Source organism: Streptomyces sp. NPDC047085 (genome assembly GCF_040643735.1).
GTDB lineage: Bacteria > Actinomycetota > Actinomycetes > Streptomycetales > Streptomycetaceae > Streptomyces.
The window spans coordinates 1-112,128 of sequence record NZ_JBEYUW010000012.1 but is presented as its reverse complement, the minus strand read 5'-3'; the positions used below and the strand labels follow the sequence as shown (position 1 = coordinate 112,128).

At 71.7% G+C, this 112,128-nt stretch carries 108 protein-coding genes, 3 pseudogenes and 1 riboswitch (1 of these 112 only partly in view); of the genes and pseudogenes, 54 read left to right on the top strand and 57 right to left on the bottom strand.

Annotated features, from left to right (window positions below; genetic code table 11):
- The 4 genes from ABZ865_RS32555 to ABZ865_RS32540 form a co-directional block, all read right to left on the bottom strand.
- A protein-coding gene (locus ABZ865_RS32555; RefSeq protein ID WP_361238832.1) for a pyridine nucleotide-disulfide oxidoreductase crosses the window boundary here: on the bottom strand, nt 1-1,271 show its 5' portion. 217 nt of this gene lie to the left of the window's left edge; the window shows 1,271 of its 1,488 coding nt (coding positions 1-1,271); its start codon is at nt 1,269-1,271; its stop codon lies off the left edge, out of view.
- Nucleotides 1,272-1,286: 15 nt separating this feature from the next.
- Nucleotides 1,287-2,468, bottom strand: a complete 1,182-nt coding sequence (locus ABZ865_RS32550; protein WP_361238382.1) for an MAB_1171c family putative transporter — start codon at nt 2,466-2,468, stop codon at nt 1,287-1,289.
- 100 nt (nt 2,469-2,568) lie between these two features.
- Nucleotides 2,569-3,753 (bottom strand): MAB_1171c family putative transporter, encoded by a 1,185-nt coding sequence (locus tag ABZ865_RS32545; RefSeq protein WP_361238379.1) that lies wholly within the window; start codon nt 3,751-3,753, stop codon nt 2,569-2,571.
- Nucleotides 3,750-4,301 (bottom strand): toxin, encoded by a 552-nt coding sequence (locus ABZ865_RS32540; protein ID WP_361238376.1) that lies wholly within the window; start codon nt 4,299-4,301, stop codon nt 3,750-3,752. Before ABZ865_RS32540 ends, ABZ865_RS32545 begins: the two co-directional genes overlap by 4 nt.
- 535 nt (nt 4,302-4,836) lie before the next feature.
- Here ABZ865_RS32540 and ABZ865_RS32535 point away from each other — a divergent pair.
- Both ABZ865_RS32535 and ABZ865_RS32530 read left to right on the top strand, forming a co-directional pair.
- Nucleotides 4,837-5,310 carry a carboxymuconolactone decarboxylase family protein gene (locus ABZ865_RS32535; RefSeq protein WP_361238373.1) on the top strand — a complete coding sequence of 158 codons (474 nt, stop codon included), beginning with the start codon at nt 4,837-4,839 and terminating at the stop codon, nt 5,308-5,310.
- Nucleotides 5,311-5,531: 221 nt separating this feature from the next.
- Nucleotides 5,532-6,455: an RNA polymerase sigma-70 factor gene (locus tag ABZ865_RS32530; protein WP_361238370.1), complete on the top strand. Its 924-nt coding sequence runs from the start codon at nt 5,532-5,534 to the stop codon at nt 6,453-6,455.
- Between the two features lie 48 nt (nt 6,456-6,503).
- Here the strand turns inward: ABZ865_RS32530 and ABZ865_RS32525 are convergent, their stop codons facing one another.
- The 5 genes from ABZ865_RS32525 to ABZ865_RS32505 all read right to left on the bottom strand — a co-directional run bounded on the left by ABZ865_RS32525 (nt 6,504) and on the right by ABZ865_RS32505 (nt 9,669).
- Nucleotides 6,504-6,770 (bottom strand): hypothetical protein, encoded by a 267-nt coding sequence (locus tag ABZ865_RS32525; protein WP_361238367.1) that lies wholly within the window; start codon nt 6,768-6,770, stop codon nt 6,504-6,506.
- 99 nt (nt 6,771-6,869) lie between these two features.
- Nucleotides 6,870-7,217, bottom strand: a complete 348-nt coding sequence (locus ABZ865_RS32520) for a DUF202 domain-containing protein (RefSeq protein WP_361238364.1) — start codon at nt 7,215-7,217, stop codon at nt 6,870-6,872.
- A gap of 217 nt (nt 7,218-7,434) precedes the next feature.
- Nucleotides 7,435-8,637, bottom strand: a complete 1,203-nt coding sequence (locus ABZ865_RS32515; RefSeq protein WP_361238830.1) for a glycosyltransferase — start codon at nt 8,635-8,637, stop codon at nt 7,435-7,437.
- Nucleotides 8,638-8,835: 198 nt separating this feature from the next.
- Entirely contained in the window at nt 8,836-9,276 is a 441-nt protein-coding gene (locus ABZ865_RS32510; protein ID WP_361238361.1) for a GNAT family N-acetyltransferase, read from the bottom strand.
- Between the two features lie 102 nt (nt 9,277-9,378).
- Nucleotides 9,379-9,669 carry a hypothetical protein gene (locus ABZ865_RS32505; protein ID WP_361238358.1) on the bottom strand — a complete coding sequence of 97 codons (291 nt, stop codon included), beginning with the start codon at nt 9,667-9,669 and terminating at the stop codon, nt 9,379-9,381.
- A 230-nt stretch (nt 9,670-9,899) separates the two neighbouring features.
- On the opposite strand from ABZ865_RS32505, the gene ABZ865_RS32500 reads away from it, so the two are divergent.
- The gene (locus tag ABZ865_RS32500) at nt 9,900-11,069 is read left to right on the top strand and encodes an aromatic acid exporter family protein (protein ID WP_361238356.1); all 1,170 of its coding nucleotides are present in this window, start codon (nt 9,900-9,902) and stop codon (nt 11,067-11,069) included.
- Between the two features lie 18 nt (nt 11,070-11,087).
- On the opposite strand, the gene ABZ865_RS32495 is transcribed toward ABZ865_RS32500, so the two are convergent.
- From ABZ865_RS32495 to ABZ865_RS32480, 4 genes are all read right to left on the bottom strand, one after another.
- Nucleotides 11,088-11,981, bottom strand: a complete 894-nt coding sequence (locus ABZ865_RS32495; protein ID WP_361238353.1) for a universal stress protein — start codon at nt 11,979-11,981, stop codon at nt 11,088-11,090.
- Between the two features lie 162 nt (nt 11,982-12,143).
- Entirely contained in the window at nt 12,144-13,520 is a 1,377-nt protein-coding gene (locus ABZ865_RS32490; protein ID WP_361238350.1) for a nicotinate phosphoribosyltransferase, read from the bottom strand.
- Nucleotides 13,521-13,588: 68 nt separating this feature from the next.
- Nucleotides 13,589-14,245: a CBS domain-containing protein gene (locus tag ABZ865_RS32485; RefSeq protein ID WP_361238347.1), complete on the bottom strand. Its 657-nt coding sequence runs from the start codon at nt 14,243-14,245 to the stop codon at nt 13,589-13,591.
- Between the two features lie 247 nt (nt 14,246-14,492).
- Nucleotides 14,493-15,143, bottom strand: coding sequence for a CBS domain-containing protein (locus tag ABZ865_RS32480; protein WP_361238344.1), 651 nt, complete (start codon nt 15,141-15,143; stop codon nt 14,493-14,495).
- A 376-nt stretch (nt 15,144-15,519) separates the two neighbouring features.
- Here ABZ865_RS32480 and ABZ865_RS32475 point away from each other — a divergent pair, with 376 nt between their 5' ends.
- On the top strand, nt 15,520-16,017 hold the full coding sequence (locus ABZ865_RS32475; protein ID WP_361238340.1) for a CBS domain-containing protein: 498 nt from the start codon (nt 15,520-15,522) through the stop codon (nt 16,015-16,017).
- A 96-nt stretch (nt 16,018-16,113) separates the two neighbouring features.
- Here ABZ865_RS32475 and ABZ865_RS32470 read toward each other — a convergent pair whose 3' ends face one another.
- Together ABZ865_RS32470 and ABZ865_RS32465 are read right to left on the bottom strand one after the other, a co-directional pair.
- Nucleotides 16,114-17,199, bottom strand: a complete 1,086-nt coding sequence (locus ABZ865_RS32470; RefSeq protein ID WP_361238337.1) for a hypothetical protein — start codon at nt 17,197-17,199, stop codon at nt 16,114-16,116.
- 349 nt (nt 17,200-17,548) lie between these two features.
- Nucleotides 17,549-17,854: a hypothetical protein gene (locus ABZ865_RS32465; protein WP_361238335.1), complete on the bottom strand. Its 306-nt coding sequence runs from the start codon at nt 17,852-17,854 to the stop codon at nt 17,549-17,551.
- Between the two features lie 160 nt (nt 17,855-18,014).
- Between ABZ865_RS32465 and ABZ865_RS32460 the strand changes: the two genes are divergently transcribed.
- Nucleotides 18,015-22,391, top strand: a complete 4,377-nt coding sequence (locus tag ABZ865_RS32460; RefSeq protein WP_361238332.1) for a cation-transporting P-type ATPase — start codon at nt 18,015-18,017, stop codon at nt 22,389-22,391.
- Between the two features lie 96 nt (nt 22,392-22,487).
- Here ABZ865_RS32460 and ABZ865_RS32455 read toward each other — a convergent pair whose 3' ends face one another.
- The 3 genes and pseudogenes from ABZ865_RS32455 to ABZ865_RS32445 form a co-directional block, all read right to left on the bottom strand.
- Nucleotides 22,488-22,940, bottom strand: a complete 453-nt coding sequence (locus ABZ865_RS32455) for a YbhB/YbcL family Raf kinase inhibitor-like protein (RefSeq protein WP_361238827.1) — start codon at nt 22,938-22,940, stop codon at nt 22,488-22,490.
- 162 nt (nt 22,941-23,102) lie between these two features.
- Nucleotides 23,103-23,465, bottom strand: a pseudogene (locus tag ABZ865_RS32450) (DUF2267 domain-containing protein); the annotation flags it as partial.
- Nucleotides 23,466-23,613: 148 nt separating this feature from the next.
- A complete protein-coding gene (locus ABZ865_RS32445) occupies nt 23,614-24,927 on the bottom strand; it encodes an NAD(P)/FAD-dependent oxidoreductase (protein ID WP_361238329.1) in 1,314 nt (437 codons plus the stop codon).
- 136 nt (nt 24,928-25,063) lie between these two features.
- Between ABZ865_RS32445 and ABZ865_RS32440 the strand changes: the two genes are divergently transcribed.
- The gene (locus ABZ865_RS32440) at nt 25,064-27,100 is read left to right on the top strand and encodes an aconitate hydratase (protein WP_361238326.1); all 2,037 of its coding nucleotides are present in this window, start codon (nt 25,064-25,066) and stop codon (nt 27,098-27,100) included.
- A 20-nt stretch (nt 27,101-27,120) separates the two neighbouring features.
- Here ABZ865_RS32440 and ABZ865_RS32435 read toward each other — a convergent pair whose 3' ends face one another.
- Both ABZ865_RS32435 and ABZ865_RS32430 read right to left on the bottom strand, forming a co-directional pair.
- Entirely contained in the window at nt 27,121-28,566 is a 1,446-nt protein-coding gene (locus tag ABZ865_RS32435) for an ATP-binding SpoIIE family protein phosphatase (protein ID WP_361238323.1), read from the bottom strand.
- 179 nt (nt 28,567-28,745) lie between these two features.
- Nucleotides 28,746-29,555: a VOC family protein gene (locus tag ABZ865_RS32430; protein WP_361238320.1), complete on the bottom strand. Its 810-nt coding sequence runs from the start codon at nt 29,553-29,555 to the stop codon at nt 28,746-28,748.
- A 215-nt stretch (nt 29,556-29,770) separates the two neighbouring features.
- Between ABZ865_RS32430 and ABZ865_RS32425 the strand changes: the two genes are divergently transcribed.
- The gene (locus ABZ865_RS32425; RefSeq protein ID WP_361238317.1) at nt 29,771-29,938 is read left to right on the top strand and encodes a hypothetical protein; all 168 of its coding nucleotides are present in this window, start codon (nt 29,771-29,773) and stop codon (nt 29,936-29,938) included.
- 35 nt (nt 29,939-29,973) lie between these two features.
- On the opposite strand, the gene ABZ865_RS32420 is transcribed toward ABZ865_RS32425, so the two are convergent.
- The 3 genes from ABZ865_RS32420 to ABZ865_RS32410 form a co-directional block, all read right to left on the bottom strand.
- Nucleotides 29,974-31,305 carry an erythromycin esterase family protein gene (locus tag ABZ865_RS32420; RefSeq protein ID WP_361238314.1) on the bottom strand — a complete coding sequence of 444 codons (1,332 nt, stop codon included), beginning with the start codon at nt 31,303-31,305 and terminating at the stop codon, nt 29,974-29,976.
- 72 nt (nt 31,306-31,377) lie between these two features.
- Nucleotides 31,378-31,914 (bottom strand): MBL fold metallo-hydrolase, encoded by a 537-nt coding sequence (locus tag ABZ865_RS32415; RefSeq protein ID WP_361238311.1) that lies wholly within the window; start codon nt 31,912-31,914, stop codon nt 31,378-31,380.
- A 99-nt stretch (nt 31,915-32,013) separates the two neighbouring features.
- The gene (locus tag ABZ865_RS32410) at nt 32,014-33,705 is read right to left on the bottom strand and encodes an acetolactate synthase large subunit (protein ID WP_361238308.1); all 1,692 of its coding nucleotides are present in this window, start codon (nt 33,703-33,705) and stop codon (nt 32,014-32,016) included.
- 201 nt (nt 33,706-33,906) lie between these two features.
- Here ABZ865_RS32410 and ABZ865_RS32405 point away from each other — a divergent pair, with 201 nt between their 5' ends.
- The 3 genes from ABZ865_RS32405 to ABZ865_RS32395 all read left to right on the top strand — a co-directional run bounded on the left by ABZ865_RS32405 (nt 33,907) and on the right by ABZ865_RS32395 (nt 36,453).
- Entirely contained in the window at nt 33,907-34,644 is a 738-nt protein-coding gene (locus tag ABZ865_RS32405) for a flavodoxin family protein (protein ID WP_361238305.1), read from the top strand.
- Nucleotides 34,645-34,818: 174 nt separating this feature from the next.
- On the top strand, nt 34,819-35,259 hold the full coding sequence (locus tag ABZ865_RS32400) for a pyridoxamine 5'-phosphate oxidase family protein (RefSeq protein ID WP_361238302.1): 441 nt from the start codon (nt 34,819-34,821) through the stop codon (nt 35,257-35,259).
- Between the two features lie 510 nt (nt 35,260-35,769).
- Entirely contained in the window at nt 35,770-36,453 is a 684-nt protein-coding gene (locus tag ABZ865_RS32395) for a response regulator transcription factor (RefSeq protein ID WP_361238299.1), read from the top strand.
- A gap of 89 nt (nt 36,454-36,542) precedes the next feature.
- Here ABZ865_RS32395 and ABZ865_RS32390 read toward each other — a convergent pair whose 3' ends face one another.
- Complete coding sequence (locus ABZ865_RS32390) at nt 36,543-36,998, bottom strand: cyclic nucleotide-binding domain-containing protein (RefSeq protein WP_361238296.1); 456 nt, start codon at nt 36,996-36,998, stop codon at nt 36,543-36,545.
- Nucleotides 36,999-37,271: 273 nt separating this feature from the next.
- Here ABZ865_RS32390 and ABZ865_RS32385 point away from each other — a divergent pair.
- Nucleotides 37,272-38,211, top strand: a pseudogene (locus ABZ865_RS32385) (universal stress protein).
- A 37-nt stretch (nt 38,212-38,248) separates the two neighbouring features.
- The gene (locus ABZ865_RS32380; RefSeq protein WP_361238294.1) at nt 38,249-39,145 is read left to right on the top strand and encodes a universal stress protein; all 897 of its coding nucleotides are present in this window, start codon (nt 38,249-38,251) and stop codon (nt 39,143-39,145) included.
- 81 nt (nt 39,146-39,226) lie between these two features.
- On the opposite strand, the gene ppk2 is transcribed toward ABZ865_RS32380, so the two are convergent.
- Entirely contained in the window at nt 39,227-40,030 is an 804-nt protein-coding gene (ppk2, locus tag ABZ865_RS32375; protein WP_361238291.1) for a polyphosphate kinase 2, read from the bottom strand.
- Nucleotides 40,031-40,357: 327 nt separating this feature from the next.
- Between ppk2 and ctaD the strand changes: the two genes are divergently transcribed.
- The 4 genes from ctaD (at nt 40,358) to ABZ865_RS32355 (ending at nt 44,803) form a co-directional block, all read left to right on the top strand.
- Nucleotides 40,358-42,067, top strand: a complete 1,710-nt coding sequence (gene ctaD, locus ABZ865_RS32370) for a cytochrome c oxidase subunit I (RefSeq protein WP_361238288.1) — start codon at nt 40,358-40,360, stop codon at nt 42,065-42,067.
- 3 nt (nt 42,068-42,070) lie between these two features.
- Entirely contained in the window at nt 42,071-42,526 is a 456-nt protein-coding gene (locus ABZ865_RS32365) for a hypothetical protein (RefSeq protein WP_361238285.1), read from the top strand.
- A 110-nt stretch (nt 42,527-42,636) separates the two neighbouring features.
- Entirely contained in the window at nt 42,637-43,842 is a 1,206-nt protein-coding gene (locus tag ABZ865_RS32360) for a globin domain-containing protein (RefSeq protein WP_361238282.1), read from the top strand.
- Between the two features lie 133 nt (nt 43,843-43,975).
- Complete coding sequence (locus ABZ865_RS32355) at nt 43,976-44,803, top strand: MerR family transcriptional regulator (RefSeq protein WP_361238279.1); 828 nt, start codon at nt 43,976-43,978, stop codon at nt 44,801-44,803.
- Between the two features lie 364 nt (nt 44,804-45,167).
- Here the strand turns inward: ABZ865_RS32355 and ABZ865_RS32350 are convergent, their stop codons facing one another.
- The 3 genes from ABZ865_RS32350 to ABZ865_RS32340 all read right to left on the bottom strand — a co-directional run bounded on the left by ABZ865_RS32350 (nt 45,168) and on the right by ABZ865_RS32340 (nt 49,023).
- Nucleotides 45,168-45,590: a pyridoxamine 5'-phosphate oxidase family protein gene (locus tag ABZ865_RS32350; protein WP_361238276.1), complete on the bottom strand. Its 423-nt coding sequence runs from the start codon at nt 45,588-45,590 to the stop codon at nt 45,168-45,170.
- Nucleotides 45,591-45,937: 347 nt separating this feature from the next.
- Nucleotides 45,938-47,632, bottom strand: coding sequence for a GAF domain-containing protein (locus ABZ865_RS32345; RefSeq protein WP_361238273.1), 1,695 nt, complete (start codon nt 47,630-47,632; stop codon nt 45,938-45,940).
- A 119-nt stretch (nt 47,633-47,751) separates the two neighbouring features.
- Nucleotides 47,752-49,023, bottom strand: coding sequence for a GAF domain-containing SpoIIE family protein phosphatase (locus ABZ865_RS32340; protein ID WP_361238824.1), 1,272 nt, complete (start codon nt 49,021-49,023; stop codon nt 47,752-47,754).
- A 392-nt stretch (nt 49,024-49,415) separates the two neighbouring features.
- Between ABZ865_RS32340 and ABZ865_RS32335 the strand changes: the two genes are divergently transcribed.
- Entirely contained in the window at nt 49,416-49,706 is a 291-nt protein-coding gene (locus ABZ865_RS32335; RefSeq protein WP_361238270.1) for an SHOCT domain-containing protein, read from the top strand.
- A 75-nt stretch (nt 49,707-49,781) separates the two neighbouring features.
- On the top strand, nt 49,782-50,702 hold the full coding sequence (locus ABZ865_RS32330) for a pyridoxamine 5'-phosphate oxidase family protein (RefSeq protein WP_361238267.1): 921 nt from the start codon (nt 49,782-49,784) through the stop codon (nt 50,700-50,702).
- A gap of 14 nt (nt 50,703-50,716) precedes the next feature.
- Here the strand turns inward: ABZ865_RS32330 and ABZ865_RS32325 are convergent, their stop codons facing one another.
- Nucleotides 50,717-51,373, bottom strand: a complete 657-nt coding sequence (locus tag ABZ865_RS32325) for a maleylpyruvate isomerase N-terminal domain-containing protein (protein WP_361238264.1) — start codon at nt 51,371-51,373, stop codon at nt 50,717-50,719.
- A gap of 129 nt (nt 51,374-51,502) precedes the next feature.
- Entirely contained in the window at nt 51,503-52,180 is a 678-nt protein-coding gene (locus ABZ865_RS32320) for a DUF4232 domain-containing protein (protein WP_361238261.1), read from the bottom strand.
- Nucleotides 52,181-52,548: 368 nt separating this feature from the next.
- On the opposite strand from ABZ865_RS32320, the gene ABZ865_RS32315 reads away from it, so the two are divergent.
- Nucleotides 52,549-54,048 carry a long-chain fatty acid--CoA ligase gene (locus ABZ865_RS32315; protein ID WP_361238258.1) on the top strand — a complete coding sequence of 500 codons (1,500 nt, stop codon included), beginning with the start codon at nt 52,549-52,551 and terminating at the stop codon, nt 54,046-54,048.
- A 9-nt stretch (nt 54,049-54,057) separates the two neighbouring features.
- Here ABZ865_RS32315 and ABZ865_RS32310 read toward each other — a convergent pair whose 3' ends face one another.
- The 4 genes from ABZ865_RS32310 to ABZ865_RS32295 all read right to left on the bottom strand — a co-directional run bounded on the left by ABZ865_RS32310 (nt 54,058) and on the right by ABZ865_RS32295 (nt 58,260).
- Complete coding sequence (locus ABZ865_RS32310; protein ID WP_361238255.1) at nt 54,058-54,837, bottom strand: crotonase/enoyl-CoA hydratase family protein; 780 nt, start codon at nt 54,835-54,837, stop codon at nt 54,058-54,060.
- A gap of 17 nt (nt 54,838-54,854) precedes the next feature.
- A complete protein-coding gene (locus ABZ865_RS32305; RefSeq protein WP_361238252.1) occupies nt 54,855-56,072 on the bottom strand; it encodes a CoA transferase in 1,218 nt (405 codons plus the stop codon).
- Between the two features lie 10 nt (nt 56,073-56,082).
- Nucleotides 56,083-57,360 (bottom strand): acyl-CoA dehydrogenase family protein, encoded by a 1,278-nt coding sequence (locus ABZ865_RS32300; protein WP_361238249.1) that lies wholly within the window; start codon nt 57,358-57,360, stop codon nt 56,083-56,085.
- Nucleotides 57,361-57,612: 252 nt separating this feature from the next.
- Nucleotides 57,613-58,260, bottom strand: coding sequence for a TetR/AcrR family transcriptional regulator (locus ABZ865_RS32295; protein ID WP_361238246.1), 648 nt, complete (start codon nt 58,258-58,260; stop codon nt 57,613-57,615).
- 150 nt (nt 58,261-58,410) lie between these two features.
- Here ABZ865_RS32295 and ABZ865_RS32290 point away from each other — a divergent pair, with 150 nt between their 5' ends.
- The 7 genes from ABZ865_RS32290 (at nt 58,411) to ABZ865_RS32260 (ending at nt 63,258) form a co-directional block, all read left to right on the top strand.
- Nucleotides 58,411-59,025: a methyltransferase domain-containing protein gene (locus ABZ865_RS32290; protein WP_361238243.1), complete on the top strand. Its 615-nt coding sequence runs from the start codon at nt 58,411-58,413 to the stop codon at nt 59,023-59,025.
- Nucleotides 59,026-59,216: 191 nt separating this feature from the next.
- A complete protein-coding gene (locus ABZ865_RS32285; protein WP_361238240.1) occupies nt 59,217-59,810 on the top strand; it encodes a molybdopterin-dependent oxidoreductase in 594 nt (197 codons plus the stop codon).
- Between the two features lie 22 nt (nt 59,811-59,832).
- Entirely contained in the window at nt 59,833-60,537 is a 705-nt protein-coding gene (locus ABZ865_RS32280) for an FAD-binding oxidoreductase (protein ID WP_361238237.1), read from the top strand.
- Between the two features lie 10 nt (nt 60,538-60,547).
- On the top strand, nt 60,548-60,838 hold the full coding sequence (locus tag ABZ865_RS32275) for a DUF6510 family protein (protein WP_361238235.1): 291 nt from the start codon (nt 60,548-60,550) through the stop codon (nt 60,836-60,838).
- Between the two features lie 116 nt (nt 60,839-60,954).
- Nucleotides 60,955-61,629, top strand: a complete 675-nt coding sequence (locus ABZ865_RS32270) for a hypothetical protein (RefSeq protein ID WP_361238232.1) — start codon at nt 60,955-60,957, stop codon at nt 61,627-61,629.
- 489 nt (nt 61,630-62,118) lie between these two features.
- On the top strand, nt 62,119-62,868 hold the full coding sequence (locus ABZ865_RS32265; RefSeq protein ID WP_361238229.1) for an NAD(P)H-binding protein: 750 nt from the start codon (nt 62,119-62,121) through the stop codon (nt 62,866-62,868).
- Nucleotides 62,869-62,961: 93 nt separating this feature from the next.
- Entirely contained in the window at nt 62,962-63,258 is a 297-nt protein-coding gene (locus ABZ865_RS32260; RefSeq protein ID WP_361238226.1) for a cupin domain-containing protein, read from the top strand.
- 63 nt (nt 63,259-63,321) lie between these two features.
- Here ABZ865_RS32260 and ABZ865_RS32255 read toward each other — a convergent pair whose 3' ends face one another.
- Complete coding sequence (locus ABZ865_RS32255) at nt 63,322-63,852, bottom strand: hypothetical protein (RefSeq protein WP_361238223.1); 531 nt, start codon at nt 63,850-63,852, stop codon at nt 63,322-63,324.
- A gap of 29 nt (nt 63,853-63,881) precedes the next feature.
- Nucleotides 63,882-64,070, top strand: a riboswitch (cobalamin riboswitch).
- Between the two features lie 26 nt (nt 64,071-64,096).
- Between ABZ865_RS32255 and ABZ865_RS32250 the strand changes: the two genes are divergently transcribed.
- Both ABZ865_RS32250 and ABZ865_RS32245 read left to right on the top strand, forming a co-directional pair.
- Nucleotides 64,097-65,206 carry a HoxN/HupN/NixA family nickel/cobalt transporter gene (locus ABZ865_RS32250; RefSeq protein WP_361238220.1) on the top strand — a complete coding sequence of 370 codons (1,110 nt, stop codon included), beginning with the start codon at nt 64,097-64,099 and terminating at the stop codon, nt 65,204-65,206.
- A 207-nt stretch (nt 65,207-65,413) separates the two neighbouring features.
- The gene (locus tag ABZ865_RS32245) at nt 65,414-65,632 is read left to right on the top strand and encodes a hypothetical protein (protein WP_361238218.1); all 219 of its coding nucleotides are present in this window, start codon (nt 65,414-65,416) and stop codon (nt 65,630-65,632) included.
- Between the two features lie 248 nt (nt 65,633-65,880).
- On the opposite strand, the gene ABZ865_RS32240 is transcribed toward ABZ865_RS32245, so the two are convergent.
- The 7 genes from ABZ865_RS32240 to ABZ865_RS32210 form a co-directional block, all read right to left on the bottom strand.
- Nucleotides 65,881-66,408: a copper chaperone PCu(A)C gene (locus ABZ865_RS32240; RefSeq protein WP_361238216.1), complete on the bottom strand. Its 528-nt coding sequence runs from the start codon at nt 66,406-66,408 to the stop codon at nt 65,881-65,883.
- A complete protein-coding gene (locus ABZ865_RS32235) occupies nt 66,405-68,663 on the bottom strand; it encodes a heavy metal translocating P-type ATPase (protein WP_361238212.1) in 2,259 nt (752 codons plus the stop codon). Before ABZ865_RS32235 ends, ABZ865_RS32240 begins: the two co-directional genes overlap by 4 nt.
- Nucleotides 68,660-68,914 carry a hypothetical protein gene (locus tag ABZ865_RS32230; RefSeq protein WP_361238821.1) on the bottom strand — a complete coding sequence of 85 codons (255 nt, stop codon included), beginning with the start codon at nt 68,912-68,914 and terminating at the stop codon, nt 68,660-68,662. Before ABZ865_RS32230 ends, ABZ865_RS32235 begins: the two co-directional genes overlap by 4 nt.
- Nucleotides 68,915-69,117: 203 nt before the next feature.
- Nucleotides 69,118-69,864, bottom strand: a complete 747-nt coding sequence (locus ABZ865_RS32225) for a YcnI family protein (RefSeq protein ID WP_361238211.1) — start codon at nt 69,862-69,864, stop codon at nt 69,118-69,120.
- Nucleotides 69,865-69,903: 39 nt separating this feature from the next.
- The gene (locus ABZ865_RS32220) at nt 69,904-70,488 is read right to left on the bottom strand and encodes a hypothetical protein (RefSeq protein ID WP_361238208.1); all 585 of its coding nucleotides are present in this window, start codon (nt 70,486-70,488) and stop codon (nt 69,904-69,906) included.
- 109 nt (nt 70,489-70,597) lie between these two features.
- Nucleotides 70,598-71,215: a sigma-70 family RNA polymerase sigma factor gene (locus ABZ865_RS32215; RefSeq protein ID WP_361238205.1), complete on the bottom strand. Its 618-nt coding sequence runs from the start codon at nt 71,213-71,215 to the stop codon at nt 70,598-70,600.
- Between the two features lie 192 nt (nt 71,216-71,407).
- Nucleotides 71,408-72,145, bottom strand: a complete 738-nt coding sequence (locus tag ABZ865_RS32210; protein ID WP_361238203.1) for a hypothetical protein — start codon at nt 72,143-72,145, stop codon at nt 71,408-71,410.
- 266 nt (nt 72,146-72,411) lie between these two features.
- Between ABZ865_RS32210 and ABZ865_RS32205 the strand changes: the two genes are divergently transcribed.
- Both ABZ865_RS32205 and ABZ865_RS32200 read left to right on the top strand, forming a co-directional pair.
- Nucleotides 72,412-73,554 carry an MFS transporter gene (locus ABZ865_RS32205; protein ID WP_361238200.1) on the top strand — a complete coding sequence of 381 codons (1,143 nt, stop codon included), beginning with the start codon at nt 72,412-72,414 and terminating at the stop codon, nt 73,552-73,554.
- 113 nt (nt 73,555-73,667) lie between these two features.
- A complete protein-coding gene (locus tag ABZ865_RS32200; RefSeq protein WP_361238197.1) occupies nt 73,668-74,564 on the top strand; it encodes a sugar ABC transporter permease in 897 nt (298 codons plus the stop codon).
- On the opposite strand, the gene ABZ865_RS32195 is transcribed toward ABZ865_RS32200, so the two are convergent.
- On the bottom strand, nt 74,561-75,733 hold the full coding sequence (locus tag ABZ865_RS32195; RefSeq protein WP_361238818.1) for an acyl-CoA dehydrogenase family protein: 1,173 nt from the start codon (nt 75,731-75,733) through the stop codon (nt 74,561-74,563). The two genes, ABZ865_RS32200 and ABZ865_RS32195, sit on opposite strands and share 4 nt — an antisense overlap.
- Before the next feature lie 125 nt (nt 75,734-75,858).
- On the opposite strand from ABZ865_RS32195, the gene ABZ865_RS32190 reads away from it, so the two are divergent.
- Both ABZ865_RS32190 and ABZ865_RS32185 read left to right on the top strand, forming a co-directional pair.
- The gene (locus ABZ865_RS32190; protein ID WP_361238194.1) at nt 75,859-77,601 is read left to right on the top strand and encodes a CoA transferase; all 1,743 of its coding nucleotides are present in this window, start codon (nt 75,859-75,861) and stop codon (nt 77,599-77,601) included.
- A complete protein-coding gene (locus ABZ865_RS32185; protein ID WP_361238191.1) occupies nt 77,598-79,262 on the top strand; it encodes a class I adenylate-forming enzyme family protein in 1,665 nt (554 codons plus the stop codon). The genes ABZ865_RS32190 and ABZ865_RS32185 overlap by 4 nt, the downstream gene beginning before the upstream one ends.
- Nucleotides 79,263-79,324: 62 nt before the next feature.
- On the opposite strand, the gene ABZ865_RS32180 is transcribed toward ABZ865_RS32185, so the two are convergent.
- The 4 genes from ABZ865_RS32180 to ABZ865_RS32165 form a co-directional block, all read right to left on the bottom strand.
- Nucleotides 79,325-80,149, bottom strand: a complete 825-nt coding sequence (locus tag ABZ865_RS32180) for a zinc ABC transporter substrate-binding protein (protein ID WP_361238188.1) — start codon at nt 80,147-80,149, stop codon at nt 79,325-79,327.
- Complete coding sequence (locus tag ABZ865_RS32175; RefSeq protein WP_361238186.1) at nt 80,098-80,976, bottom strand: metal ABC transporter permease; 879 nt, start codon at nt 80,974-80,976, stop codon at nt 80,098-80,100. The genes ABZ865_RS32180 and ABZ865_RS32175 overlap by 52 nt, the downstream gene beginning before the upstream one ends.
- Nucleotides 80,973-81,608: an ABC transporter ATP-binding protein gene (locus tag ABZ865_RS32170; protein ID WP_361238183.1), complete on the bottom strand. Its 636-nt coding sequence runs from the start codon at nt 81,606-81,608 to the stop codon at nt 80,973-80,975. Before ABZ865_RS32170 ends, ABZ865_RS32175 begins: the two co-directional genes overlap by 4 nt.
- A gap of 442 nt (nt 81,609-82,050) precedes the next feature.
- Entirely contained in the window at nt 82,051-83,238 is a 1,188-nt protein-coding gene (locus ABZ865_RS32165) for a permease (RefSeq protein ID WP_361238180.1), read from the bottom strand.
- Nucleotides 83,239-83,435: 197 nt separating this feature from the next.
- Between ABZ865_RS32165 and ABZ865_RS32160 the strand changes: the two genes are divergently transcribed.
- Together ABZ865_RS32160 and ABZ865_RS32155 are read left to right on the top strand one after the other, a co-directional pair.
- A complete protein-coding gene (locus ABZ865_RS32160) occupies nt 83,436-83,738 on the top strand; it encodes a heavy-metal-associated domain-containing protein (protein ID WP_361238177.1) in 303 nt (100 codons plus the stop codon).
- A gap of 173 nt (nt 83,739-83,911) precedes the next feature.
- Nucleotides 83,912-85,144 carry an FAD-dependent oxidoreductase gene (locus ABZ865_RS32155; RefSeq protein WP_361238174.1) on the top strand — a complete coding sequence of 411 codons (1,233 nt, stop codon included), beginning with the start codon at nt 83,912-83,914 and terminating at the stop codon, nt 85,142-85,144.
- Nucleotides 85,145-85,243: 99 nt separating this feature from the next.
- Here the strand turns inward: ABZ865_RS32155 and ABZ865_RS32150 are convergent, their stop codons facing one another.
- Entirely contained in the window at nt 85,244-85,831 is a 588-nt protein-coding gene (locus ABZ865_RS32150) for an XRE family transcriptional regulator (protein WP_361238171.1), read from the bottom strand.
- 146 nt (nt 85,832-85,977) lie between these two features.
- Here ABZ865_RS32150 and ABZ865_RS32145 point away from each other — a divergent pair, with 146 nt between their 5' ends.
- From ABZ865_RS32145 to ABZ865_RS32130, 4 genes are all read left to right on the top strand, one after another.
- On the top strand, nt 85,978-86,814 hold the full coding sequence (locus ABZ865_RS32145) for an EamA family transporter (RefSeq protein ID WP_361238168.1): 837 nt from the start codon (nt 85,978-85,980) through the stop codon (nt 86,812-86,814).
- A gap of 78 nt (nt 86,815-86,892) precedes the next feature.
- Nucleotides 86,893-87,540: an FMN-binding negative transcriptional regulator gene (locus ABZ865_RS32140; protein WP_361238165.1), complete on the top strand. Its 648-nt coding sequence runs from the start codon at nt 86,893-86,895 to the stop codon at nt 87,538-87,540.
- A gap of 64 nt (nt 87,541-87,604) precedes the next feature.
- Complete coding sequence (locus tag ABZ865_RS32135; RefSeq protein WP_361238163.1) at nt 87,605-88,312, top strand: phenylalanine--tRNA ligase beta subunit-related protein; 708 nt, start codon at nt 87,605-87,607, stop codon at nt 88,310-88,312.
- An 80-nt stretch (nt 88,313-88,392) separates the two neighbouring features.
- Nucleotides 88,393-88,926, top strand: coding sequence for a GNAT family N-acetyltransferase (locus ABZ865_RS32130; RefSeq protein ID WP_361238160.1), 534 nt, complete (start codon nt 88,393-88,395; stop codon nt 88,924-88,926).
- On the opposite strand, the gene ABZ865_RS32125 is transcribed toward ABZ865_RS32130, so the two are convergent.
- Entirely contained in the window at nt 88,916-89,494 is a 579-nt protein-coding gene (locus ABZ865_RS32125; RefSeq protein ID WP_361238815.1) for a phosphatase PAP2 family protein, read from the bottom strand. The genes ABZ865_RS32130 and ABZ865_RS32125 overlap by 11 nt on opposite strands.
- A gap of 46 nt (nt 89,495-89,540) precedes the next feature.
- Nucleotides 89,541-90,884, bottom strand: coding sequence for a diacylglycerol kinase family protein (locus ABZ865_RS32120; RefSeq protein ID WP_361238157.1), 1,344 nt, complete (start codon nt 90,882-90,884; stop codon nt 89,541-89,543).
- Between the two features lie 311 nt (nt 90,885-91,195).
- On the opposite strand from ABZ865_RS32120, the gene ABZ865_RS32115 reads away from it, so the two are divergent.
- Together ABZ865_RS32115 and ABZ865_RS32110 are read left to right on the top strand one after the other, a co-directional pair.
- Nucleotides 91,196-91,429, top strand: coding sequence for a hypothetical protein (locus tag ABZ865_RS32115; protein WP_361238155.1), 234 nt, complete (start codon nt 91,196-91,198; stop codon nt 91,427-91,429).
- An 85-nt stretch (nt 91,430-91,514) separates the two neighbouring features.
- The gene (locus ABZ865_RS32110) at nt 91,515-92,036 is read left to right on the top strand and encodes a hypothetical protein (protein WP_361238152.1); all 522 of its coding nucleotides are present in this window, start codon (nt 91,515-91,517) and stop codon (nt 92,034-92,036) included.
- Between the two features lie 6 nt (nt 92,037-92,042).
- Here ABZ865_RS32110 and ABZ865_RS32105 read toward each other — a convergent pair whose 3' ends face one another.
- Nucleotides 92,043-92,648, bottom strand: a complete 606-nt coding sequence (locus ABZ865_RS32105; protein WP_361238149.1) for a rhodanese-like domain-containing protein — start codon at nt 92,646-92,648, stop codon at nt 92,043-92,045.
- Between the two features lie 80 nt (nt 92,649-92,728).
- On the opposite strand from ABZ865_RS32105, the gene ABZ865_RS32100 reads away from it, so the two are divergent.
- Entirely contained in the window at nt 92,729-93,016 is a 288-nt protein-coding gene (locus ABZ865_RS32100) for a metal-sensitive transcriptional regulator (protein WP_100831257.1), read from the top strand.
- 33 nt (nt 93,017-93,049) lie between these two features.
- Here the strand turns inward: ABZ865_RS32100 and ABZ865_RS32095 are convergent, their stop codons facing one another.
- The 4 genes from ABZ865_RS32095 to ABZ865_RS32080 all read right to left on the bottom strand — a co-directional run bounded on the left by ABZ865_RS32095 (nt 93,050) and on the right by ABZ865_RS32080 (nt 97,194).
- A complete protein-coding gene (locus tag ABZ865_RS32095) occupies nt 93,050-93,796 on the bottom strand; it encodes a sulfite exporter TauE/SafE family protein (protein WP_361238145.1) in 747 nt (248 codons plus the stop codon).
- Entirely contained in the window at nt 93,793-94,200 is a 408-nt protein-coding gene (locus ABZ865_RS32090; RefSeq protein ID WP_361238142.1) for a rhodanese-like domain-containing protein, read from the bottom strand. Before ABZ865_RS32090 ends, ABZ865_RS32095 begins: the two co-directional genes overlap by 4 nt.
- A gap of 82 nt (nt 94,201-94,282) precedes the next feature.
- On the bottom strand, nt 94,283-95,665 hold the full coding sequence (locus ABZ865_RS32085) for an MBL fold metallo-hydrolase (protein ID WP_361238139.1): 1,383 nt from the start codon (nt 95,663-95,665) through the stop codon (nt 94,283-94,285).
- A 119-nt stretch (nt 95,666-95,784) separates the two neighbouring features.
- Nucleotides 95,785-97,194: a PLP-dependent aminotransferase family protein gene (locus ABZ865_RS32080; RefSeq protein WP_361238136.1), complete on the bottom strand. Its 1,410-nt coding sequence runs from the start codon at nt 97,192-97,194 to the stop codon at nt 95,785-95,787.
- 47 nt (nt 97,195-97,241) lie between these two features.
- Between ABZ865_RS32080 and ABZ865_RS32075 the strand changes: the two genes are divergently transcribed.
- The gene (locus ABZ865_RS32075) at nt 97,242-98,441 is read left to right on the top strand and encodes an MFS transporter (RefSeq protein ID WP_361238133.1); all 1,200 of its coding nucleotides are present in this window, start codon (nt 97,242-97,244) and stop codon (nt 98,439-98,441) included.
- Between the two features lie 327 nt (nt 98,442-98,768).
- Here ABZ865_RS32075 and ABZ865_RS32070 read toward each other — a convergent pair whose 3' ends face one another.
- The gene (locus tag ABZ865_RS32070; RefSeq protein ID WP_361238130.1) at nt 98,769-99,269 is read right to left on the bottom strand and encodes a MarR family transcriptional regulator; all 501 of its coding nucleotides are present in this window, start codon (nt 99,267-99,269) and stop codon (nt 98,769-98,771) included.
- Between the two features lie 103 nt (nt 99,270-99,372).
- Between ABZ865_RS32070 and ABZ865_RS32065 the strand changes: the two genes are divergently transcribed.
- On the top strand, nt 99,373-99,843 hold the full coding sequence (locus ABZ865_RS32065) for an SgcJ/EcaC family oxidoreductase (protein WP_361238127.1): 471 nt from the start codon (nt 99,373-99,375) through the stop codon (nt 99,841-99,843).
- A gap of 79 nt (nt 99,844-99,922) precedes the next feature.
- Nucleotides 99,923-101,281, top strand: coding sequence for a lanthionine synthetase LanC family protein (locus ABZ865_RS32060; RefSeq protein ID WP_361238124.1), 1,359 nt, complete (start codon nt 99,923-99,925; stop codon nt 101,279-101,281).
- 2 nt (nt 101,282-101,283) lie between these two features.
- Here ABZ865_RS32060 and ABZ865_RS32055 read toward each other — a convergent pair whose 3' ends face one another.
- Complete coding sequence (locus ABZ865_RS32055; RefSeq protein WP_361238121.1) at nt 101,284-102,417, bottom strand: SMI1/KNR4 family protein; 1,134 nt, start codon at nt 102,415-102,417, stop codon at nt 101,284-101,286.
- 271 nt (nt 102,418-102,688) lie between these two features.
- Here ABZ865_RS32055 and ABZ865_RS32050 point away from each other — a divergent pair, with 271 nt between their 5' ends.
- From ABZ865_RS32050 to ABZ865_RS32005, 10 genes and pseudogenes are all read left to right on the top strand, one after another.
- Complete coding sequence (locus ABZ865_RS32050; protein ID WP_361238118.1) at nt 102,689-103,060, top strand: hypothetical protein; 372 nt, start codon at nt 102,689-102,691, stop codon at nt 103,058-103,060.
- Nucleotides 103,061-103,112: 52 nt separating this feature from the next.
- Nucleotides 103,113-104,225 carry an ABC transporter substrate-binding protein gene (locus tag ABZ865_RS32045; protein ID WP_361238116.1) on the top strand — a complete coding sequence of 371 codons (1,113 nt, stop codon included), beginning with the start codon at nt 103,113-103,115 and terminating at the stop codon, nt 104,223-104,225.
- Between the two features lie 126 nt (nt 104,226-104,351).
- Nucleotides 104,352-105,133 (top strand): annotated as a pseudogene (locus tag ABZ865_RS32040) (DUF899 family protein).
- A 199-nt stretch (nt 105,134-105,332) separates the two neighbouring features.
- Nucleotides 105,333-106,235, top strand: a complete 903-nt coding sequence (locus ABZ865_RS32035) for a LysR family transcriptional regulator (protein ID WP_361238812.1) — start codon at nt 105,333-105,335, stop codon at nt 106,233-106,235.
- Nucleotides 106,236-106,414: 179 nt separating this feature from the next.
- Nucleotides 106,415-107,221: a crotonase/enoyl-CoA hydratase family protein gene (locus tag ABZ865_RS32030; RefSeq protein ID WP_361238113.1), complete on the top strand. Its 807-nt coding sequence runs from the start codon at nt 106,415-106,417 to the stop codon at nt 107,219-107,221.
- A 1-nt stretch (nt 107,222) separates the two neighbouring features.
- A complete protein-coding gene (locus ABZ865_RS32025; RefSeq protein ID WP_361238110.1) occupies nt 107,223-107,969 on the top strand; it encodes an acetoacetate decarboxylase in 747 nt (248 codons plus the stop codon).
- A complete protein-coding gene (locus ABZ865_RS32020; protein WP_361238107.1) occupies nt 107,966-108,916 on the top strand; it encodes a 3-hydroxyacyl-CoA dehydrogenase NAD-binding domain-containing protein in 951 nt (316 codons plus the stop codon). Before ABZ865_RS32025 ends, ABZ865_RS32020 begins: the two co-directional genes overlap by 4 nt.
- 1 nt (nt 108,917) lies before the next feature.
- Nucleotides 108,918-110,129 carry an acyl-CoA dehydrogenase family protein gene (locus ABZ865_RS32015; RefSeq protein WP_361238104.1) on the top strand — a complete coding sequence of 404 codons (1,212 nt, stop codon included), beginning with the start codon at nt 108,918-108,920 and terminating at the stop codon, nt 110,127-110,129.
- Between the two features lie 5 nt (nt 110,130-110,134).
- On the top strand, nt 110,135-111,388 hold the full coding sequence (locus ABZ865_RS32010; RefSeq protein WP_361238101.1) for a CoA transferase: 1,254 nt from the start codon (nt 110,135-110,137) through the stop codon (nt 111,386-111,388).
- A gap of 168 nt (nt 111,389-111,556) precedes the next feature.
- Entirely contained in the window at nt 111,557-111,994 is a 438-nt protein-coding gene (locus tag ABZ865_RS32005) for a hypothetical protein (RefSeq protein WP_361238098.1), read from the top strand.
- The last annotated feature ends 134 nt before the right edge of the window (nt 111,995-112,128 follow it).

Here is a 112,128-nt window from a genome sequence, read left to right as displayed (position 1 = left end):
GTGGCGGCCCGGGTCAGCCGCTGCGAGTACCCCCCGGCGAGCCGGTCCGCGAGGGTCGGCGTACCGCCGTCCACGCCGGGGTACAGGACGTCGGTGCTCACCGCCAGGGTCCACGCCGCCTCGACCGACTGGGACGCCGCGCGCTGGACCCGGCGGGCCAGACCCGGTGCGGTGACGTCGGCCGAGCGGAGGACCTCCCTCAGTTTCAGGGCACTGAGCGCGGCGACCGCCATGCCCTGGCCGTACAGCGGGTTGAAGGTGGCGGCCGAGTCACCCAGCGCGACGAAGCGTTCGGGCCAGAGTCGGGTCTTCTCCAGGTACCGCCGCGCGTTGCTCGTGCTGTGGCTGGTGAAGACCTGGGTGAGCGGCTCGGCACCCGCGATGAGGCGGCCCACCAGTGGATCCGGCAGGTCGAGGGCGTACTTGAGGAACGCCTCGGGGTCCTTCGGAGGCTCGCCGCCACGGGAACCGCCGAGACTGACCATCCATTGGTCGTTCTCGATCGGGACGATCATTCCGCTGCGGCCGGGGCGGCCGGTGTAGGGGTTGGGCTGGATGAGGGTCAGGGGCCAGTCCTGGGCGCCCGGGGGAGTGCGGTAGACGCGGGTGGCGTTGACGAGTCCGGAGTCGATGTTCTTTTCCCGGATGTCCCGGATGCCGAGGGCGTGCAGCCACGACACGACACGGGTTCCCCGGCCGGTGGCGTCGACGACGAAGTCGGCGTCCAGTTCGCCCTCACGACCGTCCGGGGACAGGCGCATACCGTGCCGAGCCAGGAAGGCGGGGGCGAACGCGCCGCCCGACCCCGTCGCGAGCCGCACCCCGCTCACACCTCGCGCGCTGCCCAACAGCCCCACGGCCTGGGCCCGGTGCACTTCGACCGTGGTGTCGCGCAGCACCGCGGTGCGGACGGCCCAGTCCAGCAGCGCGCGGCTGCACGTGATCACGAAGTGGTCGTTGCGGCGCCACCGCCGGAGCCAGCCCGCCGGCGTCAGCGCCACCATCCCGGAACTGAGCGAGACCTCCCGGGCCCCGGCCGCCAGCAGATGCTCGCGCATGTCCACCGCCGGGACCAGACGCTCCATCGCCTCCAGCCCGCCCGGCATCAGAAGGTGAGCATGCCGTCCCTGGGGCACGCCCTTGCGGTGCTCCGGCCCGGCGGGCAGCTCGTCCCGGTCCACCACGATCACGTGGTCGACGGCCGGCGCCAGCGCCGCCGCCGCGAGCATGCCGGCGATCCCCGCGCCGAGGACGACAGCTCTACGCGACATCATGCTCCTCGTGTTTCAGCCATGGGAGGCCCTCACCGTACCTTCACGAGTTGCTCCGGCGCCGGGTGACCTCCCCAACACCTTTGAAAGCCGGACCAGTTCACCGGTGTCGGAGAACGCGGAGGTCGGCAGGCGGGAGGCGTCGACCGGCTCCGTGACAGCACGGTCCTCCGCCTGAGGGGTCTGCCGCGCGGCATCGACCACCATGGCGGCCACGGCGACGAGGTGCGCCTCGTCGGGGGCGCAGCCCTGCCGCTTGGCCTGCTCGTAGGCCCGCTCACGGACCTGACCGTCGTAACGGGACTGCAGGGCGAGCAGGGCGTCGAGGATGCGCACCTCACGGTAGTAGAGGCGGCCCCTGGGCAGTTGCCAGCGCGGAGGTGAGGGCTTGGGAGCCGTGGGCACGCCGCGCAGCACGGTCCACAGGGGAGCCAGCGCCCGGTAGTCCCAGAAACTGCGCCACTGGGCGAGCGCGGCGGGAAGGAGCCGCGGCAGGACGAATCCCGTGCTGAACACCAGAGCGCCGAGCGAAACCGCCGGCGGAGCGACAGCCGTGGAGAGCACGTCCAGGTCGTGCCCGGTCCACCGGGCTGCCACGGCCGTCATCTTGGTGACCTCGAAGCCGGCGATGTCCAGCACCAGCCCCGCGATGATCAGCCGCAGACCCGCACGGAGGATCCCCGTCACCTCGCGCGACCACCGCACGCAGACGGTGCACATGACGAGCGTGCACACGGCGTGCCCGACGAGGTAGAGCACGATCATCTCGCGCATGTAGGGGGTGTTCGCGTAGTACGTGTCCAGGTCGGTCAGCCGCTCCACGGGCGCGTCCGCCAGCGCGAAGAAGGTGATGATGCCGGCGATCAGCAGGGTGTAGGCGATGCCGATCGAGCAGACCCAGCGCCTGATCCGGTCGGCCGGTCCACCGCGCCAGTTGATCAGCAGGATCAGCAGGGAGGCGCTGAACGCCGAGATGACGCTGTACGTCATCGGGGCACCGAAGTTGGGCACGCCCGTCAGCTCGTTGACCGCGGCCAGCGTGACGGGCGCCGAGCAGATGAAGCACACCCCACCGAGGATGATCGCGGCGCACGTGGACGCGTTCAGCGGATCGCCGAGGGCTCTGCGCGGCTTGCGCAGGACGAGCAGAGCCGCCACGCCGAGGAAGCACGCGGCCGAGTAGACGACCAGGCTCATGGGCTGAGAACTCCGTTCAGTGCCCGGTGGGTCGGGGATACGGGGCCCGGTCGGGTCGGGGACACGGGCAGTCGTGCGGGGACGCGACGCGGGCACGGGTTCATACCGACCTCGATCCTGCCGTGACGGCGCCGTCCTCCAGGGGCAGTGCCGCGCTGCCGTCGCGGCGGGCCAGCTCGTCGGCGATGCGCAGGAGCGCCGGCACCTCGGGGCGGGCCGGCGACGAGCGCGTCTCGTCGACGGACGAGGGCATCGCCCTCCCCTCCCGCGCCGCGCGCGTCGCCGCGGTGATGGCCGTGGCCCACGCGGCGGCCTCCGCCTCGGCGAGGTCGTCCGAGAGGCGGAGACGATCGGCGTACGTGCGCTGGAACAGGGCGGAGTCGACGTACCGATCGAGGTAGTGCAGGCCGTTGTAGATGCTGTTCTGCCGCCAGGCCAGCCACACGGCGGGGGAGGGCCGCGAGGGCCGGGGGATCCGCAGGTGCTCGCGCTTGAGGAGCCCTTCCAGCGCCTGCTCCAAGGGGCGCAGGCGCATGTACTCGCGCCAGAGCCGCGCATGGTGCGTCAGATGATGGCCGACCAGCGGGACCAGGATGCCCACGACGGTCAGCGCCGCGCCCAGACCGGCGCACGCGGGCGCGATGGTGGTGCCCAGGACGGACCAGTCCCGGCCGCACCATCGGGCGATCACGGCCACGATCTTCGACACGCCGTACCCCGCGGTGACGAGGGTCCCGAGCCCCATCGTCAGCAGCCCGGCACGCAGGGGTCCGTGCACGCGCCGCGCCCAGCCGAGCGACCGCGAGGCACTCACGGTCACGGCCGTCAGATGCGCCACGAGGTACAGGACGATCATCTCGGCGATGAACGGGGTGGTCGCGTAGTAGGTGTCGAAGTCGGTCCTGCGCTCCTCCGATGCGTCGCCCAGGGCGTACGTGACCGCTATGCCGGCGAGGACGGCCGCGTACACGAGCACCCAGCGCCGGGCGGTGCGGGCGGTCGTCGGGCCGCCGCGCCAGTGCACGATCAAGATCACGTGCGCGGCGCTGTAGGCGGTGATCGTGGCGTACGTGAGAGGTGCGGCCAGGTTGGGCACACCGCTGACCTGATTGATGAAGCCGACGGTGGGGGCCGCGCCCAACAGGAAGCACAACGAGGCGAAGGCCAGCACGCTGCTGATCGAGAGCAGAAACGGATCACGGCGATTTCGGGCGACGTCCGGTGCCTTGGCCAGCAGCCCGAGCCACAGAATCCCGCAGCTGATGTAGTTGATCAACCCGCTCATCGGCCCGTCCCCCGGTAGTTGAGCGCGGCACCGATACGGCTCGCGAGGTCGTCGCCAACGGAGTTCTGGGCGGCGTAGACCGAGTCCGGGGACGCCTTCAGCCACGGCCTGAGCTTGTCGCCGATCAGCATTCCGAACAGGTCGGCCCGCTGCTCGGCGACTTCGTGAAAGCGGGTGCGAGCCGCGGTCGCCTGCGCGCTCTCGTCGGCGGGCGCCGGAAGCAGCCCACCCGTGTGTCCGCCGGGCGGCATGGGGTCGTCGTCGGCCATGTGCCACAACTCATGGCCCAGGATGACCAGTTTCATCCAGGGCGGGGCATCGGCCTCGATGATGATGTCGTCGCGCGTGCCGCGGTCGATCCACAGGCCGGTCGTCGTGGTGTGCGGCGCGGGGAAGTTGGCCATGTGGACGACGATGGGGCGCCCGCGCCATCGGGTGGCGGACTCGACCAGGGCATCGAGAAGTACGTCCGGATCAGCGGGGATCGGAACGGTGATGGGGTCGATGAGCGCCTTGGCGAGCCGCTTCATCTTCCTGGTCGTACGCACGCTCTCCCCATGGGTTGCTGGCATCGGAAAGGTCCGCGGCCGAAGCGGTGGTGCTCGGCGTAATCAAGGGATCAACCGTGTTGGCAATATGCCAAGTTCAACGGCTCCACAGCTACACCCTTTCACTTCTCGTGACAGTCGGAGGAAGGGAGAAAAGGGATGTAGCGCGAGAAAGGGTCTGCGTGAGCGCAGTGGAATGGCTGAAAATGTCATCCGGTATGCCGGAATTCGCCTCAGCTGATGCGTGTGTGACTTCACGTCCGATTCTCACCCGGGTCGGCTTGATACCGATATCAGGGTGACGGGAACGCCTCTTCGGGGGCCGCGGCGGTCGCCGAACGCGGTGCCGGTGCGGCCGGAAGCGTGAGCGGCGAGCGGAACTCCCGGCCACTTCGGGGGTGCGGAGCCGGTCATGTGCCGAGGGCGGCCGCCTGGGCGACGGGAGAGACGCAGGTCACATCCGTCCGTGTCACAGGGGAGAGGGCGACCCCGTCTCAGGGGTGTAGCCACTGACGACCCCGGAGGAGCACGCACCATGAACGCGCGACTGGACTACTTCGCCAACCCGACCATGGCCAAGGGCCTCAAGCACTTCATGTCGGTGGGCAAGGAGCTCAAGAACTCGCCCCTTCCGGCCGCGACCCAGGAGCTGGTGGCGCTGCGCGTGAGCCAGATCAACGGCTGCGCCGCCTGCATCGACATGCACACCAAGGAGGCCGCCGCTGCCGGCGAGACACCGGTACGGCTGAACCTGGTCGCGGCGTGGCGCGAGGCCACGGTCTTCACCGACGCCGAGCGTGCCGCGCTGGAACTGGCGGAGGAGGGGACCCGGGTCGCCGACGCGGCCGGCGGGGTCGACGACGAGGTGTGGGCGCGCGCCGCCAAGCACTACGACGAGGACCAGCTCGCCGCGCTGGTGGTCCTGGTCTCCTTCATGAACACGGTGAACCGGCTGAACGTCATCACCCAGCAGCCGGCGGGCACGTACGAGGTCGGCCAGTTCCACTGAACCCGTCCGCACGGGCCCGGGGCTCGGGGCTCGGGCTGCGGGGGCGGGGCCGCCGGCTCCGGGCTCTGGGCACCGGACTCGGACTCCAGGCTCCGGGCACTCCGGGCCCCGGGCCCGTGGGCTTTACCTTGGCCTGCCCGGCGGTCTGGATGATCATCACAAGGCGCCCTGCGCCGGCGAGTACGCCGGGCGGAAGGGCTTCAAGGGGGAGGGGAACCGGCGTGAGCAAGGTCGAGGAGTTCGAGGAGCTGCGCCCGCTGCTGTTCTCGATCGCCTACCGGATCCTGGGCAGCGTGGGTGAGGCTGAGGACGCGGTACAGGAGACGTGGCTGCGTTTTGACGGCTCGTCGACCCGGCCCACGTCGACCAAGGCTTTCCTGTCGGCCACGGTGACCCGGATCTCCATCGATGTGCTGCGCCTGGCGCGGGTGCGACGCGAGGAGTACGTGGGCCCGTGGTTCCCCGAGCCGCTGCTCAATGACCCCTATGAGGACCCGGCCCGGTCGGTGGAACTGGCCGACTCCGTGTCGATGGCGGCGCTCCTGCTGCTGGAGCGGCTCAGCCCCCTGGAGCGGGCGGTCTTCGTGCTGCGGGAGGTGTTCGCCTTCGGGTTCGACGAGATCGCCGCGGCGGTGGGGCGATCGGAGGCCGCGTGCCGGCAGTTGGTGGTCCGCGCGCGGCGCCACATGGCGGCCGGGCGGCCACGGTTCGATGCCGACCGGGAGCAGCGGCAGAAGCTGGCGACACGGTTCCTCGACGCCCTGAAGGACGGCGATGTGGGCGGGCTGCGGGAACTGCTGGCCGCCGATGTACAACTGGTCGGGGACGGTGGCGGCAAGGCCCCTCAGCTGGCCAGGGCCGTCATGGGCGCGGAGAACGTGGCCCGGATGCTGGGCGCGGTCTTCCCCTGGCTGATCCGGATCGACGTGTCGATCGAGCCGCACGAGGTCAACGGCCAGCCCGGTGCGATCTTCCGCGACCGGGACGGCAAGGTGCTGCACACCCTGGTGCTCGATGTGCTCGACGACCAGATCCAGACCATCCGCGCCGTGATCAACCCCGACAAGCTCGGCCACCTCGGGCCCGTCGCCGACGCCTGGGCCCTCGACCGCGAGGTGAAGCAGGCCCGTCGGCAGTCGAATTGAGCACGGCAGCGTCCTCTCACCCTCCGTCCGCCGGCCCGCTCCTGGGCCTCACAGATGCTGGTACGGCGCTCCCCGAGCACAGCCCGGAGGTGTGTTGTTGCCGCTCACGTCGAAGTCCGCGCAAGTGAGGAACAGGTAGTTGAACTTGCCGAGCAGGAAGGCCAGGACGCCGACGACGACGGTGACGCCCCCCGCTCCCAGCCGCTGGACGAGCGGGAGTTCCGCATAGTCGGGGAGCAGGATCTTCGACAGCAGCCACGCCCGCATCGGAGCGCCCACCACGGTCCGGGGCCACGCCGTGCCCTTGGAGAACACCTCCCCCGAAATCCCCGTCACCCGTCGCTGACGGGGAGAACCGCCCGCTCCCGGAGCGCGCGCCGAGCCATCCGCGTGCGGCGGACAGCGCCGGGAGCGTCAGAGCAGGACCAGGACCGCGATCATGGCCAGGCCGGTGACGACGGTGGCCGCCGTGACCGCGCGCGACTGCGCCGGGGCGAACACCCCGGAGTTCAGTTGCCGGCCGACGGACCGGTAGCGCGTGGTGCCGTAGACGCTGACCAGCAGGCCGCTGACGAGGAGGATCGCGCCCGAGGCCACGGCGTGCGCACCCCGGTGCGGCGCGAACTTCGCGATGGCCACACCCAGGCCCGCCACGGCGATGCCGGTGCGCAGCCACGCCAGGTACGTCCGCTCATTGGCGAGGTGGTCCCGGGCACGGCTGCCGGTGTTCGGTGTGGCCTCCCGTGGAATCTCCGGGTCCATTCAGCCTCCCGTCACCGCCTCCACCTGTCCGTCGATCACCCCCAGCCTGCCGGGCCCAGGCCCCGCGGGCGCGTTCTGCCGCCCGCACGGGTGAAGAGGAACGTCCTCCGGATGGCAGTCGCTAACCCAGGTTGATCTGGGTGTACTCGTCGGTTCGCCGATGGCCGGCGCACTGCTCACCTGGCCGGCGCGAAGAGCAAGTGGGAGCGCACCAGCCTCAGTCGGCCATGTCGAGCAGCAGCCGCGCGGCCGTGGCTGCCCCGTCGGTGCGGATGTCGCCGGCCACGGCGGCGGCACGGGCGCGGGTCTCGGGGGCCAGGGCCTGCTCGAGCGCGGCGGACAGGGAGCCGACGGTCGGGGTCGGGCCGTCGTGCGCCACTCCGATGCCGAGGCCGGCCACCCGGCCGGCCCAGTACGGCTGGTCCGTCCCCTGGGGGACGACGACCTGGGGTGCGCCGGACCGGGCGGCCGTCGTCGTGGTGCCCTGGCCTCCGTGGTGCACGACGGCGGCCATCCGGCCGAAGAGTGCCTGGTGGTTGACCTCCCCCACGACGAAGCAGTCGTCCCGGTCGTCGATCCGCGCCAGGTCCGCCCAGCCACGGGCCACGACCACGCGGCGGCCGTGCGCGCGGACGGCCTCGACGGCCACCTCCGCGATGTCCGTCGCCCTGTGCATGGGCATGCTGCCGAAGCCCACGTACACCGGTGGTTCGCCGGCGTCGAGGAACGCCGCCAACCCGGCCGGGAGCGGGCGTTCGTCCGGCAGGATCCATGAGCCGGTCTGGACGATGTCGAGGTCCGGCATGCCCTGCCACGGGTCCAGGACCGGGTCCGTCGCCAGCCAGGGCCGGCTGCCGACGACGTAGTCGCGGACGTCCTTCACCGGCGGCAGACCGATCGCCGCCCGGTTCGTGTTGAGCGCCTCCCCGAACAGCACGTTGTTGCTCTCGGCGTCGAAGTCCCACAGAGCCCGGTTGTCGGTCACCTCGGGCGGGAACGGCCGCCCCGGGTACGCCAGCGGCGCACGGTGCGGCGACGGCAGGGTGAGCTGCTGGAAGGTCACGGACACGGAGCGGATGCCCAGCTTCTCGGCCACCGACAGCGCGCCGGCCGCGGTCGGCGTCATGCCGGTCGCCACCAGCACATCGCATCCCTCGGCCGCCGCGGGCATCACCTCGAACTGGCCGGCGATCAACTGGGCCGCGCGCTCGGGCAGGGACGACGGCGGCGGCGCGGCCACCGTCAGCGCGCGCGCCGACGGGCCGACCGGGACCATCGGGACTCCGGCATGGTCCAGCCGCTGCGCGAAGTCCTCGTCCGGCGGCGCGCACACCCGCACCTCGGCGCCGAGTTCCCGCAACCGCACCGCGAGCGCCACGAGCGGTTCGACGTCCCCGCGCGACCCATAGGTCGACAGCATCACACGCACTTCGTGAATCTCCAATTTCCTTGGATCCAGCCCGGATTCGGGCCTCGGCCGGAGATTCTGCGGCACCACGGGGGCCTTGCCGCAAGCCCCCCGGTGCGCTATAGGTTGACAGTGGAAAGGAGTGGGGTGACCTCCTTTCGAAGCGGTGACAGGAAGTTCGAAAGGAAACTCACCGTAGGAAACTCACCGTCAGGCCGGTTTGCGCACCATGAACACGTCCACCGGGTCCTCGGAGTCGACGGTGAATCCGTGCCGCTCGTACAGACGTCTGGCCGGACTGCCCTGAAGTACGTTCAAGCGGACGGGAACACCAGCGTGGTCGCACCGCTCCAGCAGCCCGCGCAGTATGTCCGAACCGACGCCGCGCCCTTGGAGATGCGGAGCAAGGTAGAAGTGCTCCAGCCATCGGGCATCCCTGGTCGGCCGCAGCGCCACGCAGCCGGCGAACGCGCCGCCCACCTCGATCACCCATGTGTGCGCCGGGTCGAACGCGTCACGAAGTCGCTGCCGCACCCGCTGCGCGTCGTAGCGCCCGAGCCGCTCCAGATCCGCCCGAAGCACCACTGAACGCAACTCGGCGACGCTCTCGACGTCGGACATCGACGCCGGTCGAATCTCCCAGTCCACCATGATCGCCACGCTACCGTGCAGGGCGAAGCCGAGCGCTTCCGTCGAGCGGAGTGCGACAACTCCGGCTTCCGGCGCGGGAAGTGATGTGTTCGGCCTGCTCCGTCAGTTGCTGTGCCGGGCGCGGCTGGTGTCGTGGGACGGCGCGAACAGGGTCAGCTGGTCGGAGATCCAGGGGGTGACCATCGCCAGCTGGCCCGCGATCCACGCGTCGGGGTGGTGGGCGGGCCGGGCGGCGGGGGCCATGGCCTTTTCGGTCACGGCGGCATGGGCGGGGGTGCGCGTGTCGAGGTGGTCGGTGGCCGCGAGGGCGGAGCCCCCGGTGGCCAGGAGAGCGGCCCCCGCGAGGGCGGCGGAGACACCTGCGGTCGCGATGCGGCGTGCGATCTTGGTCATGATCTTGCCTTCCTGAAGCAGCCGTCGTTGTAGGGCGGCGAGCTATGGACCTGCCGTGGGTGACGGCTACGGGAAGGCTATGCACACGGCAAGTGGTTGAACAATGAACTACTTGCGTGAGACGCGTCACCGAGAGGCGGGGTCCGCGTCGAGACCCATCGGTCGTGATGGACCTCACGAGGCCGACGGCGGCAAAAGGTGACATCCTCGACATCGTGCAACATTCAACTATGTCGTCGAGGCCGGTCCCCGCGCGGGTGTCCCGGCTGGCCGAACGCCTCCAGCGGCGACTCTCCACCCGGCGACAGGGCCACGCGGTGCACGCGGTCAAGACGCTGATCGCGGCCCTGCTGGCGTGGGGAGCCGCGGAGCCGTGGGCCGCGACGGGGCGTCCCTTCCTGGCGGTCGCCACGGCTCTGCTCATGGTCAACGCCTCCACGGTGCACCAGTCCGTGACGAGGGCGGTGCACAGTGTGGCGGCACGGGGCGCGGGCCTGCTGCTCGCGCTCGGGACCACCCGGCTGCTGGGGCCGACCGCGGGCGCCGCGGCGGTCATCGCCCTGCTGGCGGTGCCGGCGGGCCCCCGCCGAGGCACGGACGACCGGCTGCAGATCGCCTCGACAGCGGTCATCGCGCTCGCCGCCACGGCGACCGATCCCCTGGGCGGTCTCGTGGACCCCACCCTGCAGACCCTCACCGGAGCGGTCGTGGGAATCGCCGTGAACGCGCTGCTCCTGCCCCCGCTGCATCTCGACGCCTCCGACTCCGCCGTACGCGACCTCGCCCAGGCCATGGGATCACTGCTGCGCGACATGGGCGCCGGCCTGGAGAGCCGGCAGCTCACCTCCAGGGCTCACGGCTGGCTGCACCGCGCACGCGGCCTGGACAAGCGCCTCGCCCGGGCGGAGGAGCAGGTGCGGCAGGCCGACGAGAGCCTGCACTGGAACACCCGCTGCGCCGCCCAGGCCCGGCGCAGGGACGTGCCCGCCGGCGAGGAGTTCCGGGCCTTGCGCGGGGTGGCTCTCCAGGTGCGCGGCATCGCACGGACCCTCGCCGACAACGCCCACGACCGCCACGGCGATCACCGCTTGGGCCACCAGTTCCTCGACCGCTACGCCGAGACTCTGCGGTTGGCGGGTGCGGCCGTCGAGGGCTTCGTCCGGCCGTCCGGCCCGGCCGCCGCACCCGACGCGACGCCCCGGGAACGGCTACGGCTCGCGATCGACGGGGCACTGGACTGGCACGACACCATGACCACCCTGATCGGCCGGGGCACCCTCACCAAGCCCGGCGCCTGGCACGTCTATGGCTCTCTCATGACCGACGTGGAAAGACTCCTGGCGGACCTGGACTACGCGGACGTGCGCGCGAAGAGCCTTGCACGACGGGGCGTTCAGTGATGTTCAGCGACACGAGGATCAGGTCCGCCTCGGAACGGCGATCACGGGGCAGTGGGCGTAGCGCAGCACGCCCTGGCTCACCGAGCCCAGCAGCATGCCCGTGAAGCCGCCGTGTCCCCGGGTGCCCACCACCAGGCCCAGCGCCCGGGCCGAGGCTTCGGTGAGTGCCTGCACCGGGTGCCCGACGACCAGTTCGAGCCGCAGGTTCACCTCGGGGTAGCGGTCCTGGCGGCCCGCCACGGTCTCGGAGAGCACTCGGTGGCACTCCTGCTGTGCCGCGGAATCGTCGAAGATCCTCAGTGGCCCGGGCTGCCAGACGTACAGCGCCCGCAGCTCGGCCCCGCGCAGGGTGGCCTCCTCGAACGCCACGTCGACGGCCGCGGCGGAGTGCTCGCTGCCGTCGACGCCGACGACGTAGAACCCGGGTCCGGACGCGGGTTCCTGGGCCACGTGCTCCGCCTCCGGAACGACGACCACCGGGCAGTGCGCATGGGCCATGAGGGACAGGGCGACCGAAGCGGAACCGAACACCTCGTGGGCCCGGCTCGTGTCCCGCTGCGCACCCAGTACGACGCACGTGGCGCTATGGCTCTCCTCGCCCAGCACCCACACGGGGTCGCCCTCGGCGAGTACGGCGTCCACCTCGACCTCGGGATGCCTGGCCGTCACGAAGTCCACGGCCTCCGCGACCACCTGCTTGCCGCCGCGGTGCAGCTCCGTGTTCCACTCCGCCCAGGACGGCGGAACCTTCAGGTCCCGATCGCCTCTGGTCGGCACGCCCTCGGCGCGGACCGGACGCAGCGGTACCCCTCGGCGGGCCGCCGCGTCGGCCGCCCAGGCCAGCGCCGTCCGCCCGGCGGGGTCGGTCTCCACACCGACCACGATCGGCCGGCGGTCACTCGGTGCGGACATGATCGCCTCCAGCCTTCGGCCTCCGGCCGGCGGGCGCCGACGGCACGCCGGCCGCCGCCTCCACCGGTTCCGGTACGCGCACCAGTGCCGGACGTCGGCGTCCGGCCCGGGGAAGTACAGGGTGACTCGTCCGCCGTCCCGGCGCATGTCGTGGCGGGCCCTTCACGGTGGGCCCGCCGACGGCGCCGAGGAGGGGGAGGTGGCGAGCTGGTCCGGGCGGAAGCGTGCCTCGATGGCCGCGCGTACCGTGGCGGTCAGGTCCTCAAGCGCCCGGGACCGGACGGGCCGGACCGGTTCGGGGTCCTCGATCCGAAGCGCCGGGCCGGGCAGGGCGGCGATGTCCTCGCGGAACCGTTCGCGCGCGTCCTGCCAGCTGTCCGGCGGCCCCGTCCGGCGGCCGCCGCGCATCACCGTGCGCAGCAGAGGCCGTGACCCGGCCGACGGTTCCTCCCGCCGCAGGGCGATGACGTCGGGGTGCCCGGCGCGGCGGAAGACCTGTTTGCGGCCCGGGGCGGTGACCTTCGCCGAGGACAGCTTCATCACCGGGCGGCCGTCGTACTCGACGAGCTTGTACGCCACGTCCAGGTACGGGGCGTCCGCGGCCACGCCCACCCGCGTCCCCACGGCGTACACGTCGATCGGGGCACCCGCGCCCACCAGCCGGGCGACGCCGTACTCGTCGAGTCCGCCGCTGGCGACGATGTCCACGTCGGTCAGCCCCGCGGCATCCAGGATGGCGCGGGCCCGGCGCGAGAGCGCGTCGAGGTCGCCGCTGTCCAGCCGGACCGCGCAGCCGGGACCGAGCCCCAGGTCGCTCAGCACCCGCGCCGCGATCCGCGTCCCCTCCTCGGTGTCGTAGGTGTCGACGAGGAAGGTGACCGGGCCGGGGTGACTGCGCGCGAACGCCCGGAACGCCTCTTCCTCGCAGGGGAACGCCTCGATGTACGAATGCGCCATGGTGCCCGAGGCAGGGACGCCCAGGGCGGTGGCGGCGGCGACATCGCTGGTACCGGCGAAGCCCACCATGGCGCCCAGCCGGGCGGCCTGGTGGCCGGCCCACGGACCGTGGGTGCGGCGCAGCGAGAAGTCCACCACGGAGCGCCCGGCCGCGGCCAGGACGCAGCGGGCCGCCTTGGACGCCACCACCGTCTGGTGACAGACCTGGTTCAGCAGGTACGTCTCGACCAGCTGGGCCTGCGGCATCGGCGCGGTCACCTCAAGCAGCGGCTCACCGGCGAACACCAGATGGCCCTCCGGGACGGCGCGCACCTCGCCCTCGAAGGCGAGATCGAGGAGTGGTTCGAGGTCCCGGACCGGGCGGTGCAGGGCGTCCGCGAACTCCTCGACGTCCTCCCGCTCGATGCGGTACCCGGCCAGGAAGTCCAGGGCGGGTTCCAGACCCGCGGCGACCAGGAAGCCCCGGCCGGGCGGGAGGTCGCGGACGAAGAGGCTGAAGGTGGCCGGGGCCCACATGTCCTCCCGGAGGTAGGACAGCGCCATGGTCACTTCGTAGAGGTCGGTGGTGGTGACGTCGGACATGATGATCGCCGCCGAGCGTGGTCGTCCCTGGCGAGATCCGTTACGTGATCCGTTGCGAGACCGGTCGCCTACCGCACGGCCGCGCCCCGGGTGAGGTCGAACTCCACGTCCACCACTCCCTCGACGGCCCGCACCAGACGCGCGGCCACGGGGACCAGAGCGGTGTCGCGGACCCTGCCTGTCAGTGTGGCGACTCCGTCGTGCACGTCCACATGGATGGCCGAGGACGGCAGCGGGAAGACGTAGGACACGACTTCGCGCCGGATCTCCTCGGCGATCTCCTCGTCGTCGCGCAGGAAGACCTTGAGCAGGTCGGCGCGGCTGATGATGCCCTCCAGCAGACCGGTGTCGTCGACCACGGGCAGCCGCTTGACCTTCTCGCGGGCCATGATCCGCGCGGCCTCGGCCAGCGTGGCGTTCGCCCGGACGGTGATCGCGGGCTCGGTCATCAGGTCTCCCGCGGTGACCGCACCGGCCTTCGCCAGCTCGGCGGGCTCGCGCCGCTGTGCGTAGCCCGCTTCGGGGCTGTCCCGCAGTTCCTCCGTGGGCAGCAGGTCGGCTTCCGAGACCACGCCGACCACGCGCCCTTCGCCTTCGAGCACGGGGAGGGCGCTGACCCGCCAGTCCTGCATCATCCCCACGATCTCCTTGAACGAGGCCCGTCGGCCGATGGCGGCGACCGTGTGGGTCATGACATCGCTGACGATGTGCGGGGTGCCGTACATGCTGACCCCCTAAGGTCCACGGCAGACGGTCCTGCCGCTTCCAGCCTGGGCCGGTCCGGGAGGCCGGGCAAGGGGACCCTCGGCCCCGGTGGAGCGAGTGGAGTGAGATGCGGGCGGAGCGACACCGCGGGGGACCGGTGCCGCTCCTGTGTCCACTGTCCCTCATGACCCGCTCCCGCTCCAGGGCCGATCGGGCCAATGGAGAGGGCCCCTTCGGCCTACGCGGCATGCCTGGGGTGGGTTTGGGCTATTCGTCGGCCGCGGTGAGTCGGCAGTCCACCCCCACCACGCCTTCGACGGCTCGTACGAGGCGGACGGCGAGAGGGATCCGGGCGGCGTCCGGCACTCGTCCGGTCAGCGTGACGACGCCCTCGCTCACCACGATGTGCACGGGCTCGACCGGGACGGGGAAGAGCAGGTCCACCACGTCGCGCCGGATCTCGTCGGCGAGGTCGTTGTCGGGGCGCAGGAACACCTTCAGCAGATCCCCGCGGCTGACGACGCCTTCGAGCAGACCCTCGGCGTTCACCACGGGCAGCCGCTTGACGTGCCGCAGGGCCATGATGCGGGCCGCCTCGGCGAGCGTGGCGTCGGCGTGGACGGTGACGGCAGGAGTGCTCATCAGTTCCTCCGCGGTCACCGCGCCGGCCTTGGCCAGGTCGGATAGCCGGTGCCGCTGGGTGAACCGGTCCGGATCGCTGTCCCGGAACTCCTCCTTGGGCAACAGGTCCGCCTCGGACACCACGCCGATCACCCGGCCGTCGCCCTCCAGCACGGGCAGGGCGCTGACCTGCCACTGATCCATGCGTTCGACGATGTCCTTGAACAGGGCCTCGCGGCCGACCGCGACGACGGCATGCGTCATCACGTCGCTCACTCGGTGCAGGCTGCCGTGCATGCTGACCTCCTCGCAGGGCCGGGTGGTCACGTCAGTGCCGGTGCTGGAAAGGCACTGGGACGACGAGAGCGTCCGGCATCGGATCGCCGCTGCTCACGGAGCCACTGACCCGGCCGCGGCACGGCAGGACGGGAAGGGCCATCCACTTCTCGCGGATCCGGATTGCGCGGTGCGCGGCTGCCGGCCGCTTCCCCGCGTCTCGTACGGGTCCTTCCCGCCACTACCAGCACACCACAGGAACCACCGGTCCACCAGGGCCCTCCGGCCTCGATCGTCTTGCGGAACGCCTCGCCCGAGGTGAGATGGACGTGGAGGAGTACCACCGCCCGCCCGGCCGTCCTCGGCCGGCGCCGGCGCTGATCGGGAGGAGGCAGCCGTGGACGAGAGGCTTTCCGTGGGCGACATGATGAACGGGGCGCCGTACTCGGTCGGCGAGGACGAGACGCCGCTGATGGCCTGGGAGGTGGCCGAGCGGTCCGGGCAGCGTCATGTGCCGGTGGTCCGCCGGGACGGCCGCTGCGCCGGTGTGCTGGACCGCGCGGAGCTCGCCGTCGTCTGCGCGGACCCCGCGGTGACACTGTCCGGCCGGAGGGTGCGCGACCTCGTGTGCGGGCGCCGCACGGTCACGGTCCATCCCGAGGAATCGGCGGTCCGCGCCGCGGCGGTGATGGCGGAGGGAAACGTGGACGCGCTGCCGGTCACCGACCCGCGCGGACGACTGACCGGGCTGCTCACGGCGCAGGACTACGTGGCCGCCGCCGCCGGCCTGCACCGGCCCAGCGCATCGGCGCGGGAGGCGCCGCATGTACGGGCCACGCTGCCCGGACTGCCACCTCGCCGGAGGGAGCGGGAGATCGGCATTCCCATTCCGTAGCCTGCCGTAGGCGACGCATTCCAAGTCGGCCCGATCGTCGGTGACTTGGGCGAGGGCCGACGGACCTGCCGGCTGTGGTCGCGCGCGCGGTGCCGGTCAGGCGTAGCGGAGCAGTGCGCCCACGCCCTCGTGCAGCCGCACCTGCTGCTCGGGAACCAGGACGAGTTCGGCCCGGGTGCCGACCAGGGCGCGCGTGAGCACCGCGTCGGCGCGTTCCTCGCGGACGTCCTGGACGCCGTAGGAGCGCAGTTCCTGTTCGGTGAGGGCGAGTTGGCTGGGTTCCGGGCCGGCCCACAGGCGCAGCGGCGACTCCGGGGGGCTGTTGAGGAAGAGGGCTTTGACCTGTCCGCGTTGCAGGGCCGAAACGGCTGCGGCAAGGCCCTCGGTGGACGCTCCGTCGCGTGCGCGCTGGGCGAGGAAGGCCGCCAGCAGGGACCGGTCGTGCTCGGCCATGCGTCCGCTGAAGAGGCTGTCGAGCCGGTGCTCCAGCAGTGCCCGGCCCGGCCGGGACTCGCCCGCGCCCTCGACGGTGACGACCCGTCCGCGCAGGGGGTTGGGCAGCCGGCGCACGAGAATGCCGCGGGCCCACACGTCTCCCGCGACGACCACCGCCTCGGCGGCGACGCGCCGCGCGTGGCCCTCCAGATCCCGGCCGATGACCTCGGCGGCGTTCAGCCAGTCGGCCACCGGGATCTCTTCGTCGAGCCGGTGTCCCGGCGTGACCTTGGTCAGGGGCCACACCCCGATCTCGGCCTCGATCCGCACGGTGCCCGGGGCGTCCGTGGAGTGCCGGCCGCTGTAGTGGACGTACGCGGCCAGGTACGGGATCTCGGGGCAGTGCTGGACGATCAGCGGCAGGGTGTGCGGCAGGGTGCCGAAGTGCGCGGTGTCCCGTGCGGGCGGGTCGGGCAGCTCGTCCAGCAGGGCGAGCCGGCCGTGCGCGGTGAACACCGCCTGCCCGTGGGAACCGGGGACGTCGGTGTCGCTGCCCACGGCGTTCGCCGCGGCGGTGAGGGAGTCCTGGTCGGCTCCCGCGGACGTCAGGGCGTCCCGCAGGTGCCGCCAGCGCAGTTCTATGGCGGCGTCGGGATCCTCGACGACCCTGTCGCGGGAGGTGTCCAGATAGACCGAGGCGAAGGGTCCTGGCTGCTTGTACAGGGGTTCGAGAAAGGACAGTCTCATGCCGCTCCCGCCATCACCGTTTGTTCACCTGGGCGCCATCGGAAGTACGTCTGAAAAGCACCTATGGCGCTGGAAAAGGCTTCATTGTCTGTTTTCAGACACCCGTAGTGAGTACAGAAAGTCGGACAACATGGTCGAGATACTGGCAGCCGTGGCAACGAAGATCGCCGTCGCGGTCGTCGAGGCGCTCGTTCTGCGCCTCGTGTGGCAGCTGTGGACCACATACGCACGATCTCTGCGTACGGCCTTCGTCACCGCCGCCGCGTGACACCACGGCGCCCGGCAGCGCTCACGCCGCCGCGCGCCGGCCTTCCCCGCGCCTGGACCACTGTGTCCCGGCACCTGAGGTCTACGTCTCCTTCTTCTCCTTCCGTGCGCTGCGTACCAGCCAGGTGGCTCCGCCGACGGCCAGGGCCACCGGCCATTCCAGTGCCCCTGCCACGGCCAGTGCTCCGAGGCCTCCGTAGAACACGAGATCCTTGGCGGCCGGCGTACCGGGCAGTCGTGCCGTCGCCGCCCGGGCCGTGCTCGCCATCTCCTCCCTGGTGAGGTACGGAATCGGCACCGGAGGATGCAGCGTGCGCATGTGCAGGTGCAGCCCCTGGCCGTTGCCCGCATGGATTTCCTGGTGCGTGCTCTCCGCTGTCTTGGACATCCCCTCCTCCTTCCGTCGGAGTCGGTGTGGTGTGCCTCTTCAATTCTCGCGCGCCTCCGGCGGCATGCGCGCATGGAAAGCGGTGCCATGGGAACGCGGGATGGCGGCCGCCCCGCGCGCGCGGAGCGGATGCCGGACCGTGGGGAGCTGGTGATGCGCTGTGGCACTGCCGGGACACGGACTGCTGCGGGCCGCGGTGTCCCGTGCGGCCGACGTGCTGCGGGACGAGTCCCGGGCACGCGTCCGGTTCTTCGGGCGGCGCGCGCACGTCGCCGTACGGGGACTGCGCCCCGGTGACCTGCCGGAGTCCGCGGCCAGGAAGCTGGCCGAGGACGTCGAGCGGCGCCTCGCCGCCCTGCCCTCGGTGGACTGGGCGGTGGTGAACACCGTGCTCGGTCACGCCGTCGTCGGCGCCGCGGACGCGTTCGAGGCCGACACGATCGCGGACGCCCTGATCGAGGCGGTCGAGGACGTCGAGGAGGCCCACGGCGTCGCGCATCCGCTGCCCGAGCATCCCGTGTCGGGCGGTACGACCCGCCGGTCCGCCTCGGCCGTGACCTTGCACCTGGCGGCCGCGCCCGTGGCGGCGCTGGCCGGACTGACGCGCCACACGCCCATCCCCTCGGGCATCGCGGCGCTCGCCCCGCTCGTCGACGCCCACCCCCGGCTGCGGCGTCGCGTCGAGCAGGCGGTCGGCGCCGACAACGCCGGAATGCTGCTGGCCTCGCTCACCGCGCTGGGCCAGGCGGGCTCCGGCGGTCTCGCCGGGGTATTCGTGGACACCCTGCGGCACACCCTGCGCGCGATGGAGGCCGACGCGGAGGCCGCAGCCTGGACCGCGGCCGAGCCCCGCCTCGCGGGCAGCGCCACGGCAGGCGCCCATCGCACGGCACCCGAACCGTCCCCCCGCGAGACGCCCCTGAAGCCGGGGCCCATCGAGCGCTACGCCGACCGGGCGCTCGCCGTGGCGGCGGCGTCGTTCGCCGGATCGCTGCTGGTCACCAGGCGGCCCGGCCGGGCCCTCGGGGCCGCGCTGGCGGCGATCCCGAAGGCGGCGCCCCTCGCACGCGAGGGCTTCGCCTGCGTTCTCGGCCGGGGGCTGGCCCGCCGGGGCGTCGTCGTCGCCGACCCCGGTGCGCTGCGGAGGCTGGACCGGATCGGCACCCTGCTGCTGGACACGGACGTCCTGGCCACCGGAGGCCATCGGCCGGCCGATCTGGTCGCGCTCGACGAGGACGCGCCCGCCGGGGAATTCGCCGCGACGACCCACCGCCTCTTCGATGGCTCCGCCCCGGAACGCGTGCAGCGGGACGGGGAGTGGGTGCTGGGGCCGGTCGAGCGTCTGACGCTGCGGGGACGCACCGGCAAGCGGGCCCGGGAGCGGTTGCGGGGGGAGGGCGAGGGGCTCGTGCTCGGCCTCGCGCACGGAGAGCGCCTGCTCGCCGTGATCTCCGTGCTCCCCGAGATGCACGATGCCGCGAGCGCCTTCGTCCCCGCCGCCCACGCCGCCGGGCTCAAGGTCGTGGCCGCGGGTGCGCACGCCACCGACGCCTCCGTGCGGGAGGCCGACGCCGTCACCGAGGGAGGCGACCGGCTGGTCGACTCCGTACGGGACCTGCAGCGCGACGGCGACGGCGTGTTGCTGCTCTCCCACGACCGGAGCGCGCTCCTGGCCGCCGACGTCGGCGTGGGCCTCGCCGACCCGGGGGGAACATCCCCCTGGGGCGCGGATCTCTACCTCGACGGCGATCCCGCGGCGGCCCTGCTCATCGTCGACGCCTGCCGCACCGCCAGGGAGACCTCGCGCCGGGGCGTACGGCTCGCCCAGGCCGCGGCCGCGGTCGGCGCGACGGCGGTGCTGGCGGCACGGGCGCGGCGCCCGGCCGCCCGGGGCGTGACGGCGTTCAACGCGGCGGCGGCGCTGGGCACCGCGGTCGGTGTCTGGGCGGCACTACGGCTGCTGCGGCACCCCTCGCCGCTGCCCACGGCACGCCACCCGTGGCACGCCATGGATCCGGACACCGTGCTCGCCAGGGCCGGGGGCCGCGAGGACGGCCTCACCGCCGAGGAGGCGCGGGCCCGGGCCACGGCCACCGGCGAACCGGCACCGGGGACCTCCCTCGGCCGGGCCTACCTGTCCGAGATGGCGAACCCGCTGACCCCCGTCCTCGGCGCGGGTGCGGCGATGTCGGCGTCGGTGGGCGCCGTCCTCGACGCCGTCGTCATCGTGGCGGTCACCGCCCTGTCCGGGTTCTTCGGCGGCTTCCAGCGGTACCGGACCGACCGCGCCGTCGCCCGGCTGCGGCGGGAGTCGGCCGTGATGGCCAACGTGCTGCGGGACGGGGAGGAGACCGTCGCCCCCGCCGGGGAACTGGCCGTGGGCGACGTGGTGAACCTGAACCCGGGAGACGTGGTGCCGGCCGACGGACGCCTGCTGGACGCCCACCACCTGGAGGTCGACGAATCCGCGCTGACCGGCGAGTCGCTGCCGGTGGCCAAGAGCGTGGCACCCGTCCTCGCCTCGGACCTCGGGGACCGCACCTCCATGGTCTACGAGGGCACCACCGTGGCCGCCGGACGCGGGCGCGCGGTCGTCGTCGCGACCGGCACGGCCACCGAGGCGGGCCGGGCCGCGGCGGGCGGCCGGGGCGCGGCGCCCGCGGCCGGGGTCGAACGCCGACTGGCCCGCATCACCCGCACCACGCTGCCGGTGGCCCTCGGTTCGGCCGCCGCGGTGGTGGCGGCGGGCATGCTGCGCGGGCGCCCCGCCCGGGACACGGTCGGCGCGGGAGTCGGGCTGGCCGTGGCCAGCGTGCCCGAAGGACTCCCGTTCCTGGTCTCCGCCGCCCAACTCGCCTCCGCCAGACGGCTTTCCGCCCGCGGAGCCCTGCTCAGACACCCCCGTACGATCGAGGCGGCCGGCCGTGCCGACGTCCTGTGCTTCGACAAGACCGGAACCCTCACCCAGGGGCGGATCTCCCTCGTCGCCGTCGCCGCCGACGGACGCAGCCAGCCCCTCGAACGGCTCGACGACGACCAGCGCACCGTCCTCGCCGCGGCGCTGCGGGCGACCCCACGCCCGCACAACGGCGGGGAACTGGAACACGCCACCGACGGCGCGGTCACCGAGGGCGCCGAGGAGGCGCGCGTCAGCCGGACCACGGCCGCGTCGGGCTGGCGGCGCAGCTCCAGCCTGCCGTTCGAGCCCAGCCGTGGCTTCCACGCGACGCGGGGCCGCTGCGGCCGGCAGCGGATCCTGTCCGTGAAGGGGGCGCCGGAGGAGGTCGTGACGCGCTGCGCCACCCGCGACGGCCGACGCCTGGACGGCAAGGGCAGGAAGGACATCCTCGCGGCGGGCGAGAAGCTGGCCGCCAAGGGCCACCGGATCCTCGCGGTGGCCGAACTGCGGGACGCGCCCGGCGGCACGCTCACCGACGAGACCGTGGACGGCCTCGACTTCCTCGGCTTCCTCGCGTTCGCCGACCGGGTGCGCGGCACCGCCCGCGACGCGGTGCGCCGGCTCGCGGACGCCGGGGTCCAGATCGTCATGATCACCGGGGACCACCCGGGCACCGCCGAGTCGATGGCCCGCGAACTGGGCGTCCTGAACGGCAGGCGGGTGGTGACGGGTGCCGAACTCGACGACCTGGACGACCGCGCCCTCGACCGGCTGCTGCCCGACGTCGGAGTCGTGGCCCGCGGCACCCCCGTGCACAAGGTCCGTGTGGTGCAGGCGTTCCAGCGCCTCGGGCGTACGGTCGCGATGACCGGGGACGGCGCCAACGACGCGCCCGCCATCCGGCTCGCCGACATCGGGATCGCGTTCGGTGAGCGGGCCACTCCCGCCGCGCGTGCGGCGGCCGACCTCGTCGTCACCGACGACCGGCTGGAGACCGTGCTCGCCGCGCTCGTGGAGGGCCGCGCGATGTGGGCCTCCGTACGGCAGGCCCTGGCGATCCTGGTCGGCGGCAATCTCGGCGAGATCGCCTTCACCCTCCTCGGCGCGGCCGCCACCGGGACCTCACCCCTGACGGCCCGTCAACTCCTGCTGGTCAACCTCTTCACGGACCTCGCCCCGGCCATGGCCGTCGCCCTGCGGCCCCCGCAGCCGGAGGCCGCCGAGCGGATGCTCCGCGAGGGCCCTGAAGTCTCCCTCGGCACGGCTCTGACCGAGGAGATGGTGTGCCGTGCGGTGGCCACCGCCCTGGGAGCCACGGCCGGTTGGCTCGCCGCGCGGTTCACCGGCCGCGCCACCCGCGCCCGCACCGTCGCCCTGGTCGCGCTCGTCGGCGCGCAGCTCGGCCAGACCCTCCTGGTCGGGGGCCGCAGCAGGGCGATCGCCGTCTCCTCGCTCGGCTCCCTGGCCGCACTGGCGGCCGTCGTCCAGACCCCGGTCCTGAGCCAGTTCTTCGGCTGCACACCCCTCGGCCCGATCGCGTGGGGCATCGCCCTGTCCGCGGCGGCCGGGGCAACGGTGATCTCGCCGTTCCTCCCCCCGCTGATCACCCGCGCCCGCGCATATGTCCGGCACGCCTGACCGGGGCCACGGGTGCGATGGCCGCCGGTCTGGGACGTGGCGCACCGGTGCGGCCGGCCACGAGGCCGGCCGCACCGCCCCACACAGCGGTTCGTGTCAGTGCTGGTACAGGCCCACCAGCGTGCTGTCGGCCAGTTCCCGCCTCTCCACGGCTTCGAGGACCTGATCGGTACTGGGGCGGTCGGGCAGGACACACGGCTGCCCGAGGGCGTACAGGTGAAAGACGTAGCGGTGCGGCTCGTCCCCGGGCGGTGGGGCCGGCCCGTCCCAGCCGCGCCGGCCGAAACCGTTGACGAGTTCAGTGCCGCCCGGCGGGGTGTGGCCCGCCTCGACGCCCTTGCTGTGCGGGTCGATGCCGACCACCGCCCAGTGGACGAAGCTGCCCGAGGGCGCGTCGGGGTCCTCGCACAGCAGCACCAGTTCCGTCGCCTCGTCCGGCACGCCGGACCAGGCCAGCGGCGGTGAGACGTTGCCGGCGTCCTCGGTGTACCGGGGCGGCACGCGGTGGTGGTCCTCGAAGGCGGGGCTTTCCAGGGTGAATGCGGTCATGGGGGACTCCTCCGTCGGGTGCGTCGGGTGCGTCGGGTGCCTCTGGTGCATCTCGTGCGTCGGCTGGTGGCGGCCGGCAGGCCCGTGCCGGTGGTCGGCGAGCCGGCGTGGCGTCGCGCCGCCGCCGCTGCTGCCGGCGAAGAGGCTGGTGGCCAGGTCGGCGTCCAGGGATTCACGGATCTTCTCGGTCACGCCGCCCTGTACGGCCAGTGCGACGACCTCCATCACCGCGCGAGCGTGGTGGACCGCCTTGGGGAAGTTCTTCCCCTCCCGCTGGGCGACGTGCTCGAAGAACTCGTGTCCGCTCATGTGCGTACCGGTCGCGGGAACGTCCGGCGCTCTCTCGATGCGCCGGAGGTGTTCCCCGATCTCGTGCGGCAGTTGGGCGGCGAGCTTCTCCGCCAGTGCGGCGGGGATGCGTTCGGCGAGCGTTTCCAGCGTCGCGCGGGTCGCCCGTTCCGCGGCGCCACGGCTGTCCAGCCGCGCCCGCGACTGCACGTGGCCGATGAATTCCTCGTGGCGCATGTCCCTTACCTCCCGCGGGGCCGGCAGGGGCTTCCTCCCCCTGCGCGTCACTCATCGGGTAGCCAGGTCCGGTCCCGCCAATCGCCGCGACGAGCAGAAGCGGGAGCCATGGCCCGGCGCGCGCTCCGGAAGCGGGCGGCTCTCCCCCTCAGCGACGGGTGACGGGGATTTCGGGGGAGGTGTTCTCCAAGGGCACGGCGTGACCCCGGACCAGGCCCAGTTGGACGGCCTGGCGGGGCAGCAGTACATCGAGCAGCCAGTCGGTGGCCACGCGGGCGCGATTGCCGGGCAGGGAGAGCAGGTGGTAGCCGCGTGTGGCGAGCATGGCGAGCGGGCCGGACAGCGGCAGCCCGAACGGGTCGGCGGCCGCCTGGGTGCCGCCGAGGTCCACGGCGAAGCCCCGGTCCCGGTAGCGGTACGGGTGGCGGTGGCCGTGCCCGCAGGAGGCGGCCACGTTGTCCGCCGCGGTCCTGCCCTGCCGGACGGCCTGCTGCGCCGTCATCGCGGTGAGCCTGCCCGGGCGGGCCGGATCGGGGACGGCGGCCGCGTCTCCGCAGGCGAACACCTCGGGATGCCCGGGCACGCCCAGGTACGCGTCGACCCGCAGTCGTCCCTGCTCGGTCGGCAGGCCGAGGTCGGTGACCAGCGGATCCGGGCGGACCCCGACACACCACACCAGGGTGCGGGTGGGGACGCATTCGCCGTCGGTCAGCACCACGCCGTCGCGCGTGGCCTCCCGTACCGAGGTGCTCAGGCGTACTTCCACGCCGCGCCGCCGCAGGACGCGGGCGGCGGTACGGGAGAGACGTACGTCGAGTTCGGGCAGGACCCGCTCGGCGACGTCGAGGAGGAGCCAGCGCGGGGGGCGGTCGCTGTGTGCCTGAGGGTGCCGGTGGCTGAGATCGCCGGTGTACAGCGCGCCGTGGGCGGCGACCTCGGTACCGGTGTAGCCCGCGCCGACCACGACGAAGGTCCGGCGCGCGGTGCGTTCCTCAGGGTCGTCGGCGATGTCGGCGAGGTCGAGCTGCCGGGTGATGTGGTCGCGCAGGTAGAGGGCCTCGGGCAGGCCGCGGAAGCCGTGGGCGTGCTCGGTGACCCCCGGGATGGGCAGCAGTTTGTTGACGCTGCCGACGGCGACGACGAGCCGGTCGTATCCGGCCTCCCGGTGGTTGTCCTCGGCGTCGGTCCAGCCGATCCGCCGGCCCGCGAGATCGACGGTGTCGGCCTGGCCGAGCAGCAGCCGGACCTCGGGCAGGGCCGAGGCGAGGGGCACCGAGACGCGGCGGGGTTCGAGCAGGCCGGTGGCCACCTCGGGCAGCAGCGGCACGTACAGGAAGTAGTCGTTGGGGTTGACCAGCGTGATGTCCGCCGCGCCCCGTGCGAGCCGGCTCAGTCTGCGGGCGGCGCTGAAGCCCGCGAAGCCCGCTCCGATGATCACGATGCGTGGACGCTGCCTGGGCATGGACATCACCAGAATTCCCAAGATCTTGCAGGTGCGCGAGCCCCCGCCGAGTACCCGATCGGGCGGTGCTCACGCCGTTCGCCGGCAGGGTCGGGTCGGCTTGCCGCGCCTCGGGGGAGCGAGCAGCCTGGGCGGTGTGACGCACTCCCAGTCCCAGTCCCAGTCCCACTCCCACGGCACGCTGGCACAGCGGCTCATCGCCGACCATCTCGTCGAGGGCCGGATGGAACCGGGTGAGGAGATCGGCCTGCGCATCGACCAGACCCTCACCCAGGACGCGACCGGCACCCTGGTGATGCAGGAGCTGGAGGCGCTCGGCCTGGACCGGGTCCGTACCGAGGTCAGCGTCCAGTACGTCGACCACAACCTGCTCCAGGCGGACGAGCGCAACGCCGAGGACCACGCCTTCCTCCGCTCCGCCTGCCGCCGCTTCGCTATCTGGTACTCGAAGCCCGGCAACGGCGTCTCCCACCCGACCCACATGCAGTACTTCGGGATCCCGGGCAGGACGCTCGCCGGATCCGACTCGCACACCTGCGCCGCCGGGTCGCTCGGCATGCTCGCGCTCGGCACCGGCGGCCTGGAGGTCGCGCTCGCCATGGCCGGACGCCCCCTGCACATCACCATGCCCGCGATCTGGGGCATCCGGCTGACCGGCAGGCTGCCGGAGTGGGTGAGCGCCAAGGACGTCGTGCTGGAGCTGCTGCGGCGCCACGGCGTCAAAGGGGCGGTCAACCGGATCCTGGAGTACCACGGGCCCGGACTCGACCACCTGACCGCGATGGACCGGCACGTCATCGCCAACATGGGCGCCGAGCTGGGCGCGACCACCTCCGTCTTCCCCGCCGACACCGCGGTGCGCGACTTCCTGCGCGCCGAGGACCGCGAGGACGCCTTCCGGGAGCTGGCCGCCGAGCCGGACGCCGTCTACGACCTGACCGACGAGATCGACCTCGCCACGCTCGAACCGCTCATCGCCCGCCCCACCTCGCCCGGCAACGTCGTCCCGGTGCGCGAGGTCGCGGGCGAGCCCATCGGGCAGGCCGTCATCGGCTCCTCCGCCAACCCGGGACTGCGCGACTTCGCCGTCGCCGCCGCCGTCGTCGCCGGCCGCCAGACCGACGCGGCCGTCAGCTTCGACGTCAACCCCACCTCCCGCGAGATCCTCGCCGACCTCACCAGGATGGGCTCCACGTTCGACCTGATCACCGCCGGGGCCCGTATCCACCAGGCCGGCTGCCTCGGCTGCATCGGCATGGGCCAGGCCCCCGCACCCGGCCGGAACAGCCTGCGCACCTTCCCGCGCAACTTCCCCGGCCGCTCCGGCACCGAGGACGACGCGGTGTGGCTGTGCTCCCCGGAGACGGCCGCCGTCTCCGCCCTCACCGGCGAGATCACCGACCCCCGAGCGTGGGCCGCCACGGAAGGCATGCCGTACCCGGACGTGCGGCTGCCCGAGCACGCCTCGGTCAACCGCGCCATGCTCGAGCCCCCGCCGCCGCCCGAGGAAGCCGCCCGGACCGAGCTGGAGCGCGGCCCCAACATCTCGGGTCTGCCCGAGTTCGATCCGCTGCCCGACGTGCTGGAAGGCCCGGTCCTGCTCGTCTGCGGCGACAACGTCTCCACCGACGAGATCTCACCGGCCGGGGCGAAGGCGCTGCCGTACCGCTCCAACATCCCGAAGCTCGCGGAGTTCACCTTCACCCGGATCGACCCCGACTACCCGCGGCACGCCGCAGAACTGGCACGCGACGGCAGGCCCGGCGCGCACTTCGTCATAGGCGGGGACAACTACGGCCAGGGCTCCTCCCGCGAGCACGCCGCCATCACCCCGCGCCACCTCGGGCTGCGCGCCGTCGTCGCCACGTCCTTCGCCCGTATCCACTGGCAGAACCTGACCAACTTCGGCGTCCTGCCGCTGGAGTTCACCGACCCCGGCGACCACGACCGCATCGACACGGGCGACCGGCTACGGCTGGTGAACCTCCACGCCGCCCTGGCCCCCGGAGCCGAACCGCTCCTGCGCCTGCACAACACCACCAAGGACGAGACGTACGAAGTCCGCCACCACCTCTCCGACGGCCGCCGCCGCACCGTGCTCGCCGGGGGCATCATCCCGGCCCTCGCACGCGAGGAGCGCCGGAACCCGCCGGCCGCCGGCCCGGCACCGTGAAGGTGCCGTTGCGCCGTCGCTCAGGCGGGGACCTTGTGACGTCCCGGCCGGAGCTGGTGATCAAGGGGCGGGGGCTGCTCGGCCCAGATGGTCTTGCCGGTGGCCGTGTGCCGGGTGCCCCAGCGTTCCGCGAGCTGACCCACCAGGAACAGGCCACGGCCGCCCTCCTCCAGGTCCCGGGCCCGGCGCAGGTGCGGGGTCGTGTTGCTGGCGTCGGAGACCTCGCAGATCAGGCCGGCGTCGTGGATGAGCCGCAGCTGGATCGGCGGGTGGGCGTGGCGGATGGCGTTGGTGACCAGTTCGCTGACGATCAGTTCGGTGGTGGCGGTGGCGTCCTGCAGTCCCCAGGCCGACAGCTGGCCCGCGGTGCGCCGGCGGGCATCGGCGACGACGGCCGGATCGGCGGGCAGGTCCCAGGAGGCCACATGGGAGGCGCCCATGATGTGGGTGCGCGCCACGAGCAGGGCCGCGTCGTCGTACGGCCGGTGGGGCAGGAGGGCCTCGACGATGTGGTCGCAGGTCGCCTCCAGCGAGGGGGCGGGCCGGGTCAGGGTGTCCAGCAGGGTCCGCTGTCCGGAGTCGATGTCGTGGCTGTCGGCCTCGACCAGTCCGTCCGTGTAGAGGACGAGCAGGCTGTCCTCGGGCACCCAGGTGTCGGCGGCCTCGAACGGCAGGCCGCCCACGCCGAGCGGCGGCCCGGGCGCCACGGCGAGGAAGCGCACGGTGCCGTCGGGGGTGACCAGGGCCGGCGCGAGGTGGCCGGCGCTGGCCATGGTGCAGTGGCCGGAGATCGGGTCGTAGACGGCGTACAGGCAGGTGGCGCCGACCTCACCGATCGACTCGATGCCCTCTTCGATCTCTTCGAGGATGAGATCGTCGAGCTGGGTCAGCAGCTCGTCCGGGGCGAGGTCGACGTCGGCGAGGGTGCGGACCGCTGTGCGCAGCCGGCCCATCGTGGCGGACGCGTGGATGCCGTGGCCCACGACGTCGCCGACGACCAGGGCGACCCGGGCTCCGGAGAGCGGGATGACGTCGAACCAGTCGCCGCCCACGCCGGCCCGGGGATCGGCCGGCAGATAGCGGGTGCCCGTCTCCACGGCCAGCTGGGCCGGCCGGTGATGCGGCAGCAGGCTGCGCTGCAGGACCAGGTCGGCGCCGTCGCCGTCCTGTGGCAGGTCGGCCTGCAGGAACCACTGGACCTGCCGGTCGCCGCCCGTCAGGGGGCAGGCTCGCAGGTCGGCGTCCACCCGATGGCCGGCCCGATCGCGCAGCGCGATCCGCCCCGTCCACGCCTGCCGCCGGACGGCGCGCCGCCTGGCCGCCTCGGGCAGGCCGCTGGCCAGCAGATTCCTCGCGGGACGCCCTACGATCTCGCCCGGCGCGTATCCGAGCAGCAGCCGGGCACCGCGGCTCCACGCGGTCACGACGCCCCGTGCGTCGACGGCCGCGACAGCTGCCTCCGCCATCCGCGGAGTGCCATACGCATGCATCGGCCTCAGTCTCCGCATGTATCGGCGGGCCGGCGCACGCGCCGGACACCGCCATTACGACAACGCCTACCGGCGCCTCAGCATTCCCCTGCCCCGCCCACCGCGTCGTCACGCATCATCGGGCGGTCCGGCGTCTCCGTCCGGGGGAATCCACGTCAGCGCAGCCGGCGCGAGGTCACCGTGAACCGGGCGCCGTCGGGGTCGCGCAGGTCGGCCTCGTGGTCGCTGCGCTCCAGGACGCTGCCGCCGTGCTGCTCAGCGGCCCGGACACACGCAGCCACGTCGGCCACGACGAAGTGGACCCGCCAGTGCGGCCGGGCCGCAGGGTCGGGGGGACTCTCCGGAGCGGTCGACTCGATGCGTGCCACGACATCGCCCCTGCTGCGCAGCAGCACATCGCCTCCCACGTACTCCACCTCGCAGCAGCCGGGCAGGCCCGAGGCCCAGTCGAGGACCTCGCCGTAGAAGATGGCGGCGTCGAAGGCGTCACGGGTGTGCAGGGTGATGAACGTGGATGCGGCCTGCCGCCACGCCTCCCACTCGGTGACGAGTTTGCCCTGCCAGATGCCGAAGGTGGCCCCGGCGCGGTCCGCGAGCAGCGCCGCCCGGCCGGGAGGCAGGGACAGCGGCCCCACGGCCACGGTCCCGCCGCGCTCCCGGACGCGGGACGCCGCGTCGTCCGCGTCCGCCACCGCGAAGTACGGCGTCCAGGCCACGGCCGTCTGCCACATGCCGGCCACCCCCGCGATCCCCGCGACGGGAGTCCCGTCCGCCAGCGCCGTGCGGAAACGGTCGCCCATCTCGGTCTCGCGCCACTGCCAGCCCAGTACGGCCCCGTAGAAGTCCTGCGTGGCGTCGGGGTCGCGGCCGTTCAGACTCACCCAGCACGGGGCACCGAACACGGAGGGCGTGAAGACGAGGTCCGTGTCCGTCGCGGGGGAGGAAGGTGTCGTGCTGTCGTTCATGGCCATCGCGCCCTGGTCTCGTACGTCGGCAGCAGCTTCGCTGCCTCCATTGTCCAACTTTCCGGGTCCAGCACCTCGCGCGCCGTGCGGGTGACCGTCCACGGTTGAGCCGTCGGTTCAGGGGGACTCGCACGATGTGAAAAGAGCCTTCTGCTCGTCTGCGGGGCGTCATGCGTGTCGAACTGATCCAACAGGCAGCCAGCGTGCTTTTCGAGGTGCCGGATGAATCGCACGAGGAGATCATCCTGCTCATCGACGCGGTCACCACGGACACGGAGACCCAGTACCCGGACGTGTCCGCGGCGTTCGGCGAGTGGTGCTGGCTCGTCTACACGGTCCACGGCGAAGTGATCGAAGTACTCGACGTCGGCTGCGCATGCTGAGGCCGTACCGTTGCGACGCCGGGACGGGACGGGCGTCACACGCCCACCGGCCACGTCTGCTCCTCCCGTGTCTCCGTGGCCACGGGATGCAGCGGCGTGAGCGCGTGGGTGCGGTCGAGGTAGCAGAAGGCGTCGTAACGCTGGGCCAGGACGGTGGGGACGTAGTCGCCGACGCGTTCGAACTGCGGCTGGTAGACCACGCCGATCGCGCGGTGACCGTGCTCCTCGTGGAACCATGCGCCGTGGCCGGCGGTGGGCGGCCGCTGGAGCTGCACATGGGGGAACACGAACAGGGCCCGTCCGCCGGGCAGTGCCCGGTGCATCAGATCCTCCAGGCTGGCCGTGTGCGCGGGCGGCATCCCCATGATCCTGGGTACGTCGCCCCACGCGTCCGCGGCGATCACGGTGCCGGAGTGCGAGCCGAACCCGACCAGCACCACGCCCCGGCCCATGTGCCGTTCGCGCACCAGCTGGCCGATGTTGACCATGCCGGTGTCGGCCATGTCGGTGGCGCGCGCATCACCGATGTGGGTGTTGTGCGCCCACACCACCGCCTTGGCGTCGGGGCCGTGGTGCTCCATCAGCCGGTCCAGGGTGTCGGCCATGTGGTGGTCGCGGATGTTCCAGGAGTCCGGGCCGCTGTCGAGCATGGCCCGGTAGTAGCGCTCGGCTCCGGCTAGGATCTCGGCGTTCTGCCGGGCGGCGAACTCCGCGAACGAGCCGTCCGGGGCGGCCGACCGCGCGGCCCGCCGCCGCAGCTCCGTGAGCAGGGAGACGACCTGCGGCTCACAGCCCTCGGGCAGGTAGCGGGTGGCCATCGCGTACGACTGCGGATCCTTCGCGTACGGCTCGAAGCAGCGGTACGCGTCCAGCGCGTGTTCCAACCGGCTGGGGTCGTGCTCGCGCAGATGGTCGAGCACCGCGTGCAGCGACTCCCACAGGCTGTAGACGTCCAGCCCGAAGAAGCCGACCCGCCGCTCGGGCGGCAGGCCCTCGTTGTGCCGGCGCAGCCACCGCGCGAAGGCGGCCACGTCGGTGTTGCCCCACATCCACGTCGGCCAGCGGCTGAAGCCCGCCAGCACCTCGCCGGGATCCTCGGGCGCGCCCGGCGCGGCGACCACCGCACGGTGCACGTCCAAGCAGTCCGGCCAGTCGCCCTCCACCGCGAGGAAAGAGAACCCCTTCTCCTCGATCAGCCGGCGCGTCAGCACGTCACGCACCTGGTAGTAGTCGGCGGTGCCGTGGGACGCCTCGCCCAGCAGCACGTAGTGCGCGTCGCCGATGCGCTCCATCAGCGGGTCGAGCGACGCCTGGTCGGTCAGAGGAAGGGCCTGGTTCCGGATGCGGGCCTGGTCGGTGTCGGGCACGGCGTCCTCCCGTTTCCGCGGCTGTCGCACCGGGTTCCCGTGGTACGGCGCACGAAACGGCGGACCGGCAGCTCACGGCGTGAAGCGCAGGGAGTACGTACGGCCTTCCACACCCCACTCGCCGCCGGGCGGCTTCAGCCCGGCATCGATCGCGCGCAGGCTGGGGCGCCCGATATGGGCGTAGACCACGCGCCGCACGCCCTGCCGGGCCGCCTGCTCACCTGTGGCGCGGACGGTCGCGTGGCCACCCACGCCGCCCCGGAAGCGTATGGGCCGGTCCCAGGCCGCCGCCTCGGCGAACATCAGGTCCGCACCGGCGGCCCAGGCCGGGAACTCCCAGAACTCCGGTGCCCAGACCACGACGACGTCCCCTGCTTCGATGCGATACCCGTACGCGGGGTGCGAGGTGTGGACCACCGGACGGCAGCGCACCAGTACATCGCCGACCCGCAGGTCGCCCGCGCGTAGGGGCACGTCCCACGTGGCCGCCCGTCGGCGCAGTTCCGACCGCAGCTCGGAACGCTCGTCGGTGACCAGCCACGCGTCCAGCCGCCCGGGCGGGGGTTCGGCCCGGGCCCGCCGTCGAAGGCCACCCGGTGCCCCGCGCACCGCAGCAGCAGGCCCGCCGGGGCGAACCGGGGCGAGTTCATCGCTCCCACGCCGAGGAGTGTCAGCCGCAGCCGGCGGTTCATCAGCGGGGCCGTCAGGTCAGAAGGGGCCCTGGAGAGTGCCGAGTCGGTCCGTCAGACGCAGGTTCTCGGAGTAGTCGACGGGACACGCGATCACCGAGACCGCGTCGTCGTCGAGGGCTTGGCGCAGTGCGGGGAGCAACTGGTCGGCGGCCTCGACGGCGTAGCCGCGCGCGCCGAAGCTCTCGGCGTAGGCGACCAGATCCGGGTTGGTGAACCGGGTGTGGCTGTGGCGGCCGAGTTCCAGCTCCATCTTCCAGGTGATCAGGCCGTATTCCTCGTCCACCAGCACGAGCACGGCCAGCGGCACGCGTTCGCGCACCGCGGTCTCCAGTTCCTGGGAGTTCATCAGGAACGAGCCGTCGCCCATCATCGCCAGCACCCGTCGGTCCGGTCGGGCCAGCTTGGCGGCGATGGCGCCCGGCAGCGCGAAGCCCATGGTGGACAGGCCGTTGGACACCAGGCAGGTGTTCGGCTCGTAGGTCGGGTAGAGCCGGGACATCCACATCTTTCCGGCACCGGTGTCCGCGAGCACGATGTCATGGCGGTCCAGCGCGGTGCGCACATCGGTCACGACACGCTGCGGCACCAGGGGGAACGCGTCGCTGTCGCGGCCGTACCGGAGCTCGTCGTCCAGCAGCGCACGGATCTTCTCGCTGCTTCCCGAGCCGTAGACGAGTCCGTCGGGCAGTGCCGCCGCGAGAGCGTCGAGGGACTGCGAGGGGTCACCCTCGATGCCGACGGAGACCGGGTAGTGGGCGTCCACCTCGGCGGGGAAACGGTGGACATGCACGATCCGCTTGTCGCCGTTCGGGTTGATCTTCGCCGGGTCGAACTCCTGGATCTCGTAGCCCACACAGATCAGCACATCGGCCGTGTCGAAGCCGAAGTTGCCGTAGTCGTGACGCATGAAGCCGACCGCGCCGAGGGCGTTCGGGTGGTCGTCGGGAAAGACGCCTTTGCCGTGGAACGTGGTCGCGACCGGGAGGTTCAGCCGTTCGGCGAACCGCACCAGGGCGTCCGAGGCGCCGGCCCTGGCGGCACCGTGGCCCGCCAGCACGACCGGGTGCCGTGCGGCGCCGAGCACCTCGGCGGCCCGCGCGACCTGTGCGGGTGACGGCGCCTCGGCGCGCACCACGTCGATCTGCAGGGGCGCCAGAGGCTCGGCGGGACGCTGCGCCTCGATGTCCTCCGGCACCGCCAGGAACACGGCGCCGGGGCGCTCGCTCTGCGCGGTCTTGAACGCCTTGCGCGTCATCTCCGGCACCGCGTCCGGGCACTCGATCCGGGCCGACCACTGGGTGACGGGAGCGAACATCGACACCAGGTCGACGACCTGGTGCGACTCCTTGTGGACCCGGCGCAGGGAGCCCTGGGCGGCCAGGGCCACCATCGGAGCGCTGTTGGTCATGGCGTCCGCGGTTCCGAGCAGCAGATTGATCGCGCCGGGCCCCAGCGTGGCCGAACACACGCCGGCCCGGCCGGTCAGCCGCCCGTAGATCTCGGCCATGAACGAGGCGGCCTGCTCGTGGCGCACCAGTACGTACCGGATCCCGGAGCCGTTCAGCGCGTCGACGAAGCGGATGTTCTCCTCACCGGGGATACCGAAGACGTACTCCACGCCCTCGGCCCGCAGACAGCGCACCAAGAGATGCGCGACGTCCTCCACCGCTGCCTCGCTCCGCGACCCGGTCGCGCCTTCGGTACCCATGAGACGAACGTAGGCACGCCCGCCGGCCCCGGCCACTCGTCGGCCGCCGGCCGAGGCGGCCGTGCGGGCGCCGAAGTCCCGTGCTCGCCCGGCCGTTCGGGCGCGCTGTGGTGGCGACGGCCGCATACGTCCCGCACGCTGGAGCCGGATGTGACCGCGCAGCCACGCACCGTGCCGCGCAGATGGCTCAAGGAGGACCGTGTGACCGCTTCGTCGCCCGCCACCGACGCACCGCCGGCCCGGTACGACGACCTCCGGGCCCTGGTGATCAACTGCACCCTCAAGCGCTCGCCGGCGACGAGCAACACCCAGGGGCTGATCGACCGGAGCACCGCCATCCTGGACGCGCAGGGCGTGCACGTCGATGTCGTACGGGCCGTGGACCACGACATCGCCACCGGTGTGTGGCCCGACATGAGGGAGCACGGCTGGGAGACGGACGCCTGGCCGGACCTGTACCGGCAGGTCATGGCGGCCGACATCCTCGTACTGGCCGGGCCCATCTGGCTGGGCGACAACAGCTCCGTGATGAAGCAGGTGATCGAACGCCTCTACGCCTGCTCCAGCCTGCTCAACGAGGCCGGGCAGTACGCCTACTACGGCCGTGTCGGCGGCTGCCTGATCACCGGCAACGAGGACGGCGTCAAGCACTGCGCCATGAACGTCCTCTACAGCCTGCAGCACCTGGGCTACACCATCCCGCCCCAGGCGGACGCCGGCTGGATCGGCGAGGCGGGCCCCGGCCCCTCCTACCTCGATGCCGGCTCCGGCGGGCCGGAGAACGACTTCACCAACCGCAACACCACCTTCATGACCTGGAACCTGCTGCACCTGGCCCGGGCGCTGAAGGACCTCGGCGGCATCCCCGCCTACGGCAACCAGCGCACCGCCTGGGACGCCGGCTGCCGCCGCGACTACGAGAACCCCGAGCACCGGTAGCTCTTTGCCCGGCACAGCAGACCCAGTGAAGGGCCGTTCGGCCCCCTTCGGGCGGCACGCTTCCTCGGGCCGCTCTCCGGTCAGGGTGGGACCGATGGTCCCTCACCCGTGGCCCCCGCGGGGCTCACCATGGGGCGTAACCCCCCTCCACCTGGGCGAAAGACGGGCTGGCTCATGTACCCGAACGATGGTTTCCGTGAACTCGGTCGTCACGAGTGCCTGCGCCTGCTGGCGACGGCACCGATCGGCCGCATCGTCCACACGCGCCGGGCCCTGCCCGCGGTCGTGCCGGTCAACTTCGCCCTGGACGACGACGGCGCGGTGCTGCTGCGGACCTCGGCGGCCTCGGAACTGGCCCGCGCGGTCGACGGCGCGGTCGTCGCCTTCGAGGCGGACACGGTCGACGTGGCCACGCAGTCCGGCTGGAGCGTCGTCGTCACCGGCCGGGCCGCGGTCCTGACGGACCGGCCCGAGGTGGAACGCCTGGAGCGGATCGGCCCGCGCTCCTGGGCTCCCTCGCCCGAGGAGGTCTTCGTGCGCATCGAGCCGGAACTGGTCACCGGGCGTGAGCTCGTCGGCGGCCGCACGATGTACGGCTTGCACCTCTCCGCCTGACGTCCGGCACTCAGGCGTCGTCGGATCCGTCGGATGCCTCGGAGCCATCGGACCCCTCGGCGGTGTCGGAGGCGATGAGCCGGACGCCGGTGATCAGATCGGGGCGGATCCGCACCGCGCCGTGGCCGTCGGCCTGCCCGGCGTGCGCATCCTGCCGAAGGACACGCCGGCCAGCAGCCGCAGTGCTTCGTCGCCGTCGAGCTCGATGCTCCGTCGCGGCCCGGGAGAGCGGGTCTTGGAACGGCACCGGAGCCGCTCGCACCAGGGCCGTTCGGCCCTTGTCCGCCCCGGGACCTGGGACAGGACCGATCTGGGATCACCGGCGCGGTTCCCGGCGCGCGGGAGACTGAGAGGGAAAAGAGGGCCGACCGGCCCTGGCCGATCGGCCCGGACGCGGCCAGGATCTGCGTGGGGAAGCCGACGGCCTCTCCGTAGGGAAGCCGATGACAAGGGATGCCGATCGCGTCCCCGAGCGGACATCGGCACGGAACGCGGAACGAGGAGCATTCAATGGCGGACGGCGAGCAGGGCACCCCGATCCGGGTCTTCCTGCTGGACGACCATGAGGTGGTACGGCGTGGAGTGCGCGACCTGCTGAACGACGAGCCGGACATCGAGGTGATCGGCGAGGCCGGCACGGTGGAGCAGGCCCTGGTGCGCGTCCCCGCACTGCGCCCCCAGGTGGCGGTGCTCGACGTCCGGCTGCCCGACGGTGACGGCGTCACGGTCTGCCGGGAGCTGCGCTCCCGCATGCCCGAGCTGGCCTGCCTGATGCTGACCTCCTTCGACGACGAGGAGGCCCTGCTGGACTCGATCATGGCCGGTGCCTCCGGATACGTGCTCAAGCAGATCCAGGGCTCGGACCTGGTGTCGGCCGTACGCACCGTGGCCGCCGGCCAGTCCCTGCTCGACGCGAGCGCCACCACCAAGCTGATGGCCCGGCTGCGCGGCGGCCGGCAGCAGGAGGAGGAGCCGGACGCCCTGCCGGGCCTGACCGACCGGGAGCGGGAGATCCTGGCTCTCATCGGCGAAGGGCTGACCAACCGCCAGATCGGACAGCGCCTCTACCTGGCCGAGAAGACCGTGAAGAACCACATCTCCCGCCTGCTGGCCAAGCTCGGCGTGGAGCGCCGCATCCAGGCGGCCGTCATCGCCACCCAGGTGCAGGACCGGCAGCGCCAGCAAGGGCACTGACCGCCAGTCCTGCCAGTCCCGCTAATCCAGCCTGTCCTTCCAGTCCAGCCTGTCCGGCCCGTCCTGCATCAGCGGCACGATCCGCCCGCTCAGACGGCGCTTCCCGCGCCGTACGGGGCGTAGAGGTCGAGCAGCCGCGTCCTGGTGGAGCGCAGGCGGTGGGCGAGCACGTCGCCGACCCACTGGGTGAGGGCCTGGCCGAGGGCCGGGTCGTCCCGGCAGAGCGAGCGGACGGCCGTGGCGTCGAACTCGTAGGCCCGCACCGGTGTGGCCGCCGTGGCGCCCAGGTGCCACACATGTGGCGCGAACAGCCAGGACAGGCCGACGAGTTCGTTGTGGCCGAGGGTCTCGATCGTGGCGTGGCGCCGACCGGGCACGTGGGTGTCGAGGTCGATCGAGCCGGTGCGGATGATCCAGAACCGGTCCGCGCGGGCACCCTCGTTGAAGAGGCGCGTTCCCTGCGGGATCGCCACCTCGCGGGCGAGACGCATGAGCCGCAGCCGGTGCTCGGCGGGCAGCGCGCGCAGCATGCTCGGGGTGTTCATGGCCTGCCTCCCGGTCGGGGTGTGCGAACTGGCATCTCCAGCGTGTGGCGGCGGCCTGGACGAGGCGAGGGGCCATCCGGCCCGGAACGGGGCCACCCGGCCCTGATGCGGGCTCGCACGGGGGCCGGACCTCGCCGCGGTCCTGGGCCGTCGACCCGTGCATGGGGCCCAAGGTCCCGGTCCAGGGACCAGCGGCCCCTGCCCTCCTTCGCCCCCTGAACACGACGCTGTCACCGGGGCCGCCCGGGTCCCCCGATTCAGGAGGTGGCGATCATGCCCCGCACCATCTGGTCTCGACGGCTCGCCCGAGAGCCGCGCCGCCGCGGAGTGGGCGGCCCGCGAGGCGAGCCTGCGCGGACTGCGGGTGAGGCTCGTCCAGGTCCGGGAGCCGGTACCGGAACCCATGGCCCTGGCCCCGCACCTCGGCGCCGAGACACAGCAGCAGTGGACCGAGCGAAGCGAGATGGGGGTACCCCCCGGCGAAGCCTGGGGGAGCGTCACCCGCGAGGCCGCCGACGGTCTGCGGCTGCGCCACCCCGGCGTCGAGGTGACCGCCGAGCAGCTCACGGGACGGCCCGCCGAGGCCCTGGCCGACGCCGCGAAGGACGCCGACATGCTCGTCCTCGGCTCGCGCGGCCTGGGCGCGATCGGCGGCTTCCTGGTCGGCTCGGTCGGCCTCGCGGTCCTCGCCCGCACCGAGCGGCCCGTCGTCCTGGTCCGCTCCGGTGAGCAGGCAGCGGACGAGCACGAGATGGACCCGGCCGGCATCCCCTCCGCGGGCACGCCGTTCCGCCCCGTCCTGCTCGGGCTGGACGCCAAGGACGCGGACGCCGCGCCGATCGAGTTCGCCTTCGAGGCCGCCGCGAGCCGTTCGGTACCGCTGCGGGTCGTCCACGGCTGGACCCCACCGTCGTACTACGCCTACGGCATGGCCCCCGCCCCCGACGTCACCACGATGGTGGCCGAGAGCGACGCCGCCGCCCTCGCCGAGGTGCTGAGCCCCTGGCAGCGGAAGTACCCGGACGTCGAGGTCGTCACCGAGTCCCGCTGTGGCAGCCCCTCGCTCCTCCTGATCGACGCCTCCCGCGAGGCTTCCCTGGTCGTCGTCGGCCGGCGCGTCCGCCGCTCCTCCGTCGGCGCCCACATCGGTCCCGTCACCCACGCCGTCCTCCACCACGCCGCCGCCCCCGTCGCCGTCGTCGCGCACCGCTGACAAGCCGCCGACACCGCGGCAGAGGAGAGTGGAGACCATGAACGCAGCTGTCGTACGAGAGATCGGTGAGCCCCTGGTCGTCGGCGTGGACGGCTCCGAGCCGAGCCTGCGCGCCGTCGACTGGGCGGCCGACGAGGCCGCCCTGCGAGGGCTGCCGCTCCGGCTGGTGTACGCCTCGCTGTGGGAACGGTACGAAGGCGTCGTGCTCGCGACGGACGTCGGCAAGCCCTCCGAACAGGTGATGGCCGAGGACATCGTCGAGACCGCCGAGCGCCGGGCGCGGAGTCGCCGGCCCGACGTGAAGGTCACCACGGACGTGCTGCCCGAGGAACCGGAGTACGCGCTGCTGCGGGAGAGCCGTACCGCCACCGCCGTCGTCGTGGGCTCACGCGGTCGGAGCAGCATGGCCGAGGCCCTGCTCGGCTCGGTCAGCGTGACGGTGGCCGGCCACGCGCACTGTCCGGTGATCGTGCTGCGAGGCAGTCACGACAACCGGGCCACTCCCGGCAGGCGCGGCCGCATCGTCCTCGGCGTCGGCGAGAAGCCGGCGGACGCGGCGGCGGTACTGTTCGCCGCCGGGGAGGCACGACGCCGAGGCGTGCCGCTGGAGGCCGTACGAGCCTGGCGCCGCCCCGCCCACACGTCGACCCACCGCCCCGTACCGGCCGGCGAAGCGGCCCGGCAGTACGAGCAACAGGCCGCGGAGGTGCTGGAAGCGGCTCTGCGGGACGTCCCGGACGACGTCGAGGTGCACCGGCGCACCGTCGAGGGGCACGCCCGCCGGGTCCTGGTCGACGGCTCGGCCGACGCCGACCTGATCGTCGTCGCGGCCCGGCGCCACGAGGGCCACTTCGGGCTCCAGCTCGGCCGCGTCGCCCACGCGGTGCTGCACCAGGCCGCCTGCCCCGTCGCGGTCGTACCCCAGCGGGTGTGAGCGAGGCGATCGGCTGATCAGGTGACCGGCTGTTCAGGTGACGGGCTGTTCAGGTGACCGGCTGTTCAGGCGATCGGCTGCTCAGAGGCTCGCCGCGTGATCGGGGACGTAGGTCTGCAGATCGCGCGGCGGCCGCTCGTAGCCGGTCGACGGCGGCCGGTCCGGAAGTTCGAGGACCGGCGGCGGTACGTCGTGGTAGGGCACGGAGTCCAGCAGGTGGGCGATCATGTTCAGACGGGCCCGGCGCTTGTCGTCGCTCTCCACGACGTACCAGGGCGCCTCGACGATGTCGGTGTGCACCAGCATCTCGTCCTTGGCCCGGGAGTACGCCTCCCAACGGGTGATCGACTCCAGGTCCATCGGCGACAGCTTCCAGCGGCGCAGCGGATCCTCCAGGCGGCGCCGGAACCGCTCCTGCTGCTCGGTGTCGCTCACCGAGAACCAGTACTTGCGCAGCAGGATCCCGTCCTCCACGAGCATCCGCTCGAAGATCGGGCATTGCCGGAGGAAGAGCTGGTGCTCCTCCTTGGTGCAGAAGCCCATCACATGCTCGACGCCGGCCCGGTTGTACCAGGACCGGTCGAACAGCACGATCTCCCCGCCGGCCGGCAGGTGCTCCACATACCGCTGGAAGTACCACTGGGTGCGCTCGCGCTCGGTCGGCGTCGGCAGCGCCGCGATCCGCGCCACGCGCGGATTCAGGTGCTCGGAGACCCGCTTGATGGTGCCGCCCTTGCCCGCCGCGTCCCGCCCTTCGAAGACGACGACCAGCCGGGCGCCCTCGGACCGCACCCACTCCTGCAACTGCACCAACTCCGTCTGCAGGCGCAGCAGTTCCTTCTCGTACACGTCGCGCGGCAGCTTCGCCGCGTTCTTACCGGCCATGCCGCCTCCACCGCCCGAGGACTCACGAGGACGTCACCGTACGTTCCTACGAAGACCGTACGCCATGGCCCGCCGACCGCATGTGCGCCGAGGCGGACCCGGTCGGCCCGCATGCGCCGAACCACGCCAGGCGGCCGCTGTCGCCGCCGCCCCGCGAAGAGGGGCCGTTGGACCCCATCCGATGGCCGTTCCGGGGCTGTTCGGCCCATCCGGCCCAGGTGCCCCTCCGACGATCATGAGGCGGCGGCCGGGAAGGCCAGGTCCATACCCGTACCACGGCACTTCCCGGCTCGTCGTCGACATGGCACAAGGGGAGGACACCGTCCGGTGGACGAGACGCAAGAACAACAGGTGGAGACCGTGCGGCCGAGGGACGCGGCGGGGGTCTCCGCGGCCGTGGGGACACCCGGCCCAAGGGAGCAGGCGGCCGGCGGACGGCCGTCGTGGGCCGAGTGGCTGACGACCACCGACCACAAGAAGATCGGGACGATGTACCTGGTCACCGCGTTCGTGTTCTTCATCGTCGGCGGCGTGATGGCGCTGCTGATGCGCGCGGAGCTGGCCCGTCCGGGGCTCCAGATCATGTCGAACGAACAGTTCAACCAGGCGTTCACGATGCACGGCTCGATCATGTTGCTCATGTTCGCGATGCCGCTGTTCACCGGCTTCGCCAACTGGATCATGCCGCTGCAGATCGGCGCCCCCGACGTCGCCTTCCCGCGCCTGAACATGCTCGCCTACTGGCTCTTCCTGTTCGGCTCCTCGATCGCGGCGTTCGGCTTCCTCACCCCGGACGGGGCCGCCGACTTCGGCTGGTTCCTGTACGCCCCGCTGTCGGACGCCGTGCACTCGCCGGGCCTCGGCGCCGACCTGTGGATCATGGGCGTGGCGCTGTCCGGCTTCGGCTCGATCCTCGGCGCGGTCAATTTCATCACCACGATCATCTGCATGCGCGCACCGGGCATGACGATGTTCCGGATGCCGATCTTCACCTGGAACGTGCTGCTGACCGCCCTGCTGGTCCTGATCGTGTTCCCGGTGCTGGCCGCCGCGCTGTTCGCGCTGGAGATGGACCGCAAGTTCGGCAGCCATGTCTTCGACGCGGCCAACGGCGGGGCGCTGCTGTGGCAGCACCTGTTCTGGTTCTTCGGCCATCCCGAGGTCTACATCCTGGCGTTGCCGTTCTTCGGGATCGTCTCCGAGGTCATCCCCGTCTTCTCCCGCAAGCCGATGTTCGGCTACATGGGACTGATCGCGGCGACGATCGCGATCGCGGGCCTGTCGGTGACGGTGTGGGCGCACCACATGTACGTCACCGGCGGTGTGCTGCTGCCCTTCTTCTCCTTCATGACCTTCCTGATAGCCGTGCCGACCGGGGTGAAGTTCTTCAACTGGATCGGCACCATGTGGAAGGGCTCGCTGTCCTTCGAGACCCCGATGCTGTGGACCGTCGGCTTCCTGATCACGTTCGTGTTCGGCGGCCTGACCGGAGTGATCCTGGCGTCCCCGCCGATGGACTTCCACCTCTCCGACTCGTACTTCGTCGTCGCGCACTTCCACTACACCGTCTTCGGTACGGTCGTGTACGCGATGTTCGCCGGATTCCACTTCTGGTGGCCCAAGTTCACCGGCAAGATGCTCGACGAACGCCTCGGCAAACTCACGTTCTGGACGCTCACGGTCGGCTTCCACCTCACGTTTCTGGTCCAGCACTGGCTGGGCGTCGAGGGCATGCCTCGCCGTTACGCCGACTACCTCGCCGCCGACGGCTTCACCGCCCTCAACACCCTCTCCACGATCGGGGCGTTCCTGCTCGGCCTGTCGATCCTGCCGTTCTTCTACAACGTCTGGAAGACCGCCAAGTACGGCAAGCCGGTCGAGGCCGACGACCCGTGGGGCTACGGCCGTTCACTGGAGTGGGCCACCTCCTGCCCGCCGCCGCGCCACAACTTCGTCCGGCTCCCTCGCATCCGCAGCGAGTCCCCGGCGTTCGACCTGCACCACCCGGAGATCGCCGCACTCGAGGCGGCGAAGTAGACCATGTCCCAAGCCGTTCTCGCCCTGGGAGCCGGGGCGGTGACCCTGGCGGGCTGCGTCTGGTACCTGCCGGCGATCGCCGACCTGCGCGCGGGAGCCGACCGGCCCCTCTCCCATCGCAGAGCCGCGGCCGCCTGCGTCAGCGGCTGGACCACGGCCGGGATCGTCGCGGTGCTGCTGCTCGTCTCGGAGGCGTGGTGGACACCCTTCGCCACGGCGGTGGCCGGCGCGGCGGTCACGGTGGGCCTTCGGGCACGCGCGGCCGTGCAGCACCGCCGTGAGACGCGCGAGGCCGCACGCGACTGGGCCGAGCTGCGCCTCGACCGGCGACCGGCGGACACCCGACGTGCCCGGAGCGTCGTCGTGCTGCTCCTCGTCCCCGGGACGGCCGCCGCCGTGGCCGCGGCGACGGCCCTCGGGACGGTCGGGACCGTCCTCAGGGCACTTCGGCCCTATTGAACGCGACGGCGCCAACGGCACGATCGATGTGCCGGCCGGATCCGTGTGACGGACCCCCGGCTGTGACGGTGAGCGCCGTCCCGCTACCTGCCGCACCACAAAGGAGAGCCATGCTTTCGCCCGAGTCGGCCGCTGTCGTCCGTGCCACCCTGCCCGCCGTGGGCGGGGCCCTGGACGAGATCACCGCACGGTTCTACGGCAGCATGTTCGCCGAGCAGCCCGAGCTGCTGGACGGGCTGTTCAACCGCGGCAACCAGGCCAGTGGCGAGCAGCGCAAGGCCCTGGCCGGATCGATCGCGGCCTTCGCCCAGGCGCTGCTGGCCGACCCCGACGCCCGCCCGGACGCCCTGCTGTCCCGGATCGCCCACAAGCACGCGGCGCTCGGCGTCACCGAGGACCAGTACACGATCGTCCACAAGTACCTGTTCCGGGCGATCGGCGACGTGCTGGGCGAGGCGGTCACGCCGGAGGTGGCCGGCGCCTGGGACGAGGTGTACTGGCTGATGGCCGGCGCGCTCATCGCCCTGGAGGCCCGGCTCTACCAGGAGGCCCAGGTCGACCCGCGCGATCCGTGGCGGCAGTGGACCGTGGTGGAGCGGCGCGACGAAACCCCCGACGTGGCCTCCTTCCTGCTGCGCCCAGCCGACGACGGCCCGCTGCCCGAGGCCCGCGCCGGCCAGTACGTCAGCGTCCGCGTCCTCATGTCCGACGGCATCCACCAGACCCGCCAGTACAGCCTGTCCAACGCCCCCGGCGACCGGCTGCGGCGCATCACCGTCAAGCGGGTGCCGAGCGTCGCCGACGCCCCCGAGGGCGAGGTCTCCAACCAGCTCCACCGCGCCGTGGGAGCCGGCGACGAGCTGACCCTGTCGGCCCCGTTCGGCGACGTGGTCCTCGACGACGCCGACACCCCGCTGCTGCTGGTCTCGGCCGGCATCGGCTGCACCCCCATGGTTGCCATGCTCGAACACCTCGCCGCCACCGGCTCCACCCGGCCCGTCCACGTCCTGCACGCCGACCGAGCCCCGGCCGACCACGCCCTGCGCGCCGACACCCGCCGCCTGGTCGAGCAACTGCCCGACGCGAGAGTCGAGTTCTGGTACGAGCAGGACGCGACCGACGAACCCGGCTCCCACCCGGGCCTGATGGACCTCGACGGCCTGGACCTCCCCGCCGACTCCGACGTGTACCTGTGCGGCTCGCTCCCGTTCATGCGCGCCGTCCGCGGTCAACTGCTCCAGGCCGGTGTCCCGGCGCGCCGCATCCGCTACGAGGTCTTCGGCCCCGACCTGTGGCTGGCCCACGCCGAGGGCTGACACCGCCCAACTCCCGGCAGTGAGTGCCCACTTTCAGCCCCGGCGCCCCGGCGCCGGGGCTGACCCGTGCCCCGCGGTCCCTGTCCCGTCCCGCGCTTGCCGCTGCCCCAGGGGCAGGGCCGAGGATGGGCGCATGCGAGAACTGATGGTCATCGGGGAGTTCGCCGCGCACAGCCGGCTGAGTCACAAGGCGCTTCGCCTCTACGCGGACAAGGGCCTGCTCGTACCCGCCCATGTCGATCCGCGCAGCCGCGTCCGGTACTACGAGCCCGCGCAGATGGCAGAGGCCCGCCTGATCACCCTCCTGAGGGCCCTCGGGATGCCGCTCTCCCTCATCGGCCCCGTCCTCTCGGCCGAGGGCGGTGAGGCGGCGCGGCTCGTCGCCGAGTACGCGCGGCGCTGCGACGAGGAGCACCGCGCCCGCCGGCCTCTCGCACTCCACATCCAGAACATGCTGAGCGGAAGGCCGACGGCCATGTACGTCATCGGCGAACGCGAGGTCCGTCAGCAGAGGGTCGCCTTCGTGCAGCAGCACGTCACGGCAGAGCACCTGGGGGCGTTCCTCGGTGAGGCCACCGAAGAGCTGTTCGCGCATCTGCGCACGGCGGGCGCCTGCCTGTCCGGGCCGGTGTTCGCCGTCTACCACGGGCTGGTCGACCAGGACGGCAACGGCCCGGTCGAGGTGTGCGTCCCGACGGACGCCCCGATCGAGCCCGCCGGACGCATCGGAGTGCGCCTGGAGCCGGCCCACCGGCAGGCGTTCACCGAGCTGCGCAAGGAGCAGAGCCCCTATCCGACGGTGGCGGGCGCCTTCGAGGCCGTGACCGCGTGGCTCCACGACCGGGGGCTGCGGCCGAGTGCCTCCGCACGCGAGATCTACTATCCGAACTGGGCCGACGCCGGTGCGGACGAGCACGTCATGGACATCGCCGTGCCCTTCCGAGCCCTCACGCACGCCTGAGACAGCCGCTCCGGTCAGCCCCCGGCGGGGCCGGTCACAGCAAAGCTGCTCCAGTACGGCCAGAACCGGGTCAGGACGAGGACGGCGATCACGCCGTACCAGCCGGCGAGGAGCATCCCGTGCGTCTCCAGCACCAGGGCGAGCCGACTCCGGCCGGCCGCCGGTACGGGGATGACCCCGTGCCGGAGGTTCCGCAGCGCGAGGTGCCACCCGCAACCGCTGATCCGCTTCGGCTACGGCCGGGACGGCGGCCGCACTCCGCGCGCCCGCGGGCAGGCGGAGACAGGCGCTGCGAACCGCCGCCTTTCCAACGACAGGCCGCACCCCCACGGTCTGGGCTGACCGGCTGCGTACCCGTCAGCGGTCAGTCCGTGCCGCGTGTGCCCGTGAGCTCCCGGCCGGTGACCATCTCGGCCTCGATGCGTACGAAGACCCCGTCGTGCGTGACCACCCAGGAGCGCGGGCCGGTCCGCGACAGCCGTTCGTGTTCGGCGGGGTCCGTCACCACGGTCGCCCGCCCGGTGACGACCACGCTCCAGCCGGACCGGGTCGCGGCGTCGAAGTCGTCGGCCTCGAAGGCGACCACGACCCCGTCGATCGCGCGGACGAGGTCCGAACGCGCCGAGGTGCGCAGGAGCACGGAGCCGTCCGTGTCGAGGGAGAAGTTGACCGGAAGCACCGCGGGCAGCGCCTGGCGGGTGTACAGGACCCTACCGACCGGCGCCTTCGCCATCAGGCGCAGGCACTCCTGCCGATCGAGCGCGCGAAAGCCGTTGCCGTGGAACATCCGTCCATGGTGCCTCCGGCGACCGGGGCGCTGTTAGGGCCGGACGGCCCATGTACACACGTGCCCCATGAGGGGAGCCAGGTCGCCCGGCCCGCACGGCCGGGAACCGAGGCCCGCCGGGCCCGTCGCCGAGGCCGTACGGTCCACCCCCTGAGCGGGTCCGCGTTCCGATAGTGGATCAGGCCCCGGCACGCACCACGAACCGGCCGGCCCGCGGCCCCTGCTCCATCCCCGAGGCCGAACCACTGCGCGGCCTCTGCCGCCAGGCGGACCGCCGCGCGGTTCTCCGCGCGTCGCCCCGTGCTGTTCGCTTCGGCGGGTGCGCCCCGAGCGGCCCTGCAGCCGCGTCAGGCGGACGAGGAGAGCGGGACGACCCACTCGATGACGGTGCCGCTCGGCCGGTTCGCGGACAGCGTGCACGTACCGCCCATCTCCTCCGCGCGTCGGCGCAGGTTGGCCAGGCCGCTGCGGCGGGTGACCGCCGGGTCGATGCCGCGGCCATTGTCGGCCACACGGGCCTTCAGGGCGGTGTCGGTGACCTCGACGCCGACGTCGACGGTGGTGGCGTGCGCGTGCCGGGCCGCGTTGGACAGGGCCTCGCCGAGCACGGCCAGCAGCTGCTCGGCCTGTTCCGCGGACACGGCCGTGTCCAGCAGTCCGGTCATGCGCAGCGCGGGGGCGAAGCCGAGCGACTCGGCGGCCCGCTCTGTGGCCGCGACCAGCTGGGCGCGCAGTCCGCTGCCGCGACGGGACCGGTCGTGCTCACGCAGGGCGTAGATGGTCGAGCGGATGATCTTGATGGTGTCGTCCAGGTCGTCCACGACCCGCTGGATGCGCTCGCTCACCTGCGGACGGTCGGAGACCCGCCCCAGAGTGGACTGCAGTGACAGCGCGCCGGCGAACAGCCGCTGGATGACCAGGTCGTGCAGGTCCCGGGCGATCCGGTCACGGTCGTTGAGCACGACCATGCGTTCGGTGTCGCGCCGGTGCTCGGCGACGTCCAGGGCCAGCGCGGCCTGGTTGCCGAACCCGGTGACCATGTCGACCACGGCGTCGGTGAAGAGGGCGCCGCCCGGCTCGTTCGCGACCTGCAGCACTCCCCGGACGTGCTCCCGGGTGCCGAGCGGTACCAGGAACGCCGGCCCCAGCTCCACCACCGAGGCGCTGCCGCCCGCGGCGCGCGGGTCGGCGCTGACGGCATCGCTGGTGATCGTCTCGCCGGACGTGTAGACCTTCGCGCCCAGTGCCGTGGCGGGCAGCAGCAGCCCGCGGACCTCCTCGGCCCGCATGCCCGAGGCGGCCTCGATGACGAGCTCGCCCTTGTCGCCGACCGGCACCGCCAGGGTGACCAGATCCGCCCCGGCCATCTCCCGCACGGTGGCGGTGAAGGCCTCCAGCACGGCGGCGGGCTCCGCACCGGACAGCAAGCTGCGGGTCAGTTCGTTGCTGGCCGCCAGCCACCGCTGCCGGCGGTGCGCGTCGTCGTAGAGCCGGGCGTTGTCGATCGCCACACCGGCCGCAGCGGCCAGGGTGCGCAGCACCGCCTCGTCGTCGCTGTCGAACTCCGCGCCGCTCTTCTTGTTGGTCAGGTAGAGGTTGCCGAAGACCTGGTCGCGCACGCGGACGGGGGCGCCGAGGAAGCTGGTCATCGGCGGGTGCCCGGCCGGGAAGCCGACGGATGCCGGATGCTCCGCCAGGTTCGCCAGCCGCAGCGGCTCCGGGTGCCGGATGAGCAACCCGAGGATGCCCTCGCCGCGTGGGTAGTGCCCGATGCGGGCGATGGCGTCCTCGTCGATGCCGACGGTGACGAACTGCTTGATCGTGCCTTCCTCGCCCAGCACACCGAGGGCCCCGTACTGGGCGTCGACCAGGGTGACCGCCGACTCCACGATGCGCTGCAGCACCACCTCCAGGTCCAGGTCGGAGCCGACCGCCAGGACGGCGTCCAGCAACGTGTGGATCCGGTCCCGGGCCGACCTGACCTGTGCCACCTGCGCCTGCAGGTCGTCCAGCAGTGCGTCAAGCCGCAGCTGTGGAGACATCCCGGACGTCTCCACTTCACGCGAATCCCGCGCGCGGTCCTCCACCACAGCTCCCCTCACCGTCTTGCCGGCTCACCCCAAGGATGCCCGACGCGCCGAACCCGATCGACGGCGCCCGGTCACCCGGGAGGTGTGCGCAGGGCGAGGATCGCCAGGTCGTCGTGGCCGTCGCTGGGATGGTTGTCCGCGAGGATCGTGCAGAGATCGTCGACGGGCAGGTGGGCGTGGGCGAGGGCAGCTGCGGAGAGGGCGCGCAGACCCGTGTCGAGGGACCGGTGGGGATGTTCGACCAGGCCGTCCGTGAAGAAGATCACGGTGGCACCCGCAGGCAGCGGGTGCTTGTGGTCGGGGCGAGGCTGGGCGGCGTCGACGCCCAGGGGTACGCCGGGCTCGGCAAGCAGGTACACCGGCTGCCGGCCCGGAGTGATCAGCAGCGGCGGGAGGTGCCCCGCGGTGCTCCAGTGCAGCAGCCAGGGGTCTCCGCCGGGCTCGATGCGGGCCAGGCAGGCGGTGGTGAGGGGGTCGTCGGTGATCGCGTGCAGGGTGCGGTCCAGCTGGTGGAGGACCTCGCTGGGCGGGGTGCGCCGGTCGTAGAGCAGGGCGCGCAGCATGTGCCGGGTCTGGGCCATGGCCGCTGCCGATCGCAGGTCATGCCCGACGACATCGCCGATGACGGCCGCGCACGCGTGGTCGGGGAGCAGCAGGGCGTCGTACCAGTCTCCTCCCAGGTGCGCGGGGGCGGTCGCCGGACGGTAGATCGCGGCGGCGGTGAAGGGCCGCAGGTCGGGCAGGATCGGCAGCAGGAGGCGCTGGAACTGCTCGGCCCCGCTCCGCACCTGAGCGAAGAGCCGGGCATGGTCGATGGCCACGCCCGCGGCGCCGGCCAGGGCCAGGAGCACGGATTCGTCCTGCTCGTCGAAGGGCTGCCCGTCGAGACGCTCGGACACGTACAGGTTCCCGTAGATGTCGCCGCGGACACCGATCGCCACGCCCAGCAGGGTGCGCATCGGCGGGTGCCCCGGCGGGAAACCGACCGAGAGAGGGTGGGCGGCGATGTCGTCGACCCGCAGCGGCTCGGTGTGGTGGATCAGGTGCCCCAGGAGCCCACGGCCGTGCGGCAGCGCGATGTCGGCCAGATCGGCCTGCTCCTGATCGGTGATCCCGACCGTGATGAACTCGGACAGGCCCGTGCGTCGCTCGTTCACGACGCCCAGAGCGCCGTAGCGGGCACCGACCAGCTCCAGCGCGGTGCTCACGATCTGGCGCAGCACCTCGGGCAGCTCCAGCTCCCGGCTGATCGCCAGCACGGCGTCCAGCAGGCCCAGCAAGCGCGCCTGGGCGCGCGCGAGCACGTCGAGCTGCTCGATGACGCCACCCGGCTCGGCGCCCATGTGCAGGTGCAGTCGGGGCGGGAGCGGCCGCTGCTCCGGCTTCATGCGCGCCCCTTCCGTGAATCCGTTTCCGTGAATCCGTCCGGGAGTTCCACGACGCGCGGCACCGCTCGGTTCGTGGTCGGGAGCGTCGGGTCGAGTCCGAGCCCGCATCGTGGCAGAGCGGGCGGCCTGGTCGTCACGGTGCCGCAGTTCCACGATAGGGCCGGTCATCGTCCTTCGCCGGAAGAGCCGCACCTCCCAGCCTCGACGCACGCCGAGCAGGGCTCGGTGGCCCATCGAGCAGGGCCCTTCGGCCCGTCCCCTCCGGCCGTACGGCGAGCGACGATGGATACCAGGAGATCCCCCTGTGGGCCTCTTACCCGGGACGACTCGGGAAGGTGAGGTGGATCATGATGTTCTGGTACGGCCATGGCGTGAACTGCTGGGGCTGGTTCGCGATGTCGGTCGGCACGGTGCTGTTCTGGGCGCTGATCATCACCCTCGGCGTCCTGCTCTTCCGGGCTCTGGCCCGCCCTGGCCCGCCCGACGGAGGACACGGCACCTGGCGGCAGACGCCCCCGGACGGCGGCCCCGAACAGATCCTCGCCGAACGCTACGCGCGCGGCGAGATCGACGACGAGGAGTACCACCGCCGTCTGACCACCCTCCGTCGGCCGCCCACGGACGCGGCTCGACCCTAGGCCTCCTAGCGGGTGGAACGTCCAACGACACCATCACCATGACGACGACAGCACCATCAGGAAACGGTGACGATCATGCGAGCTCAACTCGGCGATCAACTCGTCATCGAGAGTCCGACGACGGGCACCACCCGGCGCGACGGCGAGATCGTCGGACTCCACCACGCGGACGGAACCCCTCCCTATGACGTGTGTTGGTCGGACACACACGAGGTCACGCTGGTCTTCCCCGGGCCCGACGCGCACGTCCGGCATCCCGAGCACCGGCCCGGGACCGGCCACGTGCCGTCCGGGCGGAGCACCGGTCAGGCGGAGGCCGCCACCGGCGTTACGGCCCCGCGGGTGACGGAACCGAATCCCGGCGACGTCGGCCGGCGTGTGGCCGTCGAGCGGGAGCGACGGGGCCTGAGCCGGGACGAAACCGCCCGCCGCGCCGCCATCGCGCCGGACTACCTCGCGTACCTCGAAGAACACCCGGCCGATCCCAGCCTGGCGACGCTCATCCGCCTCGCCTCGGCGCTCGGCACCAGCGTGGCAGCCCTGCGCGGGGGCGGTATCGATCTGCCGCCAGGACAGGGCCACGCGCTTCTGCGCCCCGAGCTCCGGGAACTCGGCCCCGACGAGTGCCGCGCGCTGCTGTCCACCCACGGTGTGGGGCGCATCGCGGTCTCGACCCCCGACGGTCCGGCGGTCGTCCCGGTGAACTACGAGGTCGTCGACGACGCGATCGCCTACCGGACGGCCCCCGACTCCGTGCCCGCGGCGGCCGCCGGTACGGAGGTCGCCTTCGAGGCCGACCACGTGGACGACGCCCTGAGCCAGGGCTGGAGCGTTCTTGCCGTCGGTCCGGCGCGCATCGTCACGGATCCGGATGCCGTCCGGCGGCTGACCGAACACGCCCACAGCGAGCCGTGGGCGGGCGGCAACCGTGAGATGTGGGTGTCGATCCGGCCCACACGACTCACGGGCCGCCGCATCCGCCCGGCCGACGAGTGAGAGGCCGCGGACGTTCAGCCGAGGACGAGCGGGAGTTTCGAGGCCAGCTGAGCGAGTTCGGCCGCCTCCGCGTCGGTCGGGGCACGCCGTCCGGTGCCGACCAGCAGCACGTCGCTGTCGGAGAACGACGCGGGGAACGCGGTCCCGGCGATCTTCTCCAGCATCTCGCGGGAACGGGCGAGGCTCTCGGCGGGCGGTTCCGCCGCGTCCGGGAGGTGTGCGATCAGATCGAGGTGGTGCAGGGTCCATTCCAGGACGTACGCGGAGAGGTAGTCGCCCGCGGTGAGCACTTCGTCGCGCGTGCTCACCCGGAGGGCGGGGTCGGCGAGTTCGGCCGCGCGCCCGGCTGCGGAGCCGACGTCGTCGAGGTGGAACTTCAGCAGCCACGGCTCCTCGTACGCGGCGGCCAGCCGGACGATCAGCGCGTCGAGCGGGTCCTCACCGGTCGGCGGTGTCGCGGTGACCTCCCAGTACGTCACCGCGTCGCGGGTCGGTTCCGCTTCGGTGGGCGTCACGAGGGTGATGAGGACGTCCTGAGCGTCGATGACCAGGTGGCAGACCAGGTCCCGGACGAGCCAGCCGGCGCAGCCCGACGGCCGGGCGAAGTCCTCGTCCGCGAGATCGGCGACCACCGCGCGCAATGCCGTCCACGAGCGTGAGAAGAGATCCACATCGGCACGCTAGTGCGGTGCCGGAACGGCGGACAAGCGCAATTCGGGCAGTGGGCCCACTGACGCCGCGACTGGTGCCGGTGGGAAGCGCGAAGTACGGCGGGCCCAAGCAGAGGCGATCAGAGGCGATCAGACGTGAAAGGCCCCGAACTTCAGGTCGCGCCCGCAGACGTTGAAGACGGCCGCGGACCCCGTGCCGCTGGTGACCTTCACCGCGCGTCCTACGTCCTTGGGCAGCGCGATCTCCACGCTCGACGCCTGGATCCCGCATGTCTCCCGCGCCGACTCGGTGCCCTCGAAGTTCAGATCGGTGTAGAGCACGCTCGCCGTGGCGGTGGCGCCGGGCGCGAGGTCGACGGCATCCGTCCCCGCGGCGGAGTTGTCGGCGTCCAACGGGCCGCTCTTGCCCTGGTCGTCCTTGGCGACGAGGGTGGTGGCGCCGACGATCGTGCACGCCTTGCCCGAGATGTTGGTGATCTTCACCGTGGCGGTCGCCGGCCGGGTCCGGGTCGCGTGCGTGGCAGCGGCAACGAAGGCCGCCTTCGTCGTCCGAGAGGTGCACGCGGCGACCGCTCCGTCGCCGCCCCCACTGCCCGCGGACGCGGATGCGGATGCGCTGCTCTTGCCCGCGTCGGAGCCGGGGGACTCGGTGGCGGAGCCGGCGGTGCCGCCCTTGGCCGAGGCCGAGGCCGAGGCGGTGGGGTCGGTGGGCTTGCTGTCCGAGGCGGTGTCATCGCCCTGACAGGCCGTCAACGTCAGCCCGGCGGCCAGTACGGCGGCAGCGGCGATGGCGGTACGAACACGCATGGGATCTCCCTATTACCAAGCGGTAGCGTCGTCTGGTCAGACGGACACTACTGTGCCGCGGTTCAGTAGTTCCGCGTGACAAGGGCCACAGCCCTCGAATTGAGTACGTGCGTCGAACAGCCCGTAAAAACAGGCCACTTCACATGTCCCGACGGTCCTCGTGCCACGCGGGGAGCCTGTGCCCGGAGGGCGCTCGCCGGGCCGGCGGCGTCGCGCCCGTCGAGAGCCCGACCGCTCCTCTCCCCGGTCCCCGGCCTGCGGTGGCGTGGCCGCTTCCTCGGGGCGTAGCGTCGATATGGGCGAGCGCCGCAGGGCCCCGCCGACGTCACGTTCGGGTGGTCCGCGGGACGGCGGGGAGAGGAGCCGGCATGAATCTCGCATCGCACGTGGTCTCCAGCGCCCGCACTCACCGGGATCGCACCGCGCTGCGTCTCGAGGACGACCGGATCTCGTATCGAACGCTCGACGAGGACAGCGCGCGCCTGGCCGGACTGCTCCACGACCGTGGTGTGAAACCCGGCGACCGTGTCGGGATCATGCTGCCCAACACCCCGGAGTTCGCCGTCGCCTATTACGGCGTGCTCAGGGCCGGCGGCGTCGTCGTTCCGATGAACTTCCTGCTCAAGTCCCGGGAGGTTGCCTACCACCTCGGCGACTCGGATGCCCGGCTGATGTTCGCCTGGCACGACTTCGCCGACGAGGCGCGTAGCGGTGCACGCACGACCGGGGCCGACGCGGTCGTCGTGGAACCCGGCGGATTCGCCACTCTGCCCGGGTCCGGGGCGCCCGCCGAGGACATCGTCGACCGGCAGCCGGACGACACCGCGGTGATCCTCTACACCTCCGGTACGACCGGTCAGCCCAAGGGCGCCGAACTGACCCACGCGAACCTCACCCGGAACTGCGAGATCGCGGCCGGCGTGGTCCGGCTCACCGCCGACGACGTGATCTTCGGCGGGCTGCCGCTGTTCCACGCGTTCGGGCAGACCTGCACGCTCAACGCCTCCGTCGCCTCAGGCGCGTGCCTCACGCTGCTGCCGCGCTTCGACGCCAAGAAGGCCCTGGCGATCCTCGCCGAACACGGCGTGACCGTGTTCGCCGGGGTGCCGACGGTGTTCAGCCGGCTGTTGGAGCCGCCCGACCGGGACGCCTACGACCTCTCCCGGCTGCGGCTGTGCCTCACCGGCGGTGCGGCGATGCCGGTCCATGTCCTGCACGCCTTCGAGTCCGCGTTCTCCACTGTCGTACTCGAGGGGTACGGGCTGTCGGAGACCTCCCCGATCGCCTCGTTCAACACCCTCCAGGCCAAGCGCAGGTCCGGCTCGGTCGGCACCCCGATCGAGGGCGTCCGGATGCGGGTGGTCGACGGCCATGGCGCGGAGGTCCCGCAGGGCGAGACCGGCGAGATCGTGATCCGCGGGCACAACGTGATGAAGGGGTACTGGAGGCGCCCCGCGGAGACCGCCGCCGCGATGCGGGACGGCTGGTTCCACACCGAGGATCTCGGCCGGGTGGACGAGGACGGCTACTTCTGGATCGTCGGACGCGAGAAGGACCTGATCATCCGTGGTGGGTACAACGTATACCCGCACGAGGTCGAGGCCGTGCTGTACGAGCATCCGGCGGTGGCCGACGCGGCGGTCGTCGGCCTGCCCCATGCGGATCTCGGTCAGGAGGTCGGCGCCGCGGTCGTGCTCAAGCCCGGCGCCGACGCGACGGCCGAAGAACTGCGTGCCTACGTCAAGAGCCAGGTCGCCGCGTACAAGTATCCGCGGAAGGTCTGGATCGTGGACTCGCTGCCCAAAGGGCCCACCGGCAAGATCCTCAAGAGGGAGATCGTCCCGCCGCCCGCGGTGAGCGGGCAGTGAGCCCGGGTATCAGCGACCGTGCCAGTGGGGTGAGCGCTTCTCGGTGAAGGCGCGGGCGCCCTCCTGCGCGTCCTGGGAGGCGAGTACGGGCGCGACGATCCGGTCCTGATCGCGCAGGGCGTCCTGATCCCGGAAGGCGGTGCGCTCGTTGACGACGCGTTTGACGGCCGCGATGGCCAGGGGCGCGTTGTGTGCGACACGGTTGGCGAGTTCCAGGGCCTGGGTGAGCGCCTCGCCCGGTTCGGTGAGGTGGTTGACCAGGCCGAGTTGCTCGGCGCGTGCGGCGGGCAGGGGGTCGCCGGTGAGCAGGAGTTCCAGAGCGATGTTGCGGGGGATGCGTTCGGGAAGGCGCACCATGCCGCCTTCGGGGGGCACGATGCCGTAGTGGACCTCCGTCTGGCCGAAGGTCGCGTTCCGGGCGGCCACGATCATGTCGCAGGCGAGCGCCATCTCCGTACCGCCGCCCAGCGCGTAGCCCTCGACGGCGGCGATGAGGGGGGTCTTGATGTCGGCGCGGGTGATGCCCGCGAAGCCCCGTCCGGGGATGACGGGTGTGTCGCCGGCCGCGAACGCCTTGAGGTCCATGCCCGCGCTGAACACGCCGCCCGCGCCGGTGAGGATGCCGACCAGGAGGTAGTCGCGGGCGTCGAGTTGGTCGACGGCGGCGGCCAGCTCGCGCGCGGTCGCGCCGTCGATGGCGTTGCGGGCCTCCGGTCGGTCGATGGTGATCACGAAGATGCCGTCGCGTTCTTCGGTGCGCACGGACGAGGTGCTCGCGGCCTCAGTCATGGTGGTGGTTCCCTATGTCAGTTGATCGTTTGGTTCTGGCGCAGCTCTTCGATCCCGGCATCGTCGTAGCCGAGGTCCCGGAGCACCGACTCGGTGTGTTCGCCCAGGTCGGGAGCCGGGCGCGGGCGGACCTTCTGCTCCTGGTCCAGCCGCACGGGGCTGTCGATCGTCAGGTACGGCTCGGGGCTGCCGTCGTCGACGGGCACGAGGATCTTGTTGGCCACGAGCTGGGGATCGTGCGCGAACTCGTCGATGGTCTGGACGACTCCGTAGGTGAGGCCCGCGCGGTCGAGCAGTTCACGCCACTCGGCGAGTGTCCGGGTCGCGAACGTCCCGTCCAGCACGGCGGCGATCTCGGCCGCGTGGGCGCGGCGGCTCGGCATATCGGCGTACTTGGGGTTCTGTGCCGCCTCGGGGTGGCCGATGGCCTGGAGGAACAAGGGGACCTGCTTGTCCTCGTTGGCGAAGGCCAGCAGCAGCCAGCGGTTGTCCGCCGTGCGGTAGGCGTTGGCGAGCGCGTTCGGCGGGTCGGACCGGTCGGCCGGGCTGGGGGCCTTCCCCCCGACGAGTACGGCTTGCAGCCACATGCCCGCCGCCCACGCGCCCTCGGCGATCAGCGACGCCGTGACGCGTGCGCCCTCACTGGTCTTCTCTCGCCGGTACAGCGCGGTCATGATCCCGGCGAACAGGGAGACCGCCGTCGGGTGGTCGCCCGAGCCGAACGCGTTCATCGCCGGCGCTGCGTCCCGCTGACGCGTCACGTCCATCAGGCCGCTGCGCGCCCAGAACGCGGTCACGTCGAACCCGGGCAGGTGCGCTTCCGGGCCCTCCTCTCCGAAGCCGGTGACATCGGCGTAGATCAGCCGGGGGTTGAGGGGGGCCAGATCGTCGTAGTCCAGGCCCAGCTTGGCCCGGGTGCCCGGTGGGAAGTTGGTCACCAGCACATCCGCCCACTTCACCAGCCGCTCCACCACGGCTCGGGCGGCGGGCGACTTCAGGTTGAGGGCGATGCTGCGTTTGTTGCGGTTGTCCAGCTGCCAGGGGTAGTTGACACCGTCGACTCGGGGGTTCGGGGGCATGCGGTGGAGTCCCCGGTAGGTGTCACCGGTGCGGGGTGGTTCGACCTTGACGACGTCGGCGCCGAAATCGCCGAGCATGCCGGCCGCGGCAGGGCCGGCGATGAAGCTGGCGAGGTCGACGACGTGCAGTCCCTCCAGCAGGGGCGTGTTCGCCATGACCCCTCCCTCAGTGGCCGGAGGCGGGGGGCACGAAGGCGTTGAATCCCGTGATGTCCCGGCCGACGATCAGCGCCTGCACCGTGTCGGTGCCCTCGTAGGTGTTGATGGCCTCGATGTCGCACAGGTGCCGGGCCACGTGGTAGTCGAGGAGGATGCCGTTGCCGCCGAGCATGTCACGGGCGTCGAGGAGGACGGCCCGGGCCCGCTCGGTGTAGTGCATCTTGGCGAGGGCCACCCGCGGCATCGAGTACTTGCCCTCGTCCAGGAGCTGGCTGAGCCGGTACTGCATGCACAGCATGTCGGTGATGTCGGCCAGCATCCGCGACAGCCGGTACTGGATGAGCTGGTTGGCCGCCAGCGGGACCCCGAACTGCTTGCGCTCCTTGACGTACGCCAGAGCCGTCTCGTAGCCGCGGATGGCGGCACCGATCGACTCCCAGGCCACGCAGAACCGCGAGGCCAGCAGCACCTTCTCGGTGTCGCGGAAGGTGTTCACGTTCGCCAGCCGGTTCTCGGCGGGCACCCGGACGTCGGTGAGCGCGATCTGCGCGTTCTGCACGCAGCGCAGCGCCGTCTTGCCTGTGATGACCTCGGCTTCGAAGCCCGGCGTGCCCCTCTCGACGACGTAGCCGCCGACGTGGCCGTCGTCGCCCCGGGCCCAGACGATCACGTAGTCGGCGAAGGTCGCGTTGCCGATCCAGCGCTTGTGGCCGTTGAGCACGTACGAGTCGCCGTCCTCGCGCGCGGTGGTCTCCAGCTTGACCACGTCCGTGCCGTGCGCGGGCTCGGTCAGACCGAAGGCACCGATCTTCTCCATGCGCGCCATCGCCGGGAGGAAGCGCTGCTTCTGCTCCTCCGACCCCAGCAGGGCGATCGAATTCATGGCCAGGGCCGAGTGCACACCCATGAACGTCGACATGCTCAGGTCGCCGCGCGCCAGCTCCAGGATCGCCACGCCGGTCGTCACGTTGTTCAATCCCGGGCAGCCGTAGCCCTGGATCTGGAAGCCGGAGATGCCCAGCTGTGCCAGCTTGGGGACCAGCTGGTGGGGAAACTCCGCCCGCTCCCAGTACGGATTGATGATCGGGGTGACCTCCTGGTCCATGAACTCCCGGACCTTCGTGCGGAGCGTCTGCTGATGCCCGTCCAGCAGATCGTTCAGCAAGTAGTAGTCCGTGTGCTCGGAGCCGCCCAGTGCGGGAGGCTGGACGACCGGGTGCCCGTTGCCGGAACCCACGGTCACGAGATCGATGCCCGCCGTCGCGGTGCCCTGCATCGCATTCATCTGCCGGCGCTCCTCTCAGGACCCCCTCTGTATTCTGTTGAATCCCCTTCGTATTCCGTGCCCCATCTCTTTCATGCTAGAGGCATCGAGTGGCCGCGCAATTCGGGCACTGCCACATGCTCAACCGGCCATAGAAACATGCGAGTTGGTGCCACTCTCGATCGAGAGCCGGCAGATCGGCGCCCGGAGCACACGGAATCAAGAAACGCGTCAATCCGGCCGACACCGGATAAACAATGGAGGTCGGAATAATTACTGGAATTGTGTTCCCTTTTCTTGTTCCTCGCCGTCGCGCGGCAGCAATGACCGCAGAGCCAGGTCCGTCAGTTCAGCCTCGAGTCTGTCGCTGTCGGAAACCACCGCCGCACGGAAGGGGCGGCCCGCCAGAACCGAGATGAGCCACCACGCTGCGGTGTGAGGGTCGATGTCGTCCCGCACGTCGCCGGCCGACTGGCCGCGGCGGAGCAGGTCGGCGAGCGTGTCGGCGAAGTGCTGGTGGACCTGGCGCAGGGCCGCGCCGAGTTCCAGGTCGTGGGCCAGCGCGGTCGCGTCGGCGAAGAGGAAGCCATGTGCGCCGGGCTGGTGGAAACGGTCCATGTGGGCCGGGTCGAGGAAGGACGCGAGCACCTCGGGCACCGGGCGGCCCGCGTCCGCGGCCTGGTGCAGGAGCGCGGACACCGCGTGGGTGGCGTGGTCCAGGGCAGCGCGGTAGAGCGCGGACTTGGAGCCGAAGTTCTGGAAGACCACCGGCTCGGTGACACCCACGCGCTTGGCGATGTCGGAGACCTTGCCGCGCTGGTAGCCCGTCTCCGAGAAGACCTCCGTGGCCGCGGCCAGGATCGACGCGCGGCGCTCGGCGGCGGACAGGCGGGTGCGCGTGCGGGAGCGGGGCTCGGTCATGTCGGCCATCGTATGCCGCCCTCGTGCCGCTCTTGCGCTCTTTCTTAGTCGGGACTAAGTTGAGCGTACTTAGTCGTGACTAAGTTATGGAGGAGGGTCATGTCCCTCGGACGCCTCATGCAAGGCAAACCTCACGCGGACACGCCCGGCGTGACCATCGGAACCCCTCGCGCGTACGAACTCTGCGGCGCCCTCTGCTTCGTCGGCCGCCGCGACCGCGCCTTCTCCCGGCTCGCCGAACTCAGCGGCGCCGAACCGGGCGACCGCGTCCTGGACGTGGGCTGCGGCACCGGCTGCCTGACCCGGCACATGGCCGCCCGGGTCGGCCGCGACGGCTCGGTCACCGGCGTGGATCCCTCACCGCCGGTCCTGGATTACGCCCGCGGCAGGAAACCCCGTTCCGGCAGCGCCCGTTGCGCCTACCAGGAGGGCATCGCCGAGTCCCTCGACCAGCCGGACGCCTCCTACGACACGGTCGTCACCAGCCTGATGCTCCATCACCTGCCGGAAGACCTCCGGCCCACCGCCCTGCGCGAGATGCACCGCGTCCTGCGGCCCGGCGGACGGCTGTTGGTGGTGGAGTTCCGCCCGCCGAAGAGCGCGATCGGCCGCCATCTGGTGCATGGCGGAGCCGGGCGGGCCATGGCTCACCACCAGGTGGATCTCCTGGACGACCTCATCGCGGACGCGGGATTCGAGGTGAGCGGACACGGCGACGTACGCCCCTGGCTGTACTACGTACAGGCGCGACGCACGGGGCAGTGAGCAGCGCACACGGCAGCGACCGGGCGCCGACCACGTCGGGCCGGCGGGGGAGGCCGACGTCCTGAGTGATTCATACCGGGCACCGACGATGGCCCAGCCGACCGTGTCGGTCGTTTCGGGGTCGATGGCCACGGCGGGCACGAATAGTCACATCCGGTTAGCCTTCCAATACGAAGGGTGGTGAGTGACTCGTGGTCACCCGTGGATTCACAGGCCGTCCTCGACGCACGGAGGGCGCGGTCCCTCCGGGGCAGTACGTCACCGACGACTTCCCCGTGCTCACGGCGGGGCCGACCCAGCACGTACCGAACCGGGCGTGGGAGCTGGTGGTCACTGACGGGACCACGGAGCGGACCTACGCATGGGAATCGCTCCGCGGTCTGGGCGTAGTGGACCTGACGACTGATATCCACTGTGTCACGCACTGGTCCAAACTGAGGACGACCTGGCAGGGCGTTCCGGTGGCGGCCGTGCTGGAGGACGCAGGGGTGGCCGACGAGCCCTACGCGCTGGTGTCCTCCTACGGCGGCTACACGACGAATCTCCTGGTGGAGGATCTGGTGGACCGCGACGCGATCGTCGCGGTGGGCTACGAGGGCGGTCCCATCCCCGCCGAGCACGGCGGGCCGGTCCGGCTGCTGGTGCCGCACCTGTATCTGTGGAAGTCCGCCAAGTGGCTGCGCGGGATCCGTGTGATGCCCGAAGACGAGCTGGGATTCTGGGAAACCGCCGGCTACCACCACCGCGGTGACCCGTTCCTCGAGCAGCGTTACTACGGGAGCTGACCGATCAGCCATGCCACCGCGATTGCGACCTGTCCAAGGCTGGCGAACCGTCACCGTCGCCGGTACAACGCGTGAGACCGCCTCCGCGCGCAGCATCCGGTTCACCGTCGCCGACTGGCCGGGCCATGTGGCCGGCCAGCACATCGACGTCCGGCTCACCGCCGAGGACGGGTACCAGGCCACCCGCAGCTACTCCCTGTCCTCCGCGCCTGACGAGGCGCCGCAGATCACCGTGGAACGGGTGGACGACGGTGAGGTGTCCCCGTACCTGGTCGACATCGCCACTGACGGTGATGTCCTGGAGGTCAGGGGACCGGTAGGGGGCTACTTCGTGTGGGAGCCCGACGACGCACCGCTGCTCCTGGTGGCCGGCGGCTCCGGCATCGCGCCGATGCGCGCGATCTGGCGCGCCGCCCGCGCTCACGGCACCCCCGTGCGACTGGTGTACTCCGCGCGTACGGCCGATCGGGTCATCTTCGGCGACGAGCTGAGCAGTCCCGGCGGGCCGGAGACCACCATTCGGCTCACCCGGGAACGGGCGCCGGGATTCGAGTACGGCCGGCTGAGAGCCGATCAGCTGAGTGCGCTCCTCGGTTCCGGTGGCGTTCGCGAGCCGCGGCTGCGGGTTTACGTGTGCGGTCCGACCACATTCGTGGAGGACACTGCCCGCGCACTGACCGACGCCGGCGCGGACACTGACCTGTTGAGGACAGAGAGGTTCGGATAGGAGCCCCGACGTGAACGCAGAGGAAGACCTCCTCTCGGTGCATCCAGAGGACGGCTACGTGGACGGCAACGCCGTGGCCGGAGCGTTGTCGCTGGTCCTGGGCCGGGAGGCAAGCACGATCGTCCTGGAGTGCGCCGCGTGCGGCGATCGGCACCGCGTCGCCGAGACCCGGGTCTACCTGCGCTGTCCCGGCATGGTGGTGCGCTGCCCAGCGTGCTCGGAGTGCGAGGCGCTGCTCGTCGACCGCCCCCACGGGCTACAGCTCACGCTGATGTCGATCCGTACCTTGCAGCTGCCGTGACCCTCCGCCCCGCCGAACCGATGACCTCCCCTGTGGCGAGCTCTTCGTCGCACTCACTGCTGACGGCACCGGCGGGCCCTTTCACACTCTTCGACGACTGAGGTCACACTCGGGGGATGAGAGAGCTCAAGGGTGTTGATGCCGGGACGCCGCATGCGCAATTTCTGGCGACCGAGCACTGGAGTCTGCTGGCGACGCGGAACATGACGTGGCAGGAGATCTTCAGCCGCACCGGGACGTATCTGACGGTGCTGTCGGCCGCGGTGGTGGCGCTCTCGCTGGTGGCCAACGCGACCCAGTTCGGGTCGGGATTCACGACGTTCGCGTTGCTGGTGCTGCCCGTTGTCCTGCTCGTCGGGTTCGGGACGTACTTCCGGCTGATCGAGGCGGACATCGAGGACACCTGGCTGATCATCGGCATGAACCGGCTGCGGCACGCATACGTCGAGCTCGCACCGGAGCTTGAGCCGTACTTCGTCGCGAGCCACCACGACGACCCGCCAGGGATCTGGACGACCTACAGCTTCCGCCGTCGGCTCGGGGTGACGCACTGGCTGTCCGGCTCACCTGTCGTCGTCTGCGTCATCAACTCCGTCGTCACCGGCGTGCTGGCCGCGGTGGTCTGCGAGGCCGCCGGCGCCGGGGACACCCTGCGGACCCTGGTCGGCTCCGCCATCGCCATCCTGACCGCGGTCGTCCTCGGGTTCCTCGGCCTCCGCAAGGTGCACGAGGTCTCCCGCAGCTATCGGCCACGCTTCCCCAGTGACGAAGCGCGACGGTCGGCGGGTTGAGGCGGCCTGAGCCCTGGCGGTCGGCCGCATGGTCGACGTCCTGCCGATCGAAGCGCCGACCGTACGGGGCGGTCAGGGACGCGACCAGCGGCTCGAGGTCCTGGTCGGCCGCCAAGGCACGTGAGGCGGTGGCGAAGACCACGCTGCTCGGTCGCGGTCCAGGAACGAACCCCGGCAAGCCGCTCGACCTTCCTCGCCCATGCCTCGGCCGCAGCCCGCGGCACCAGCGGCGGCCGCCGCATCCACCTGCGCATCTTCGCGACCTGGCCCTGGCGGCACGATGATCCGACCAGCTCGGCCATGCGAAGTGAAACAGCGAAGGCTAGCGTGGTTGGGGGGCCGGCTGAAGCCGAAGGGCTCGTGCCGCAGTCTGTCTTGTGTCACAAGCACATCCCTTGGTGGTCTGCTGAGACTCAGTCTCAAGACCTGGGATCCGTTCGTTCACCTCCACGACGACTGGCTTAGTCAGCGTGCGAAATGAGGCGCACCATGCGAATCGCTGTCGCCGGTGCGACCGGCAATATCGGTGCCCGCACTGCCTCGTTCCTCGAGCGTGCGGAGCACGAAGTCATACCCATGAGCCGCTCTCTCGGCGTTGACCTGATCACGGGCGAGGGCTTGGACACGGCACTCGAAGGCGTTGACGCGGTGGTCGATGCCATCAGCTCCCCGCCGGTCAGCCCCGACGAGACGCGCGCCTATTTCGGCACTGCCACGAGAAATCTTCTCGCCGCCGAGGAGCGCGCGGGGGTGCGGCACCACGTACTGCTGTCGATCGTCGGAATCGACCGGGTCACAGGTGGTACGGCCCACTACTCGGGCAAGCGCGAGCAAGAGCGTCTGATCGAGGAGGGCCGGGTGCCGTGGACGATCGTGCCCGCTACACAGTTTCACGACTTCGCGGCGTTGGCCGCCAGCTGGACAGAGCGCGACGGCGTGGCCACCATCGCCCCGCTGCTTGTTCAGCCGATTGCACCCGACGACATAGCTCAGGTCCTGGCCGAGGTCGCGACCGGGGAGCCGCGGGGCCGCTACGTCGATGTCGCCGGCCCTGAGCCGCAAGACCTGGTCGACATGGCCCGCCGCACCCATGACGTTCTCGGGCGCAAGGTGAAGCTGGTTCCGACGTGGTCGGGCCCCCTTGATGTGTCGATGGCCGGCAATGTGCTGCTGCCCGGCGAGAACGCCCGTATCGCCCCGACGACGTTCGACCAGTGGCTTGCGGCCGGGGCGCGATAGGAGGAAACGATGGACCCCTATGAAAAGGCGTAGAACACTCGGACCGACCTTCAGAGCATCACCCCGCCCTTCATACCGGCAGACGCCGAGGTGATGACCGTGCGGATCGAGTATCCTCCCGGCGGTCCCGGCGTGCCGCCGCACCGCCATCCCGGCGGGCCGTGTTTCGGCTACGTCCTGGAGGGCGAAATGGGACGACGACGAGCTTCAGCAGAGCGGTTGGGTAAGGCGTTCACCATCCTGAGGGCGAAAGGCTGCTCGCAGCCCGTGGCCGGCGTTGAGGCGAGGCAATGTCCGACCTGGCTGCCGGGCGCCTGCTCTACGTCGGTACAGTCGCCCACCACGCGTCGACCCCCTTCCGCCACGGGTCAGCACCGCAACGAACCCTAGATCACCTCAGCTTCCCAAGCTCAGGTCTCGTCCACGCGACCGTTCAGATGGAAGAGGAGCCACTCAAGCCAGTCCGGTGTGACACGCGTTCAGCGAGCGAAAGACCCGGTCGTCGAGGATCAAGGCCCGATCACATGTGGCTTCACGGTCGTCCACGGCCGCGAACCATTTGGTGAAGAAGGATCGCCCCACTCCCTTAAGGGCGAACTGCCGGTAGGCCCCGCTCAGGTCTCCGCCTCGGACCGCTTCGCGCGTGGTCCGGAGGACTCCGGGCAGGCGCGGGTCGGACAGGGCCGCTTCGGTGTACCGCGGCCCACGTCCGTTGGTGGTACCTGAGCCCCAGATCATGACAGCGACGAACAGGTCACGCAGGCCATCGGCGTCATCACCAGCGTGGTCACGAAGACGGGCCAAGTCGCCCCGATCGATGAGACGGTCACCGCCCGGACCACTCGCGGATTCAACGCCGATATCGAGTACATGCGCCGCCCCGTGCGACACCAACCGCGGGCGCCACGTTCCGGGACGGAAACGCACGGGCTTCTGTACGGATTCGCCGTAGCGGACAACGAGCCTCTGAAGCTGCTCCACCATGCTCCCCCTGGCCATGACGGCGGCGTGCCGTAGGGTGGGCGGGCCGTGGTGTTCGGGAAGACCGGTGAAAGCTCTCAGGAGCTCAGTCCGGAGCGGCCCTCGCCACTGTGATCGGGGAGTTCCCACCCCACGTATGCCACTGGCCTCACGGCCGGGAAGGCAGGGGCGGGCGCGTTGACCCGTCAGCCAGGAGACCGGCCACGGCATCACGAAGCTGATCCACGAGGTGCTGGAGCGTGACCGTATGACCGTGTCCCAAGGCGTGCCCGAAACCGCCGCCGCCCCGTCCTTTCGCTGGCGCCGCGAGGACACCGTCCGAACCGCCGGCCTGCTGGCGGTGATCATCGCTCTCCATGTGGTCGCGTTCGGGATCCTGTTCCTGCTCGTGGTCCCGCGGCACTACGAGGTCGGCTCCAAGGCGTTCGGCATCGGCCTGGGCGTCACGGCGTACACGCTCGGCATGCGGCACGCCTTCGACGCGGACCACATCGCGGCGATCGACAACACCACCCGCAAGCTGATGGCCGACGGCAAGCGGCCGGTGTCGGTGGGCTTCTGGTTCGCCCTCGGGCACTCCAGTGTCGTGGTCGTGATGGCCGCGCTGGTCGCCGGAGGCGCGAAGCTAGCCGGCACCCTGATGAACGACGGCTCCCGAACCCACCAGGTCCTGGGCACCGTCGGCACCATGGTCTCCGGGGGGTTCCTGTACCTCATCGCCGCCCTCAACCTCGTCGCGCTGTTCGGCATCCTGCGCGTCTTCCAGGCCATGCGCGCCGGACACTACGACGAGGCGGAGCTGGAGGCGCACCTGGACTCGCGCGGTTTCATGAACCGCATCCTGGGCCGGCTCACCAAGTCCATCCGCCGGCCCGGCCAGATGTTCCCCCTCGGTTTCGTCTTCGGCATCGGCTTCGATACCTCGACCGAGGTCCTGCTCCTCGCCCTGGCCGGCAACGGCGCCGCCGCCGGGCTGCCCTGGTACGCGGTCCTGTGCCTGCCCCTGCTGTTCGCCGCAGGCATGAGTCTGTTCGACACCCTCGACGGCACGTTCATGAACTTCGCCTACCAGTGGGCGTTCTCCAACCCGGTGCGCAAGGTGTTCTACAACCTCACCATCACCGGCCTGTCCATCGCCGTGGCCTTCTTCGTCGGCACCATCGAACTGGTCGGCGTCCTGCACGACAAGCTCGGCCTGAGGGACGCGGTCACCGGCTGGATCGCCGGGCTGGACCTGGACAACGTCGGCTATGTCATCGTCGGTCTGTTCGTGGTCGTCTGGGCCGTGGCTGTCGCGTACTGGCGACTGGCCAAGGTCGAGGAACGCTGGACCGCCCGCACCGCCGACACCGGCTGACGGCGACGCAGCCGTCGCCTCGGTCCGCCCCCCGAGACGCTTCTTCGCATGCACCGCGCGTGCCATGAGTCGTTGAACGGCGCCGCCGAGTTCCCGCGAAGTGACGTGGCGTTTGCCATGAGTTGGGCCCGTTTCACACACCTCGCGCACGGGGCATCGTTGAAGTGCCGGACCGCCCGGCGCGCCGGAAGCGAACGAGGTACGCAGATGCCCGAGACGAGCCCGGAACCGATCGCGACCTTCTGCGGGAGCTGCAACTGTGGTTGTCCCCAGCTCTTTCTCGACCCGGACGCACCCGAGGACAGGCGGGTGCGCATCACCGACGACTTCGGACAACAGGTGCAGATGAGCGAGGAGCAGTTCGCCGACCTCGTCGCCCAGGCCAAGGCGGGCGCCCTGGACCGGCTGACCGCGACACCGGTGTGATACCGGTGCACTAGCGAGGGAACTGCGGCGGATCAGGTCCCGCGGCAGACGGACGGGCCACGGTGGCGGCAACCAGGATCCACGCCCCGCCGATCCGCGACCCCAGGTGTCCGGCTCGGGTGGCCTTCTGTTCCCACGGCCAAACCTACGGTGTCCCGCAGGGCGGAACCCGCCGGACCGTGGCCCCGACGTCTGACAGACGTCTTACGGACCGCCGCCCCGGCGGCACGTTTGCCGACCCGCTTCTGTCACGTTCCCTCCTGGCCCGCACGGACCACGACCGCGAGGGTCTTCACGGCCCCGCTGTGCTCGAAGTACAGGGTGAACGTGACAAGGTCACCGGACTGCCAGCCCGTCTTCGCCGGCACGGTCACGTCGAGGCTGTTCGGGGACATGGCGAGGCTGTCGCCGGCCGGAACGGTGACCGAAGCCACCGTCTGTGCGGATGCCGAGCGGCCGCCGGTCATACGGTGGCGGCTGAGTGTGACGGCACCATCGGCCTCGGTGGACGTCACCTTCAGCAGCCGGTCCGCCGAGCCCCCGCTGTTGGTGATCCGGAAGAAGGCCGCAGTGTCCCGGTTGTCGCCGTAGGGCAGGAGCACCTGGCTCTCGGTGACCGCGATACGGGCTGGGCTGCCTGCGTTGCCGTAGGCGGTCCACATGCTCAGACCGCCGAGCGCGAGGCCGCATGCGGCGACAGGCGCGAGTGCGGCGAGCAGCGTGTCGGTGAGCCTGCGGCGGATGGGGCGCCAGAGGGCCTTGGCCTGGTCGGTCATCGGGTACGCCTCCGGGCGGCGGGCGACGGCTGCCAGGCGCGCAGGCGCAGGCTGTTGGTGACGACCAGCACCGAGCTGGCCGACATGGCCGCTGCGGCGAGCATGGGGTTGAGCAGGCCGACCATGGCGAGCGGGACGGTGACGACGTTGTAGCCGAAGGCCCAGGCGAGGTTGGCGCGGATCGTGCCCAGCGTGCGCCGGGCGAGCCTGATCGCGTCCGTGAGGGCCTCGATGTCGCCGCGTACCAGCGTGACGTCGGCGGCGCCGATCGCGACGTCCGTGCCGCTGCCCATGGCGATGCCCAGGTCGGCGCAGGCCAGTGCGGCGGCGTCGTTCACGCCGTCGCCGACGACTGCGACCCGGTAGCCCTGCTCGCGCAGGTCCCGGACGAGGGCGGCCTTGTCCTCGGGGGTGCGGCGGGCGTGCACCTCGTCGATGCCCAGGGCGGACGCGACGGCCCGGGCGGGCGCCTCGCGGTCGCCGGTGGCGAGCACGGGGCGCACGCCGAGACGTCGCAGTCGGTCGACGGCCCGGTAGCTGCCGGGGCGTACGACGTCCCCGATCTCGATGAGGGCTTCGGCTGTCCCGTCCACGCGGACCAGTACGGGCGTGTGGGCGGCGGCTTCGGCCACGAGCAGGGCGTCCGCGAGTGCTGCGGGCAACTCGTCGTCCGGAGCGAGGACCTCGACCAGCCGTCCCTCGACCCGGCCGCGCACTCCCTGTCCCGGCAGGGCGTTGAACTCGCTCACGTCCGGCAGTCGTTGCTTGCCGAGCTCCCGCCGGGCGTATGCGGAGACCGCCCGGCCGAGGGGGTGTTCCGAGCCCTGCTCGACGGCCCCCGCCAGCCGCAGTACCGCGTCGCGGTCGAGGCCGTCCGGTACGGCGGTGATCCGGGCGACGCTCATGTGGCCGGAGGTAAGTGTGCCGGTCTTGTCCAGGACCACGGCGTCGAGGTGCTGAAGCCCCTCCAGTGCCTGCGGGCCGGAGACGAGGACGCCCAGTTGGGCGCCCCGGCCGGTCGCGGCCATCAGCGCGGTCGGGGTCGCGAGGCCCAGCGCGCAGGGACAGGCCACGACCAGGACGGCCACGCAGGCCGTGATCGCCGCCTGGGGTTCGGCACCCGCGCCGAGCCAGAAACCGAGCGTCGTGACGGCCAGCGCCAGCACAACGGGTACGAAGACGCCGGCCACCGAGTCTGCCAGCCGCTGGGCGCGCGCCTTGCCCGCCTGCGCCTCGGTCACCAGCCGGGTGATCCGGGCGAGTTGCGTGTCGGCGCCGACTGCCGTGACCCGTACGAGCAGCAGCCCGCCGGCGTTGACGGCCCCGCCGACCACGGCCGAGCCCGGCCCGACCTCGACCGGCTCGCTCTCCCCGGTGACCAGGGACAGATCCACGGCGGAACTGCCCTCCACCACCTCACCGTCGGTGGCGACCCGTTCCCCGGGCCGCACGACGAAGACCTGCCCGACCCGCAACTCCTCCAGTGGAATCAGCCGCTCGGTATCACCGTCTCGTACGGCCACCTCCTTGGCGGCGAGCCGGGCCAGCGAGCGCAGTGCCGCCCCGGTTCCGCGCCGCCCGCGTGCCTCCAGGAACCGGCCCGCCAGCACGAACAGCGGGACTCCGACAGCCGCTTCGAGGTAGATGTGCGCCACGCCGCCCGAGGCAGTGGGGACGAGCGTGAACGGCATCCGCATCCCGGGATCGCCGGCTCCCCCGAGGAAGAGCGCGTACGCCGACCAGGAGAAGGAGGCTGCCACGCCCAGCGACACCAGCGTGTCCATGGTCGCCGCGGAGTGCCGCAGCCCCCGTACCGCCCGGAGGTGGAAGGGCCAGGCGCCCCACACGGCGACGGGCGCCGCGAGGACGAAACACAACCACTGCCAGTTGCGGAACTGCAGGGCGGGCACCATCGACAGCACGAGGACGGGGAGCGCAAGCAATGCGGTGACCAGCAGCCGGTGACGCTCTTGCCGTGCTTCGCCGGATGCCTCGTGGTCCTCACGCTGTTGCCTCTTGGGCGGCTCAGGCAGGGCAGCCGTGTAGCCCGCCTTCTCGACCGTGGCGACGAGTTCCGCCGGGCTCACGTGCGCCGGGTGGCTGACCCGGGCTCGTCCGGTGGCCAGGTTGACGGCCGCCGTGACTCCGTCCAGCTTGCCGAGCTTCCTCTCGACGCGTTTCACGCAGGCCGCGCAGGTCATGCCGCCGACGGTCAGATCCGTCGTCACCAAGGTGGTCACCGGTTCGGCGCTCAATGGTCGCCCCCCTCGTGCATGTCCATGTCTCCCATGCGCCCACTTCCGCCCGTGCCGCTGGGCCTGTCGTGCCCTGCGGTCCCGGTGCCGTGCATGCCGGGTGCGACCGGACCGGCGGCGGACCCGGCGGCGTACGACATTGCGAACATCAGGGCAAGGAGCACGAGGAAGCCACAGAGTGCGGGCGGGGGTGTCATCTTCCGCAGGGCCGTGCTCGCGCCCGCGAGGAAGGATTGCCGGGACTCGTCCATCAACCGCGTCTCCAGGTCACGTCGTACGGCATTGCTCAGATCGCGTCGTACCGATTCAGGGGTCGGCCCGGCCACGGGCCGAGTTCCGGAGCATGCGCGTGGCGCGCGTCACGCGAGGGACGGCGTCTCGCACACGTTGGGATGGCAGTCGGACGGTTTGCCCTGCCGTGGGAAGAGTCGGCAGGGCACGCCGCATTGCCGAATTACTCGCCCCGGGTCCCGGCGGAGCGGCCCCTCACGACGGCGAAAGCCGCCGCGGCCAGGCCCAGCACACCCACGATCAAGCCGGCGACACCGAGCCCGCGAGCCGTCGAGTCACTGCTGGACGCGGTGGACTTGGAGCTGTCCGAGCTCTTCGGCGTCGCCGAGGAGGCGGCGGAGGCGCCGCTGCCCTCCCCCTGGGCACCCTTCGCCGTGAGCTTGAGGACCGGCGCCGGGTTCTCCGGCTCCTCCCCTCCCGACGGCTCCTCGATCCAGCGCACGGTCTTGCCGTCGGAGTACGTCTGGAGTGTCTTGAAGGTCAACTGGTCCGTGTTGTCCGGCAGCTGTCCGAACGCGACGTTGAAGTCCTCGTACTGGCCGGGGGCGATCTTCCCGCCGGTCCAGGTGATCTCGGAGACGGCGTCGGTGATGGTGCCGTCGTCGGTCTTGACCGGCGTCTTGAGCTTGGTGTTGGTGACCTTGGCGGTCCAGCCGTCCTGCGGTGAGACGAGCACGCCGAGGACGGGGTGGTCGGTGGGCAGGAAGACCTGGACCTTGGTGGTGCTCGCGCTGTCCTCCTCGTTGGGGACGCGGAAGGACAGCACACCGTCCGTGGCGCCCTTGGCGTAGCTGTCGGGGTGGACGGTGACATGCGCGGAGGCGACGCCCGCGGCGGCGAGGACGCCGGCGGCAGCGAGCGCGGTGACGGCGCCGACGCGGCGCAGAGTGGTGGTGCGAGTCGTGGACATGGCTGAGGGGATCTCCGTACCTGAGGAGGGATGTCGAGGTCAGATGGCGTACGACTTCCCCGTCGGCGGTCCGCGCCGGTGCACGGCGTACCGCAGCCGCATCCGCCACAACGACCACGCCTCGTCCACCGCGCGACGTACGAGACCTGTCGCCGGCGTTACGTCACAGGCTCCTCCAACCACCTGCCACCAGGCGGCAAGCCCCGGTACGAATGCGATCGCCCAGCGCAGCAGCGACCACAGCGCGGCCTCACCGCGCCGCAGCCACCAGGTCAGCAGAGCGGCGGCTACGAAATGGACCGCGGTGGCGTGGGGGGTGAGCGCGCGTGCGTGGCTCATCGTCATGCCCTGCATGGCCATCGCCGTGTGGTGCGGCTGGGCGGCGTGGAAGACGAGGTGCAGCCCGCACTGGCTGGCCAGGGTTCCCCCACCGATGCCGGCCAGCGACCGCTCGCGGCCGCCCAGCAGGCAGCCGGCCGCGAAGACCGGCACGACGGCGGCGATCTGCACCCACACCAGCGGCGCCTGGCCCGTGGCCAGCACATGTGCCCCGGCGGCGAGCAGCACGCACAACACGGCGAACACTGCCGCGCGCAGCATTCGCACCGCCGGGGACACCCTCATGGCATCCGATGCTGCCACGCGGCCCACGCACCACCTGGTCAACTCTGTCCTTCCTTTACGAGTCGCGGCCCGGATCGGTTGGCGATCCGGGCCGTCGCCGTACCACCGGTCAGGCCGCGGCGGGCATCGGTGCCAGGTGCTCGGCCTCGTCCAGCCACGCGATCAACGACGTGCGGGCACGGGCCACGCGCGAGCGCACCGTGCCCACCGGGCAGTCGCTGACGCGGGCCGCCTCCGCGTAGGGGAGGCCGACCATCTGGGTGAGGACGAACGCCTCGCGGCGGTCGTCGGGGAGCGTGTCCAGCAGTTCGGTGAGGGCGACGCCGTCGTCGAAGCCGGGCAGGCCGCGAGGCTGGGTGCGTTCGGCGGCCGACTCCCAGTCGTCCGTGTCCGACAGACGGGGGCGGGAGGAGCTGTAGCGGATGCTGTCGATGAACGCGCGGCGGGCGATGGAGAGCAGCCAGGTGCGGGCCGAGGAGCGGCCTTCGAACCGGTGCAGGCTGCCCAGGGCCCGCAGAAAGGTGTCCTGGGTCAGGTCGTCGGCACTCTGGGGGTCGGCTCCGAGGTACGTCACGTAGTGGCGGACGTCTCGGTGCAGGGCGCGTACGAAGTGGTCGACGGCATCGGGGTCACCGTTGCGGGCGGCGAGCGCCCAGGCCGTGATCGACTCTTCTCGCGAGTCCGTTCTCGACTGTTCGCACGCTGGAGCCAGGGCAGGAGTGATCACCTGGGGTCTGTCCTTCTCGGGAATCAGGTATCCGGTGTCCAGCCGGCGCGCGCCACAGGGCAGCGGGCAGCACGGCGGAACCGGTGAAGGGGTGGACGGCCGGGCACGGGAGCGCGCGGCCGGTGCCCGAGGCGGAGAACCGACGGCTCGACGGCTGTGGGTAGTGGACCGACCTCGGGGAACCAGCTGTCGTCAGGCGACAGCGACCCCGGCGGGCGGACCCCGAGAAGTGATCGCGTGGGAGAGGAGAAGGCGGCGCGGTGCCCGGTCCGACGTCGCTCGGCGGGCGCGGACACGCGGCCGGTGCGGCGGTGCGGGCAACCGGAACAGCAGGCTCAGCGGTGCGAAGAGCCAGCCGGCGACGGCCCGCAGGATCCGGAAGGCGGCACGTTCGCCATGGGCCAGCCACAGGCCGCACAGCAGTGCGGCCAGCAGGTGGGCGGCGAGCATGCCGGTCGCGGACATTCCGCCCATGTCATGGCCGAGGGAGGCCGGGGACCCCATGTGGTCCATCGAGCCCATGGAGTGCATGGCCGCCATCCCGTGGTCCATGGAACTCATCGACCCCGACATGGCGTGATGCTCCGCGCCCGACGCCGACGGCATCGGGTCGCATGCGAGGTAGGTGAGCCACTGCCGGGCCAGCGATGTCCCGCCGGACGGTGCCGGGTGTACGACGGCCTGAGCGAGAGCGAACGACGAGTGGAGTACGGCCTGGGCGGCCACCGTGACGGAGACGACGAGCAGCGGCCCGCGTTCCCGGTCGGCCAGCAGCCAGGCCGTACCGCCGGTCGCCGCAGCACCCGCGGTCATGGCCCACCAGGGCACCGCGGTTCCCGACATCATGATGTGGCCCAGGGCGGCGAGCAGCACACAGACGGCCGCGAACACCGCGGCCCGAACTGTGCGAGAACACCACCCTGTCGTCATAGCGGCCCCATCCTCGCATCCGCGCCTCGATGATCACTGGAGGGTACGGACATCGGTCTGACGCGCCCTCACACCGTGCCATGTGATCCAGGCCACAGCAACAGGCCGGAACTCGCCCGTGATTGCGCCCGACTTCTCTCCAAGGCCCGTTGAAAGCCCCGCTGATGTCCGGGGCGGGAGGAGGAGCGGTGGCCGCGGATCAGAGTCAGCCCCAGAGTCCGGTCCGGACGGCGGGCGGGAGCGGCCCGGCGCAGCCGACCAGTGCCATGACCGCACTGCTGACCTGCGCCATGGCCTTCTCGATGATGCAGCTCTTCCTGCTCGGCGCGCTCGGGCCGCGGCTCGTGGACGACCTGAAGGTGTCGCCGACCGTGCTGGGGTTGACGACGACCGTCGGCTTCGGCGCCGCGGCCGTGCTCTCGCCGACGGGCGGGCGTGTGGTGGACCGGCTGGGTCCGCGCCGCTGCCTGGTCGCGCTGCTGCTGGTGTCGGCGGTGGCGCTGGCGCTGATCGGGTCGGCGCCGGACGCCGCGTTCCTGCTGGCGGCGGTTGCGCTGGGCGGGCTCCCGCAAGCACTGGCGAACCCCGCCACGAACAAGGCGATCCTGGCCGCCGTACCGGCGGAGCGACGTGGCTCGGTGACCGGGATGAAGCAGTCCGGGGTGCAGCTGGGCGCGTTCGCGGCCGGGCTGCCGCTGGCGGCGCTGGCCGGGGCGGCGGGCTGGCGGGGCGCGGTGTGGACGGCGGCTGCGGCGGCCGTGGTGGCGGCAGTCTGGGCGGCTCGCACCTTGCCCGCCGACCCACCGCCGAAGGCCGCGCCCGCCGCGTGGGTCCCGCGCGGCATGATCGCCTGGCTGGCCGTCTTCTCTCTGCTGCTGGGCTGCGGCATCGCGTCGGTGAACACATATATGGCGCTGTACGGCACGCGGCGGCTCGGGCTCGGGCCGACCGCGGCCGCTGCGCTGGTGGCGGTGCTGGGCATCGCGGGCATCGCCGGGCGGGTGGGCTTGTCGAAGGTGGCGGGGCAGCCGGGCCGGGGGGTGTGGCTGCCGGGCGGCCTGGCCGCCGGTGCGGTGGGAGCCGCGCTGCTGCTGGCGGCCTCGTCGTACGCGCACCCGCTGGCGTGGGTCGCGGCGCTGGCCGTCGGCACCTTCGCGGTGTCCGCCAACGCGGTCTCCATGGTCCTGGTGATGCAGCGTGCGGCACCTGGCCGGGCCGGACAGGACTCGGCGCTGGTCTCGGCCGGCTTCTTCGCCGGGTTCGCGATCGGCCCGCCCCTGTTCGGACTGCTGGCGGACGCCGGGCGGTACGGGACGGGGTGGCTGCTGGTCGCGGGCGAGTTCGTGGGGGCGTGCACGGTGGCGCTGGTGTGGGCAGTGCGGGACCGGCGTTCGGCCGTACGGCGATGAGCACATCGCAGGCTCGAAGCGAAACCGGTGTTCCGCGCTGGGCCCGGACCGCCTTGGAGTCCGTCCTCGAGCGGGCCGCAGTCACGAGCGCCCAAGTCGCGGACCGATTCCCATTGTTCGCAGATCCCAGCACCGGCCGGTGGACGACGACCGGCCGGGGCTCTTGGACGGGCGGCTTCTGGGCAGGGCTGCTGTGGCTGCGCGCCCGGCATACGGGGGACGCGGGCGACCGCGAGGCCGCGGTGCGGTGCACCGATCGGCTCGCTTACTGGGTGGACGCCGACACAGCCACGCGCGGTCTGATCTTCTGGTACGGGGCCGCGCTCGCCGACACTCCGGAGGCCGCCGTCCTACGAGACCGGGTGGCCCATGCCTGCCGGGACGCGTACGACGGTGAACTCGGCCTGGTCCCCTGGGGCTCGGCGTTCGGCGGCCCCCGCCTCCTGGCCCGTGTGGACGGCGTTCCTGGCATGGTGCCTTTGCTGGCCACGGTTGACGAGCGGGCAGCCGAGTCCCATCTGCGCCACCACCTCGAACTCTGCCTCGGCAAGCACGGGGTCCGCTGGTCCTGGCGGTACGAGCGCCCCGGGGGCTGGACGCCCTGTGACGATCCACCGCCCGGCTGGAGCCGGGGCCGGGCCTGGCTGCTGCTGGCCGTGGCTGACGCCGTACACCGTCTTGAGGCCAACGATCTCAAGGACGGCATACGCCACTTGGCGGGCGCGGATGCCGTACCGCCGGCCGACGAAGGGCACCCGGAGAGCCCACTCGACACGTCCGCCGCCGCCATCACCGCCGTCGCGCTGCTCAAGCTCGGCCACACGGACAGGGCCGTCGCACTGCTCGACGAGTTGGTCCACGCACATCTGTCGGCCGACGGCCGTCTCCTGAACGGCTGCTACGACCTCGCCTCCAGTACCGCGACTCGACACGAGCTGATCTGGGGAGACTTCTTCCTCGCCTACGCCCTTGCCGCACTCACCGGCCTGGTCAGCCCGCATGAAGCCTAGGTGGCGCGGAGCACCCGTCGCGCGACCGAAGTGATGTGCAGTTCGTCCGGCCCGTCGAGGATCCGGGCCGCCCTCCCGGTGCGGAACAGGGAGGGCAGGGCGGTGTCCGGGCCGAGGCCGGCCGCGCCGTACACCTGGATCGCCGCGTCGGCCACCTCCTGGAGCGTGCGAGCCGCGGCCACCTTGGCGAGACCCACCTCCACATGGGCATCGAGGCCGGCCTCCAGCCGTGCCACGGCCTCGTACACCAGCGGGCGGGTGGTGCGCAGTGCGAGCAGGGACTCGAAGACGTGGCGCTGGACGAGCTGGAGGTCTCCGAGCGGGCCGCGGGACCGGGTACGGGTCATGGCGCGCGAGCGCATCAGCTCGAAGGCCCGCCCCGCCTGCCCCAGCCAGCGCAGACACCGCAGCGTGCGACCGAGTTGGAGTCGCTCGCCGGCGACATCCAGCGCCTTGCCGCGCTCGCCGATCAGGTGGTCGCCGTCGACCACGACCCCGTCCAGTTCGATCTCCCACTGCCCGCCCGCGCCGAGCACCGGCAGCTCCCGGACGACACGGAAGCCCTGCGAGCGGGTGGGCACCAGGAACAGCGACAACCCTTCGCGGTCTGGTGGTGTGCCGTCCGTGCGGGCGAGCACCGTGACGAGGTCGGCGTCGGCAGCACCGCTGGTGAACCACTTGCGGCCACTCACGCGCCATGTGCCGTCGTCTCCGGGTACGGCACGCGTGGTGGTGAGGAAGGGGTCGGTGCCGGGCGTCTCGGGCTCGGTCATGGCGTAGCAGGCCCGTACGTCCCCGGCGACCAGGCGCTCGGCGTATCGCTCACGGACCGTGGGGCTGCCGTGCCGCCACAGCATCAGCACGTCGAGGAGGGGTGCCGCGCCGAGAGCGGCCGGGCCGTGGTCGCTGGCGCCCTCGGCCTCGGCGACATGCGCATACGACCTCAACGGCAGGCCCTGTCCGCCGAGCTCCGCGGGAAGCGGCAGCGCCCACAGCCCCTCGGCCTTCGCCTCGCCCTGGAGCCTGCCCATCACGGCGGCGGCCTCCGCACCACCGGCGTTCAGCACGGGCTCGCAGGGCACCACCCGGCCGCCCACGAACTCCGCGACGCGATCCCTCACCTCCACTGCCTCCGCCGGGCATTGGGGCGTTCCGGTGATGGCCTCCATACGGGTGTCCGTCACTTTCCTCGAAGTCCGCGGGAACCCCGGCCGCCGGCCGTCCGACTCCCTCTTCCGTGGAACAGGTCGGGGGCGACCGTCCCCGGGTTCCCGCGCGTCAGGAAAGGAGAGGCATGGCAACTCCAGCCATACCGGCCGTCGCGCGGACGGCCAGTCCGTTCGACGGCCTTCGTCTGGAACGCTCTGGTCCGCCGGGCCCGGCGGACGGCCTCGTCGCGGAGCATCTGCGACTGTTGGGCGCCGAGACCGACGGCGGCTCCGGCAGCCGGCTGACCGTCACCGGACGCGACATCGGCGGCGTCACGGCCCGCACCACGTGGGGCGAGACGGCCACCGACGAGGCCACCGCCCAGGCGGCCACCGGCATGATGGCTGTGCACGGCCGCCGCGACGGCGCCCCGCGCGGCCTCGCCGTCGACTATGCCGCCACCGCGACCGGTGTCCTTACCGTGCAGGGTCTGCTCGCCGGCCTGCTGGCGCGAGCGCGCGGCCGGCACGTCACCGAGGTCGAGGTCAGCGCCGAGCGAGCCGGGCTGCTCACCGTCTCCCAGTACCTGGCCGCCGCCGGGGCCGAGGAGGGCGAGGCAGCCGAAATCGCCCCCGGAGGCCCGCCGTTCACGTCGGCCGACGGGGCCGTCTTCGAGCTGGAGACCCTCGACCCGGGCGTGTGGGCATCGTTCTGGCGCACCCTCGAGGCCCCCGAAGAATCGATACGCCGGGGGTGGCGGCCCTTCCAGTTCCGGTACGCCACGGCCTGCGCGCCTTTCCCGCAGGCACTGCACGAGGCGGTGCGAGCGCACTCCTGGGAGCGGATCCGGTACGCCGCCGAGGTGTCCGGCGCCGATCTGTGCCCGTTGCGCTCGCTCGCCGAGCGGGCGGCCGAGTACGACGGCGCGGCGCCCTGGGAGCTGACGCCGCACGGTATGGCGGCGTACACCCCCGGCAGCGCCTCCGACGCCGACCTGCCGCTCGCCGGATTCACCGTCCTCGAAGCCGGGCGGCGTATCCAGGCCCCGCTCGCCGCTCACCTCCTCGGGCTGCTGGGCGCTGAGGTGATCCGGATCGAGCCGCCGGGCGGCGACCCGTTGCGCGGGATGCCGCCCGCCTGCTCGGGCGTCTCGGCGCGCTGGCTGGCCCTGAACCGGGGCAAGAAGGCCGTAGAGGTGGACATCAAGTCCGCAGCGGACCGGGGACTGCTGCGCGGGATGGCCGCCGACGCGGACGTGTTCCTGCACAACTGGGCACCGGGCAAGGCCGCCCAGCTCGGCCTCGACCACGAGCACCTGACGGCCGCCAACCCCGCACTCGTCTACGCGTACACCAGCGGCTGGGCCGACCGACTGCCCGACGCCCCCATGGGCACGGACTTCATGGTGCAGGCCCGCACCGGGGTGGGCGAGGCCGTACGACCGGCCGACGAGGCGCCCGCGCCGTCCCTGATGACGCTGCTCGACGTGCTCGGCGGCCTGCTCGGCGCCGAGGCGATCCTGGCGGGACTGCTGCTGCGGGAGCGCACAGGACGCGGGGTTCGCGTCGACTCGTCGCTGCTCGGCGCCGCCGACGTGCTCACCGCACCCCACCGGGCCCGGGCCGCGCAGGGACTCGACCCGCGCCAACCGGCTGGGTTCCGCCGTCCGATGCGGACCGCCGACGGCTGGATCGCCCTCGCCGACCACTCCGCAATCCCCTACGACGTGCACGACCTGTCCACCGAGCAGGCGCTGGAACGGCTGCTCGACCGTGGCCTGGCCGCCGTCCCGGTCGTCACCGACCTCGCCGACCTGCTCTCCACCGGCCCGATCAGCCGCGACGCGCACGGCGCCCCCGCCGTCCCGGCCCCCTGGAGCTTCGCATGACCGTGGACCTGCACGACCTGCTGCCCGCCGAGCTGCGCCGCACCTGGGCCGTCGACGGCACCTGCCCCGACCTGGACCTCTACAGCCTCTACCGCGCCCGCCAGATCGCCGACCTGCACCGCACCGCGGTCATCGACGCCAAGGGCAAGCTCTGCTACACCGCCCTCGACCGCAAGGCGCGATGTCTGGCCGCGGGGCTGTCCGGGCTCGGCATACGCACCGGTGACGTGGTCGGCATACAACTACCCAGCGGACGCAATGCCGTCATCGCCGACCTCGCGCTGGCCGCGCTGGGTGCCGTCGCGCTCCCCTTCCCGGTCGGCCGTGGCGGTCGCGAGGCGACCTCGCTGCTGCGCCGGTCGGAGGCCGTCGCGGTGATCGCCGCCACCGAGCACCGCGGCAATCACCACGCAGCCGGCCTGCTCACGCTTGCTGCCGAACTCCCCGCCCTGCGCACGGTGATCGCCGCCGGGCCCGGCGCCCCGGAGGGGGCGGTCTCCTTCTCCACGCTGCTGCGCACCGACCCCAAATCGTTCGTCCCGGCCCGGCCTCACCCCGACTCGGCCGCCCGCATCCTCGTCTCCTCCGGCTCCGAGGCCGAGCCGAAGATGGTGGCGTACTCGCACAACGCACTGGCCGGCGGCCGCGGCAACTTCCTCGCCTCGCTCATGCCGGACGGGCAGCCGCCGCGCTGCCTCTTCCTCGTGCCGCTGGCCTCCGCCTTCGGCAGCAACGGCACCGCCGTCACGCTCGCCCGGCACGGCGGCACGCTCATCCTGCTCGACCACTTCACGCCCGAGGCCGCCCTGGACGCCCTCGCCGCGCACGAGCCCACCCACGTCCTGGGCGTCCCGACGATGATCCGGATGATGCTGGACCGGATCGCAGACGGGCACCACCCCGCCTTCAGTCCCCCGACGGCTGTCATCGTCGGCGGCTCACCGCTGGACGAAGCCACGGCCGAGGAAGCCCGCCAGGTCTTCGGCTGCCCGGTCGTGAACCTCTACGGCTCGGCCGACGGCGTCAACTGCCACACCGGGCTGTCGGACGAGCCCCTGCGCGGAAAGGGGCCGGGCATCCTGGCCGGCCACCCGGATCCGCACGTCGCCGACATCCGCGTCGTCGTCCCCGGCACATCCGAACTGGAGGAGGCGCCGCGCGGCTCCGTCGGCGAGATCGTCGCCCGCGGCCCGATGACCCCGCTGTGCTACGTCGCCGCCCCCGACCTCGACGCCCGCTACCGTGCGGCCGACGGCTGGGTGCGCACCGGCGACCTCGGGCTCATCGAGGAGGACGGAAGCCTGCGGCTCGTCGGGCGCCTGAAGGACGTGGTCATCCGGGGCGGGGCCAACATCAGCCCGGCCGAGGTGGAGATCGAGCTGGCGGCGCATCCGCTCGTACGGGACGTGGTGTGCGTCGGCGTACCCGATCCGCTGATGGGCGAACGGCTGGCCGCCTGCGTCGTTCCGCGGGGGCAGAGGCCCACCCTCAAGGAGTTGTGCGCACACCTGGACGCACGCGGCCTGGAGCCCCGCAAGCACCCCGAACGCCTCTTGATTCTGCCGGAGTTGCCACTCACACCAGCGGGAAAGCCGGACCGGGCGCTGCTGCGTGAGCGGTGCACCGCACAGACGCCGGAGTCCCTCACACAAGCCGTCTGACCATACGAGCGCGGGCCGCCCGGAATCCCCGGGCGGCCCGCGCTCACGTCCCGACGAACGCGTCAGGCAGAGGAGGCCATCGCCTTCTTGATGGTCTCTGCGGCGTTCTTGTAGACCGCCATCAGGTCCAGGTCCTTGCCCGGATAGTTGACGATCTCCACCTGCTTGGCCCCCGAGTCAGGCAGCACCGTGCCCGTCGTCATGTGCACGTTGTCGAGCACGTACGCGGGCTTCTTCTTCTCCAGGTCCGACAGCTGCTTGGCGGTCACGGCCTGAGGCCCGTACGTGCCGCGCAACTCCGCGCCCGCCATCCTCGCCGACCAGACGGAGAAGACCTGCGCGACGACGGCCGGCGCCTTGCCGCCCGGCCACGCGGTCCTCAGCCCCTTCTGCAGCGTGCCGTACTCACTCTTGAAGGACGTGTCCCACTTCGCGGCGGCGCGCTGGGTACCGAACAGCTTGCCCAGCCGCATGACTTCGGCGCTCGCCTTGTCCGCGCCGTTGTCGAGGTCGACCTCGACCATTTTCGCGCTCGACCCGGCAGCGTCCTTGATCTTCTTCGCGTACGGCTCGAAGGACGCGTACAGCACGAAGTCGGCGTCCGCGACCGCCGCGAGGTCGGACGGCTTGGGGTCGTAGTCCGGGGCGTGCTGCACGGACGACGGCACGATGACCTTCACGTCCTTCGCGCCGGCGGCCTTGGCGAGGGCGCCCTCCCAGGTCGTGGTGGCCACGACGACAGGGGTACTGCCGTTCTCGTTCGCGGTCTTGCCGCCGCTGTCGGCCTTGCCGGAACCGCAGGCAGTGGCGGTCAGCGCCAGCGCGGTGCTCAGGCTCAGTGCGAGGACGGAAGGGACACGGACGATGCGGACGCTGGTGCGCGCCATGAGCGGATACTCCGTTCAGGGATGAGATGGACGACCAGGACAAGGGCCCCGGCGGTCAGGACGAGCACGGGCCCGGGCGGCCAGTCGAGCTTCAGCGCGACGAGGAACCCCGTGAGGTTCACGGCGACGCCGATACCGACCGCCCAGACGGTGATGGACTTCAGGGACGTGCCCAGCCGCCGGGCGGCGAGGGCGGGCAGGAGCGTCAACGCGTCGACGAGCAGCGCGCCAGTCAGTTTCAGGGCCCCGGCGACGGACACCGCGACCAGGACGAGCAGCAGGACGGTGAGCATATCGACGCGCACCCCTGAGGAGAGGGCGAGTTCACGGTCGTAGAGCAGGAGCGCAAGGTCCCTGCGACGCCACCAGAACAAGCCAGGTACGACGACGGCGAGCACGCCCAGCAACCACAGATCGGACGTGCCCACGGACAGGATCGAGCCCCACAGCAGCGCGAACGCGCCCTGCGCGTTGACCCCGGACACCGCCAGGACCAACAGCGCGGCCGCGATCGCAAGACTCATCAACAAGCCCATCGCGCCGGCGAGACCGTCCGGGGTGCGGGCGAGCGGCGCGACCCCGGCACCCGCGAGGGCGCAGGCGACCAGCGCGCACAGCATCGGATCCAGCCCCGTGAGCAGCCCGACCGCGATACCGAGCAGCGCCACGTGCATCATCGCGAACCGCACCGGCATGATGTCGAGCCCGACGATCACGACACCGATCACCGGAAGGCCGGCAGCCGCCAGCAGCAGGGCGACCCCCGCCCGTTGGACGGGAACGAGTTGCAGCATCTGCCCGAGGTCGGCAGAAGCGAGGCTGTTCACCCGACCTCCCTGAGCCGGCCGGCGGCCATCTCCAGCACACGGTCGCAGCGGTCGGCCAGCGCACGGTCGTGCGTGACCACCACGACGGTCACCGGCAGCGACAGCAGGACGTCTGCCGCCTCCTCCTGCCCGGCGAAGTCGAGGGCGGCCGTCGGCTCATCAGCCAGCAGCACCCCGGCTCCGGCCGCAACGCACCCGACCGCGCGGGCCAGATACATGCGCTGCAACTGGCCACCAGACAGCGTGTGCAACGGTCGGCCGGTGAGCGCGCCGACGCCCAGCTTCTCCGCCGCCTCAACCGCTTCGGCCAGTGCCCTGCTGCTGGCCAGCAGCTCACGCCCCAGCAACGGGAACCGACCCACCGCAGGCTTCTGCGGAATCCAGGCACACGCCCGGCGCCGCCACGCCCACTCGGCCGCCGTGCCGGTGCCCCGGCCACCGACCAGGATCTGCCCGTTGGCTTGGCGGTGCAGGCCCAGCACGGCACGTATCAGCGTGGTCTTGCCCGACCCGTTGGTGCCGGTCAGCGCCACCCGCTCGCCCGCCGCGACGTCGAGATCCACATCGCGTACGGCCTCAACGCGGCCATGTCGACAGGCGACCTCGCGCATGCGCACATTCAGACCGTCCATCCCGCCTCCTGTCCGTTCCCCGAGAGCAGTCGGAAAGTGAGGGCGACGAGTTCCCGCCGACGGACGCACTTCTGCTGTCGCTCGTGCAGGGAGGCCCCGATGGTGCTCCGCGACTGGCAGGGAAAGCGGCAGGAAGAGCGGACCTGGCGTTCGGCCGCGGCTCGCACTTCTGCGTCGGCGCGGCCCTGGCCAGGATGGAGGGCTTGGTGGCCTTTCGACTGCTGCTCGACCGACTGGGAGACGTCCGGCTCGCAGTGCCCGTCGGGGACCTCCGCCGACGGCCGTCCCGCGTCATGCGCGGCCTGAAAAGCCTGCCCTTGGTACGACGGTGAGGGTGGGTGCCCATGGCGCCGACGGCAGCCCGGTCCCACCCCCACATGGTGTCCACCGGCGAGCTCATGGGGAGGGTGAGAGGCGGTGTATGAGGGGGTGTGTGGCCGCGCTATTGGTGGCGGTTTCCGTTGGGCGTACGGGTGTTGTCGTGCTCGTGTTCAGCGTCGTCGGGTGAGCCGCCCATCATCCGCAGCATCGCCGGGCCGCCGGTGCGCAGGAAGCGGATCAGCAGGGCGGCGGCCAGGAGCAGGAAGGCGATGTTGAGCCAGCTCGTGTAGTTCCAGGTGACGCCCTCCTCGGGGATCCTCGCGTTCGCCTGGTCGGGGATGAGGCCGAGGCCGCCGAAGGCGAACTCCACGACGTACCCGGCCACTGCCATCGCGGCGAAGAACGTGACCAGGAGGAACGCGGCCATCCTCGCCCCGTAGTACTTCCGGTAGATGTTCAGGATCGGCAGGATCAGCAGGTCCGCGTAGATGAAGGCGATCACCCCGCCGAAGCTGATGCCGCCCTTCCACAGCACGACGGCGAGCGGGACGTTGCCGATCGAGCAGACGAACGTCGCGATCGCCACGAGCGGTCCCACCAGCGGGCCGATCACCTTGGCGGCGAGCGGGTGGTCGGCCAGGAAGAACGTGCGCCAGAAGTCGTCCGGCACCCAAGCGGCGATCGCCCCGGCGATCAGCAGCCCCGCCACCAGGTCGCGCAGGATCGCGGCCCACTCCATGACGAAGATGTGCGACACGGAGGTGAGCCCGTCGCGGGAGAGGAGCCGGCGGACGAAGCCGCCCTCGCCGTGCACGGACATGTCCATCGCCGCGTGCCCCTCCATGGACCCCGTCAGCCCGCGTTCGGCCTGCTCGTGCGCCCGCCGCAGCAGCCGCTCGCGAAGGAACAGGCGGAACAGTACGGCGAGGACGACGATCATGATCGGTCCGCCGACGAACTCGGCGGCGGTGAACTGCCACCCCATCAACAGGGCGAGGATCACGCCCAGTTCCACCACGAGGTTGGTCGAGGCGATCTCGAACGCCATCGCCGCGGTGAAGTCCGCGCCCTTGCGGAACAGGGAGCGGGCGAGGGCGACGGCCGCGTACGAGCACGACGACGAGGCGGCGCCGAGCCCGGCGGACAGGGCGAGCGTACGGGGCCGGTCGTCCCCGAGCAGTCGTACGACCGTCTCCCGGCGCACCACCGCCTGCACCACGGCGGACAGGGTGAAGCCGAGGATCAGTGCCCAGGTGATCTCCCAGGTCATCGAGCCGGCGATGGACAAGGCATGCCCGATCGCATCCATGGTGCGCACCCTTCGCCGAGGCGGTCCGTCTCCGGCCGAGTATTCCCGAGGGGGGTATGCGAAACGCCGCGCCGCGCGTGGACCTTCGCGTTCGATTAGGTACCCCTGGGGGGTATAGTGCTCCGCAGGGAGGCAGTCCAGTCAGACCGCCTTCCCGTGGCACCCCTGCACCCACACTCACACGCGAGGAAGAAGCCATGACCTCTGAGACGATCAACAGCTCCGGCTCCTGCTGTGGCGGATCCTGCGGCTCCGGCGCCCCGTCCGCCCTCCAGATCCAGGCTCCCGGCGTCACCACCGTCTACAAGGTCTCCGGCATGACCTGCGGCCACTGCGAGGGCGCGGTCTCCGAGGAGATCTCGGCGCTGGACGGCGTCACCTCGGTCGCGGCCGTCGCCGGGACCGGAGAGGTCACCGTCATCTCCGCCGCGCCGCTCGACGAGGAGGCCGTCCGCGCGGCCGTCGACGAGGCCGGCTACGAACTCGTCGGCCGAGCCTGAGGGTGATGCCGCGCAGGGGGCGCCTGGTCAGGTGGCGCCCCCTGCACCCCTGCGTGGCCGCGCGGGCTGCATCCCGGATGTCCTGAGGAGTACGATATTCATCGACCGGTGAATTAGGCTGGTCGTCAGGCCGGTGAATCACTGCCTTCTTCTCTCCCGAAGGGCAGGCCCTCATGGAACGGACCACATGCTGTGTCGTCGGCGGCGGCCCCGCGGGCATGGTGCTCGCCCTGCTCCTCGCCCGGTCCGGCGTCGAGGTGACGGTGCTGGAGAAGCACGCCGACTTCCTGCGTGACTTCCGCGGCGACACCGTCCACCCCTCCACCCTGGTGCTCCTGGACAGCCTGGGCCTGGCCGAACGCTTCGCCCAGTTGCCCCAGCGCCGCGTCACCACCGTCCAGCTGCCCGTCGGAACCGGCCGCTCGGCGGTCACGGTCGCGGACCTCTCGGTGCTCCGGCCTCCGTACAACTACGTGGCGATGGTGCCGCAGTGGGACCTGCTGGACCTCCTCGCGGACGAGGCGGGGCGCGAACCGTCCTTCGACCTGCGCATGAACACGGAAGCCACCTCCTTCCTGATCGAATCCGGACGCGTGACCGGGGTGCGCTACCGGACCTCCGACGGCCGCACCGGCGAACTGCGCGCGACCCTCACCGTCGCCTGCGACGGCCGCGGATCGCTCGCCCGGTCCCGGCCCGAACTGGGCCTGCGCCGCTTCACGTGCCCGATGGACGCCTGGTGGTTCCGCATACCGCGACACGAAGGCGACCCGCGCGGACTCGTCGGCGCCGCCGGTGACCGCTTCCTGACCGCGATGATCGACCGCGGCGAGTACTGGCAGTGCGCCGCGCTCATCCCCAAGGGCACCGATCCGCAGCGCCGCGCCGCCGGCCTCGACCGCTTCCGGGCCGACTTCTCCCTCGCCGCCCCCTGGCTCGCCGACCGCACCAAGGCCCTGCGTTCGTGGGACGAGGTCAAGCTCCTCGACGTACGCCTGGACCGCCTGCGCCGCTGGCACCGTCCCGGCCTGCTGTGCATCGGCGACGCCGCGCACGCCATGTCGCCGGTCTTCGGCATCGGGATCAATCTCGCGGTCCAGGACGCGGTGGCCGCCGCCCGCTACCTCGCCGAGCCGCTGCGTCGCGGGACGGTGAGCCCGAGCGACGTCCGCAGTGTGCAGCGCCGGCGTCGGCCCACCACGGTGGCCACACAGGCGCTCCAGCGGATGGCCCACGCCTGCTTCATCGCCCCCGTGCTGCAGGGCCGCCCGCCCCTCGGCAGCGCGGAGCGGGCCCGGCGCGTGGCACGCGTGCTGAGTCGGGCGCGATGGATCCGACGCGTCCCCGCGTACTTCGTCGCCTACGGTGCGCTGCGCGAACGCCCACCGGCCGTGGCCGTCCGGTAGCTGCCGCGTTGTTCGGCGCTGCGTACCTGACGGGTGTGATGCCGTCGATAGCGTGCGGCGCATCCCTGGTGGGGAACGCCACGCGCGCACGACGTGCGGTCAGGTGGTGGAAGCGGGGCCGGGGGGCAGATGGACCGTCATGATCAGGTGGCAGGTCTCGGTGCCGGAGCCGCGGTAGGTGTGGGTGGTGTCGCCGTCGAAGGTGGCGGTCTGCCCGGCTTCGAGGGTGTGCTCGGTGCCGTCGACGATCAGGGTCATCCGGCCGCTGGTGACGCTGACCGTTTCCACAACTCCGGCCTGATGGGGGTGGCTCGGGTATTCCTCGTCGGGTTCCAGCCGCCAGCGCCAGACCTCGACGGGGGCCGGCCCCGAGGTCGTCAGCATGAGCCGCGCCTCGCCGCCCCGCTCGCCGGTCCACAGGGGTGCCACGGTGTCGGCGGACACGATGCGGACGCGGCCTTCGGCAGGCCCCTGCATGAGTGCGCTCACCGAGATGCCGAGAGTGTCGGCCAGTCGTACCAGGGTGGCCAGGTTGGGATTGCCCTGCGCCTTCTCCAGGCCCACCAGGGCACCCTTGCTGACCTGGGCGCGCCTGCTGAGTTCCTCCAGGGACAGGCCCGCGCGGATGCGGGCCGCCCGGACGTTGTGCGCGACCGTCCGCAGGGCCGCCCCGGCTGTCTCGGCCAACCAGATCACCATCCTTACCGCTGGGCCATTACCAACCTGATCATTACCGCTTGACCATTTGAATGTACCGCCTGGTCGTTTGGTTGAATGGATCGGTCGTTCCGTTGTACCGTGTGGTCGCTCCACTGAATGGTAAGGGATGTGTCGTGATCGCTCTGGTGCTGGCTCTGGGCAGCTCACTCGCCTACGGATGCGCCGATTTCCTCGGCGGCCTCGGCGCCCGCAAGGCCCATGTGCTGCGCACCGTGATGGTCGCGGCCCCGGCCAGTCTCGCGGTCGAGCTGCTGCTGTGGCCGGTGCTCGGTGCCTCGTTCAGCCCTGCGGCCCTCGGCTGGGGTGCCGTGTCCGGGGTCGCCTCGGCGGCCGCGTTCGCCCTGCTCTACCGCACGCTGGCGATCGGCCCGATGAACGTGCTGTCGCCCGTGACCGCGCTGGTGTCCGCCGCGCTGCCCGTCGGAGTGGGTCTGCTGCAGGGCGAGCACCTGGGCGTCGCCGGTCTGCTGGGTCTGCCGCTCGCTCTGGCGGCGGTGGTCCTGGTCAGCGCCGGACACGGCGCGGGCGCGGCACGCCCCTCGCGTACGGCACTGCTGCTGGCGCTCGGAGCGGGCGCCGCCATCGCCCTTCAGCTGATCTTTCTGCACCAGGCGCCGTCCGACAGCGGCGTGGCCCCGCTGATCACGGGCCGGGCGGTCTCCTCGGCCGTCACCCTGGCCGCGGCGGGACTGATGCGCCGCAAGCTGGGCCCCGAGCAGCCCGCCTATGGCCTGTCGGCCGCCGCCGGTGTGCTGGACTCACTGGCGAACCTGCTGTTCCTGCTCGCGGCCCGCAGCGGGGACCTCACCGTCGTCGCCGTGATCACCGCTCTCTATCCGGCCGGCACCGTCCTGCTCGCCCGAGGCGTCCTCGCCGAGCGCATCGCCCGCGGCCAGTTCGTCGGGCTGGGCACCGCCGCCGTCGCCGTCAGCCTGCTCGCCCTGACCTGAGCGAGCCCGCGGCCCACCACCCACCCGCAACACCCACCACATCAGCGAAACGCCAGCGAACGAACCGAGGAGGGCAGCATGCTGGTTCACCCCTGGGACGCCGGCCTGGACGAAGCCGAATGGCGGGGCTGGATCGCCGAGGGGCACGACTTCGGCCAGCTGAGCGTCAACGGCCTGCCCGGCCACCCGCCCGCCGTCGTCCCCACCCACTTCGTCCCCGACGACGGCCACCTCCTGATCCACCTCGCCCGCCCCAACCCGGTGTGGAAGGCGATCGAGCACGATCCGAACGTCGTCCTCACCGTCATCGGCGACTACGCCTTCATCCCCGGCCCGTGGCGCGCACCGGCCGGCACTCCACCCACTGACGGCGTGCCCACCAGCTACTACGCGGCCGTCCAGTTCACCTGCCGCGCCGACGTCATCGACGACCCCGAGGCCAAGGCCGAACTGCTGCGCCGCCAGCTCGCCCACTTCCAGCCCGACGGCGACCACGCCCCCGTCGTCGTCGACCAGCCCCCGTACGGCCGGATGCTGTCCGGCATCCGCGGCCTGCGCCTGGAAGTCCGCGACGTACGGGCCAAGTTCAAGTACGACGACCACAAGCCCGTCGAGCACCGCACCTCCGTCGCGGACCATCTGACCGCACGCGGCCAGGGCCTGGACATCCCCACCGCACGCCAACAGCGTCGCCGCACGGACCGCATCGGCCCCTGGACACGCTGACGGCCCTCTCCGGTCCCTTTGCCCGCCCGCCCGCACCCACGCTCGCAGGAACGGAACCCCGCCCATGCCTGCCTTCCGCCTCACCCCCGCCGTCGCGAACGCCTTCCCCGACACCCTCATCGCCATGGTGACCGCCACCGGCCTCCGCGGCCGCGAACCCTGGCCCCACACCGCCGCCTGCCTGGAAGAACTGGAGCGGCAACTCGCCGACGGCACCTGGCACCCCGCCGACGAGACCGACCCCCGCATCGAGGCGTGGCACACCGCCTACCGCTCCTTCGGCACCAACCCCCGACGCATCCGCCCCAGCGTCGACGCGCTCGGCCGCCGCTTCCTGAAGAAGGGCACCCTGCCGCGCATCAACGCCGCCGTCGACTCCTACAACGCCGTGTCCGTCCGCCACGGCCTGCCCGCCGGCGCCTTCGACCTCGAGCACGTCACCGGCGACGTCGTCATCCGCCACGCGGACGGCACCGAGTCCTTCACCCCGCTCGGCGAGCCCGACACCGTCGAGCATCCCAAGCCCGGCGAGATCGTCTACGCGGACACCACCGGCGTCCTGACCCGTCACTGGAACCACCGCGACGCCCACCGCACACGCGTCACCGAGGATTCCACGCACGTCGCCTTCCTCCTCGAAACCCTCCACGCCGACCGGGACGGCGACCTCCTCAAGGCCGCGGCGTACGAACTCCAGGGCCTCCTCGCCCCGCACGCGGAACAGACCGCCGTGCACTGCATCAGCCCGGCACAACCGCACGCCGCCACCTGAGAAGGCGTAGTCGAGGCCCGCCACCTGAGCGGTCGGTAATCCAGCTGCGTGCCGACGACCGGCTGTCTACCGTCCTCCCCATGCCCGAGCTGCAGCTGCTTCGCCTGGACCACGCCCCCGCGCTCCTCACGTTCGAGCAGGAGAACCGGGCCTACTTCGCAGCCTCCGTCCCGGACCGAGGCGATGCCTACTTCGCCCGGTTCGAGGACGGCCTCCGTGACCTGCTGGCCGAGCAGGAGGCCGGGGCCTGCTGGTTCCACGTGCTGGTCGGCACCGCGGGCGACGTCCTGGGCCGGGTCAACCTGGTGGACGCGGCTGATGGCGCTGCCGACCTCGGGTATCGGATCGCGGAGCGGGCCGCGGGCCGGGGGCTGGCCACCTCGGCAGTGCGTCAGGTCTGCGCTCTTGCCGCCGAGAGGTACGGGCTGACCGCCCTGCGGGCCGCAGCGAGGCTCGACAACGCGGCGTCCCGAGCCGTGCTGGCCCGTACCGGGTTCACCGTCACCGGCGAGACACGCCTCTCCGGTCGCCCCGGTCTGACGTACGTTCGCAGCCTCGAGGACTTCTCCGCCCCGCGCGCGGGGGCGCCCGCATCGTCGCCGCTCACAGCTTGAAGGCGCGCTGCGGGACGTGCACGACCGCCAGGGACGCGGCCGCGGCCGCGAAGCCGAGGACCGCGCCGGCCGCGACGTCGCCCGGGTAGTGCACGCCCGTGTGCACCCGGGAGTAGCCCACGGCGACCGCCAGCGCCCCGAGCGGCACCGCGGCCGGGGGCAGTACGACGCCCACGGCGGTGGCGAACGCGGTCGCCGACGCCGTGTGACCGGACGGGAAGGACGCCGACTTCGGCATGGGCACGTGCCGGTCCACGACCACCCGGGCCTTCTCCCGGTCGGGCCGCCGTCGGCGGACCATCCGCTTGCCGAACAGGTTCGAGGCCGCCGAGGCCAGCGCGACCGCGCCGACCCCGGCCAGCGCCGCGCGACGGGGACGGCCCGGTGCGAGGGCGAGGCCGGCGGCCGCGGTCAGCGAGATCTTCGAGTGGTCGGCCGCGTGCGACAGCCGCCGCAGCGCGCGGTCCAGCGTGGGCGTGGGGGTTGCGGCCACGGCCGCGTACAGGGCCCCGTCGATCGCACGGAGGTCGCTGAGCACGGCCGCCGTGGCGGACCGGGCCCGGGCCACGCTCCGGCGGACGGAAGCGGCGGGCGAGACGGTGTCGGTGTTCCGGTCAGGCACGGGTCTCTCCTTCGGATGGTGGCTCGGCGTGACCGATCGCGAGGTCGACGAGCCGCCGCCAGTTCACGCGCGGCGAGGGAGCCACGACGCCCGGACGGTCGCGCGGCACCAGGACCCGCAAGGCGCCCGGGCGCAGCGAGCACACGACCGGCGTGGCCATCCGCAACGCCTCGCCGTCCACCGCCACGGGCATCTCCTCCTCGTGGGAGGCCACTTCGACCCGCTGCGCGGTCATGACGGTCAGCCCCGTGGACTTCGAGCCCCGCACGGCCAGGTCCGCGGCCTGCGCCGCGCCCTCCACCCGGATCGCCAGCACGCCCAGCTCGCCGCCGTCGAGCCGGGGCCGGCGGCCGCCGCCGGCGAGTGCGTCGGGGGCGGCGTACGGGTTGTTGCTGACCAGCAGCGCCTGCTGGGACGAGAGCGCGGTGCCGTCGACCCGCGCGTCGAGCCGCCGCATCCCCTCGCCGACCAGCAGGTCCGGCATGACACTCAGCGCCGTGCCCGCCTTGTCGTCGCGGTACTCCGGGTGCTGCACGACGTCCGCGTACACCCCGAACGACACGGTGTTGACGAAGGCCCGGCCCGCCACGTCGCCGAGATCGACCCTGAGCTCCTCGCCGTCGGTCAGCGCGTCGAGGCAGCGGGCCGGGTCGGACCGGTCGAGGCCGAGATCCATCGCGAAGTGGTTGCGGGTACCGGCGGGGATCACGAGGAACGGCAGGTCGTGCTCGGCGGCGACCGTCGCGACCAGCGCCTGGGTGCCGTCGCCACCCGCGACACCGAGCAGGTCCGCGCCCTCGGCCACGGCCTCGCGGGCCAGCGCGGCGACGTCGGCCTGGACGGAGGGATCGAGCAGGATCACCCGCGCGCCGCGCTCCTCCGCCCGCTCGACCAGCCCGAAGCGGCCGACCTTCCCGTCCCCGGACTTCGGATTCATGATGAGGACCGGCCGCCTGGGCCGTGGCGCGGCGGCCGCCCGCCCCGACCGCTGCGGATCCGACCTGCGCAGCGCCGCCCGGGCGCAGGTCAGCGCCGCACCCCAGCACAGGCTCGAGGCCAGCACGGTCGGCCAGAAGCCGTCGTGTGTGAAGAGGACCAGGAGGCCGACGGGCGCGGCGACCGCGACGAACGCCCCGAACAGCCGTACCGCGCCGCGGTGCGCCAGGAACCACCAGACCCCGGTGGCACAGACGATCAGCCCGAGGAGCCCGGCCCCGATGATCAGGAGCCCGTCCGCTCCCAGCGCGAGCAGCAGTACGACCACGGCGCCGACCGCCGCCAGCACGGCGCAGCGAGCCAGCAGCCGCGCGACCACGTCTCCGCGGGAGCGCGTCATCCACGTCCTGTCGATGTCGTCCTCCCCACGTCGTCGTCCCCTCTACGTCGTGTTCATCCTCTCAGCCCAGCGCGCTGTACCAGCCTGCGCACTTTCGGGGCGGGGAGCGTCCCGGCCGGGCTGTACGGGTGAGTTCCCCGCCTGATCCCCGTGGGAACAATCACGGCCTGCGATGCGCTCCTCCTCATGCCCCATGCGGTACAGAGAACCGGGTGCTGACCGCTGCGTGCGGAAACGAACGGCGGAGGAGCGTGAGACTCGTGACGACGGCAGGAAATGGTCGGCTTCGGCCGACCGGACAGGACTCTCTCGTGACGACCTGCGGACGCAGGATCGCCGTGCGGTGCCTGCGACTCGGGCCGCCCGACCGGCCCGTCGGCCGCATCGCCCTGGACGTGGGCGAGGACCGGAGCGGCGAGCCGGGAGTCTGGGCGGCACTCACCCCGGAGGAGGCACGCGGCCTTGCCCGCCTTCTCCTCGAACAGGCCGGCCCGAACGAACACCCCGCCGCCGACCAACCGCAGTACGGCCTCCTGCCCGCCTGACGCAGCGCGGCCCAGGCGAAGTCCGTGCCCGACAGGGAAGTTGGCCACGGAGGGCTCCGTCGGGGTCCGGCACTATCGTTCTGCCGTGACCGGCTGTGCGCAGCGACCGCTGCTGTTCCTCGACGTCGACGGACCACTGATCCCCTTCGGCGCGGAGCCGCAGCAGTATCCGAGCTACCCGACCGATCTCGGACTGCCTGACGCCGACGCGAATCCGCTCCTGGCCCGGATCAATCCCGAGCACGGGCCCCGGCTGACGGCGCTGCCCTGCGAGCTGGTCTGGGCCACGACCTGGACGGCTGACGCGAACGGCTGCGTCTCTCCCCGTATCGGTCTGCCGCAACTGGCCGTGGTGGTCTGGCCGGAGCCGTCCGCCATTGACGACCAGGACGAACGCGACGGACTGCACTGGAAGACCCGCACCCTCGTCGAATGGGCGGCGGGGCGCCCCTTCGCCTGGGTCGACGACGAGGTCACGGACATCGATCGGACCTGGGTCGCCGCTCACCATCCGGGGCACGCTCTGCTCCACCGTGTCGACCCCCGCATCGGTCTCGCACACAGCGATTACGCGGCGCTCGACCTGTGGCTGCGAGAGCCGTTCTGACTGGGCTCAGCGGGTGCGCAGGGTGGCGAGGGTGGCGTCGAGGTCGGCCGCGCGGGGGCGGTTGTGCGGCAGCTTTCCGAGCATGACGGCCATGCCGCAGGTGTTGGTCAGGGCGGAGAAGACGAGGCCGCCCGCGATGCCGGCCGACAGGAGCTGGAAGGCCGGGTGTACGAGCAGGCCGAGGAGCAGCCCCAGGAGTACGACGGTGCCCGCGGTGAAGCGGACCTGGCGCTCCATGCTCCAGCCGGCCCGGGTGTCGCAGGCCGCGGGCTGCTGGAGGTCGCGTCCATCGGCCGCCCATGCGCTGGTGCCGCCCGCGAGGGTGGCCGCCTGGACGCCCTGTTCGGCCAGAAGCGTGCCGGCGCTCTCCGAGCGGGCGCCGGAGGCGCACACCAGGAGGATGTCGCCGCGCCTGGCCGCGTGCCGGATCTCCGGGAGCGCCCGGCGGATCCGGTCCAGGGGGATGTTCAGGGCCCCGGGCAGATGGCCGGAGGCGTACTCGGCGGGAGTGCGTACGTCGATGACGGTGAACGCGTGCAGCCGCGTGCCGACCTGCTCGGTGTCGAGCGTGATGAGGGCGATGGGGGTGTTGGGGGTGTTGGGGCTGGTCATGGCAGATGTGATCCTTAGTGGTCGTCGCCGTCCCGAACCAGGACGTACAGTACCCCTAGGGGTATTGGCGAGGAGTGATCGTGGAACTGGAGCTTGAGGGCGCGTCCCTGAAGGCCGTGCTGAACCGGTTGCGGCGCGCGCAGGGCCAGATCTCCGGTGTGATCCGGATGATCGAGGAGGGTCGGGACTGCGAGGACGTCATCACGCAACTGGCCGCCGCCTCGCGGGCGTTGGACCGGGCCGGTTTCGCGATCATCGCCACCGGGCTGCAGCAGTGCGTCTCCGACATCGAGTCCGGCCGGAAGAACGGCGAGGACACGGAGGCGATGCGCGCCCGACTGGAGAAGCTCTTCCTGTCGCTGGCGTGACGGCCTGCCCAGGGCACGGTGGCTCGGTGCGCATCACACCACCGCGTCCACCAGCATGAATCCGGCCACCGCCAGCAGGACGAGCGCGAAGACCCGCTGGAGCGTGCTCCCGGACAGCTTCGCCGACAGGCGCCTGCCGTCCCACGCGCCCAGGATCGCGGCCCCGGCGAACGGGCCGATGACCGCCCAGTCCAGGCCGTGTGCCGTACCCGCGCGCAGGACCAGGGCGGCCAGCGAGTTGACGGTGATCACGAGCAGACTCGTGCCCACCGCCGCCCGCATCCGCAGGCCGAGGACGTTGACCAGCGCGGGCACGGCGAGGAAGCCTCCGCCGACGCCGAGGACACCGGTGACCGCGCCCAGCCCGGCACCGGCGCCAGCCGCCCGGCCCGGCCGCACCGCCACGGTGGCTTCCGGCGACGTGCGCGGCCGCAGCATGCGCAGGGCGGCCGCCGCCGCGATCACCGCGAAGGCCACCGTCAGCACGGCCGCCGGCAGGCGCCCGGCGAGCGCTCCGCCCAGCATCGCCGGACCGGTCCCCGCCGCCGCGAACAGCAGCCCCGTACGCCAGCGGACATGGCCGTCGCGGGCATGGGCGGACAACGCGGTGGCCGAGGTGACCGCGACGATGACCAGGCTGGCCGTGGTGGCCGCGACCGGGGTGAAACCGAGCAGGTAGATCAGCGCGGGAACGGCCAGGACACTGCCGCCGCCCCCGAGCGCGCCGAGCGCCAGTCCGATGACGGCTCCGGCAGCCAGTGCGAGTGCCACAGCGCTCACGCGACGATCCCGTCCCCGCCGCGCGAGTCCACCACGGGCAGTCCCGCACCCGCCCAGCCCCGCAGGCCGCCGATCACGTCGACGGCCTCCACACCGCGCGCCTGCAGCAGTTCGGCGGCCTGCCGGGAGCGGTTGCCCGAACGGCAGATCACGACGACGGGCCGCCCCTGCGCCGAGGCGGGAAGTGCGGCACCGGCGGCCAGCTCGGCAAGAGCCAGGTGTACGGCGCCAGGGGCGTGCCCGGCCTGCCACTCGTGGGGTTCGCGGACGTCGAGCAGCACGGCGGCTCCGCTGCCGTCGCCGACCTGCGCGTGGCCGGTGCGGGCCGCGGCCTCCTGCACGGTCACCCGCCCGGGGCCACTGGGGCCACTGGGGCCGTTGGGGCCGCGTCGGAAGAGGCTCATCCTCGTTCTGACTCCTGTTTCTTCTGCCGGTGCTTCTGTGCCGCTGGATTTGTGCTGCGGCTGGTTCGTGCCGCGACCGGGGTCACGGGGTGCGGACGGTGAGACCGGCCTGTTCGGCGGCGCCGAAGGAGTCGTCGACGGCGACGACGTCGCGGCCCACGGCATCCAGCAGGGAGGCCGCGATGGCGGCGCGCATGCCGCCCGCGCAGTGGACCCACACCTGCCCTTCGGGGACCTCGTGGAGGCGGCCGTGCAGCGTGTGGAGCGGAATGTGCACCGAGCCCTCGACGAAGCCGGCGGACCGTTCGGAGGCCCGGCGGACGTCCAGCACGACGACGCGGTCCTTGACGACGACGCCGTCCCCGGCGTTCCCCGCGAGGTCGGCGAAGGTCGCGCGGGGGAAGGAGGCCAGGACCTCGCCGTTCCGTACCCAGCGCGCAGGCTCTCCGGTGGCCGCGGCCGCCGGGCGGTCGATGCCCACCCGGACCAGCTCGCGCTGCGCGGCGGCGAGTTGCTCGGCGGACTCGGCGAGCAGGGTCACCGGCTTCCCCCACGGGATCAGCCAGGCCAGGTAGGTGGCGAGCTGCCCCTGAGCCTCGAAGTTGACCGAACCGGCGACATGCCCCTCGGCGAAGGCCACCCGGTGGCGCAGATCGACCACCCACTCGCCCGCGGCCAGCCGGGCGGCTATCTCCTCGGCGTCCGCCACGGCCGGCGGTGTCAGGTCGACCGGCGCGGGTCCCGCGGCGTTGGCCGGACCCATGTGCGCGTAGTAGGCGGGAACGTCGTCCAGACCGGCCAGCAGGGCGGCGACGAAGGTGTCCACGTCCAGGGTCAGTGCCTCGTTGGACGCCTTCTCCTTGCCGATGCTGGTGGACTCGCCCGCCGCCTGGCTGGAGGAGCAGAAGCTGCCGAAGCCGTGCGTGGGCAGGACGGCCGTGTCGTCCGGCAACTCGGCGGCCAGCCGATGCGCGGAGGCGTGCTGGGCGCGGGCGAGCTGTTCCGTCAGCCGGGGCTCGACCAGGTCCGGGCGTCCGACCGTGCCGATCAGCAGCGAGCCGCCGGTGAACACCGCGACCGCCGTCCCGTGCTCCTCCAGCACGTAGGAGGTGTGGTGCGGGGTGTGACCGGGGGTCGCCAGCGCGCGCAGCTCCAGCCCGGCCCGGGCGTCGATCTCCGCGCTGTCGCCATCGTGCACCGGCGTGCGCTCGTACGACACCCGGGCCCCGGCCGGCACCAGGTAGGCGGCGCCCGTGACCCGGGCCAGTTCCAGGCCTCCGGTGACGTAGTCGTTGTGGATGTGCGTCTCGACGACGTGGGAGATCCGCACCCGGCGCCGCGCCGCCGCCGCGATCATCCGGTCGATGTCACGCGGCGGGTCCACCGCTACGGCCGTCCGTTCGCCGCCCGCCAGGTAGCTGCGATTGCCGAGCCCTGGCACCTCGATCGTGTCGACGAAGAACACGAGGTACTCCTTCCACGCTGATTTACCCCCCGGGGTATATGCAGACCGTAGCACGATTACCCCGGGGGGTATTTTTGAGGGCAGGGGAGACCCAAGGGCCTCTGCCACGGGCAGGCGCTCTACGGTCGGCCGGTGAGCAGGTGACCGACGGCCGCGATGCCCTCGGTGATGGCTCGCTCGCCGACGTTGCCGAAGCCGAGGACGAGTTGCGCGGGCGTGGTGGCGCGTGAGGCCCGGCAGGTGCTCATGCCGTAGAGGCCGACGGACCGTTCCCGGGCGGCGGTGACGACGCGCTGTTCGTCGGCGCCGGCGGGCAGGTGGGCGACGGCGTGGAAGCCGGCGGCGAGGCCCGTGACCGGCACCTCGGGGGCGTGCTCGGCGAGCGCGGCGAGCAGGCCGGTGCGGCGGGCCGCGTAGGTGGCGCGCATCCGGCGCAGGTGGCGGTCGAAGCGGCCGGACTCGATCAGCCTGGCCAGGGCGAGCTGGTCGAGCGTGGGCGTGCCGCGGTCGCTGCGGTGCTTCTGCTCGGCGAGCGCGTCGGCCAGCTCGGGCGGGCAGACCATCCAGCCGATCCGCAGCGCGGGCGCGAGGGACTTGCTGACGGTGCCGAGGGAGATGACCCGGTCCGGTGCCAGGCCCTGGAGGGCGCCGACGGGCTCGCGGTCGTACCGGAACTCGGCGTCGTAGTCGTCCTCGATGACGAACGCGTCGCGGGCTCTGGCCCACTCGATCAGGGCCAGCCGGCGCTCAGGGGCGAGGACGACGCCGGTCGGCCACTGGTGGGCGGGGGTGACGACGACGGCGCGGGCGTCGGTGACGGCCAGCGCACGCACGTCGATGCCGTGCTCGTCGACCGGCACGGGAACCGCACGCAGGCCCGCCGTGGTGGCGGCCGCGCCGACGGTGGCGGGTGAGCCGGGGTCCTCGAACGCCACCGTCCGCACGCCGGCCTCCGCGAGGACGCGGAGGCCGAGGCCGATTCCCTGGGCGTAGCCGTTGCAGACGACGATGTGCTCCGGGCCGGCCGCGGCGGCGCGGACCCGGCGCACATAGCCGGCCAGAACCTCGCGCAGGACCGTGCTGCCGCGCGGTTCGCCGTAGTCGAGTTCCGTCGTCGGCATGGCGCGTGCCGCCTCGCGCATGGCCCAGAGCCAGTCCTGGACCGGGAAGGAACCCAAGTCCGGTACGCCCCAACGGAAATCGGCCACGAGACGCGAAGCGGCGGTACGCGCCGTCGTGACGCCGGGCGATGCGGCGGCGCCGACCGCGACCCGGGTGGCGGAGCCCGGGCGGGTCACCAGGTAGCCCTCGGCCTGGAGTTGGGCGTAGCAGTCCTGCACCAGCCCGCGTGAGAGGCCGAGCGTGCGGGCGAGTTCCCGGGAGGACGGCAGCCGTTCGCCGGCCTGCAGACGGCCGGTGCGGATCGCGTCCCGCAGCCCGTGCTCCACCTGCGCGCGCAGCGGCCGGCCGTCGGCCCGGTCGACGACCAGCAGGAGCTCGGGCGGTGAACTGGACCACTGCGGCGGCATGGAACTGGAGCTTACCGGCGGGCCGGTGGGGCTCTTAGCGTCCTGCCGTGACCGAAATCCGTGACTCGCATCCGCCGACGCGTGCGCCTCGCCCGCCGTTGCTGACCAGGCCGTTGCTGCTTCGCTTTGTCTCCATCGTGGGCGCCTCGACCAGCTTCTACCTGCTCTTGTCCGTCGTCCCCGCTTACGCGACGGCCGGCAGCGGGGGAGGGGGCGGTGGCACGGCCGGGTTGGCCACCGGGGCGCTGATGCTGACGACGGTGGTGGGCGAGCTCGCGGCGCCCGCCCTGGTGAACCGCTACGGCTACCGGCTCGTGCTCGCCGCCGGCCTGATCCTGCTGGGGGCGCCCGCACTGGCGCTGACCTGGTCCCACGACGTGTGGGGGATCGTCGTGGTCTGCCTGCTGCGCGGCCTGGGCTTCGCGTTCACGGTGGTCGCGGGCGGTGCGCTGACCGCGTCGCTCATCCCCGCCGAACGGCGCGGCGAGGGACTGGCGTTGGTGGGTGTCGTCAGTGGGGCTCCCTCGCTGGTGGGCCTGCCGCTGGGCGTGTGGCTGGCCCGGCAAGCCGGTTACGACACGGTGTTCGTGGCCGGGGCCGTGGCCGCGGTCGCGGCGGTCCTCGCGGTGCCGGGCCTGCCCGACCGCATCCGTGCGTCGGGGCGGCCCGTCGGTATCACGGAGGGGCTGCGCAGCACCGAACTGCGGCGCCCCGCCCTGGTCTTCGCGGTCACCGCCGTCGCCGCCGGGATCGTCGTCACCTTCCTGCCGCTCGCCGTCCCCGCGTCGGACACGGGCGTGGTCGCGGTGGCGCTGTTCGTGCAGCCCGCGGCGGCCACCGTGGCCCGCTGGCTGGCCGGCCGACGCGGCGACCGCAGCGGTCCCGCCCGGCTGGTGCTGCCCGGCCTGCTGCTCTCGGCCGCCGGCACCCTGCTGATGGCGCTGACCGGCAGCCCGGTGGCCGTCGTCGCCGGGGTCGGCCTGTTCGGGATCGGCTTCGGCATCGCCCAGAACGCCACGCTGACCCTGATGTACGTGCGCGTGCCCGCCGCCGGTTACGGCACGGTCAGCGCGCTGTGGAACTTCGCCTACGACGCCGGGATGGGCGCCGGGGCCGTCGCGTTCGGCTGGCTCGCGGCCGGGACCGGCTACCCCTGGGCCTTCGCCCTGACCGCCGCCGCCATGCTGGGCGCCCTCGCCCCGGCTCTCACCGACCGCCGCACCACCCCACGAGCCGCGGTGCGCTAGGGCCTTTCTTCCGGATCAGGCCGGCTCGTGCCGACCGAGCTTCCTGGCGGAGTCGAGCGGGGTCTGGTGCGTGCAGATGCAAGGCGGAGGAGGGAGTCGACGCGGAGCGTCGGCGACCGACGACAACGCCGCAGATGTGCGTGCCAGGGCCCGCGACGCCGGCAAGATCCGGAAGACAGGCCCTAGGGAGGGATCCCCGCGGCCACGGCCCCCGGCCCGCGACTTCCGGCCTCCGACTTCCGGCCTCCGACCTCCGACCTCCGACCCCTGGCGGGACCCCCACTGGCGGACCCACCTGCAGACCCACTGGCAGACCCTGCCCCGTGGTCAGCCGTCGCCCTTGGTCCGGGTGGTCCTGCCCCGCCGGGGGGCGGCGGTGCTGCGGATCTCCTCCGTGGCGGCGCGGAACGCGGGGGCAGCATGCCTGAAGTAGTCGAAGAGCAGGGCGCGTTGTTCGGGGGTGTAGCGCGCGAGGACCTCGGCGATGTGGCGTCGGGCGGGCCCCAGGACGTCCTCGATGCGACCGAGCCCCTCGGGCACCGGCTCGACGATCACGCGTCTGCGGTCCTTGGGGTCCGCGACGCGGCGGGCGTATCCGGCGCGCTCGAGGCGGTCGATCAGACGCGTGGTGGCACCGGTGGTGAGCCCGGTCCTGGTGGCCAGTTCACCTGAAGTGAGGCTCCCCTCCAGGGTGATCAGGCTCAGCGCGTACCACTCCGAGGTGTGCAGACCGACGGCTTCGGCGCCGGCCAGGCCCTGAAGCCCCACCGCGTCGAGGTACTGGCGGAAGACCACGTGTTCGTTCGCGGCGCCTTCGGGGGTTGCCATCGACGGAAGCACCTCCTAGATTATCTGCATGCGTGCAGATACTGTTCCCAATCAGAATCTGCTTCAGTCTAACCAGAGAGTCGGAGAGAGGGAGTTGTTCGCCATGACCACCACGCATGACGTCGCAGCCGTCACCTCGGTGCTGGACGAACTCGTCGCCGCCTGGGGGCGGCACGACGCCGAGGCGTACGGCGAGTTGTTCACCGAGGACGCCACCTACACCACGTTCGTCGGCACCTTCTACCAGGGGCGCCGGGACATCGTGGACAGCCACCGCACGCTCTTCGCGACGTTCCTCAAGGGCACCGAGCTCGCCGACGAAGTCCTCGACGTCCGCTTCATCGGGCCCGACGCAGCCGTCGTCAACGGGCGCGGCGACACGTACAAGGGCAAGCGGCCGCACAAGCTCACCAAGATCCAGACCTACACCCTGGTCCGCCAGGGCGACGGCAAGTGGCGCATCGCGGCCTTCCACAACACCAAGCGCAAGCCCCTGATGGAGTCCATCTCCTACAGGTTCGCCCCAGGCCTCATCCCAGCCGCCGAGAAGCAGGGCTCCGGCATGTCCTCCTGACGGTGGGATGACCTCAGCACCTCCCTGTGCCCTGGTAGCGGCCACGTTCGGCGGGGTGTGCGACTAGCGTTGAGGGGTGATGGCGGAATACGTGTATCGAGATCTGGGTGAGTCGGCCTGGTCGTGGGTGCTGGACCAGGTGCGGTGGGATGAGGGTCCGTGGCTGCCCGAGTCGGTGTCGGAGGACGGCGACGTCCAGGACACGGCATCGGCACCAACACCGGCACCAACCCTGGTACCAGCCAAGGACCGTGACTCGCTGTACGCGGGGATCGCGGGCCTGGCCCCGGTGTTGGCGGAGATCGCGCAGTACCGGGAGCTGACCGAGCGGGAGCGGACCCTGTCGGCGGGGATCGTGGCCCGACTGTCGGCGCAGGCGAGCGCCAGGACCGAGCCGTCGCTGTACGACGGACTGGCCGGCGACGTGACGGCACTCAGACTCCTTGCCCCGGGCGAGGAATCGGTCGCGCTACGACGCCTGGCCGACCTGGCGACTCCCGAAGGCTGGAAGACCACGGTCGAGTTCGAGCCGGGTTCGGACGCGCCCCTGAACGACATCATCATCGGCACCGCGGGCGTGGTGATGACGGCCGTCTGGGCGGGCGGTGAGCACGCGCAGACGATCGCCACGACGGGGTGCGAGGCGCTGCTGCGCGCGGCGGACCGCACGGAGGCAGGTCTGGACTGGGGTATCGGGTCGAGCACAGAGTGGAGGAATCCGAACTACTCACACGGCACTGCAGGCGTCGGCGCGGCCCTGGCCGTGGCAGGTGCCGCGCTCCATCGGGAGGACTTCGTCGCCGCCGCGGTGCAAGGAGCCCAACACCTTCTGCCGGTGGGCTCGTTGGACGACGGCGGCTTCATCGTCCCGCACTCCATCCCTCCGTCGAAGCGCGAGGTGGAGCCGGTGACGTACACGTGGTGCCACGGCCCGGCGGGCACCTCACATCTGTTCGCGGCACTGTCGCACGCGGGAGTGGCGGAGGTTTCCGGCATCCCGGTCGGCGAGCTGCGGCAGCGCTGTCTGACCTCGATTCTCACGTCGGGAGTCCCCAGGCGCCTGCGCCCCGGCTTCTGGGACAACGACGGCCGCTGCTGCGGAACGGCGGGCGTCGGCGACGTGCTTCTGGACGCGGCGCAGGACGGCGGGGTGACCGAGCGGTCGGAAACCCTGGTGCGGGCGGCACACACGATGGGCGACGCACTCGTGGAACGGGCGGTCAAGGACGGGGCGGGTGCCCGCTGGCGCTTCCTCGAACACCGCAAGGACCCACTGCTGTTGCCGCCGGGAACGTCGTGGATGCAGGGCGCGGCCGGTATCGCGGCGTACCTCCTGCGTCTGAGCCGCTTCATCGAGACCGGCGCGAACGCGGTGGTGGTGGACCGCCCGGACCAGTGGTGGGCGGTGCCGGCGGACCTGCGAAGCACGGCTGAGTGAGATCACGGTGCGTAGCTCTGGAACCAGTGCGTGTCGAAGTACCGGGCCGTCGAGAAGGGGTGCTCGCGCTCGGTCAGCATACGGAAGACGAATTCGGCGGCCGAGCCGTCGTACCGGTGCCAGGAGTCGGGGATGTCCTCCCGTACGAGGACGGGCCAGGCCTCCGGATCGTTGCCCTCGGTGAGCCAGAAGAACTGGTCCTCCTGCTCGGACGTACCCCACTGGAGGAGCCCGCCGGGAGCCGGGTGGATGTCGTACGGCCGCCACAGGCGCGTGCCCTGTTGCGAGGCGAACCGGGCCAGATACTCGGCATGGTCGACGACGTCCATGCCGGGAACGCCGGCGTCGGGCACGTACAGGCTGAGGAAACCGTCGAAGGCCCCGTCACCGAAGATCTCGGCGAGTTGCTTGTAGTCGTCGGGCAGAGTGGTGCCGAGCCGCTGCTCGACGGATGCCCAGTCGATCGCCCGTGCCCGTCCTCCTCCGGCCCACCCGGTCACGGCGACCACCCGTTCCACCCACGAGGCGTCGGCCGGCAACCCTTCCACCACCGGCTCGGCCCGTTCGGCGACCAGCGCCACGCGCCGAACGCCGTCATGGCCGGCATCACCGTCCACGGTCCCGGCCCCGATCCACCAACTTCCGTAGACCCAGGCCCGCATGTCCACCACGTGCGGGCCGAAGGGGCTGAGCAGGGGCAGCCCCGTCCTCGCGTCCACCGTCGGATCGACGTACCCGCCCATGGCGAGGCTGCGCGAGTGCCCGTACCGACCGCTGATCGCCTCGACCAGATCGGCCAGCGTGACCTCCCTGGAAACGGGAAGACACTGGTGCCCCGCCCCATGCCCCGCCACGCCGCACTTCACCGACTTCGGGCTGCCGGCAACCAACCGTGTCACGGCATCGAGCAGTTCGTCCCGTCCCATGCGCTTCCGCTCCTCCCTGCGCAGGCGTTCCTGCCTGCCGTCCGCCCTGATCCCACGGATCTCCCGCTTGACGCGGAAGCCGATGTAACCCCATGCGGGGAGCGCGGCGACAAGGCTCATCAGCCGATCCTCGGCGGACGACCCTTCCCCGAAGGTGAACGACCCCATGACGGCCGCCCAGAACATCGCGTAACCGAGCAGACGATTCATGGCTCCTCCTCCCATCCCCTTCGGGCATCGGCCGGTTCTACAGCGCACCGACTCTCCAGCGCGAGCCGGCGGAACTTCCGGACGTATCACCCCTGCGCGGCGCCGTCCGCAAGCCCCTGTGACGGCATGGCGGTGCGTGGGGCCTTTTGCCTGGTGACGACCAGTTGTCGGTGTGGGCCGGTAGCGTCAGGAGGCGGGCCTTGGCCTGCTCGTCTCCGGCATCCTCACCCACCAGCTGCCGATCAGCGAGACGGTCAGGGCCCAGCTCTCCGTGCTCGCCGAGGACTGGGGCGAGAGGGAGGCGCTCACATCCCGGATCCTCCAGTGCCGCGGTGACGACACCGTGGCCGCCGTTGAGTTGATCGAGCATGAGGGCGGCAGCGACGGGGGTTCGCCACTCGGGGCCGGGCATGGCTTGGCCGACCTCGTCCTCGTTCCGTGGATCGCCTGCACGAGATGCGGACAGGCCCTCCTGCGAGCCCACGACCGAGAACCCTGGGGAGATCTCTCCTACCTCGCCCGGCACTACATCATCACGTCGCCCGATCGCGGCACCGTCCTACGGATATTTCCTGCCGACGCCGCGAGCAGGGCCTTCGCCGCCCTCCTGGAGGAGTGCGCTGATCGTGAACCAGTAGCGTGACAGGCAGCCGCTGTCCACGGCATTCGCATCCTCACGGGGGAGACGCCCACGCATGAGTACGCCATCATCCGCCCTTGGAGCAGAGCGGACTGACGAGCCGTCCGTCCGGATCGGCGTCATCGTTCCGCTGACCCGGCCCGGCTGGGTCGAGGCGGGCCGACACCTGCTCGCCGATCTCGAGCTGGCCGTGCGCGACGTCAATGACGCCGGCGGGATCGTCGGAAGACCACTCGAACTGGTCGTACGGGACACCGCGGCTGATCCACAGAGGGCCGCGGCGGCCGTGGACGAACTGGCTCGCCTGGGCGTGGCCGCGCTGGCGGGGGAGTATCACAGCGTCGTCGCTCGCGCCGCTGCCGCCCGGGCCGACGCCCTCGGCCTGCCGTTCCTCTGCTCGTCGGCGGTGCTCGATGCGCTCACCGAACAGCCGACCGAATGGGTCGCGCGCCTCTCCCCGCCGCAGTCCCGCGGCTGGCAGCTCTACTCGGACTACCTCCTCGGCGCGGGGCACAGCCGCATCGCCGTGGCAGCCCAGCCGAGTGTCTACTGGGCGTCCGGGACCCGCATCCTGCGGGACCACCTCGCTCCACGCGGCGGCGCCGTCATCGAACTCGACATGAGCGCGCTGGCCCCGACAGCCGTGTGCGACGAACTCGCCCATCACCGCGCGACAGCCCTCCTGCTGCTGACCGGCCACCCGGAGCCGGCCGTGCCGATCGTCCAGTCCGTCCGCCGCGACCCGCGCCTCGCCGAGATCATGATCGGCGCTCCGGCCGGGCAACCGGAGTTCGCCGAATGGGCGGCGCTGCTGGGATCCGACGGCGCCGCCGTCCCGTTCCTGCGCTACCTGCCCGAGCGCCTCACCCCACTCGGCGCACGAGTCGAGACCGCCCTCCGCGAGCGGCTCGCCGAAGCACCCTCCTTCGTCGCCTTCGAGGGCTACGACACGGTCGCCGTCCTCGCCGACGTGCTGCGTTCCCACAGCACGGACCGGGCACGCACCGCCGAATCCTGGCCGCGCGTCGCGGTCGACGGCACTCGCGGGCAGATCCGGTTCTCCCGCACGCCAGGCATCAGCGTCTGGCAATGGGCTTGGCCGCCGATCCAGGTCGTCGACCGGGATCCGGCGGCTCCCGATCGCTTTCGCGTCCTGCACACCGGCTGAGAGAGCACGGTGGCGTCTCTGCCGCGATGAGTTCCGGCGCGGGCGCGAGTCTGATCCGGTGACCGTCGCAGGGCGCCGTACGACGCCGTACGACGCCGCCCGGCACGAGACACCACGGAGGACACCATGACGACCACACCGGACGACCCGACCGCCACGCCGCCCGGCCGCCCGCCCGTCGTCGACCTGGCCACCTGGCAGGCCGCCCGTGACGAGCTTCTGGTCCGCGAGAAGGCCCACACCCGCGAGGGCGACGCCATCGCCGCGGCCCGCCGCCGGCTGCCGATGGTGGAGTTCGACGGCACGGTCGAGGTCGTCGGACCCGAGGGCCCGGTCCCGTTCCTGGACCTGTTCCAGGGCCGCGACGAGCTCGTGGTCTACAAGCACATGTGGTACGACGGCGCGCCGCACCAGGGGCAGTGCGAGGGCTGCACCACACGGCCTGGCACCTGAAGGACGCCGTCTACCTCAACGCCCGCGGCGTCTCGTTCGCCATCCTGACCACGGGCCGGTGGGACGAGGTGGCCGCCTACGTCGAGTTCATGGGCTACACCCAGCCCTGGTACTCGGTGCGCGACGTGGATGCGCCGGTCGGCGGCAACATGGGCCACCTCACCTGCTTCCTGCGCGACGGCGACCGTGCGTTCCTCACCTACTCCACGACAGGCCGTGGCAACGAGCGGGTCAACGGGTCTCTCGGCCTGCTCGACATGACGCCCTACGGCCGCGGCGAGGCCTGGGAGGACAACCCCAAGGGCTGGCCTGAGGGGGACAATCCGTGCTGGTCCTGGCGCTCGGACGCGGACGGCAACGCCACCTGGGGCCCGACCAGCCGACCCGTACCGCAGTGGACCCGCCCCGGCGCGACCCCCGTGAACACCCTCGGCCGACACGGCCACCACCACTGACGCGCCTCCGTCACCGGCGTCGGCGTCGTCACCGGCGCCGGCCCACGCCCGTCTGCCGGACCGGTGTCCTGAAACGGTTCTCGGCTTTCTCGGTCTTCTGGGGGTTCTCGGTTTCCTCGGTCTCCTCGCCGGCTTTCCACCGCCTGAGGCGCGACGCCCGGAAGGACCGGTGGATCGGGGTTAACGTGACGGAGTGGAAATGTTGCATTTGCGGTATTTCGTTGCAGTTGCCGAGGAGCTGAACTTTTCGGCGGCGGCCCGCCGACTGCACATGGCGACGTCGCCGCTGAGCCAGCGGATCAGGGATCTTGAGCGGGAGCTCGATCACCGGCTGTTCGAGCGTGACACGCACAGCGTCACGCTCACGCCGGCCGGCGAGGCGCTGCTGCCGATCGCGCGGAGCGTGCTGGAGCAGATCAACTCCATTCCGTGGCGGCTGCGCGAGGCGACACGGCCGGGGCGCAGCACCCTGTTCGTGGGCATTCCGTCCGGGCTCCACCCCCGGCTGAGGGAGCTCGTCAACTCCCTCGCCGAGCGCGTCGACGCGTGGTACGAGCTCCTGCGCTGGCCCGGCAACTCCAAGGCCCTGGTCGCCGGGGTGTGCGAGGGCAGACTCGCGCTCGCGCTGGCCCGACTGCCGATCAACGATCCCGCACTGGATGTGCTGCCCGTCATGTCCGAACGACTGGGAGCGGTGGTGCCGGCCGACCGGTTCACCGGCCGGGAATCCGTGGCGCTGGCCGAGCTGGCCGACCTCTCCTTCGTCATCGCACCGCAGGAAATCAGGTCCGCTTATTTCGATCAGCTGGACCGGGAAATATCCGAGCGGGGGATCAGGAAGCGCATAAAGCTGACCGATTCCGGTTACGGCGGAATCGCGGAAGTGGTTTCCAGTGGAATGGCTTTCTACTTCGCCATGCTCGACCCGGAAAGTCCTATGCACGGCTACGCGATGGAGAATACGACGGTTCTGCCGTTCACGGATTTCGAGCCCCGACTGGAGACTGTCCTGATCTGGCGCCGGGACCGAGCCTCGGGCGGTGACCTGGACGAACTCGTCGCAGCAGCTCGGGAGATCTTCTCCATTCCCCTTCACGTCTGAGTGGCGCGGGCTGCACCTGGAGGCGGCCCTCTTTATTCCCCGAACGACGAACCGAATGCGGGCTGATATCGGTGTGACCGCTGCGGTCACACCGATATTAGCGAGACGATGATTCCGTTCCCTGTGCATCGCTATTAGCGTTCTTTGTCATGCCAACCAAGGCGTGAAAGGACGTGAGTATGGCGGACGTAGAAACCATCGGGGCACTCGACAGCACACGGGTCACCGACGAAGTGCGTGTTCAAAGGGTCGACTCGACCCTGCTGATCACGATCGACCGCCCGCAGGCACGCAACGCCGTGAACGCTGCGGTCGCCGTCGGCCTGACCGCCGCGCTGGACGAACTCGAGGCCGACCCCGACCTGCGGGCCGGTGTCCTGACCGGAGCGAAGGGCACCTTCAGCGCCGGTATGGACTTGAAGGCCGCCCTGAAAGGCGAGTCGCCCGCGATCCCGGGCCGCGGGTTCGGCGGCCTGACCGAGGCCGCCCTGACCAAGCCGCTGATCGCCGCCGTGGAAGGCTTCGCCCTGGGCGGCGGATTCGAACTCGCCCTCAGCTGTGACCTGATCGTCGCCGCCGAGGACGCCACGTTCGGCCTGCCCGAGGTCAAGCGCGGTCTGATCGCCGCGGGTGGCGGCGTGATCCGCCTGCCCAAGCGCATCCCGTACCACCTGGCGATGGAGTTCCTGCTGACCGGTGAGGCGGTGACCGGCCGCCGCGCCGGCGAGCTGGGCCTGGTCAACCAGGTCACCGCGCCCGGCGAGGCGCTGGCCGCCGCCTTCGGGCTCGCCGAGCGGCTCACCCATAACGCCCCGCTCGCGCTGGCCGCGGTCAAACACCTCGTTCAGGTGGCCGACGGCGTGCCCCAGGCCGACGCGTTCGCCCTGCAGCGCAAGGAACTGGCTGCCCTGAGTGCCTCGGCCGACGTTCGCGAGGGCATGACCGCCTTCGCCGAACGCCGGGCCCCGCGATGGACGGGGAAGTGACATGAGGATCGAAGACGTACGACGCCACGCGACCACCCCGCTGACCCGCCCGGCGTTCGCGCCTGTGGTCCCGTGGTTCACCGACCGGGAGTACCTCAACATCGTCTACCGCTCCGATCCCGACGCGCTGCGCGCGGTCGTCCCCGAGCCCCTGCAGATCGAGGAGCCGCTGGTCCGGTTCGAGATCATGAAGATGAACGACGTCACCGGGTACGGCCCCTACACCGAGGGCGGCCAGGCGATCCAGGTCGGCTTCGACGGGGAGCAGGGCGAGTACCTGCACGCGATGTACCTCGACAACTTCCCGGCGACAGCGGCCGGACGCGAGGCCAGCGCCTACCCGAAGGTCATCGGCGCGCCGAAGCTGTATGTCGACCAGGACGTGCTGGTCGGCACCCTCGACTACGGCACGCTGCGGGTGGCCACGGCGACCATGGGCTACAAGCACGAGGCACTCGACACGTGCGAGGCCCAGGACCAGATCACCGTGCCGACCTTCATGGTCAAGGCCATCCCGGGCTACGACGGCGCCCCGCGCGTGCTGGAGCTGGTCCGCACCGAGATCACCGACATCGTGGTCAAGGCCGCCTACTCCGGGCCGGCTCGGCTGCAGCTGTTCCAGCACGTCCTCGCCCCGCTGGCCGACCTGCCCGTCCTGGAGATCGTCTCCGCCAGCCACATCCTCACCGACCTGACCCTCGCCCCGGTCAAGCCGGTCTTCGACTACCTGAAGGGAGACGTGCGGTGACCCATCCGTTCCGTACCGCCGCCGTGATCGGCGCGGGCACCATCGGACTGTCCTGGACGGCACTGTTCGCGGCACACGGCCTGACCGTCCATGTCAGCGATCCCCGCCCCGACCTGAAGCAGGCGCTCGCCGAGGCACTCGCCGCTTTCGCCCCGCACCTGGCCGCCCAGGGGCTGGACACCGACGGCCTCGCCGACCGCGTGCACCTCGCGGCCGACGTCACCGAAGCCGTCCGGGACGCGGACGTCGTCCAGGAGAACGGGCCCGAACGGGTCGAGTTCAAGAAGGGGTTGTTCGCCCAGCTGGTCCGGGAGACCCCCGGACACGCACTGCTGCTGAGCTCGTCGTCGGCGATCCCGGCGACGGCTTTCACCACGGGACTCGAGGACGCCGACCGTGTCCTCATCGGACACCCCTTCAACCCTCCGCACCTGCTGCCACTCGTCGAGGTCGTACCCGGCGAACGCACCAGCGAGGAAGCCGTGCAGGCGGCCGTCGACTTCTACACCCTCGTCGGCCGCACCCCGGTCGTCGAACGCCGGGAGATCCCCGGGTTCGTGGGCAACCGGCTGCAGAACGCGCTCAGCCGTCAGGCCGTGTACCTCGTCCAGCAGGGTGTGGTGACGCCCGAGGACCTGGACACCGTGGTGACCCACTCGCTCGGCATCCGCTGGGCGACGGTCGGTCCGTTCCTCGGCGCGCATCTGGGCGGCGGTCCCGGCGGCTACCGCCACATCACCGAGCACATCGGCTCTTCCATGCGGCAGATGACCCTCGGCGAACCCTCGCAGGACCCGGAGGACCGGGAGCGCGTCGTGCGGGCGGTCGAGGAGGCGTACGCCGCCACGCCGTACACCGAGCTCGCCGAAGCCCGCGACCGCAGGCAACTGGCCGTCCTGTCCGCATTGGAAGAGATCCGCCGTACCCGGCACGACAAGGAGACCTGAGATGACCACCACGCCCCCGCTCATGCCGCTGGACGACCAGTTGGCCGCCGACTTCTATCTGTACGAGGCGCTGCTGTCGGACGAGGAGCGCAAGATACTGCTCAAGGCCCGCACCTTCATGCGTGATGAGGTCAAGCCGATGGTCAACGAGGCCTGGGGCAAGGCCGAGTTGCCCGCGGAGCTGGTCGAGAGGTTCCGCGGCAGCGGACTGGTCGCCCTCGGCTACGAGGGCTACGGCGAGCACCTGCCGGCCGTCAGCCACCTGCTCAGCGGGATGCTCGCCATGGAGCTGAGCCGGGTGGACGCCTCGTGCGCCACCTTCTTCGGCGTCCACAACGGGCTCGGCTTCTACTCCATCTACTACGGCGGCGACCAGGAACAGCGCGACAGGTTCCTGCCCGCCATGGCCACGATGGAGAAGATCGGCGCGTTCGCCCTGACCGAACCCGACGGCGGCTCCGACGTCTCCGGCGGCATGCGCACCATCGCCAAACGCGAGGGCGACACCTGGATCCTCAACGGCGCCAAGAAGTGGATCGGCAACGCCACCTTCGCCGACTACGTGGTGGTCTTCGCCCGGGACGTGGACGACAACAAGGTCAAGGCCTTCGTCGTCGAGAAGGGCACCCCCGGCTTCGAGCCGGTGAAGATCGAGGGCAAGATCGCGCTGCGGATCGTGCAGAACGCCGAGATCACCCTGACCGACGTCCGGGTACCGGAGGCGAGCCGGCTGCAGAACATGAAGGGCTTCCGGGACGTCGCGGAGGTCCTGCGCCAGACGCGCAGCGGCGTCGCCTGGCAGGCCCTGGGTGTCATGATCGGCGCCTACGAACTCGCGCTCGAGTACGCCAAGCAGCGCATCGCGTTCGGCCGTCCGATCGCCAAGTTCCAGATGGTGCAGGACCTGCTGGTCAAGAGCCTGGGCAACATCACCGCGAGCTGGGGCATGCTGGTGCAGCTCGCCCGGCTGCAGGACCAGGGCGTCTTCCGGGACGAACAGTCCGCGCTCGCCAAGGAGTACGTCGCCGCCCGCATGCGGGAGGTCGTCGCCTGGAGCCGCGAGATCTTCGGCGGGAACGGCATCCTCGTCGAGTACGACGTCGCCCGGTTCTTCTCCGACGCCGAGGCCCTCTACTCCTACGAGGGCACCCACCAGATGCAGACCCTCATCGTCGGCAAGTCCATCACCGGCCAGAGCGCTTTCGTGGGGTGACAACCATGACCATCAAATCTCATTCCGAATCCGAATCCGAATCCGTGTTCACCGGTCTGAAGGTCCTCGACGCGTCGACCTTCATCGCGGGACCGGCCGCGGCCGCCATCCTCGCCGACTTCGGCGCGGACGTCATCAAGATCGAGCCGCCGGGAGCGGGCGATCCCCAGCGGCGGCTGAGCTTCGTGCCGCCCAGTCCCCGGGCCGAGGCCAACTACAGCTGGCACCTGGCCAACCGCAACAAGCGCGGCATGGTCGTCGACCTGAAGTCCCCGTCGACCACCGAGGTCCTCAAGCGCCTCGTCGAGTGGGCCGACGTGGTGATCACCAACTTCCCGCACGGCACACGCGAGAAGCTGCACCTCGACTACGACCAGGTGTCGAGCTGGAACCCGCGGGTCGTCTACGCCGACATCACGGGCTTCGGGGACGCCGGCCCCGACGCCGGGCAGCCGGGCTTCGACCTGACCGCCTACTGGTCGCGCAGCGGGCTCCTGGCCTCCACCCGGGACGCGGGAGCCCCGCCCACGGTTCCGGTCTGGGGGAGCGGCGACTACATGTCGGCGATCGTGATCTACGCCGCGATCGTGACCGCCCTCTACCGCCGCGAACGGACGGGACAAGGGGACAGTGTCGGGACGTCCCTGCTCGCGTCGGGCGTCTGGTCCACGGGAACGCTCGTGGCCGGCGCGCTCGCCGGCGGCACGCCGTTCGAACTGCACGACCGGACGGCGCCGGCGAACCCGCTGACCAACCCCTACCGGACCGCGGACGGCGAGTGGTTCATGCTCGTGACGTCACCGTCGCACTGGCCGGGACTGACCCGGGCCATCGGGCACCCGGCGCTGCTCCAGGATCCCCGGTTCACGGACATCGAGGGCTTCGTCAGGAACTCCGCCGCGCTCGCCGAACTGCTCGACGCCGCGTTCCGCTCGCGGCCCTTCGCCCACTGGCAGGACGTCCTGACCAGGGAACGCGTCACCTTCAGCCTCATTCAGACGCCGGAGGTCGCCGCTCAGGACCCGCAGTTGCGCGCGAACGACATCGTCGTACCCCTGGAAGGAGTCAGCGGACTGGAGTACACCGTCAACAGTCCGGTCAACCTGCGAGGGGTGCCGAAGGTACCGGCGAAGCGAGCGCCGGACCTGGGCGAACACAACGACGAGATCCTCGCCGAGCTGGGATTCGCCCCCGCCGAAGTGGCCAAGCTGCGCGCCCAGGGAGCGATCCCCGGCACGACACGAGCGGAGGCGGCGTGACAGCGTTCCGTACTCCCTCGCTGAACGGCCACCCTGCCACGGGACGCCCGCGATGCCTGACATACCGTGGCCTCAGATGTGACGCTCAGGGCACGTAGGGGTCAACTCTCGGGGGTGGGGGGACGCGTGGCGGTTCGTCAGGTTGTGCGTCGAGGGGTTCGGCTGGGGGTGCGTATCGGACTGATCCCGGCGATCATCTTCGGCTCGGTATGGCTCACAGGCGCCGGGGTGTGGCTCTTCAGCGGGATGTCCGAAGGCGTCCGGGGTGGCCTGGAGGTTCTCGTGCGCGGCCTGGTCGCGGTGGGCGGAACCATGGGGGTCGGTGTCCTGCTCGGTGCCGTGACCGGTGGCGCACTCGCGCTGTCACCCGAGTGGCTCGCGGCTCGGGCGCCCTTGCGGGGACTGCTCGCCGGAGCCGTCGCGAGCGTGGTGTTCCTGGGCGAAACCGTCGTCGTGGGGATCGCCTCCGACGGCGGCTACGGCCCGATGCTGCTCGCGCTGCTCGCCACCCCGGTGGCCGGTGTCGCGGCAGCGGCGCACAGCGGGGACGTGCTGGGGCGCACGCACTATCACCCCTGGTTGTGGGGCGAGGGGCGTTCCGGCTGAGGCGCTGCCGCCAACCGGGACGCGGCTGTGGGCCGGGGTGCCTCAGTAGGCGGAGTTGACGTTGTCGATGGAGCCGTAGCGGTGGGCGGCGTAGTTGGCGGCGGCGGTGATGTTGGCGACGGGGTCGGTGACGC

Coding starts and splice junctions, on each gene's coding strand:
- ABZ865_RS32465 (WP_361238335.1), bottom strand. CDS start 17,854: ATGTCCAAGACAGCGGAGAGCACGCACCAGGAAATCCATGCGGGCAAC.
- ABZ865_RS32065 (WP_361238127.1), top strand. CDS start 99,373: ATGACCACCACGCATGACGTCGCAGCCGTCACCTCGGTGCTGGACGAA.
- ABZ865_RS32025 (WP_361238110.1), top strand. CDS start 107,223: ATGAGGATCGAAGACGTACGACGCCACGCGACCACCCCGCTGACCCGC.
- ABZ865_RS32550 (WP_361238382.1), bottom strand. CDS start 2,468: ATGAGCCTGGTCGTCTACTCGGCCGCGTGCTTCCTCGGCGTGGCGGCT.
- ABZ865_RS32395 (WP_361238299.1), top strand. CDS start 35,770: ATGGCGGACGGCGAGCAGGGCACCCCGATCCGGGTCTTCCTGCTGGAC.
- ABZ865_RS32355 (WP_361238279.1), top strand. CDS start 43,976: ATGCGAGAACTGATGGTCATCGGGGAGTTCGCCGCGCACAGCCGGCTG.
- ABZ865_RS32455 (WP_361238827.1), bottom strand. CDS start 22,940: ATGACCGCATTCACCCTGGAAAGCCCCGCCTTCGAGGACCACCACCGC.
- ABZ865_RS32105 (WP_361238149.1), bottom strand. CDS start 92,648: ATGACCAGCCCCAACACCCCCAACACCCCCATCGCCCTCATCACGCTC.
- ABZ865_RS32545 (WP_361238379.1), bottom strand. CDS start 3,753: ATGAGCGGGTTGATCAACTACATCAGCTGCGGGATTCTGTGGCTCGGG.
- ABZ865_RS32165 (WP_361238180.1), bottom strand. CDS start 83,238: ATGGATGCGATCGGGCATGCCTTGTCCATCGCCGGCTCGATGACCTGG.
- ABZ865_RS32500 (WP_361238356.1), top strand. CDS start 9,900: ATGTCGTCGAGGCCGGTCCCCGCGCGGGTGTCCCGGCTGGCCGAACGC.
- ABZ865_RS32090 (WP_361238142.1), bottom strand. CDS start 94,200: ATGAGCCTCTTCCGACGCGGCCCCAACGGCCCCAGTGGCCCCAGTGGC.
- ABZ865_RS32185 (WP_361238191.1), top strand. CDS start 77,598: ATGACCGTGGACCTGCACGACCTGCTGCCCGCCGAGCTGCGCCGCACC.
- ABZ865_RS32510 (WP_361238361.1), bottom strand. CDS start 9,276: ATGGTGGACTGGGAGATTCGACCGGCGTCGATGTCCGACGTCGAGAGC.
- ABZ865_RS32410 (WP_361238308.1), bottom strand. CDS start 33,705: ATGGGTACCGAAGGCGCGACCGGGTCGCGGAGCGAGGCAGCGGTGGAG.
- ABZ865_RS32335 (WP_361238270.1), top strand. CDS start 49,416: ATGATGTTCTGGTACGGCCATGGCGTGAACTGCTGGGGCTGGTTCGCG.
- ABZ865_RS32305 (WP_361238252.1), bottom strand. CDS start 56,072: ATGGCGAACACGCCCCTGCTGGAGGGACTGCACGTCGTCGACCTCGCC.
- ABZ865_RS32295 (WP_361238246.1), bottom strand. CDS start 58,260: ATGACCGAGCCCCGCTCCCGCACGCGCACCCGCCTGTCCGCCGCCGAG.
- ABZ865_RS32380 (WP_361238294.1), top strand. CDS start 38,249: ATGAACGCAGCTGTCGTACGAGAGATCGGTGAGCCCCTGGTCGTCGGC.
- ABZ865_RS32130 (WP_361238160.1), top strand. CDS start 88,393: ATGCCCGAGCTGCAGCTGCTTCGCCTGGACCACGCCCCCGCGCTCCTC.
- ABZ865_RS32515 (WP_361238830.1), bottom strand. CDS start 8,637: ATGCTGTCGACCTATGGGTCGCGCGGGGACGTCGAACCGCTCGTGGCG.
- ABZ865_RS32015 (WP_361238104.1), top strand. CDS start 108,918: ATGACCACCACGCCCCCGCTCATGCCGCTGGACGACCAGTTGGCCGCC.
- ABZ865_RS32225 (WP_361238211.1), bottom strand. CDS start 69,864: ATGTCCACGACTCGCACCACCACTCTGCGCCGCGTCGGCGCCGTCACC.
- ABZ865_RS32535 (WP_361238373.1), top strand. CDS start 4,837: ATGAACGCGCGACTGGACTACTTCGCCAACCCGACCATGGCCAAGGGC.
- ABZ865_RS32470 (WP_361238337.1), bottom strand. CDS start 17,199: ATGAGACTGTCCTTTCTCGAACCCCTGTACAAGCAGCCAGGACCCTTC.
- ABZ865_RS32400 (WP_361238302.1), top strand. CDS start 34,819: ATGTACCCGAACGATGGTTTCCGTGAACTCGGTCGTCACGAGTGCCTG.
- ABZ865_RS32070 (WP_361238130.1), bottom strand. CDS start 99,269: ATGGCAACCCCCGAAGGCGCCGCGAACGAACACGTGGTCTTCCGCCAG.
- ABZ865_RS32495 (WP_361238353.1), bottom strand. CDS start 11,981: ATGTCCGCACCGAGTGACCGCCGGCCGATCGTGGTCGGTGTGGAGACC.
- ABZ865_RS32030 (WP_361238113.1), top strand. CDS start 106,415: ATGGCGGACGTAGAAACCATCGGGGCACTCGACAGCACACGGGTCACC.
- ABZ865_RS32340 (WP_361238824.1), bottom strand. CDS start 49,023: ATGGGCGCCGAGCCGGGTGGCGTCATCGAGCAGCTCGACGTGCTCGCG.
- ABZ865_RS32060 (WP_361238124.1), top strand. CDS start 99,923: ATGGCGGAATACGTGTATCGAGATCTGGGTGAGTCGGCCTGGTCGTGG.
- ABZ865_RS32155 (WP_361238174.1), top strand. CDS start 83,912: ATGGAACGGACCACATGCTGTGTCGTCGGCGGCGGCCCCGCGGGCATG.
- ABZ865_RS32255 (WP_361238223.1), bottom strand. CDS start 63,852: ATGGTGGAGCAGCTTCAGAGGCTCGTTGTCCGCTACGGCGAATCCGTA.
- ABZ865_RS32330 (WP_361238267.1), top strand. CDS start 49,782: ATGCGAGCTCAACTCGGCGATCAACTCGTCATCGAGAGTCCGACGACG.
- ABZ865_RS32045 (WP_361238116.1), top strand. CDS start 103,113: ATGAGTACGCCATCATCCGCCCTTGGAGCAGAGCGGACTGACGAGCCG.
- ABZ865_RS32320 (WP_361238261.1), bottom strand. CDS start 52,180: ATGCGTGTTCGTACCGCCATCGCCGCTGCCGCCGTACTGGCCGCCGGG.
- ABZ865_RS32180 (WP_361238188.1), bottom strand. CDS start 80,149: ATGGCGCGCACCAGCGTCCGCATCGTCCGTGTCCCTTCCGTCCTCGCA.
- ABZ865_RS32270 (WP_361238232.1), top strand. CDS start 60,955: ATGAGAGAGCTCAAGGGTGTTGATGCCGGGACGCCGCATGCGCAATTT.
- ABZ865_RS32170 (WP_361238183.1), bottom strand. CDS start 81,608: ATGGACGGTCTGAATGTGCGCATGCGCGAGGTCGCCTGTCGACATGGC.
- ABZ865_RS32055 (WP_361238121.1), bottom strand. CDS start 102,417: ATGAATCGTCTGCTCGGTTACGCGATGTTCTGGGCGGCCGTCATGGGG.
- ABZ865_RS32205 (WP_361238200.1), top strand. CDS start 72,412: ATGACCGCACTGCTGACCTGCGCCATGGCCTTCTCGATGATGCAGCTC.
- ABZ865_RS32240 (WP_361238216.1), bottom strand. CDS start 66,408: ATGACCGACCAGGCCAAGGCCCTCTGGCGCCCCATCCGCCGCAGGCTC.
- ABZ865_RS32365 (WP_361238285.1), top strand. CDS start 42,071: ATGTCCCAAGCCGTTCTCGCCCTGGGAGCCGGGGCGGTGACCCTGGCG.
- ABZ865_RS32520 (WP_361238364.1), bottom strand. CDS start 7,217: ATGGACCCGGAGATTCCACGGGAGGCCACACCGAACACCGGCAGCCGT.
- ABZ865_RS32210 (WP_361238203.1), bottom strand. CDS start 72,145: ATGACGACAGGGTGGTGTTCTCGCACAGTTCGGGCCGCGGTGTTCGCG.
- ABZ865_RS32360 (WP_361238282.1), top strand. CDS start 42,637: ATGCTTTCGCCCGAGTCGGCCGCTGTCGTCCGTGCCACCCTGCCCGCC.
- ABZ865_RS32435 (WP_361238323.1), bottom strand. CDS start 28,566: ATGGCGGAGGCAGCTGTCGCGGCCGTCGACGCACGGGGCGTCGTGACC.
- ABZ865_RS32135 (WP_361238163.1), top strand. CDS start 87,605: ATGCCTGCCTTCCGCCTCACCCCCGCCGTCGCGAACGCCTTCCCCGAC.
- ABZ865_RS32300 (WP_361238249.1), bottom strand. CDS start 57,360: ATGAATGCGATGCAGGGCACCGCGACGGCGGGCATCGATCTCGTGACC.
- ABZ865_RS32230 (WP_361238821.1), bottom strand. CDS start 68,914: ATGGACGAGTCCCGGCAATCCTTCCTCGCGGGCGCGAGCACGGCCCTG.
- ABZ865_RS32480 (WP_361238344.1), bottom strand. CDS start 15,143: ATGCACGGCAGCCTGCACCGAGTGAGCGACGTGATGACGCATGCCGTC.
- ABZ865_RS32485 (WP_361238347.1), bottom strand. CDS start 14,245: ATGTACGGCACCCCGCACATCGTCAGCGATGTCATGACCCACACGGTC.
- ABZ865_RS32345 (WP_361238273.1), bottom strand. CDS start 47,632: ATGTCTCCACAGCTGCGGCTTGACGCACTGCTGGACGACCTGCAGGCG.
- ABZ865_RS32390 (WP_361238296.1), bottom strand. CDS start 36,998: ATGAACACCCCGAGCATGCTGCGCGCGCTGCCCGCCGAGCACCGGCTG.
- ABZ865_RS32010 (WP_361238101.1), top strand. CDS start 110,135: ATGACCATCAAATCTCATTCCGAATCCGAATCCGAATCCGTGTTCACC.
- ppk2 (WP_361238291.1), bottom strand. CDS start 40,030: ATGGCCGGTAAGAACGCGGCGAAGCTGCCGCGCGACGTGTACGAGAAG.
- ABZ865_RS32490 (WP_361238350.1), bottom strand. CDS start 13,520: ATGTCCGACGTCACCACCACCGACCTCTACGAAGTGACCATGGCGCTG.
- ABZ865_RS32310 (WP_361238255.1), bottom strand. CDS start 54,837: ATGACTGAGGCCGCGAGCACCTCGTCCGTGCGCACCGAAGAACGCGAC.
- ABZ865_RS32035 (WP_361238812.1), top strand. CDS start 105,333: ATGTTGCATTTGCGGTATTTCGTTGCAGTTGCCGAGGAGCTGAACTTT.
- ABZ865_RS32505 (WP_361238358.1), bottom strand. CDS start 9,669: ATGACCAAGATCGCACGCCGCATCGCGACCGCAGGTGTCTCCGCCGCC.
- ABZ865_RS32120 (WP_361238157.1), bottom strand. CDS start 90,884: ATGACGCGCTCCCGCGGAGACGTGGTCGCGCGGCTGCTGGCTCGCTGC.
- ABZ865_RS32315 (WP_361238258.1), top strand. CDS start 52,549: ATGAATCTCGCATCGCACGTGGTCTCCAGCGCCCGCACTCACCGGGAT.
- ABZ865_RS32250 (WP_361238220.1), top strand. CDS start 64,097: ATGACCGTGTCCCAAGGCGTGCCCGAAACCGCCGCCGCCCCGTCCTTT.
- ABZ865_RS32195 (WP_361238818.1), bottom strand. CDS start 75,733: ATGGAGGCCATCACCGGAACGCCCCAATGCCCGGCGGAGGCAGTGGAG.
- ABZ865_RS32445 (WP_361238329.1), bottom strand. CDS start 24,927: ATGCCCAGGCAGCGTCCACGCATCGTGATCATCGGAGCGGGCTTCGCG.
- ABZ865_RS32265 (WP_361238229.1), top strand. CDS start 62,119: ATGCGAATCGCTGTCGCCGGTGCGACCGGCAATATCGGTGCCCGCACT.
- ABZ865_RS32160 (WP_361238177.1), top strand. CDS start 83,436: ATGACCTCTGAGACGATCAACAGCTCCGGCTCCTGCTGTGGCGGATCC.
- ABZ865_RS32430 (WP_361238320.1), bottom strand. CDS start 29,555: ATGAACGACAGCACGACACCTTCCTCCCCCGCGACGGACACGGACCTC.
- ABZ865_RS32245 (WP_361238218.1), top strand. CDS start 65,414: ATGCCCGAGACGAGCCCGGAACCGATCGCGACCTTCTGCGGGAGCTGC.
- ABZ865_RS32260 (WP_361238226.1), top strand. CDS start 62,962: ATGACCGTGCGGATCGAGTATCCTCCCGGCGGTCCCGGCGTGCCGCCG.
- ABZ865_RS32220 (WP_361238208.1), bottom strand. CDS start 70,488: ATGAGGGTGTCCCCGGCGGTGCGAATGCTGCGCGCGGCAGTGTTCGCC.
- ABZ865_RS32350 (WP_361238276.1), bottom strand. CDS start 45,590: ATGTTCCACGGCAACGGCTTTCGCGCGCTCGATCGGCAGGAGTGCCTG.
- ABZ865_RS32080 (WP_361238136.1), bottom strand. CDS start 97,194: ATGCCGCCGCAGTGGTCCAGTTCACCGCCCGAGCTCCTGCTGGTCGTC.
- ABZ865_RS32190 (WP_361238194.1), top strand. CDS start 75,859: ATGGCAACTCCAGCCATACCGGCCGTCGCGCGGACGGCCAGTCCGTTC.
- ABZ865_RS32140 (WP_361238165.1), top strand. CDS start 86,893: ATGCTGGTTCACCCCTGGGACGCCGGCCTGGACGAAGCCGAATGGCGG.